The organism is Falseniella ignava, assembly GCF_002847645.1.
GTDB classification, from domain to species: Bacteria; Bacillota; Bacilli; order Lactobacillales; family Aerococcaceae; genus Falseniella; species Falseniella ignava.
Genome location: NZ_PKHE01000002.1, coordinates 1 through 115,343 on the forward strand (window position 1 = coordinate 1; position 115,343 = coordinate 115,343).

The following is a 115,343-nucleotide window of genomic DNA, read 5'->3' on the forward strand; positions in this document are numbered from 1 at the left end:
CTTTACAAACAATTATACCCCGAAAGGGGTAACAAGTTTAAAGTCTTAAAAATCATTCATTTAAGACTACATTTATTATACGAGGAGGATTATTATGTTGAAATACCTCTTTCGGAGAATTATAAGCGTTATCCCGGTAATTCTCATTGTAACATTCTTAATTTTTTCAATTATGCATTCGATACCTGGAGGACCAGCTTCATCAATTTTAGGGCTTGAAGCAACACCAGAAGAGGTCGCTCGTCTAAATGCTCAGCTTGGCTTGGATCAACCATTCTTGAAGCAATATCTAGATTGGTTATTTAAAGCATTTAAAGGTGATTTAGGAGAGTCATACTTTATGGGGGGGCCTGTAAAGGATATTCTGGTTGATTATATTAGGGCAACCGTTTCATTAGCGCTTGTTGCCGGACTTATCTCAGCGATTGTAGGAATGACCTTTGCTATTATAAGTATTTTTTATCGTAATACCGTAATTGATAAACTCATAGTTACGATTAATTTGATTGGGCAAGGTGTTCCTAGCTTTGTAATCTCATTAATTAATCTGATTATCTTTGCAGTTATGCTCAAAGTGCTCCCAGTATCAGGATATCGTCCTTTATCGATGGGGTGGTCAGAGCATTTGAAATATTTAATTCTACCAGCTATGTCTATTAGCATTGGACAGGCTGCCTATATCGCTAGGATGTCTCGTGCAGCAATGATACGGATTTTGGATCAGCCGTTTATCTTAAGTGCAACTTTAAAAGGAGTTTCGAAGTGGCATTTATTTTACCATCATATTTTGCGAAATTCATTAGTGCCGATTATTACTGCTATTGGACAGAGTCTCGGAAGTCTATTAGCTGGGTCAATTATCGTTGAAACCATCTTTGGCATTCCAGGATTAGGGCAACTATTAATTAATAGTATCTCTAGACGTGATTATGCAGTCATCCAAGCGGTGATACTAGTAATTAGCGTAACGTATATTTTAATTAATTTGTTGGTAGATATCAGTTATGCTCTAATAGACCCACGAATTCGTTATGAAGGAAGTGATCAATCATGAAGCAATCATCTAAGAGCAAAATGTTAATTATCATTGGTTTAGTAATGATTGGTTTTATGGTAATGATGAGTTTTATCGCTCCAATTTTCTATCAGGTTGATCCGAACCAGATGACAGTGGCGGGAAGGTTATCTCAACCTTTCGGCACCTACATTTTTGGTACCGATGAATTTGGAAGAGATTTGTTAGCCCGTTTGATGACGGGAGGTAAAATCTCGTTAGCGATTGGTTTTGTTACAACACTTGCCTCTTTTGTGATAGGTTCTATATTGGGTATGTATGGTGCTTGGTATCCAAAAGTTGGGAATATTCTAATGCGATTCATAGATGGTTTAATGGCAATCCCAGGTATCCTACTAGCAATTGCTTTAACAAGTGTTTTTGGTGGTTCCATTCAAAATATTATGATTTCTTTGACGATAATTTCTATTCCAATCATGACTCGAATTGCACGAGCCAGTACGATACAAGTAATGAATGAACCTTATATCGTCGGAATGAAAATCATAGGAGCTTCTACAAGCCGAATTTTGTGGCGGCATATTTACCCGAATGTGGTCCCAAGCTTATTAGTACAAAGCAGCTTTGTATTTGCAAATGCGATTTTAAGTGAAGCATCATTGAGTTACTTAGGAGCAGGAATTGCGCCTCCAACTGCGTCTTGGGGGAACATGATTCAAGGTGGGAAAAATGTTATTTTTCAAGCGTGGTGGATTGTGCTATTGCCGGCACTCGCTGTTTTAATCTCTGTACTGGGATTTAATATTTTTGGTGAAGGCATGCGACTTAAGTTAGAACGCAAGCAAAGTGATTAGGTGGTGAGTCATTATGAACGAAATTGAGCTAAAAAATATGTCAATTGCGTTGAAATCAGGGAAAACATTGGTCAATAATATTAACTTGAAAATTGAACCGGGTCATATTATCGGTTTGGTCGGAGAGAGTGGGAGCGGGAAGAGTCTAACCGGTAAATCCTTAGCTCGACTAAATGATGAACAGCTGTTTACTTATTCAGGGGAGATTTTATTTAATCAAGAAAACATTCTTGATTATTCAAATCAAAAATTAAGAAATTATTATCGTCACAATGTTTCAATGATTTTCCAAGATCCAATGAACTCATTGAATCCTCTTAGTACGATTCGAAAACAAATATATGAAAGCATTAGGATGAATCGTTCTGCGAACCGAGTCGAATTAAAACATCAGTCAGAAGAATTATTACTTCAATCTGGATTTAGAGCAGATCAAGTGGATCAAGTATTGGGTGCATACCCTCATGAACTATCCGGTGGAATGCAACAACGCGTCATGATTGCGCTAGCCATTGCAAAAAATCCGTCGCTCTTAATTGCAGATGAACCTACAACTGCACTTGATGTGACGATTCAAGCGAATATTATTAGGTTATTACAGTCATTAAATAAAAAATTTGATTTAAGTATTTTATTTATTACGCATGATCTTTCAGTTGCTCAAAAATTATGTGATCATATTGCAGTGATGAGGCAGGGTGAGATAGTAGAGTATGCGCCAACAGAGCACCTTTTTACGAGCCCCATGCATCCTTATACGATCAATTTATTTGAATCGATTCCAGGTCTTACCGAATCACAGCGGGAAAGTTTGCAAAAAAGAAAAGAAATAGCTGAAAAATATCGAAGAGAATCGATTGAAAAATCAGTAGGTGTTGTGATAGAAGTATCAGAAAACCATTGGTTTAAGCAAGGGTAGGTGAAGGATATGAATCAAAAAATTGTGACGGCACATCAATTAAATAAGACTTTTTTGAATCGTAAGACAGGAAAAGAAACAAAAGCACTGGATAATATTACGATGGAATGGTTAGCAAATGAAACATTGGGTCTTGTTGGAGAATCCGGTTCGGGCAAGTCTACTTTAGCCAATGCAATTATTGGGATGCTTCCTATAGATTCGGGGACATTAACATACTATGATAATGATCACCGAACTGTAGAACGGAATTTAGATTTGCGTCCACCTATTCAATTGGTATTTCAAAATCCCATCTCATCGTTGAATCCTAGATTAACTGTCCAACAAATACTTGATGAAACACTGATAATTCAGACGGATCTCCGTAAAGCAGAGCGATTAAAAAAGATTGAGATGATTTTACCTCAAGTTGGTCTCCCAGTGGATGCTATGAAAAAATATCCTGGAGAATTTTCAGGTGGACAAGCACAACGTGTTGCGATTGCACGGGCATTGATAGTAGAGCCCCGAGCAATTGTGTTGGATGAAGCAGTTTCTGCTCTAGATGTGACAATTCAAAAGCAAATTTTGGAATTATTAGATCGTATCCAACAAGAGACAGGCGTGAGTTATTTATTTATTAGTCATGACCTGAGAGTTGTTCGAGAAGTGTGCCATCGAACGATTGTAATGCAAAAAGGTCAAATAATAGAAATGAATAATACAGAAGCTTTATTTGACGACCCACAGCATGACTATACAAAACAATTAATACAGTCTATCCCACAACTCGAATATCTGTAAATATGGCTCAACGAAACATTTGATTCGTTGAGTTTTTCTAATAATTTTCTATAAAAATTGTCACCGCACCCGTTTACTATGCGTCATCCCTCGCAACAAAAAGTAAGTTGGGTTCCCACGATAATCGGCTAATGAGCCAAGTTGTTGCTGGCAATTCGGACAGAGCAGGGCGTTTGCAAGAGTTGTCAGGTCGAATTCAGCTTCAATAATTCGTGGGACTTGCAGTTTAATTAGATTGCCACGTCCCCCTTTTTGATACAAGGCGATGGCTTGTTTGCAGTGTTGGCAGGAAACAAGGAGTGGGTAAGTATTTTTGATTTTTCGGTAATAAGGGTTTGAGTATTTCATAGGGTTCAACTCCTTCAAAATATTATGAATGCGATAAGAAAGTAGATGATTAATATAAAAAAGCTAGGACAATATCCTAGCTGAATCGCTAAATTAGACAAAGGTGACACTCTTAACGTTGGCCACTTCATCCCAAATCGTGCGTGTGATGGCTTCGACATCAATCTTACGTCGATCTCCAGTCATCTTAAATTGATAGTGATAACTGCCGCTATTTGTTGAGATGATAATATCTTTGACTTTCAAATGATTGCGGTCGATAATATCGTGCAAATCTTTCAACTTCGAACGTGGTTCATTAAAGTAAATATCTAAGACATAGGAACGATCGGTAAGCATCAGATTGATCGCAATTAAAATAAATAACATTACAATTGTACTTGATATCACAATGGTAAAGTATCCAAGACCTGCTCCAATCCCTAAGGCTGCACTACCCCAAAGGGTTGCTGCTGTAGTTAGCCCCGTTACGGTCGCATTGCGATTGATAATAATGGTTCCCGCGCCAAGAAAGCCAATGCCACTAACAATTTGAGCAATTAAGCGGGACGGATCTGAACTGATGATACCAGATAGGTCTGGATAAGCGCGATTAAATTCAATCACACTTTCAGTTAATTCGAGCTGAATTAATGTAATCATGCAGGCACTAACAGCGACAATCAGGTGTGTCCGAAGTCCAGCGGAACGGCCACTGCGCTCACGGTCAAAACCAATTAAGCTAACGCATAAAACAGTCACGAGTAAGCGAAGAAAAACATCTTGCGGATTAAGTGTGCTCATAGAATCAAGAACTCCTTTATAATCTACTGAGAGTTAATTATACCAAATATCACGCTTAATGGACATACACTAAAGCGGTCTTAGAACAATGCAAAACCCTCTCTTCGGTTTGATTCCGTTGAGAGGGTTTATCTTTTGTCAAGCTCATACTTCGCCTGAAGTATGCAGAATTTAAATCAGGACTTATTCATTGGTATTATCCAACCACACATTGGTAAATTCAATTTCACCGTTAATTTTACGGCTGTCTTGATCTGCCATTGGGTGTCCTTTCACATAAGCTTTAGTAACTAATTTTGCACCCCAGTTCCAAGTTGGAATGGTTGGTAATTCTTCAGCTAAGAGTGCTTGGATTTCACGGTAGATTTCAGCGCGTTTTTCTGGATCGACTTCACGATTTCCTTCTTCAAGTAATGCATCCATCGTTTCAGAACTATAAATGCCGTAGTTCATTGCTTGGCCGGTTCCGTATTTATAAGCTAAAGCAGAGATGTCCGGTCCAATGTATCCTTGGTGCATTGTTAATTCGAAGTCTTGTTGTTCTAAGACTTTTTCGTCATATGAACCATCATCCATTGAGTTGTGGTTTAACTTAATGCCAACCTCTTCGAGTTGTTGCGCTAAGATTGGAACAAAGTTATCCCATCCTGGATAGGTATCGATGGTTGTTTCAAAGTAGTAGCCATCTTCATTTAATTCATAGCCAGCTTCTTCAATGAGTTCGCGTGCACGTTCAACGTCACGTTCTGGAACTTTCGCGTCTTCATTTAATGCCCAAGCATATTGGTAAGGAATATAGTATTCTGCAATGGATCCATTACCACGGTAGTTTTTCTCTAACATATCTTGACGATCAATCGCGTAAAGTACGGCTTCACGTAATTTTTTATCGGTGAAAATTCCGTCTTTCATATTGAAGACGATGTTCCCCATATTCGGGAAGGAGATATCGGTCACAACGTAATCTTCATTTTCTTCCATCGTTGGAATTTCATCTGCCGGTACACCGTTACGGTTTTCATCGGTTTCGCCATTTAAGAAAGCTTGGTAAGCTACATCGCCATCCGGGATAAAGCGAACCACGACTTCATCTAAGTAAGGTCCTTCTTTGAAGTATTCTTCGTTCTTTTCAAGGACTAGGTAGTCTCCGGGAATATGCTCTTTGAATTTGAATGGACCTGTACCGATCGGATGTTGATTGGCTTCGTTATCTAACCAATCTGTTCCTTCATAAATATGTTTTGGCATAATTTGCGTTCCGTGCCATGCGATAGCGCTTAAAATGCCTGCATTCGGTTCAGATAGTTTGAAGTTAACGGTGTTTTCATCGATCACTTCGACTTCTTCAATGTCAGCTAATGAACTTGCTGCAAATCCTTCTTCACTTAAGATTTGATCAAACGTCCATTTAACGTCTTCAGCAGAGAAAGGCTCGCCATCGTGCCATTTAACGTCGGGTGTTAAGTGGAATGTTAAGTTTAAGCCATCTTCTGAAAATTCATAACTCTCTGCAATATCTGGAACGATTTCGCTGTAGCCGTTAATTTTCAAGAGTTTATTCATGACGTTTTCGATGACAACTTTAGCTGCGTTGTTTGGGGCAGCATTAGGATTATATGTCTCAGGTTCAGCAGCGGTTGATACGACGAGCGTTCCACCTTCTACTGGGTCTTGAGCTTGCACTGAGCCCATTGCCATCGTATTGATTAAAGGGAACACACATAAGAGTGTTACGATGAGTTTTTTAATCTTTTTCATAGTAATTCCTTTCTAATAAATCTATTCGACAGAACAATTTAAGTAATGATTCGGACTAATCTCAATCATTTCCGTACTTTCGTGTTGACCATAGTCCTGGTTGAAAGCATGGATCATGCGATCTAAGGCTTCATTTGTCACCTCCTTGCCATGGGCATTTGAGATTAGCACTTGGGTATACGGGTGGCGTGCTTCTGTTAATAATTGATGCGCAGGAATATCTTCGATAATTTGGCCGTGATACATAATAAATAAGCGGTCCACGATATTACGTAAGCTTAAAATATCGTGGCTTACGATAATCATGGTATTTTGTTGAGTTTGATGTGCATCTAGCAACGTTTCTAAGACACTGGCGCGAATGGAAACATCCAGCATCGATACCGGCTCATCGGCTACGATAATATCGGGACGAATGAGTAAGCTACGTAAAATAGAAATTCGCTGTAACTGTCCACCAGACAATTCATGCGGATAGCGTAATAAGTAATGATCCGTCGGAGTGAAACCTGCATCAGCCAAGGCTTGGTCAATGATCGCTAAACGCTCTTTGTTCGAGTTCCCAATTTGGTGAATCCGCAAAGGCTGCATTAAAATTTCCTGAATGGTCTGACGCCGATCAAAGACTTCGTAAGGGTTTTGATAGATCATTTGGATTTTGCGGCGAAAGGCTTTGCGATGTTTCAGCCAATCAGAAAGTGATTTTTGATCAATTTCAATCGCGCCGTCATCTGCTTGATCTAAGGCGACTAGCAAGTTTAACAGGGTTGTCTTGCCGCTGCCAGACTCCCCGATAATGCCTACTTTTTGTTGCGGATGGATGGAAAAATTTAACTGATCGACTGCTTTAATTTGATGATGATGAATCTTATCGGTAAAGATTTTCGTTAAATTAGTTACTTGAATAATCGGTTGCATCGAATCCTCCTACTGAATCAGTCGTTGGTAATCGGCCACAAGTTGCTGTGCATAGGGGTGGGTAGGGTTATGAAAGACTTGTTCAACAGGTCCTGCTTCAACCAATCGCCCATCTTTTAGAATAAATACTTCTTCACAAATTTGCCGAACAACGGATAAATCGTGAGTAATGATCAACTTTGTATTGTCGTAATCTAGTTGAAGTTTTTTGAGTTCATCGAGGATACGATTTTGGGTGATTGCATCGAGAGCAGTGGTCGCTTCATCGAGAATCATCAGTTGTGGCTCGAATAATAAGCTCATTGCAATCGAGACGCGTTGCTTCATCCCGCCAGAGAGTTCGTGTGGATAATGTTTCCTTACAATTGGATCGAGATGGAGTAAGGTAAATAAGTCAATAATTCGTTGATCGATAGTATCCTTTGGCGTATGTGGCCGGTGCGTTAAGTAAATATCGCGTAATTGTTGTTCGATGCGATGTACCGGGCTTAAAATGTTCATTGAATTTTGGAAGACGACAGAAATTTCTTCCCAGCGAATCCGATTCAAAGTTTCGGGTTCCATCGATAATAAATCCACCGAATTAAAAAGTACACTGCCACTCACACGGGTTTGTTTAGGGTTTAATAATCGGAGAACGGCGTTCATCAATGTTGTTTTTCCGCTACCAGATTCGCCAATAATGCCGTAAGTGGTATTTTTATCTAAAGTCAGTGAGACATCGTGAATGACTTGATTCTCACCTTGAGCCTGAAGATAGGAGACATTCAAATTTTGAATTTGCAGTAAACTCATTTATAACTCCTCCTGTCTCAGTGGATTAGATATTTGATTGAAGCCTTCGGCAATTAAGTGAAAAGCGTAGACGGTAATAACTAAGAACAATCCACCAAACAGAGCTACCCACCAAGCTCGGGTTAAGTAGGATTTACCATTATAGACAATTCGTCCCCAACTAGGTTGTAAAGGGTCACCCAACCCTAAGAAAGAAAGGGCTGATTCGTAGAGAATCGCACCGGATACCGAGCTAGCGGCACTAGTAATAATTGGATAGATACCATTGGGTACGATATGACGGGTAATAATTCGCCAATCAGATTCACCCAAGGTAATCAAACTTTTAATAAAGGTGCGTTCTTTAAGGGCAATCACTTGCGAGCGCATCATGCGAGCAGCGCCCGTCCAACTCGTCAGCGCAATTACTAAAATAATATTTAGAATACTAGAGCCATACAAGGCTACAACAATAATGATAAGGAAGAAAGTTGGGACCATCATAAATACGTTGATGACTTCCGCGATAAGTCGGTCAAACCATCCGCCGTAATATCCAGCAATGGCTCCGATAATAATTCCTAATAGATTCGAGATTAAGGCAGCAATTAATCCAATGGATAAAGAGGTCCGAGTGCCTAAGATGACCATGCTGAATAGGTCACGTCCTAATGCATCCGTTCCGAATAAATAAGTCCTAGAAGGGGGTGCGAGTAAGTCATCATTCAAAAAGGTCGGATCATGTGTAGCAATAACATCGGCAAAAATTGCAATCAAAACTAAAATCAGCAAGAAAAAAAGTCCTACTTTGAGCTCGGTTGATTGATTGATTTGCTGCTTTATACGTGTCCATTTTTTCAGTTGAATCACCTCATTCTAATTCTTGGGTCAACCATCGCCTGCACGATATCAATTAAAATCATAAAAATAATTACTGAAATTGAGATAATTAAATAAATCCCATTCAATACCATATAATCTCGAACATTGATTGAATCGATGATTAATCGCCCCATGCCGGGCCAACCGAAGATAATTTCAATCAGTGAGACCCCACTGAGTGTAAAAGCCAATGACGACCCGAAAAGAACAATGACTGGTGAGGCGGCATTTTTTAAGACATAACGATTAAAGATATGATTGTCTTGCATGCCAGCGGCTCGGAAGAGCTGAATATAGTCATCTCCAATCACATTCAAAATCGAAGTACGTACGACACGAAAATAGATTGGAACTTGAATAATAACAATTGTTAGGACTGGCAGTACCATATGGTAACCAATATCCAAGGCGCGTCGCATTCCAGTATAGCGCATCCGGACATTTTGCATCCCAGAGGTTGGGAACCATCCTAAGAGAGAGGCGAAAATAATAATTAAGACCATCCCAAGCCAGTAGCTCGGAATTGCATCAATAAAGTAAGAAATATTGATTAAGGTCCGATCAAGTGTCCGGTTGTCTTTGCGAACGGAATAAATCCCCAGCGCCGTGCCGATCAATGCAGACAAAATAGTCGATGATAATGTTAAAATGAGTGTCGGTTTAAGGCGTGAGGATAGAATCGACCAGACACTCACGTTATTCTTATACGAAAAGCCTAAATCTCCACGTAATAAATTGCGTAAATAATGCCAAAATTGGATGTGGAGAGGATGATTTAAACCATACTCCATCCGAATCTTTTCAATCATTTGCTGGTTAGGATTTTCTCTTCCGGCAAGTAGTTTAATGGGATCCCCCGGAGCTAATCGAATTAAGAAAAAGGTCAGGACAAAAGTCAATATAATGGTAAAAAGTCCTAGAGCAAGACGCTTGAGAACGTATTTCTTCAACAGGTTTCCTCCTTTACCTAATACCTCGCTAGTTCGTGAATTCACAAACAGCCAATTTCATGTTACCATAGAGCTGTAAATTTTCACAAAGAAAGCGCTAAAATTAAAGTGAAATATTCATGAGCGTGAACTCATTTTGTGAAAAATATTGTAGTCAAGAAAAAAGCATATTGCCGCTAAAAACGGTATAATGATGCCGAGGATATTTAGAAGGGGGAGAATCGATGAACTTGTCACATGAAGAATTAATGAAGCAAAATTACAATCGATCACAACCTGGAGCTGATTCGAGGTTAATGGATTCGCAGCGGAAGGTGCATCCGAAGTTCTTTGTTGATGCAACATGGCTAGCCGAACATTTGGATGAGGTTGTCGTCGTCGAAGTCACTCGTGATGATGCAGCTTACCAGTTGGATCAAGTGCGAACTCGTAAGCATTATTTAGAAGGTCACATCCCTGGAGCGATTCATTTATCGACCGATGAATTAGGAGAATTCAAGGGGTACTTTCCTTCAGCGGAAGCGATGGCGAAAGTCTTCGAGCAAAAGGGGATTCGTTACGATACACCGGTCGTATTTTACTCTTTTTATGCGCGAGATATTATGTATATTGCGAGTCGAATGGCACTGGCGGCATATTATTTAGGAGTGGAATCCGTTTATTTATTAGACGGTGGTTGGCAGGCGTGGGAACGTGGTGATTATCCCATTGAAGTTGGGGAAGTTACCTTACCTCAAGTCGTATTCGGGCGCTCGGTGCCTAAGTATCCAGAATTATTAGTTCAGACGCCTGAAGAGGTTGTTCAACTTTGTCAGGCAGAACCTGAGGCAAAATTAGTCAGTGTTCGCAGTTGGAATGAGTATATTGGATCGAATCAGGGCCATGCTTGGAACAAAGGGGTTGGTGAAATAAAAGACGCTCTTTACGGTGGAGATGATTTTTTAACGAACGAACAAGGTTATGTAGCGAATCCTAAGGAATATCAGCCTTCGTGGGAGGCATGGGGAATCGAGCCAGAAGATAATTTGATTTTATATTGCGGTACGAGCTGGCGTGCATCGACGTGTTTCTTTATAATGAAAGAATTGGGATACCAACATTTACGACTGTATGATGGCAGTTGGTATCAATGGTACTTAGCGCATGAAGCAGATCCAGAGCGATTCCCAATTCAACAAGGGGATCCAAGATAAATAAGGTTTAGGAGGCATGTGGTATGGATGAAAAGAAGCGGTGGCAGAAAGAGAATGCGCGCCACTATATTACAAGTGAAAGGCTAGCTCAGCAGTTACATAATGGTCTTGAAATTCAAGTTGTAGAAGTATATGATCCAGTTCAACCCGGACCGAACGGACGTAGCCGAGCTGATTATTTGGCTGGGCATATTCCGGGTGCAAGCTTATTTGATTTTACACAATTTGGTCCTCGTCCAGAGTATTTGCCAAAAATTGAAGTTTTACAAGAAGTCTTTGAGCAACAAGGGATCCGTTACGATCAACCTGTTGTCTTCTATGGGAGTTCATCGGTTCCTGGAATGCATATGGCAGCCAAAACTGCGTTTGTTGCCTATCTTCTGGGTATGGACGAGATTTATATTTTAGATGGAGGGTACCAAGATTGGCTCGATGGGGGCTATGACGTTGAGTCGGATGAAGTTGCTGTGACGTCGGTGCCATGGGAGAATCCACCTGAAACCCGTCAAGTCGCTATCGTTCAAACACCTGAAGCATACCAAGCAATACGTCAAAAAGAGCCTGAACGATTAGCCGTAAGCTTCCGAAGTTTGAAAGAATATCAAGGACAAAGTGAGCAAGCAGCTGGGGAGATTAAAGGCGCTGTTTATGCGGGGGACGAGAGTTTATTTACCGAATCGTATCATATTCAACATCCGGAGAATTTTGAAGATCGTTGGCAAGAAGAGGGTATTCGCCCAGACCGTCCACTAGTTATTCACTGTGGATCAGGTTTCCGTGCTTCAACCGGCTTCTTCTTGTTGAAAGAGCTCGGTTATGAAGATGTGATTCTCTTTGATGGCAGTTGGGCAAAATACTACCCAGCACATCTCCATTCGCCAGACCAACACCCAATAAAAAATGGTTAATGAATGACAAAGTCCACTGTGGTGAGCAGTGGACTTTTTTATCGGTTAATAAGCAATAACGCCCACCCCAACGCCTAATTGGTCGAGATGTTGACTGGCAGCTTTTTGCAATGAGGTTTGTTGTGGCAGTGGTTGATCGATTGCTTCAACATAAGCGTCTCCGAAAATACGCTCGATACTCATATTTGGCCAGTTGGCTTGTGCAATAATCTCAAAGAGGCGCATAAAGGCAAGAATGTTGCTAGTTGGCGCCATAAATAGAGCATTATTTGGGTAGAGCAACCAAGAATAACAATAAAAATAATGGATGGTTAATTCGGGGAAATACCGAGCTTTAAATTCACGAGCAAGGTCGAATTCATGGCGAATCTGATTCGGATGGATACGGCTTCCTTCCATAATATGGACACTAATAATTGGGTCCTTTGGTAGTAAATAACTCGGAAAGTCTGAACGAAATACAGTATTATCTGGCAATGTTTCCGGCCTGAAATGGGTGAATTCAAATTGTAATTCGCCCAATTTAAAGATACGAAACTTAAAAATTTGCATTAACCACGGGAAATCAGCTGACGTAATACCTCTTGGATTCGATTGATTGAATCTTAAAAAGAGATCCGAAATGGTTTGGTGAAAAATATCGAGCGACAATTGTTTTTGTTGATAAACTTCTAAGACGTGTTCGAGCATAATGGCTAGCGTAATAAAATTGTCCCAATGATTATCAGTAGCAACATTTTCGCCTTTTAGTGCACGAAGTGCCAATGATTGGTAGCGTTGATGATTAAGTGAGTAATCGTGTATCATTGGTTGAATTAATGTGATATCAAATTGTTTAGATCTGGAGACGGACTGGTTATATTGAGTGAGGATTTCAGTGAGTCGATTTAGATTGGGAATATAATTTATAAAGTATGTTTCATAACTTGATGTAATGCATGGAACGAGCATAAGGAAACCTCCAATGATTGATAGTTTTATTATATCAAATATCAAAAATCATGCCGTATGATTATTCAATTGATAAGATTTTTGTTATAATAAAGAGCAAGGTTAACAAAGTTAAGTGAATTATATAAGGAGGCGTACGATGTTTAATTTTTTAAAAAAGAAAACAGAGCCAAAGAATAAAGTGGTTGACGTTTATGCTGTTGCACCAGGACAATTTGTTCCAATCGATCAAGTGGAAGACCCAGTATTTTCGAAGAAAATGATGGGCGATGGGTTTGCGATTCTGCCCGACTCAGCCGCAATTTATAGCCCAGTTACGGGTAAAGTAGTCAGTGTGTTCCCAACACAACATGCGTTAGGAATCGAATCAGACGGTCTAGATGTCTTGTTGCATATGGGGATTGATACGGTCGAATTGAATGGAGAACCGTTTGATATTTCTGTTCAAGAAAATCAATCGGTAACATCAAGTACACAAGTAGCCACGGTCGATTTAGCGGCTTTAGATAATGCAGGTAAGAATAACGCGATGATCGTTGTCTTTACCAATACAGATGCTGTAATTGATCATATTGAATGGTTAGCAGACGATCAAGTTGAAGCGAATGCTTTAGTGGCGAAGGTCCATTTGAAATAATCGTTATCTATTGAAAAGCGAGATAAAATTAGTGAGTTATGACAGAATGCTTCTGAGGTGACGCAAGATGTGTTATAATAAAGTTAGAAGTTAACGATATAATATAGAGGAGGATGTAAAATGAGTCAAAATAATTCAAACAAACTGTGGGTTTTAGCGGGCGCAGCATTAGTAGCAGGCGCAGCATTTTTAGTGTTAAATGATGATGCTCGTGAAGGTGCGAAAGCACTAGTCAATCGTGAACGTGCGAAATTATATGTTCGTAATCACTTAGGTGGTAGCGATGCGATTATAAGTGCAATCGATCATTTACCAGATCGTGAAGTTAATGCAATTTTAGCGATGGCAAATGGAGCTTCTAAAGGAGCAAATCGCGCTTATAATAAAGGGTCCGATGTATTCAATGCGATTGTAGATCGTGCTCGCGATTTAGGCGACGATGTGACAGATGCTGTCAACGACTGGATTAACTAATTAGAGAATTTTTAATTGAAGGCCTCGCTTTGTCGAGGTCTTTTTTTGTGAAAACAGCGGGAGGTGCAAAATGGAAAAGGAAGAAGCGTCGCTACAAGGAATTCACGAACGATGGATGCGACAAGCGTTGGAGGAAGCGGATAAGGCAGAGCAATTGAATGAAGTTCCGATTGGCGCCATTATTGTCAAAGACCAACAAATTATTGGTAGAGGATATAATGTCCGAGAAACACAACATCAAGCAACGGGACATGCGGAAATTCAAGCAATTGAAGATGCTAACCGCCACCAACAAGCATGGCGTTTAGAAGGCGCGACGATGTATGTCACGTTAGAACCTTGTCCAATGTGCGCCGGAGCCTTAATTAATTCCCGAATTCAGACAGTAGTGTATGGGGCCTCAGACCTGAAAGCGGGTTGTGCAGGGACCTTGATGAATTTATTGCAAGATGATCGCTTTAATCATCAAGTTGAAGTTATCTCCGGAGTTCTTGCAGAAGAATGCGGAGATAAATTAAGTTATTTTTTCAGAAAGTTACGTCTGCGAAAAGGGAAGAATATAAACAGAGCGGAGTAGATTGTTATCTTCTTGAGGGTCATATAATTGTCAGTGCTAGGGCATCGTGATATAATTCACTTATAATAATAAGTTAAAGGAGGGCGCCTATGGTTAGATGATTTGCAATAAACATAACTAGGAATGTTAATAGAATGGCGCCTTTTTGTGTTGGACGGCGTCAATCGTAGTTGATTGAAAAGAAGGAGAAACATATGAAAAAAATTATGAAATGCCTGGCCGCTTTAATGTTGTTATTTACCACCATAGTTCCTTTTGGAACAACGGCTCATGCCGAGGAAATGGTTGAAATTAATTTTATGATTCCAGATTGGGGTGCCCCTTCTGAAGAGCTGTTGAAAGAATTTGAAGAACAATCAGGCATTAAAGTCAATGTTTTACCGACAGCTTGGGATGATATTCGGGATAAATTAGCGATTGCTGCTGCAGGGAATACCGTCGCGGCAGATGTTTTTGAAGTAGACTGGTCTTGGGTCGGAGAATTTGTTAATGCGGGTTGGTTAGCACCAATTGAATTAGAAGATGCGGACGATTTCCCAGCATTATCACAATTTGCAGTAGATGAAACGGTATATGGAGTTCCTTACGCGAACGACTTCCGTATCGGTTATTACAATAAACGCATGTTCAATGAAGGGGAAGTAGACGAAGATGTTACTTCTTGGGATAAAGTTATCGAAACAGCGAAAACATTAAAAGAAGCTGGCGTGGTTGAATATCCAGTTTCAATTCCGATTGAAGCGGGTGAAAATACTACGACCACTTTCTTATGGTTAGCACTTTCTCGTAACGGTGTCGTCTTTAATGAGGATGGAACGTTGAATGCTGAAGCAGCCCTTGATGCACTGACAGTTTATGAGGAATTAATGATGAATGAATTAGTCGACCTTGGTAACGTTAACAGTTCAGGATATGATTCATTTATGCCAATCGTCAATGGTGACGCAGCCTTTGTAGTTGGTCCTTCCGGACTGCTTCAAATGGTTGAAGGCGAAGATTCTGCTGTAAAAGGTGAAATTGAGACGGCCCTATTGCCAGGTAAAGAAACAACCTCTCCTGTAACAGCTTCATTCCAAGAAGGTGTAGGAATTTCACCAAATACAGAACATCCTGACTCAGCCCTTGAATTCGTAAAATGGTATACTTCACCAGAAACTCAAGCTCGCTTATTTGATGAATTAGGTTCATTACCAACACGTATTAGTGTGCTCGAAAAAGTCGTTGAAGAAGGTAAAATCAACAATGCCGATGTAATGCTAGAGTTAGCGGGCATGATTGAATCAACTTTCCCACATGGTGTTCCTGCATACTATACTGAAATGAGTGCAGAAATTTATAACATCATTAATCAATTAGCAACCGGCAAATTAACTGCTGAAGAAGCAGCAGAGCAAATGGTTGAAAATGTTAATAAAGTGGTTGAAGCAAATAAATAAGGAAAAGCACAACAGACCAGTTATTTGCTGGTCTGTTTTTGTATCAAAATATGATGGAAAGAAAAGGGGTGAGAATTGATGGATAAGATTAAACGGGGCGCTTTATTTCTACCAGGGATATTGCTGATGGGAATATTAGTCCTTTATCCGATCATTAAAACTTTTTACTTGAGCTTATTAAATTATAAATTAACGCGACCGAATCAAACAAAATTTATCGGTCTGGAAAACTATATAAAAGTTATACAATCGCAAGATTTTATGAATGCGTTAATCAATACGCTATATATTTTGGTGATTGTCACAGTCGTAGTGTTAATTATCAGTATTGCGATAGGCATGTTGTTAAATATCAATTCATCAATGAGTTCTTTTCTAACAGCATGCGCCATTATTCCCTGGGCGCTACCCCCTTTAGTCAATGGGATTATTTGGCGATTTATGTTCCATCCAACTTATGGGCTAATTAACAAATTATTGTTAAATTTTGGTTTAATTGAAACGCCTGTTTTCTGGCTAACGGATCGGTGGCAGTTGTTGATGATTGTGTCATTTGTTATTGCTTGGCGTGTGATTCCGTTTTGTGCCATTATTGTATTAGAACGATTGCAGGCTATTCCATTCGATCTATATGAAGCAGCACAAGTTGATGGAGCCAATCGTTGGTATCAGATGACGGATATTACCCTCCCTTTTATTGCTCCTGCGATTAAAGTCGTTTTGTTACAAGCTTTATTAGCAGGGGTTATGGCATTTGATGAGATTATAGCACTCGCTGGCTATCGCTTTGAGACACAATCACTTCTCGTATATAATTACATGAATACATTTAGCTATCTAGACTTTGGTTATGGATCTGCGATTACTTATATCTCAATGCTCTTATCCGGGGTGTTTGGGTATTTCTACATTCGATCAATCAATATAGAAAATGCGGTGGATTAATATGAAGAAAAGAAGTAAGGGACTTTACACAATTGCGGTGATTTTATTTTTAATTTTTACCTTGGCGCCGATTGTTTGGAATTTTATTATGAGTTTAACGCCAAACAACGAATTGGTAAAATTCTCTACACAACTATTACCTACAACAATCTCGTTTGCGAATTACCAGAAGATATTAGATTCATCGACCAAGGCGCATCAAGTTGTTTTTAACGGATTGAAAAACTCAATCAAACTCGCTTTGTACACGACGTTGATGTGTGTTCCGTTAGCAACCTTAACAGCATATGGCTTTCGTCGATATCATTTCAAATGGAAGATTGGACTTTTTCGTTCATTATTGATCACAATGGTAATACCAGTCTTTGCTACCATTATTCCTATTTTTGAAATGTTTGCGCAATTTAAATTAATTAACAATTTATTTTGGGTAAGTTTGATTTGCGTCACCGCCTTTTATCCGCTCTCGACTTGGATGATGTATAACCATTTTCATAGTATTCCACAAGATTTATGGGATGCCTCGGCGATGGATGGCGCGAATGAATGGTACACGGCGTGGGAGATTATTTTACCTGCCTCAAGAAATGCAATTTTAGGTTGCGTATTGACGGTTATTTTGATGACGTGGAGTCAATTTCAAATTCCGATGATTCTATTGACGTCTCAATCTAATAAAGTAGTGACATTGATTTTATCGGAATTTATGACTCGTGACTCGGTAGACTACGGTATGATTGCTGCATCAGGATTATTTACAATTTTGCCGCCACATATTATTGCAATTATTTTCCGTCGAAGCTTAGTAAGTGGACTGTCATCAGGAAGTGTGAAAGGATAATGTGACTCGAATTATTTGAGAAAATATCATAATCTTTATGTGAATTTATTCATTAGTGTGAATGGATTGTTTAACTTAGAATTTAATGATAAAATAATCTTGAACTATGTTGCATAGATTGTTTTAGAGGAAGGAAGGGATTGCCAATGCGAAAGTGATTTAGCGTAATGGAACAAGTTTTGTTTATTGAAGAATCCCTTGTCAACATCTAAAACTGAATATTTCAACATGCCTTCAGATTAACGAGGATATCGTTTTTTATTAAACTTAGAAAACGCTTATGGACTGTTAATTGTACCAAGGGCTTGTTTGACTATGCAATATTTGCGTTATTTTTAAACTTTAATAGATGATTTAACGAAATATTGCCGTTCAATCCAATGGGGTTGATCGGTTTTTTGTGTTGTTGTGAAATATAAGTGGGTTCGTAGCAAACTTGAGGAGAAGACATGGAAGAACAGGATAAATTATTAAAAAGAATTTCAGACCTCGTATTAGATATGGATGAAGAGGGTATCGTTGATGCAGTCAGGGAGTATCTCGATGCAGGCTTTGATCCGGAAGTAGCTGTATTAGATGGTTTGGTTGATGGTATGAATCGCGCAGGGGAGTTATTTGCTGAAGAAGAGTACTATGTGACTGATTTACTATTTTGTGCGGATACGTTCGAATTGGGGATGGAAATCTTACAACCGATTTTAATGGAGCGAGTGGATACTCGAGCGGACTTACCGAAAGTGGTCATTGGAACTGTGGAAGGTGATACGCACGATATTGGGAAAAATTTATGTCATATTATGCTTGAAGCAGGAGGCTTTGAGGTAATTGACTTAGGTAAAGACGTTCCGCTCCAAAACTTTATTGATGAAGCTGTCGCACAAGACGCACATCTGATTGGGCTGTCAGCGTTAATGACAACGACGATGGGTGGGATGCGTCGGGTGATTGAGCTTCTAGAAGAACAAGGTTTGCGTCAGCAAATTAAAGTAATGATCGGAGGTAGTCCAGTCTCACAAGCTTTTTGTGATGAGATTGGCGCTGATGGTTATTCCGAAAATGCTTTTGAATGTGTGGAGTTAGCGAAGCGATTAACTCATCACACTGAAATAGAATCAAAATGATTATCAAAATAATTTTACCGGATGGGCGTCAATTGGATTACGATACAGAAAGTCGCGAATCGCTTTGGCAATGTCTGCGTCGACATGACGTATTAATTAGTGGAGACTGTGATGGGCGTGGGCGTTGTGGCCAATGTCGCGGAACAGTTTCAACTCAAGGACAGTCGCCTAAAGAGCGGCTCTTATGTCGTTATTATCCAACGCAATCGGTAGCAGTGACTAATTTTAAACTTGAGACACAACATACGATACTGACTGAAGGGACTTTGCCTCACTTTGAGTACCGACCCGCTATTACAAAGCGCATACTGACAGCGGGAGAGGCCCAACAAGCGTCAAAACAACTCGGTTTATCTATGGATGAACAAACCCACCAATGGACGGGAGTCTACGACCAAGGTGAGATATTCTCTATCGAACCGGGGGATACAACGGCGTGGCAATACGGTCTGGCAGTCGATATTGGGACCACAACGGTCGTCGTAACATTAGTGAACTTACTGACAGGCGAGCAGTTGGCGACAAAAAGCCAACTCAACCAACAAGGGCAATATGGCTCCGATGTTTTAACGCGAATAACGCATGTGATGGATTCAGGCTTATCAGGGTTAGATAACTTGCAAACCGCTGTTATCAATACAATTAAAGGATTGATTCAGGCGTTGCGAATTCAAACAGGGGTGAATTCACAATATATCTATCAGACGGTTATCGCGGGAAATCCAGTGATGTTGCACTTGTTACTTGGAATTAATCCAGAGCCGTTAGGCCGTTCGCCTTATCAGTTAGTCGTTAAGTCCAGTCAAATATTTCAAGTTCATCCTGAATGGGATTGGTCTATTAATTCACGGGCACGTATTATTACGTTGCCGATGATCTCAGCTTATGTTGGTGCAGATGTTGTCTGCGGAGCCTACGTAGCGGAGCTCGATCAACAAGATCAAGCTATTGTGATTGATATTGGGACGAATGGCGAGATGATTTTAGCCTCCAACCAACATCTTCTCAGCTGTTCGACCGCAGCGGGACCAGCGTTTGAAGGGATGAACATTACATCAGGAATGAAAGCCTCGAGTGGTGCGATTGAGGAAGTGCGTTTGACGCCTGAAGGGGCAGTCTTATCAGTGATTTCAAATACAGAGCCGATTGGACTCTGTGGTAGCGGTGTATTAGCAGCATTGCGTGAGGGGCTCCGATATCAATTGATTAATGAACGTGGACGAATTATCGATCCACAAAGTCTAGCACCGGATGATGATCGTCTTCAGTACATTGAAGTCGACGCAACAGGGAAACGTCGAATTCGTTTAGCTGAGGGGGTTTATTTATCGCAACAAGATATTCGCCAAGTCCAATTAGCGAAAGGTGCGATTATGGCCGGGATTGAACAATTGCTAGTTGAAGCTCAAACTACGGCAGAAGCTATCCAACACGTCTATATTGCCGGACAGTTTGGAGCACATATTGATGAGTCGAGCCTGATCGAAACAGGCATCTTACCTAAAGCTTTTAAAAATAAGTTGCACTACTTAGGGAACACATCTCATAGTGGAGCCTATATGGCACTGATGTCACTTGACGTCCGACAGGATTTAGAAGCATTAAGTCAGCGAATTGAGCCGCTCGAATTAAGTCTAATGGACGACTACCAGCGACGTTTTGTGCGCCACACGCTATTTGAGAAGCGGGGTTAAGCAGATGTCGCATTGGAAGCGAATTGAACAGCTTGAAAGATTACATTATCCTTTTGATAGTGGCGAAGGGTTGACTTCAAACCAGCATCAATGGTTAGCAGAAACGCACGGTTCTCCAGAGTCGATGCAAACATTAATTCGTTTGCGTCAAAAGGCCACACAAAAACCATACGTATTAGCACCGATCGGTCATCTGATGGCGTCACAAGCACTCGGAGCGCATGTAAAATATGTAGCCAGCGGCGGAGCTTATGTCACACGATGGGATGCGCAAAGTGATTTAGATATTACTCAAATCATCCCGTTCATCGAATGGCTGAATCAATTGGATGAACCTGTAGGATTCAATGACACCGGGCTTTGGACCATTTGGGAGAGCCTCATTGGCTTACGGGAATTACTTACGGTGCTTAAACGAGATGCGACGGTGCCACTCCAAGCTTTCAAACAATTGTATCGACAATGGACGAAGCTCTTACAAGCCGAATTGAAACTCAAGCGAGGGATGATTATTCTAGGTGATCCAATTGGAATTCCCGAAATAATCGGGGATGCGTTTTATCGAGAATACGTCATGCCTTGGCAATGGGAATGGCTATCTGAATGGTTAACTTATGTTCGTCGCACATCCGACGTGGTTTATGTTAATCCATTAATGGCGGATGGACTGATCCGGTATCGAAAGACTGATTATCGGGTCATACACCACCGCTGTTCGAATGATCGATTTACCGATCAAGTTTTATTAAATCCAATGTATCAAGGGGCTGTAGTCACTCGACTGCTTGATGGCAGCGCCGTTGAATTATTAGTAACTGAAAAGGAGTACTGCAATTGAATTCAATCGAGAGGTTAGCTGCTTTTAATCAAGGGTTGCCAGTAGATCGCCCACCCTATATGTTGTTTCATGGAACATTTGGTGCGAGATTGACCCACCAAACGTATCAAGAATCTGAAGCAACTGCGGGTAATATTGCAGCCAAGGAAATCGCTGTATACAACGCATTCGGATGCGATAATGTTTCGGTGAATTTGGGGTTAAATGGACTGGGAATCATCTTAGGGAGTCAAATGAAGTATCCGGAAGATGCCAGTCCGATGTTAGATGTTCCATTGCTGTCATCTTTAGATGAGTTAGACAAAATTGATTTATCCAAAGTTTCTTTCGAAGCTTCTTGCTTATTACGTAAACATGATTTAGCGATTCAAATGATTCAAGACCGACTCGGTCAAGAGGTTGCAGTAGCTTATGAGCTTACAGGACCCTTAACTTCCGCAGCGAGCTTAATTAATATTGAGACTTTGCTGCGTGGAACTCGAAGACAACCCGAACAAGTGCATCAACTCTTAGGGTTAGTAACACAAGCAACGTTACGTATTATTGATGCCTTTGCATTAAATCATCAAACAACATTCAATATAACGGATCCAGTGTCATCAGGAGCTTTGATTAGCGGCAAACAATACCGTGAATTTAGCCAACCTTATACTCAACGCATTGTAGAGCATATTAAACAATATCAACGAGGGGAGGTGGTGATTCACATTTGCGGCGATACAACAAAGTTTCTGACCGATATTGCCAGTACTGGAGTCGATTATATCTCAATCGACCAACAAGTTGATTTGACAACTGCGTTGGAGATTGTAGAAGAATTACCGGTAGGTATTATCGGCAATATCGATCCAGTGAAATATCTCCTTCAAGGTGATATTAACTCAATCCAGCAACAAGTTGCCCAAAGTTATGAGGCAGCGAAGCATAGTTCAACAAAGTATATTATTGGACCGGGATGCAGTGTGCCACTAGCCACACCGATTCAAAATGTGACGGCGTATATGGAAGCGATAATGCATTACGGTCGAATGTAGAAATAAGGAGACAGATTATGAAAAAAATAATGCTAAAACTTGTAGCGGCAGTCATGCTACTAAGTGTTTTTGTTCCGAGCTTATTCACTGCAGTTCACGCAGAAGAGGAAGCGGAGCAAACCGTGAGTATTTTAGTTCCTGGTTATGATACAGGTTACTTACGTGAAGAACTTGATGCCGGTATTAAAGCTTTTGAAGAAGCTGAAGGGATTAAAGTTGAAGTCATTCCTGTAGGATGGGATGAATTAAACAGCCGTATTGTTCAATTAGTAAATGGCGGACAAGCGCCAGACATTATGCTAATTGGGACACGTTCACTTCGTCAATTCCGTGATGAAGGAATTATTCGCGACTTAGATGAATTTATTACACCTGAATTTGTTGAACCGCGTGTTGAAAGTGTCTATCACACAGCAACGATTGACGGTAAACAATATGGTATTCCAATGGCGTTCTCAAGTCGTGCATTAATCTACCGTACAGACTTAATTGAAACACCGCCAACCAATTGGGACGAATTATTAGAAGTCGCAGAAAAAGTCAAAGAAGAACATGATATTTATGGATTCTACTTACCAATCGACGGACCAGGAACTTCGATTGAATTAATGAACTTCTTCTACCAAAATGATGGCTTCCCAGTAAGCGAATCAGGTGAATTCCAACTTAATACACCTGAAATTGTTGAAACTGCAGAATATTTAAAACAATTCGTCGATAAAGATTTAGTTCCAAGTCCACTTGAATCTGAACGTAACGACCAAATTAAAATGTTCGTTAATGGAGACTTAGCAATGTTCGTAACAGGTCCATGGGATCAAGAAGCTTTAGAAGAACATAAAGAAGAATACCCATACGCAGTGGCACCCCTACCAGAAGGTAAACATCCAGGCGTTAACATTGCAACGGATTCTTACGTTATTACACAAGGAGCTAAAAACCCAGAAGGCGCATGGAAATTTATTGAATTTATGGGTCAAGAAGAATTCCAACGTCCAGTGAGTGAAGCATTCAACTGGTTCCCAATTCTTAAAGCTGAAGAATCTGACGAAAGATTCCAAACAGACTTTATGAAACCATTCTTAGAGACCATTGCTTTCGGTTATCCAGACCCACATACACCAAACTGGGATGAATTTAACCGTGCCTTTGTTCAAGCTTTACAAGAAACCTTATTAGGTGAAAAAGACGGTCAAACTGCCTTTGATGAAGCTCAAAAAGAAGTCGCTGAATAATTTTTAAACGAAAAATTTTTGCTGGGCCAATTGAGCCCAGCAAAATTTTAAATCAATGGGAGTCTGAAGGAGGGATTATCAGATGCGAAAACATACCGATTGGGTACCTTATACTTTGATTATGCCAGCAATTATTCTTTTGATTATTTTATATGGTTATCCTTTTTTCTTGACATTGATTCAGTCATTTCAAGAAGTGCGATTGTTTGGTGGCGAGTCGACTTGGGTAGCGTGGGGTAATTTTAGAAAGATTTTTACCGATAGTTCTTATGTAAAAAGCTTATCGATCACCGTGCGTTATGCGATTTTTACGGTATTTCTTAAAATTGTAATTGGTTTTATATTTGCCATGTTGTTAAATAGCGATATTTACTGTAAGAAGTTTGTGCGTTTCTTGTTCCTTTTACCATGGGCAATGCCACAAATTGCGGTAGGGATTGTATGGAAATGGATTCTCGACGGTAAATATGGTTATTTAAATTACTTTTTACAGCAGATCAATGCGATTAGCTCAAATATTTCTTGGTTAGCTCGTCCAGATATTACACTCTATGTCGTCGGGATTGTTGATGCTTGGATGGGATGGCCTTTAGTGACGATGATGTTCTTATCGGGACTAGAAAATATTCCAACAAGTCTTTACGAAGCAGCGCGTGTCGACGGCGCAGGTTATTGGTCTCGCTTTGTCAATATTACTTTAGCTCAGATGAAGAGCATTATTATGGTGACCTTAACACTGGTAACCATCTGGACTTTCAACTCCTTTAACGTTCTCTATGTTATGACGGAAGGCGGACCCCTTCGCTCAACGGAAACATTAATGATGCGCGTCTATAACGAAAGCTTCCGTAATTTCAATTTCGGAATCAGTAGTGCACTTTCGGTTTTAATTTTAATTTTCTTAGTCCTTATTACGTTTAACTATATTCGTAATATCTTGAAGGAACAGTAGGTGATGACATGCAACGAAAATTACGAACAGCAATTGTTATTTTTATAGGGATTTTAATCAACTTGCCGATCATCATTATGGTTATTTCTTCGTTAAGTTCCTACTCTAATCTCTTGCAAAATCCGGTTCACAGTTTTGAGTGGCCACCGATGTGGGAAAATTATACGGAGACGCTCTTTGGTGAAAAAAGCATTATTAAACCGTTAATCAACAGTTTGGTTGTCTCAGGGGTTACGATGGTGCTATGTACCAGCGTTGCGGTCTTAGCGAGCTATGCGACAACGCGTTATCCGATTCGATTTAAAAAAGGTTTTCTTTATACGGTCCTACTATTTCAGATGTTTTCACCCGTCTTACTCTCTGGACCGCTTTATGCCATCTTTAATACGTTAGGTATTTTAGATACTCGCTTATCACTGATTATTGGTAACACGGCGAGTTGCTTGCCGATGACGATTTGGTTACTGTATACCTATTTACAAGGGATTCCGCTCTATATCGAAGAAGCTGCGCGAATGGATGGCTGCACTTGGTATGAGAGTGTCTTCCATGTGTTGCTTCCAATGGCGTTACCGGGAATTATAACGGCTAGCTTATTTGCCTTTATTTCTGCTTGGGGAGATATTATCTTCGCCCGCTCAAGTATTTTGAATATGGCGAATAACACGTTGCCGCTAGCGATTATTCGTTTCGAAGAATATAATCGGACACGTTGGGATCTACAACTGGCTGCCAGTACGATTTCAACCATCCCAGTCTTTGTATTCTTTATGTTTATTCAAAATTCAATTGGCCGTGGGTTAATGCAAACAAGTAGTAAGGAGTAGAACTATGTCAAAAGTAACGATTGATAACGTCACAAAATCTTATAGTCGTGACACTACTATTTTTACCGATTTATCGCTGGTCTTCCCAGATAACGAATTTATCGTTATTCTAGGGCCGTCTGGTTGTGGTAAGACGACCTTGCTTCGGATGATAGCCGGATTAGAGGATTTCGATAGAGGACGTATCTTAATTGACGAGACCGATGTCTCAAATATGAAGCCTGAGCAACGTGATATTGCGATGGTGTTCCAAAACTATGCGCTCTATCCGCAAAAGACGGTCTATCAAAATATGGAGTTCGGTCTTAAAATGCGTAAAGTTCCAGCTGAAGAGCGTGCCGAACGTATTAAAAATGCGAGTGAAATTCTAGGCTTAGATCAGTTATTAGATCGCTATCCAAAACAATTATCTGGTGGACAACGCCAACGGGTAGCATTAGGGCGAGCTCTAGTGCGCGATCCTAAATTATTCTTGCTCGACGAGCCTTTATCGAACTTAGATGCGAAGCTTCGAATTAAGATGCGCTCAGAAATTATCCAACTTTATCAACGAATTGGTAAAACAATGATCTATGTGACGCATGACCAGACTGAAGCGATGACGATGGGAACACGCATTTTATTAATGAATGAAGGTTTAATTCAGCAATATGATGTTCCGGAAAAATTATACGATGAACCCGCGAATATTTTTGTGGCACAATTTATCGGAAGTCCACAAATGAATATTGTCAGTGAACCGGTTCAAAATGGGAAAGTGAAATTTGGAAATATTACGTTAAATGTGCCGGAGGGGTACCAAGGTGATCGAATTCATATTGGATTGCGGGCAGAAGATTTACAAATTGCTGACGGTGAATTCTATGAAGTATCACATACAGAAAACTTAGGAAACGAACAATTAATCTATCTTTATGATGACCAAGGTGAGGAAATTGTGGTGCGAGATTACGAACGTACATCGCTAGAACCAGGTCAGCGTGTCGGATTAACCTTGTTAGATCATAAAATTCATTGGTTCGACCATCAGACAGGGGAGCGAGTTTAATTATTGATGAATGCGAGAAGAATATTAGATTGTTATGCGAGTGATTTTGAGAAAATGGATCGGAAGATGCTGTTGCAATCCATAGCTGCTGCGGAAGGTCGTACGGTACTCGTTGAATTAAAAGAAAGTTTTGAATCATATATAAAAGACTTGACCAATTCTGAATTGGCAGTGGCAGCCGGCGCGGATTTGATTTTATTGAATCAGTTGAATGTATTAGAACCAGTTATATTAGGAATCGACCAAGCTGACCGTCCGGTTCAACGCTTGAAAGAATTAGTCGGTGTTCCGCTAGGGGTTAACTTGGAGCCGATTGTGCCGACATCCGTTCAAACTTACGAACCGCTGGAAGCAATGATATCCGGTCGGAAGCTAAGTGTTGAAACACTAGACGTTATTGAGAATTTGTCGTTGGATTTCTTATGTATTACAGGGAATCCAAAATCAGGCGTTACGAACGAAGGGATTGTACAGAGTATTCAACTTGCCAAAGAACATTATTCAGGAATCATTATGGTAGGGAAAATGCATTCTGCAGCCATTCAAGAGCCGGTTATGACAGAAGCCGTTGCGGAGCAATTTGTAGAAGCAGGAGCTGATGTGGTCTTATTACCAGCCGTTGGGACGATTCCGGGTTTTACGATGGAGGAATTCCTAGCGTGTCAACGTATTATCCGTCAATCAGGTAAGTTGGTCATGGCTGTTAATGGAGCGAGCCAGTGTTGTGCACCGAGAGATGTCATCCGTCAGATTGCTTTGAATAGCAAAATAGGCGGCGCTGATATCCATCATATCGGATCATCTAACAGTGGTGGTGTGGCACCTTTTGAGAATATTTTTGAATTATCGATGACCATTCGTGGAGAAAATCACACATTAAGACAATTAGCGAGATCGATTCGACGTTAGGAGAAAAATATGGATGCAAAATTAGAAAAAGGCTTAACGATTTATTTTATTCGTCACGGGGAGACTTACTTCAATTTACATCAACGAACGCAAGGTTGGGTCGATCCGTTTTTGACCCCTAAAGGGATTGAAGATATGCGCCAAGTTGGCAAGCGCCTCAGCCGAGTGCGTTTTGATGCAGCCATTGTCAGTGACTTGAAGCGTACTACGAGAACGGCGGAGATTTTACTCGATGAAAGTATTTATCCACGTTGGATGGTGCCAATTCGCGAATTAGCGGATTTCCGTGAGATTAGTTTTGGGAGTTTTGAAGGAATGACTGCCAATGAAACATGGGAAATACTCCGGCAATATCTCGGTTTCCCTTCGGTTGAAGCGATGTTAAATGAAACAACCGAGGCCGAGCGGCTCTCTGCACTGAAACCGGCGGATTTGCATGGTGAAGGTGAAGATTATCAAGATTATTTGACTCACTTACATGTTGGGGCAGATAAACTGCTTGATGAGTTAGGAGATACGGATGCGACCTTACTCTTTGTGGGGCACAGTATTAATATCCGTCATATTTTACAATATTTGATTCCGAAAGAAGACCATATTCCAGAGCTTTATGATATGTATTCGATGAAAAATGGCGGGGTTATTACGATTAATAATCAATCCGGATATTTTAAAATTCACCAATACATGGATAAATTTTATGAGTAAAGGAGATGATGCCAATGGAACTCACTTCCGCTGAACGTTGGGAAAGACTTTATATGCAATCCCCATTAGATACGATGCCGGTCGTACTCTTTGATAATTTAGTGAGCGCTAAATTAATCGACCGAACTTACCTTGAATCTGAAGCAGACGCGACATTATTGCTTGAGAAGTTATTAAAAAGTTATCAAACCTTTAAAGCAGATTCCGTCTCTTTAAATTATTCGATGAGCGAAATCAATCAGGTGCTTGGCGGTGAAAGTAAAGTCACTCATCCAAATACTTCACGTAGTATTGTGGCTTATCCTGCCCAAGCATTAGAAGACGTTGCGGCATTGCCAGAGTTGGCATTAGAGACACTTCCGGTTACGTTAAGGTTGCGTCAAGCCATTGAACATTTCCTCAATGAGACACATGGAGAAGTCCCAGTTCGTCTTCATTTTAGAGGTCCTTTCAGTATGGTGGCAGGCTTGATTGAATCGGAGAAAATTTTACGCGGTATGCGTCGAGATCCAGAAGGACTCCATGCAGCGTTAGCTTATACGACACAATTAGCCACACAGCTCGTTGAATGTTTCAGTGATTTGGCACCGATTATCTATAATATAAGTGATCCGGTGGCGAGTGGTAGCTTAATTAGCCACAAGCAATACGAGGCGTTTGCCTTTCCATATACGCAACAACTTGTCGAAACATTGCATCAACAAAATCAACGCGTACACCTACACATTTGTGGTAATACGGAACGAGCATTACCGTTGATTCAACAAACGGGTGTGGATGCATTTAGTATGGATCAAGTGGTTGATGTGGCAAAGGCTTTTGAAATGACCGATCATCAGTTGTTGCTGATGGGCAATGTCGATCCCGTCAAGTTTTTCTTAGAGGGAACACCTGAAGAAATCAAGCAGGAAGTTGAACGCATTGCTCAAGCCGCAAAAGATGCAAAAGGAACATTAATTCTAGCGCCAGGGTGTGATTTACCTTATGATACACCGATTGAACAAATTCAGGCCTTTATGGAAGCAGCACTCGCTTGTTCGTAAAAGGGTGTGACTTGCTTTCAAGAGAAACCTATGATACTATAAAGATGCCAATGGTGGAGTCACGAACCGGGTCAGGATCGGGAGATAGCAGCTCTAAGTGACGAAGCCATGTGGTATTTTTTTATATTCAAGTGAGCGCCATTCCGAAAGGAGGCGCTTTTTAATTTATTGTGATTCATCCAGTCTTTGGAATATAAAACCCTCAAAAAATCATCAGATAGTGTATAATAGGAGTAATTAACTGGAGAAGATGTAAGTGAGGGATAATGGATGCAATTACAAGAAAAATCATGCGGCGCTGTAGTATATTATACTGACCACGGCGAAAATCATTATTTATTGATTTGTCACCGGAATGGGGGTCATTGGGCCTTTGCGAAAGGGCATGTCGAAGCAGGTGAAACAGAAATCGAAACAGCTCAACGTGAGATTCAAGAAGAAACAGGATTGAATGTTACGATTGATCCACGCTTCAGAACGTCGGTGAGCTATTCACCGAGTCCAGGTGTTCAAAAAGAAGTAGTTTACTTTGTAGCTTTATCCGACCAATTAACGGTGACTCAACAAATAGAAGAAGTTACCAATGTTCTTTGGTTGCCTTATTCACTTGCCTTGGAACGGCTCACTTATGAGAATGATCGAGATATTTTAATGCAAGCTAAGCAATATTTATTGACAAAGGAAGGCGAATAAATTGAGTATCCGATACCAATGTCCAGTTTGCCAGCAACCTCTGCAAATCGAAGGTCGCAGCATGAAATGTCCGAAGGGACATCATTTTGATTTTGCTAAAGAAGGCTATATTAACTTGCTTCTACAAGGACATTCGACGAAATATGACAAATCGTTATTCCATGCTCGACGGGAATTAAATGATCGAACGAAGCTGTATCAACCGGTTATTGATTGTATCACTCACATCTTGACGGCGAATGGATCACCAGCCCTCAAGTTGCTTGATGCTGGAACAGGTGAAGGTTACATCTTGAATCAAGTTGATCAACAATTAAAAGAACAAGGTATTCATTCCGATGCTGTAGGCATTGATATTGCCAAAGACGGTATTCGTCAAGCTGCCAAAACTTATCGAGCAATCGATTGGGTGGTGGGCGATTTGGCCAACGTACCTCTAACGGGACAACAATTTGATGGCATTTTGAATGTCCTAAGTCCCTCTAATTATCAGGAATTTAATCGATTGCTACGTCCTGGAGGGCAAGTCATTAAAGTGATTCCAAGTACCCACTACTTAAAAGAACTACGTGAGAGAATCTACAATACATCTGATCGATCGCAATATGATAATACTAAAGTTAAAACCTTGTTCTACCAACATTATCCCGCTGTTCAGAGCCAAATCTTAGAATACATTGTCGGATTAACTCCGACGGATTTAGCATTATTAATTGATATGACACCCCTGACCTGGGGGTTAAATTCTGAAGAGCGTCAACAACTGTTAAATCATTCAATTGATCAAGTGACGATGCATTTTGAAGTGTTGGTGGGACAAACAAACTAAGCAATTTACTATAAATTGAGAAAGGAGCACGCCATGAGTTATCAAGCGTTATATCGCGTTTGGCGACCACAAACATTCGATGAAATGATTGGACAAGATCCGATTAAAGAGACACTGAAAAATGCGGTAAAAAACCAACAAATTAGTCATGCTTATTTATTTACTGGACCTCGCGGAACTGGAAAGACGAGTGCAGCTAAAATTTTGGCGAAAGCCGTCAACTGTCCGAATACCCAAGATGGCAACCCTTGTAATGAATGTGACTTGTGTCAACGGATTACGCAAGGATTGTTAAGTGATGTAGTTGAAATTGATGCGGCAAGTAATAATGGAGTCGATGAGATTCGCAATTTGCGTGATAATGTTCGTTATGCAGCTAGTGAAGCCACCTATAAGGTCTATATTATTGATGAAGTTCATATGTTAACAACCGGAGCTTTCAATGCATTATTGAAGACGCTCGAAGAGCCACCAGAACGTGTTATTTTTATTTTGGCGACGACAGAGCCGCATAAAATTCCAGCAACGATCTTGTCACGAGTGCAACGTTATGACTTTCAACGAATTAGTGAGACAGATATTGCCAATCATTTAGCTCATATTTTAGAGCACGATCAAGTCGCCTACGATTCAGAAGCGCTTGCGCTGATTGCTCGAGCAGCCAATGGAGGGATGCGCGACAGTCTCAGCCTGTTAGACCAAGCTATCTCTTATCATCCAGAGAAAGTGACCTTAGATGCGGCACTGAGTGTGTCAGGCAGCTTAAGTCAAGAGGCACTCTTAGCTTATATTGAAGCCATCTATCAACATCAGGTGGAAGCTGCTTTAGAAATTGTCCGTCAACAGTTAAATGAAGGGAAGCAAACGGCACGTTTTATTGAAGAACTAATCTTATTAAGTCGGGACTTATTGTTATCTCAATATTTGAAGAAAAACCAAACTCTCTTAACCGACGCTCAGCTTGAAACCATTGAAGCAATCCCAGCGTCCTTCTATTATCAAATGATTGAATCACTCAACGAGACCCAAAATAAATTGAGGTTTTCTAATCAGCCGCAAGTTTATTTAGAGATATTTACCGTTCAACTGGCATCCGAACAACCGTCTCAGTTGGTAAGTTCCTCAGCGACACCGCAAGATTCCGAACTGGTTACGCAAGTTGTCCAACTTAAAGAACACTTGATGCAATTGGAATCCAAAGTAGAACAATTGACCCAATCCAATCAGCAAAATAGCGCGGTAACAGAGTCTGGGGCGGGTTCGAGTGAACAGCCATTGACCCCGCGTGAGCGACCCGATCATCAAGCCGCTACTTATCAGCTCGATCAATCGGCAGTTTACCATGTATTGAATGAAGCGACCCATCAAGGACGTAAGCAAGTGAAGTCTGCTTGGTCTTCGATTGTTGGTCAGCTGCCTCCTCAGATGCGTCGTCTCTTTACCGATAGTGAAGTAATCACTGCAGGGAATGGCTATATTTTACTTCGCCTTGATAGTGCCCTGTATGCAGGAGAAATCCAACATGAGATGCAAGTTCAACAGGTATTACAGCAAGCTATCGAACAAATTTTAGCAGAGATGTACAAAGTCGTGCTTGTATTAAGTAGTGAATGGCCAACGTTACGCCAACAATACAAAGTTTTGCGCGATCAAAATAATAATCAGCCGATTCCATTGCGAGATCGTGCGGAAGAAAATATCAAAGAAAACGAGAAGGATTTGCGAGAAACATCGAATGAATCTGTGGCGGAACCGGATGAGGGGCCATCGTCATTTGATATTGAAGTGTCTGAGGAACCAATGAATGATACCGCAAGGGACGAGTCTGTGCCTGAGGAATCTACTGTGGAGATTCGGGATTGGAAGCAAGAAACCAACGAAGCGGGTGCCAACGCTGAAAATGAGGTTGAATATACCGATATTTTTGGCACAGTCTACCAAGGTGAACCCGAAGAAGCAACCTCCATCGAAACAATGCAATTTTCGGAAGATCCGGAAGAAGATGCAGCAATTCGAGAAACCATCAACTTATTTGGGGAGGAAAATATATCGTTCCATTATGATCGATAACATTTAGATGAGGTGAGATAATGAATTTAATCGTTAGCAGTTACATTAATTTGTGGATTTGGTTGATGGCATTATTATTCATTTACTTTTTAGGAACGCGTTATAGTACTCAACCTCAATTAATTCGCAAATATGCGTCGTTACAAATTATTTTAGCGGCCTTAGGGGTGATGACGTTGTATCACCAAGTAATGTACTTAGAGTCGCATATTCATGGGGAATTAATTTTATCGTTACTACTATTAATCGCAACGTTAGCGGTCCAACTGCATCTATTAAATCAGCTCGTCGTGGTCGGATCTCAAACCATGATCGGACCTTATAATACTCGGCGCGAACAAGCGTATCGTAGTACGCAGAATGTTACTTTGGTGATAAGTTTTATTTTATGGTTGATTACTTATTATCGAGCCAGCGAAACGGTAGTTTGGACCTGTATTGGAATCGGGGGTTTGAATCTCTTATCGATGGCATCGTATCGCATTTTTCAACGGTATTTGCACGAAAAGTTCTAGAAAGTGTTCGCTCGAGAGGCGATGCTATTTTAGGTGGAAATATGATATAATTAAAGCACAAAATAAGATGAAAAGGATGATGAAGATGGCGAAAATACCCAATATGGCTAATATGCAAGGCATGATGAAAAAAGTTCAACAAATGCAAAAAGATATGGAGAAAGAACAGAAAGCCATTCAATCTGAAATCTTTGAAGTAAGTTCTACCAATGACTTAGTGATTGTTAAAATGAATGGCAATCGTCAAATTGAGTCTCTCGAGTTGAAACCAGAATTGGTGGACCCTGACGATATCGAGATGTTGCAAGACTTGGTCATTGCAACAGTGAACGAAGCCATCCAAAAAGTAGAAGCAGAAACAGAATCAAGACTTGGTAAGTATACTCAAGGGTTGAACTTACCTTTCTAGGAAGTAGGTGAGACGATGCAGTATCCTGCGCCTATTGCAAAGTTAATTAATTCATTTACGAAGTTACCAGGAATCGGACCAAAATCAGCAGCCCGCCTCGCTTTTTACATCTTAGAGATGAAAGAAGCGGATGTGTTAGAGTTTTCTCGTAATTTAGTGAATGTTCGTCGTGAACTCACTTACTGTAGTGTTTGCGGCAATATTACAGATGTTGATCCGTGTTTAATTTGTTCAGACGAACAGCGCGACCCATCGACGATTTTAGTGGTAGAAGATGCGCGAGATGTGATGGCGATGGAACGACTACAAGAATATAACGGTCGTTATCATGTATTAGGTGGAGTATTATCGCCCATGGAAGGAATCGGGCCAGAAGACTTAAATATTCCGTCATTACTTCAGAGATTACAAAATGAAGAAGTGAAGGAAGTGATTGTAGCCACCAATGCGACTGCTGAGGGTGAAGCAACAGCGATGTACTTATCGCGTTTGATTAAACCTGCGGGTATTAAAATAACGCGACTGGCACATGGTTTATCGGTGGGTACGGACATTGAATACGCCGATGAAATGACGCTCTATCGGGCGATTGAGGGCCGACGAGAATTATAAACAATGAATGGAGCAAGAGAGTGATAGGTAAATTTATATCAATGGAAGGACCAGATGGTTCAGGAAAGACCAGTGTTTTGGCAAAATTAGCTGAAATGCTTGAGCAAACCCATCCAGAATGTGTTCTAACGCTCACACGTGAGCCGGGAGGAAGTCCGATTGCGGAGCAAATCCGAGAATTAATCTTAGATCCGCATAATACAGCGATGGATGCACGGACGGAAGCAATGCTCTACGCTGCCGGTCGCAGACAGCATATGGTTGAGAAAATCCTTCCAGCGCTTGAACGTGGCGAACTGGTTATTACGGATCGTTTTGTGGATAGTTCACTCGCGTATCAAGGCGTTGCTCGTCAACTGCCGATGGAAGAAATTTGGGCGATCAATCAATTTGCAATTGGGGACCATTTGCCAGATTTAACATTGTTAATCGATATTCCAGCTGAAGTTGGTTTAGAGCGAATCTATCGAGCACGAGGGACGCGACAATTTGACCGACTGGATCAAGAAGATTTATCGTTTCACCAACGAGTCCGTCAAGCTTATCTGGATCTAGCTCACGATAATCCGCGTTTTGTCTTAATTGATGGCGACCAACCGATTGAAAAAGTTGCCCAAACATGTTACCAAGCATTGATCAAAAATCAAATTATTTAGGAGGAATCACCATGAAATTAGTCATAGCTATTGTTCAAGACCAAGATGAATTAGATTTAGGAAATGCATTTCGCGAAGCAAAGATTCCAGCGACCAAGTTAAGTACGACCGGTGGCTTCCTGAAAAGCGGAAACACGACTTTCCTTTGTGGGGTTGAAGATGATCAAGTTGAAAAAGTACTTGATACGATTGAATATGTCTGCAAACGCCGCGATCAAGTTGTGACTTACCCATCAAATATGGATGTAAACTTAGAGCTAGCCAGCTCATTCCCAGTACGCGTTGAAGTAGGCGGCGGGATTGTGTTTGTCGTGCCAGTTGATCAATTCCACCGTATCTAGTCTTTTATGCAAGAACAAGCAATTACGCAATACTTATATCATTTAGTTGAGACCGGTCAATTAGCGCATGCTTATGCTTTGACCGGTTCCCATTATCCTTCAAAACAACAAGTCGTAGTTTCGTTAATTCAGGCGCTTGTTTGTACGAATAAAACGTCTCAGGGCGAACCGTGCCATCATTGTGACGCATGTTTGCGTGCTAAAAATGGTCAGATAGCCGATGTTTATACGCTGAAGCCCGCCGGAACAGTGATCAAAGTTGATCAAGTCCGTCAAATTAACGAATGGTTAGCAACAAAACCACTAGAAACATACTTTAAGTTGGTCGTCATAGAACAAGCGGAGACCTTGAATCTCAATGCAGCTAACGGCATGTTAAAACTTCTCGAAGAGCCAGATCCACATCGCTATTTACTCTTGATGGTCCCGGAAATGAGTGATTTACTCCCGACAATTCAATCGCGATTACAAGAACTCCCGATTCCTGTACCAACATCAGCACAACAAGTAGCAGATTGGCGAGCGCAAGGTGTCAGTGAATTTCATGGGCGTCTATGGAGCGCTTTACCGGATCAAGTGGCAGATTACTGGATGGCTGAATACGATGAAGCGGCGGTCGACCAATGGATCAAAGCCTTAGACCGTTTTTATCAATATTTATATACGGGAAACGATCAAGGAATTGTCTATATTCAAACCCGATTAAAAAAGCAGCTCGATTCACGGTGGTGTCGAGTGAGCTTGGACTATTTAATTGGTTTTAATTATCAAGTAATGAACGCTTTGACTGGAGCGGATGCACCGAGTTATTATGCGGTGGAACAATTAATTCAATCGAACGGAGCGAAGCTTCATCAAGTTCTTTGCTTGAATGATTTATTATTAGAGGCGATGGAACGGCTGGAAGCGAACGTATCTGCCCAATTAACTTTAGAGCGACTTGTATTGCGAGCAGAAGATGCACTGGCTAATCACAATGTGTAAGAGATTAAAGGAGGCGAATTGATGGAAAAAAAGACACCGAATGAATTATTACTTGAAGCTGAGCAGCAACTTGTTGCTTTGCAGCGAACATTCGCCCAACTAAACTTAGAAATAAAACAACTTGAAGAAGAAAATAATCGTCTGAGGATGAATAACGCTGAGCTCAAACAGCAAATTATTCCTGTTATTGAACAATCATTTAATGAACAGCCAGCCCAATCTGACACGTTAGAAGACCCAAAATCAGGGAAGGGCTATGAAAGTTTGCAGAACTTTTATCAAGATGGGATTCATGTGTGTCATGAATTTTTCGGATCTAGATTAGAGCCGGGGGAAGAATGTCTTTTTTGTGTGGAAGTGTTAAAACGATTAAAATCTTAAGCCATTCGTAAATTGAGGTGAAGTGATTGTCAAATTCAACTGAATCTATCCTGTTGAATCCAGGGGAACGTCTGGATTATTTTCTCGGCGGTGCGTTAAAAATGATTCAAAGCCAAGATTACTTTAGCTCATCCGTTGATGCGGTTTTATTGGCTCATTTTATGACAATTCCTCGCCGTTCAGATTTCCGATTGTTGGATTTTTGTAGTGGAAATGGCATTATTCCCTTATTGGTAAGCTATCGTACTCAAGCACCGATTGAAGCGATAGAAATTCAAGCAGAATTAGTCACAATGGCGCAACGCAATGCAAAAATTAATCAACGTGAGCACCAAATTACCTTCCACTATGGCGATTTAAAAGAGTTCACAGTAGAACATCATCTCCGTTTTGATGCGATCAGTTGCAATCCACCGTATTTTGTGGTGGATAAGACCGAGGCGTTGCACAGTAATCCGAGCGTGGCGATGGCGCGTCATGAAGTGACGATTACCCTTGAAGATTGGGTTAAGCAAGCGGGACGATTATTAAAGCACAAAGGACGCTTGTACATCGTTCATCGACCAGAACGACTTGATGATCTATTTGATACTTTACTTCGTTATCATTTTTCAGTACACCGAATTCAATTTATTCATCCGAAGCCCGATCGCAATGCGAATGGCGTTTTAATGGAGGCCATTTACCACGGGGGAAGAAATGGGGTTCGTGTGGAACCGCCAATGGTGGTTCACCAAACGAATGGCGATTATACTGAAGCGATGTTGGAGATTTATCAACATGGCTAATTATTATTTTTATGTGCTTTATTGTAAAGATGGAACACTTTATGCGGGGTTTACGACGGATTTGGAGCGTCGATTAGCAGCTCATAATAGCGGGCGCGGAGCCAAGTATACACGTGTTCGATCACGTCGTCCGGCGAAACTTATTTATAGTGAACAATGGTCGAGTAAATCCTTAGCGATGCAAGCAGAAGCCCGCTTTAAGCAACTGAGCCGCTCTCAAAAAGAAGCATACTTAAAGGAAGCTGGCTGTAACATCCAATATCAGGTGCAGCGAGTGCACCGCGATTGTCGATCGAGTGAGGAGGAGATTTAAGTGAAGATTCAATCGAGTTATCAAAGCTCCGGCGGTAAGCTCTATTTAGTGCCCACTCCGATTGGGAATCTCGATGATATGACTTATCGAGCCATTCAGGTGCTAAAGGAAGTCGATTTTATCTTAGCGGAGGATACGCGACACTCCATCCATCTGCTCAATCACTTTGAAATTCAGACGCCAATGCACAGTCACCATGCCCATTCTCATCAAGGTGAGATCGAGCGTTGGCTTGAACAGTTAGCGCAAGGACGCTCGATTGCTTTAATTAGTGATGCCGGGATGCCGCTTATTAATGATCCGGGGCACGAACTTGTTCAAGCAGCTATCGATCGAGATTATGCGGTAATTGCGTTGCCAGGCGCGACCGCGGCTTTAACGGCATTAGTTGCATCGGGGATGATGCACGAACATTTCACCTACTACGGTTTTGTCCCACGCAAAGCGAGCGAACGAGAAATTCTCTGGCAGCAAATTGCTCAACGTCAAGAGACAGCACTACTTTATGAATCACCTTACCGGATTAAATCGGTCGTTCGATCTATCGTTCAGACCTTGGGAGATTCGGTAGCGATTGTGATAGCCCGAGAATTGACCAAACGTTACGAGACGTATTTGCGCGGTGCAGCAGGAGAAATATTGGCTTATCTTGAGGCAACACCAATTAAAGGTGAAATTGTACTATTGATTGATGGTAGTACGGCTGTTCAGCCAACAGTTGATGCCATGGAAGAGCTGAGTTTGAAAGATTATGTCCATCATTTAATGGAAGAAGAAGGGTTGACCGCTAAGCAAAGTATTAAAGAAGTTGCTAAACGTAGAGATGTTCGTAAGCAAGAAGTTTATGCAGCTTATCACGAAATAACCTAAGGTGAGCGCAATATGTTTTTATATGTTGGAATATTATTATTAGCGATTGCATTGTACGGCGCTTTGCGAAAGTCGAGTTGGCTCTTTAGCAAAGGGTATTTGATGTTTGCTTTGATTTGTTTTTGGCTCGAAGCGACGTTGTGGTTCAGTCGACACGAGGTGCCCGTCTATAATCGAATTATGACGGTCCTTTATGCGGTGACGTCACTCTGTTTACCCCTATTTATTATTGCATTGAACTGGGTGATGATTTCACGCCGTCATAGTTATTTAATCAAATCGAAAACACGGACGTATTTATCCCTCTTTTTTGCAAGCTCGATTATCGTGTCAGTTATTTTATCGTTAGGTTTATTAGTAGGGAATCAGCCAAGTCTCGTGATGCGATTTATCCAAATTTACTTTTGGATTGGGTATTATTATCTCTGTACCTTTATAATGTATCTGCTTTTCAATTTGTTATTATACTGGCGAAGATGGCCGAACTCAGCAGATGTATTGATGGTACTAGGTAGCAAATTAAATCCCGATACAACCTTATCTTCGATCTTGATCAATCGACTGGACCTGGCGCTCGATTTGTATCAACACTATCCTGAAGCTCAGATTATTGTGACGGGAGGTTGTCATCAAGGACAGTCAGTCAGCGAAGGAGAGCGGATGGCACAGTACTTGATACAACGAGACGTTCCTGAGGAACAAATTACGATTGAGAGTCAGGCCCAACATACTTACGATAATATTGTGAATACCCAGTCCTTGATAGACATACCAAATAAACAAGTTGTCGGTGTGACAAGTTGGTATCATTTGATGCGCGCATCCTACTTAGCATGTCGTGAACAATTGGATGCTGAATGGGTCGGCGCGATGGAGATGGGGCGCTGGCCAGTGTATGCGATGGTTAGAGAATTTGTCGGATTTTTATCGCTACATAGTGAGTTGAACTTATTGCTGATGACCTTGATGATTATTTATCAATTATTTTCAAATTAAAAGACTGAGTGATCATTTAACGCATAATGCGAGAAACGATCACTCAGTCTTTTTTAATGTAAATTATTTTTTGCGTAATTCTACTAAAATATCTTGCAATAATTCGGCCTCTGAAGGTCCAGCCGGAGTTTCGTCTGGAGTAACAATTTTCTTGCCTTGGACACGTTCTAAAGCTTTTAATGTTAAGTATAAGAAGAAAGCAATTAGAATAAAGTTAATTACAGCTTGAATAAAGTTACCAATTCCGATCGAAGTGTTGCCGATTGTAAATGCTAATTGGCTAACATCTGCGGCTCCGGTTAAAGAGACAATGAGTGGCATAAAAATATCATCAACTAACGAATTAACAATCGCTGTGAATGAAGCCCCCATAATAATACCTGTAGCCATTGTGATGATATTATCATTCGCAATGAATTTCTTAAACTCTTTCCACATATGTATAATCTTCCTTTCAATCTATAGAACTTTAACTTAATTATGACAGAGGCTAGATGAAATATCAATTGTTATGGTAAGTGTAAACTCATATTTCTACTGAGGTTGAATATATTTTTCAATAGGATAGTCTGTTTCATTAATCTCCCATTGATGGTGTAATACTCGTTGGCTCCATTGATAGCCGATATAAGGACCGCTCGTTAAGCCAGAAGAGCCAAGACCGCTCACAGCCCAAACGTTCGCAAGTTGTGGAACTTGGCCGAGTAGTACAGAGTAATCTGAAGTTTGTCCACGTGTTCCAATACGAATTTCACGAGCTTCATCAAGATGGAGTGCGTGTCCCTTAATCCACTGATTCGCTTCATCAAGTAAATCTTGCAGTGGTTCGTAATCCGGTTCTAAATCAAAGCCCGCTTCGTTCTCGTGAGTCGCCCCGATAATTAATTCTCCGTTGTTGAATGGAATAATATCGCCTTGGCCAAAAGGCATCACCACCGGCCAATGTTGATTACACCAAGCGCCCGATTGGTACACGAGGAGTTGGCCTTTTTGAGGATGAATATCAACTTGGTATCCTAAAGGTTCTAAAAGTTCGGGTAGCCATGCTCCGACGCTTAATAAGAGTTGATCAAATTGAAATAAAGTATCACCGGTGTCTACTTGAATTTGGCCATCCGTTGACTTTAAGCGAACGCGTTGATTGTGTAGAGTCCCGCCATAATGTTCAATGGCTTGACGTAATATTGCAATCAACCTTTCGCCGTGAACCCGTCCACCGCCACTGACCCAAGTTGCTGGAAATTCTGAATTAACCAATGGGAAGTATGGAGAAATTTCTTCGGAAGTTAAGGACTTAATTTCACCAATACTTGGTGAATCAGTAATTTTTTCACGGTATTGATCGACATCTTGTTGAATGCGTCGTTCAGTTTTTCGAATTAAGAGGGCGCCGTCCACTTGATAGATTTCATCCGCAGGATAACCATCTTCAATCAAATCATGGGTCAATTGATGATAAAACTCAGCCCCTCTGCGAACGAGCTGATACCAAGCCTGATTTCGTCGTAATGAAAACCACGGACAAATAATGCCAGCTGCAGCTTTCGTTGCTTGTCCGGTATCATCATCAAATAAGTGTACTTTAACCCCATTGCGAGCAAGGTAATAAGCGGCTGTCGCTCCGACAATACCCCCACCAACAATTCCTACTTCCATATAAGAACCTCCTTAATTTGTTATAGAAACATTTGTTTAAATCAATAGCTATGTATCTCGGCTTAAACGTTTAAGCGATTGTGCCACCGACAAGATTCAGATCGGTCTGATAATGGACGATGGTATTTAAGGCAATGACTAAACCGTGAGTAATATCATCGAGTGCCATTGAAGGTTGATTCGATTTTTGGACGACTTGTTCGGGAATATACGGAACATGAATAAATCCGCCACGAGCTTCGGGGTACGATTGTGCAAGAATATCTAAGATACCATACATCAAATGGTTACAGACAAAGGTTCCGGCAGAATTTGAGACCGAAGCAGGGATGCCTGCGGCACGAAGTTGGTGTACAATAGCTTTAATCGGTAACGTTGAGAAATAAGCTGCTGGACCGTCCTTTCGAATGGGTTGATCGATGGGTTGTTGCCCGAGGTTATCTTTAATTAGTGCATCGTCCAGGTTAATCGCTACTCGTTCAGGGGTGATTCCATATCGTCCACCTGCTTGACCTATAGCAACCACAATATCCGGTTGTTCAGCTTGAATCACAGCTTCAACCCGTCCAATGGCTTGGTTGAAAGCAGTAGGGACTTCCAGTTTGATTAAGTCTGCTTTTACCAATGTTGGCTCGAGTTGGCGAATGGCTTCTAAGGCGGGGTTCACTTTCTCTTGATTAAAAGGTTCAAATGCGGTTATTAATATTTTCATTGATGCTTTCTCCAATCACAAATAATATCGAATGATCCATTATTTCCATCATACTTTACTATGACTATAGAAACAATCTTTAGAAAGGAATATGAGATGCAATCTATCACAGAACAGTTTGTTCGCCAATATTTTCCCAAGCGAAACCAGAAAAGTCACAAAGGCATGTATGGTAACGTCTTATGCATTGGCGGCAATGAATCAATGGGCGGTGCGATTATATTAGCGTCAGGCGCAGCGCTTTATAGTGGAGCTGGAACAGTGACTTGTGCGACAGACGCAGTCAACCGAACAGCACTTCACGCGCGCTATCCCGAAGTGATGTGGCTTGATTGGCAGGAAATCTGCTCAGGTGATTTGAGTCGCTACCAAGTAATCTTAATCGGGCCGGGCATGGGACAAAGTGATTTTGCGAAACAGTTGTTTGAAACAGTGCTACAGACTGTTACACGGTCACAATGCTTAATTATTGATGCGGATGGTTTGAATTTATTAGCTGATCATTTACCTTTACGATTGGCCTGTCAAGCTAAACAAATCATCTTGACGCCTCATCGCATCGAGTGGCAACGGATCAGTGGGATCGGACCTGAACAAGAAGCCATTCAAGTGCATCAAAGAGCGGTTCAATCTCTAAATGCTACCGTCGTCTTAAAAGGTGCGCCGACCCAAGTCTACCTAGGTGAACAAGTATGGCAAAATACAACTGGAAATCCAGGACAATCCGTTGGTGGAATGGGCGATACTTTAGCAGGGATGGTTGCCGGAATGTTAGCCCAAAATTCATCGGAACCATGGAGCATTCTCAATGCAGTGTATCTTCATAGTTATATTGCTGATCAGTTGGCAAAGAATCAATATATTTGCCTACCAAGTCGAATCATTGAGGCGATTCCAGAAACAATGAGGCATTTTTCACAATATTCAAAGGGATTCAATGATTAATGATTTATTTTTGACGGCGCTCGTGTTACAATAAAATGGTGTATCTATGCCAAAATGATAGGTTATAATATATATGAAGGACTACTTGCACAAAGGAGATTATTAAATGGCAAATTTTCTTAAAAATTTAATTGAAAATGATAAAGGAGAACTTCGCCGTACAAGTAAAATGGCGGACCAAGTTATCGCTCTAGAACCGCGTTTCGCACAAATGAGCGATGAAGAATTACGCGGTATGACAGCCGAATTTAGAGAGCGTTTAGCTAAAGGTGAAACACTCGACGATATTTTAGTTGAAGCTTTTGCAGTAACTCGTGAAGCTGCGCGTCGTGTGCTAGGATTATTCCCTTACAAGGTACAAATTCAAGGTGGGATTATTTTACACGAAGGAAATATTGCTGAGATGAAGACCGGGGAAGGAAAAACCTTAACCGAAACCATGCCTGTTTACTTAAACGCGCTTGATGGCAAAGGAGTTCACGTTGTTACCGTAAACGAGTACTTAGCAACACGTGACTCGGCAGAGATGGGGGAAGTTTACCGTTTCTTAGGTTTAACCGTAGGACTTAACTTAAACTCCATGAATGCGAATGAAAAACGCGAAGCATACTTATGCGATATTACGTATAGTACAAATAATGAGTTAGGATTCGACTACTTACGTGACAACATGGTTGTTTATGAGAACCAAATGGTTCAACGCCCATTGCACTATGCGATTGTTGACGAGGTAGACTCCATCTTAATTGACGAAGCTCGTACACCATTAATTATTTCGGGTCAATCCGGAAAATCAACGGCACTTTATACGCGTGCAGACTATTTTGTGAAAGGTCTAAAAGAAGACGAGGACTATACGATTGATATTACGTCAAAATCTATTGCCTTAACGGATACGGGCGTGGATAAGGCAGAGCGTGTGTTCCGATTAGAAAACTTATACGATGTGGATAATACTGCACTTGTACACCATATCGACCAAGCACTCCGTGCCAACTACATTATGTTATTAGATATTGATTATGTCGTCGATGAAGGCGAAGTAAAAATCGTCGATCCATTTACCGGACGGATTATGGACGGACGTCGCTATTCTGATGGATTACACCAAGCAATTGAGGCTAAAGAAGCGGTTGAGATTCAAGATGAATCGAAGACTATGGCGACAATTACCTTCCAAAACTACTTCCGTATGTACGATAAACTAGCTGGAATGACCGGGACTGCAAAGACGGAAGAAGAAGAATTCCGTGAAATATATAATATGAATGTCGTTCAAATTCCGACAAACCGTCCAATTGCCCGTAAAGACTATTCAGATTTACTATATCCGAACTTGAGATCGAAGTTCTCAGCGGTTGTAAAAGATATTAAAGAACGCCACGAAAAGGGCCAACCAATCTTAGTCGGGACCGTAGCAGTTGAAACGTCCGAACATTTATCTCACTTACTTGATCAAGCGGGTGTACCACACGAAGTGTTAAACGCGAAAAACCACTTCAAAGAAGCGGAAATTATATTACAAGCAGGGCAACGTGGTGCCGTAACCATCGCGACGAACATGGCTGGACGTGGAACGGACATTAAATTAGGTAGCGGTGTGAAAGAACTCGGAGGTCTTTGTGTTATTGGGACTGAGCGTCACGAAAGTCGTCGGATTGATGACCAGTTACGTGGACGTTCAGGACGTCAAGGGGACCCAGGTGAGTCACAATTCTACTTATCTCTTGAAGATGACTTAATGCGACGTTTTGGATCAGAAAGAATTCAAGGCTTATGGGAACGTCTCAATGACGGTGAACATGAGGATGAAGACTTAGCGATTCAAAGTGGTATGCTCAGTCGTCAAGTAGAATCTGCTCAAAAACGAGTTGAAGGAAATAACTATGACACACGTAAAAACGTTCTAGAATATGACGAAGTGATGCGGGAGCAACGTGAAGTTATTTACGGACAACGTCAACAAATTATTCAAGGCGATGAACCATTAACGCCATATATTAAAGCGATGATTCGCCGAACAATCGAACGTCAAGTTGCTTATGCAACAGAAGGTGAACGTAAAGATTGGCAACTTGAATCCCTATTAGAATTTGCCCAAAATGCGATTGTGAGCCCAGATTCAATCTCGCTAGCAGATCTGCAAAACAAAGACCGTCAACAATTAATAAATTATTTAATGGGACGTGCAGATGCGGTATACCAATCTAAGATGGAACAACTCAATACACCGGAACAACTGGCTGAATTTGAAAAAGTCGTTGTCTTACGAGTTGTTGATGCCAAATGGACGGATCATATCGATATGATGGATCACTTACGTCAAGGTGTCGGATTACGTGCTTATGCGCAAACTAACCCATTAACTGAATATCAAATGGAAGGGTACGAACGCTTCGAAGATATGGTATCTGCTATTGAGTATGATGTAACGAGATTTATTATGAAAGCTCAAGTTCGTCAAAACGTTGAGCGTGAGCAAATTAATCGTCCGGTTAATACGAATTAATCGGTAACTCAAAATATTAAAAGATAAAATGATAAATTCATAAATCAATCGATGCTGTAGAGGTAGCTCATTAGGGTTTGCAAAATCTTAACGGCGCCAAGCTTAGGAAGTGAGATTACCACTCAACTTGCTTGGCCTCTGAATTCAGCATCGATTTTTAATCACCAATGTAGCGAGGTAATGACTGAAAAAGCGAATGGAGGAGAATAGGATGGAACTCTATGAGATTGAAAATCTTTTTTCAGATTTAGGCGAACGTCTAGTGGACTTTAGGAGGTCCCTTTGACTTAGTTGCAATTAGAGAAGCGATCGACCACTATGAAGCAGAGATGTTGGAGCCGACTTTCTGGGATGACAATGAGCATGCTCAACAGGTGACACAACAACTTAATCATGAAAAAGAACGTCTTTCACAAATTGAAGGTTTGATCGATCAGTATTCCGAAGTGGAATGCGGGTTGGAGCTATATCGTGAGACGCAAGATCAAGAGTTATATCAAGAAGTTGAAACAATGATTCATACACTCTCTCAACAAGTTGAGCGTTTTGAGACAGCGCGCTTGTTATCAGGAGAATATGATAGTAATGATGCAATCCTTGAGATCCATCCGGGAGCCGGGGGAACAGAATCCCAAGACTGGGGAGAGATGTTGCTTCGTATGTACACTCGGTATTGCCATTCGCATGATTTAACGGTGAACGTCATTGATTATCAAGGTGGCGATGAAGCTGGCTTGAAAAGTGTGACACTAGAAGTTAAAGGTTACAATGCGTTTGGTTTATTGAAATCTGAAAAAGGCGTCCATCGCTTGATACGGATTTCGCCGTTTGACTCCAATAGTCGCCGTCATACGTCCTTTGCGTCGGTCGAAGTGACACCGATTATTGAACACTCGATAGAACTTGAGATTATGCCAGACGATTTGCGGATTGACACCTACCGGGCGAGTGGAGCGGGTGGACAACATATTAATAAGACGGATTCAGCCGTCCGGATTACGCACTTACCAACAGGGATTGTTACCCAAAGTCAGTCTGAACGGTCGCAAATTCAAAACCGTGAACAAGCATTGAGCCTCTTAAAAGCAAAACTTTACCAACGTCAGTTGGATGAACAAGCGGAACAACTTGCAGAAATTAAAGGGGAGCAAAAGGACAATGCCTGGGGATCGCAAATCCGCTCCTATGTCTTCCACCCTTATTCGATGGTGAAAGACCATCGGACTTCCTATGAGATAGGAAATGCTGATAAAGTCATGGATGGAGAAATCGATGATTTTGTCGAAGCTTATTTGAAATGGTCTGTTGAATAATTGGTATCGAAATGAAATCAATTTGTGATACAACCTCGTTATACTAGAGACTTCAGCGAGAAAGGAAGTTGAATTATGATTCTCATCGAAAATGTAACCAAACGCTACGATAATGGTGTTGTAGCGCTAGATCATATTAATTTAAGAATCGAACAAGGAGAATTTGTCTATTTAACGGGAAAAAGTGGTTCTGGCAAATCGACTTTGATGAAATTATTATACTTTAAAGAACTACCACAGACTGGGAAAGTAACCGTTGGAACCTTTAAGTTACACCGTTTGCGCCGTCGACGAGTGGCTGAATTGCGCCGTAGCTTAGGAATCGTCTTCCAAGATTATAAGATTTTACCGCGCTTGACGGTCTTCGAGAATATTGCTTATGCTATGGAAGCCACCGGGGCAAGTCGCAAAGCCATTCAAAAACGAGTCGAAGAAGTGATGCAATGGGTAGATATTGCGGTTTTACGCGATCAATATCCCGATCAATTATCGGGCGGTGAATTACAACGCGTTGCGATTGCCCGAGCAATTGTGAATCAACCTAGAATACTCTTAGCTGATGAACCGACCGGGAACTTAGATGTGGCGCACAGTCAAGAAATTGTCCGTCTCTTGGAACGCATTAATCAGACTGGAACGACCGTCTTGATGGCGACACATAACTTGAACTTAGTGGAACAGTTCCCACATCGAGTTGTATCACTCGAGCATGGTCGGATTGTTAAGGATACGCAAGGAGGGGTGAAATGATGATTTTCTTACGTAATTTTACCCGCCATATTCGTGACGGTTTTCGCAATCTATTTCGTAACGGCTGGATGACAGTGGCCTCATTAATTGTGATGATTCTAACGCTGTTTACGTTGGGAAGTTTGATGTTTATTATGAGCAACGTCGATAATATTACGAACGATATTGAAGCAGGCGTTAATATCCGAGTACATATCGATCTGACTGCTACGGAGGAACAGATTGATGAATTAGGAGAAGCTATCAAGCAAATCCCAGATGTAGAACAAGTGACTTACCGTTCAAAAGAAGATGAGCTGGATGAATTGGTTGAGTCGATTGAAGAATTCAAGTTAGTATTCGGCGATAATAATCCGCTCTATAATGTTTTCTTAGTAAGTGTCCGTGATAATTCGCAAATCGAGCCGATTGCCGATGAAATTAAGCAACTTCCGTATGCTAAAGAGGTGAATTATGGTGAAATTGACACTGAAAATCTCTTGCAAGTCTTAAATTATATTCGCATCGGGATGGCCTTTGCTTCGGCGGTCCTTGTTGTCATTGCCTTAGTGGTTATCTCGAATACAATTCGAATTACTATTGAAGCACGTCAAACTGAAATTGAAATTATGCAATTGGTCGGCGCACATCGCCGGTATGTTCGAGCACCTTTCATCTATGAAGGAGCCTTTATCGGATTATTTGGGGGAGCAGTCGCATCGGGGTGTGTATACTTAGCTTACCAAGCACTCCATAATGTGGCGATTGAATATAATGACTTAAGATTGTTACAATTAACGCCAATGTGGCCTTTAATGAGCTATATTATTATCGTGCTTCTAATCTCTGGTATCTTGCTCGGTATATTAGGGGCAAGACGCTCGGTAGGCCGACTGATTGAATAAGAGAGAAAGTAGACCTTTTGGGGTCTACTTTTTTCACTGTAAGAGATAAAATAGGGATGTAAATTGTTGTTTAAGGCGTCATTTGCTATATTAAATGTAATATGAAATAAAGGAGAGCACGATGAAACAGATACTTGTAGTAGACGATGAGTCAGCAATCTTAACACTGATTGAATACAATTTAAAACAAGCCGGATTTCAAGTAACTCTGGCTTCTGACGGACGAGAAGCTTATCAAAAGATTCATAAAGAAACATTTGACTTGATTGTGTTGGATGTTATGTTACCAGGTATGGATGGGGTTGAATTGTGTCGAACCGTTCGTAAAGAAGGTGTTGAAACACCGATTATTTTATTGACGGCTAAAAGTGAAGAGTATGATAAAGTCATCGGGCTTGAATTAGGAGCGGACGATTATGTGACCAAACCATTCAGTCCACGAGAATTAATTGCGCGAATTAAAGCCATTCTCCGTCGCTCCGATACAACCCGGAAACACAAGGAAACAGCGATGAATGATTCTAATAATGACACAGAGAATTCAGAAGATAATATTATTCAAGCTGGAGATATTACGATTTACGAAGATCGCTATGAAGTTCAAGTTCGTTCAGATTGGGTTGAATTAACCCCTAAAGAGTTTGAATTACTTGTTTATTTAGCGAAGCGTCAAGGTAGAATATTAAGTCGCGAGCAATTATTAAGTAATATTTGGCAGTTTGATTATGCCGGGGAATCTCGTATTGTCGATGTTCATATAAGTCATTTACGTGAAAAAATCGAACGCAACTCAAAAAAGCCGGAATATATTAAGACGGTTAGGGGATTTGGCTATAAATTTGAGGTGCCTAGCGTATGAGCCAGTCCGTAACATTCCCAGTACGTAGAAAAATTCGTTTAGTTTATGGTATGTTGCTACTGCTTATTATCCTAATTGCTTTAGGCTTTAATGATCAATCGTATCGTTGGATGAATCACTATTTCTTCGAACAAACTAAAAATGAAGGTGAACGTATCGAACAATTAAACCTTCCAATGGAGCAAGCTTTGGAAAGTGACCTTGCAAAAGAACTTCCGGTATATAAGCGAATTCAGCGCGGTGTGCAATTACTAAATGGAACAACTTATGGTGAAATCCCATCTGAACGGTATCAGGATCAGGATGAAGCGATTAAGCGAGATCGGGACGGCGTTTTAATACGTGTTCCGTTCAATTTACCACAAGCGCAAGGGTATTATTATCAATTTTATCCGAACTATGTATTAAAAAACCAGTTTCAAAAAGAATATTGGTTGCGCTATGGAATGATAGGGCTTATAGGGTTAGGCTTGGTGTTACTCTTTATGGTTTATCGTTATCTAATCGTTCAGTGGATACAAAGTTTAGTTGTCCGTCTTCAAAATACGATGGAAGAAGATGGAGATTATCAGTATCAACCGGTTGGCTATCCTGCAATGGACCGATTGGATCAGTCTATCCATCAGCTAGTTCATAGGAAGCATGAAGAAGTATCTGAACTACACTCGAAGTTAAATCAGCTCCAACTTTTAATTAATCATCTCAATCTCGGAGTCATCCAATTGGATCCATCGGGGAAAGTTGTGTTGATGAACCCCTTTGCAGCGCGATTATTAGCGATTGATACGCCTTTATTGCATCAACATTATCAAGTTTTAATTAAGAGTCGTACTTTAGTTGAAATGATCCAACAAACTAAGCAACATGAAGTGACATTGCATCGGGAAATTGAATTGTACGTTCCAACTTTTAAACAGATTGATGTAACGATTTTGCCGGACCGCTTGAAAAAGGGAGATCGCCCGATGATGTTAGTCCTTTTATACGATATTACAGCTGTCCGTCAGCTAGAAACTGTCCAATCTGAATTTGTAACCAATGCTTCGCATGAATTACGGACACCGATTACGGCGATAAAAGGATTTACTGAGACGTTGTTAAGTGGTGCGTTGCAAGATGAAGCAGCGGCTTATCAATTTGTAGAAATTATTGATCGAGAAGCGAATCGTTTAGAGTTAATTGCCAATGATATTTTAAGCTTAGCGCAAGCCGAACGCGGCGAAGAGTTAGCACAAGAAACTTTTGATTTAGCAGAGTCTATTTCGATGATTGTGGGGAATTTCCAGCCAATCGCTGAGGCCAAAGCGATTCAAATAGCTTCAAAAGTTGATTCATCAATTACTATAACAAGTCACCGACCATGGGTAGAACAAATCTTGATCAACTTAATTGATAATGCCATCAAGTACTCTGAAGAAAATGGTCAAGTAGCAGTCAACTGTCGACGGGAAGCTGAGACGGTTGTAATCAGTATAAAAGATACGGGTTATGGAATTGCCCCCGAGGAGCAAGAACGTATCTTTGAACGATTCTACCGAGTAGATAAAGCTCGCAGCCGTCATTCAGGAGGAACCGGCTTAGGGTTATCAATTGTGCGTCATATGGTGACGAGCTTGTCCGGCGAAATTTGGGTCGACAGTCAGTTGGGGAAAGGGGCAACCTTTTTTGTTCGATTACCCATCAACGATAGATCCACTCACATCTAAGAGTCAGACCGATTCGTAATATATTCGAGGCAAACTTTACCAGATATTTACATAAAATTTACAATTGCCACGTACAATAGGAATGTAGTACAGATCCATCGGATAGAAAGCAAGGTGTGCTCGTATGCAAAAGAATTTTAATGAAGTATTGATGCGGTATATATTTTTAATATGTGCCTGCATGTCCATTGTATCGATTATCTTTATTTTTTATTTCGTTTTTGAAGGTGGCCTTCCTTTTATTATGGAAGAAGGCATTGGTAACTTTATTTTTAATACTGTTTGGCGGCCAACTGCATCCAATCCATCCTTTGGAATTGGACCGATGATTATTGGGTCCTTTATTGTCACAATTGGGGCTGTTATTGTGGGAGTTCCAATTGGTGTTTTAACAGCGGTCTTTCTGGCTTACTATTGTCCGAAAAATTTATATCGATTGGTTAAACCTGCTGTCAACTTAATGGCTTCAATTCCTTCGATTGTTTATGGCTACTTTGCCCTGCGGATGTTGGTACCTTTCTTCCAAAAAGTGATGGGAGGATCCGGGATGAATATGGTTACAGCTTCCGTATTGTTAGGGATTATGATTTTACCGACAATTATAGGTCTATCTGAGTCATCAATTAGATCAGTGCCAAAATCTTATTACCAAGCGAGTATCGGATTAGGAGCAAATCATGATCGCTCAGTGATGGCTGTCGTTGTTCCGGCAGCTCGTTCTGGGATTTTTTCATCGATTATTTTAGGAATTGGGCGAGCGATTGGGGAGACGATGGCGGTAATCTTAGTAACAGGGAACCAACCGAGAATTCCATCTTCATTGAACCAAGGGGTCCGAACTTTAACGACGAATATTGTGTTAGAGATGGGGTACGCATCGGGCCGACACCGTGAGTCTTTGATTGCTACAGCGGTCGTTCTATTTATCTTTATTATTATCTTAAATGCGATCTTTATGGTAGTTAAGAATAGAGGAGTGAAAAAATAATGAAAGATAAATTGACTTTAACCCGCGTACTTATCTGGGGAGCGGCTTTATTTACATTAGGAATTTTACTATTCATTATTGCTTATATTTTATGGCAAGGGGTTCCAGCGCTATCGCCGGAAATCTTCGCTTGGAATTACACAACGAGTAATGTTTCGATGATGCCAGCGATTATTTCAACATTGATTATTATTGTGATTTCACTTTTAATAGCTGGACCTATTGGTGTTTTCACAGGCTTTTACTTAGTAGAATATGCCAATCAAAATAATAAAATACTACCCATTATTCGTTTAGCAACCGACACGTTAGCGGCGGTCCCTTCGATTGTTTACGGTCTTTTTGGGATGTTGCTCTTTGTGACGCGTCTGGAATGGGGTTATTCACATTGGGCTGGAATTATTACCATTACGATTATGATCTTGCCAATTATTATTTCATCAACAGAAGAAGCATTACGCGCAGTTGATAATTCGTTAAGGCAAGCTAGTTTTGGATTAGGTGCGGGCCAACTTCGTACAATCTTTACCGTTGTACTTCCGGTTGCGATGCCCGGAATTTTATCGGGTATTATATTATCGATCGGACGTATTGTTGGGGAATCTGCAGCTTTCCTATACACGTTAGGTTCGTCGTCAGGGATGCTTTCGAAGTTAACGGATTCAGGTAGAACCTTGGCCGTGCATATGTATGTTTTATCTAGTGAAGGTCGACATGTACAGGAAGCTTTTGCGACTGCGACCGTGTTAATTATTTTAGTGTTAGTCATCAATTACATTTCAACCCGACTCAGTCGTCGTTTAAGCCAAGGAGGAAAATAAAATGCCAGTAAATAAATTTGAAATTAAAGATTTAGATTTCTTCTATGGGGATTTCCAAGCTCTTCACAAAATTAATATGGATATTGAGGAGAAATTAGTAACGGCATTAATTGGCCCTTCTGGTTGCGGGAAATCGACCTTTTTAAAAATTTTAAATCGAATGCAAGATCTAATTCCAGGCACGCGCGTGGAAGGGGATGTCTTGCTTGATGGTCAAGATATTTTCCAAAAAGGTTACGATGTGAACCAATTACGCAAACAAGTTGGAATGGTGTTCCAGCATCCGAACCCTTTCCCTAAAAGTATATACGACAATATTGCCTACGGGCCAAGAACGCATGGTATTAAAGACTCAACCGAATTAGACCGAATCGTCGAGGAAAGTTTGAAGTCTGCCGCTATTTGGGATGAAGTTAAAGACAAATTGGATAAGCCTGCTACGGCGATATCAGGGGGGCAACAACAAAGAATTTGTATAGCCCGTGCAATTGCCAATCAGCCCGAAGTTCTATTGATGGACGAACCAACATCGGCTCTAGACCCAATCTCGACCGGTAAGATTGAAGAGTTAATTGAAGAATTAAAGAAAACTTACACGGTAGTCATCGTCACACACAATATGCAACAAGCTGCCCGTATTTCCGATAAAACCGCTTTCTTTTTAACGGGAGAAATGATAGAATTTGATGATACAGAGATTATCTTTACCAATCCAACAGATCAACGAACAGACGATTACATTTCGGGTCGATTTGGTTAATAAAGGAGTGAAGTGACATGAGAAAGTCTTTCCAAAATGAATTAGAACAATACCGTGATCATTTAACGTATATTGCGAATGCGGCGAATGAAGCAATCTACAAAGCCATTCAATCATTAAATCAACACGATCAAGTTTTGGCTGAAGAAGTCGTTAATGGAGATTTAAAGATTAATACTTTAGCCATTCAAATTGAACAAGAGGCTTACCGAATTATTGCACTGCAACAACCTGTTGCGTCAGATTTACGTAAAGTCTTTGCGGTATTATTGGCCAGTTCGGATATTGAGCGATTAGCTGACCATGCAAGTAATATTGCAGGGACAGTGATTCGTCGTCAAAATATCCCAATGGTGCGTGAAGCAGCAATTGATGAGATTATTAATCAAATGGCCGATATCGTGAAAGTGATGTTATCTGATGCGATTGAAGCATTTATTCAAGAAGATGCCACTAAAGCGCGAGAAGTAGCACTGCGCGATAATGAAGTGGATAGACTGCTGAAAGAAGTTTATGATCAAACAAATCATCTCATGCTGACACATACAGATGAAGACCGTATCGAAATCGCACGGGATTATGTGATTATCGCCAAAGCGCTCGAGCGTATGGGAGACTATGTGACAAATATTTGCGAGCGCATTGTCTATATGGAATCTGGCGAAATTGTAGAACTTGACTAAAGTTATGTGAGCCCACGATGAAGTGAGCTTTCCCCCAAAAGTTAGACCAAAAATCTAACTTCTGGGGGTTTTATTATGAGATGAAGCCCAATAATATTCCGACAAAAAGTCTTGAGATTAAGTCAGCTGGGGTTGTATTGCTTTTTTTGAAAATGTATGACAGAAAATATTTACAGTAACTTTACAGTAGTTTTACCTAAAAACTACTTCGAGTTGTTAATATGAGTATGAAATCATATGTATTTCAAAAAATTAAAAAAAGAGGAGCATAGAGAACATGAAAAAAACAATCTTGAAGACCTTGTCAACAGCTTTAGTTTTATCAACATTAAGCCCTGTTGCGGTCTTAGCCAAGCAAGAAGAAGGGCAATTTTCAGAATTACCAGTTGTGGCATTAGAAGAAGGGAGAGCACTCACGGAAGACTTAAGCTTAATTAGTGAAAGCCAAGCCAAATATGTCTTCTTATTTATTGGGGATGGTATGGGAAATATTCCAGTATCTGCGGCTGAATATTTCTTAGGACCTGATAATGGAAATGAAGGTAAAGGGCAAGCCCAAGCTCAACCTTTAAACTTCTCTCAATTCCCAGTAATTGGTTTGCAAAATCCAACTGATGCTGACCACTATGTGCCAGATTCGGCAGCAACTGCAACAGCTTTTGGAAATGGTGTTAAGATTGATTCAAATGTGATTGGTTTAACACCAGGTTATACTGAACAGACGGAATCTGTGGCTGAAAAAGCAAAAAACGATGGTAAGTCAGTAGGGATTTTATCTACCGTTACTTTAAACCATGCGACTCCAGCAGCCTTCTATGCTAATGTAGAACACCGTCGTAATTACTACGAAATTGGTGAACAAATGGCTTTATCTAACTTTGATTACTTTGCAGGTGGGTCTTTAGGTCGTCGTACTGGCGATAATAAAGACCAAAAAGACCTCTATGAAGTAATGGAAGAAAATGGATACACTGTAGCAGAAACCAAAGAAGAGTTCGAAGCCATTACTGCTGAAACAGGTAAAGTATATGCTCCTTCTGAAGTAATGTCAGATGCGGATGGCTCCTCTATGAAATACGCCATTGACCAAGAAGAAGGTGAACAAACCTTAGCAGATATGGTAGCAAAAGGTATAGAAGTATTATCTACTAATGAAAATGGATTCTTCATGATGACTGAATCTGGTAATATTGACTGGGCAGAACATGCCAACGATGCAGCAACAACCGTCAAAGAAGTGATCGATTTCCAAAATGCTATCCAAGAAGCGGTTGATTTCTACTATGAACACCCAGAAGAAACTTTGATTGTTGTAACTGCTGACCACCCAACCGGAGGTTTTACCATTGGTAACTCTGAAACAGGTTATAACTCTTATTTCCACTTATTAAATAACCAAAAAGTTTCTCAAAAAAAATTTGATACCATTTTTGCTGAATTACTAGAGGCTAACCCAGAATTAACTTTTGAAGAATTCCTACCAACTCTTGAAGCGAATTTTGGTTTTGTATTTGACTTAGAAGCAAGTGAAGATGTGTTGACTTTTGGTGAACTCGAAGCGGCTGAAGAAGCAGGTGAAGTGGAAGAAAAAGACTTAATGCTAGTGACTCCTTATGAATTAGAGGAATTAAAATATGCTTTCGAACAATCTAAATTACCATTTGAAGAACGTAATGCCGGTCAATCAGATATTATCAAGGGGTATCATTCATACCTACCAATCTCTATTGCTTCCACACGTTTACTTGCCCGTAAAGCGGGTCTAGCCTTTACAACCGTTGACCACTCTCCAGAACGTGTACCTGTTTATGCTATTGGTGCTGGTGCTGCTATGTTTGAAGGAAACTATGAAAATATCGACATTGCATACAAGTTACTCGCAGCTATGGGTCTTTATGAAGGCGGCGACACAAAGGTTGACAAAATTACGGTCACAGGTAAGGTTGATGCAAGTCAAGAAAACATTTCTGAAGAGACTAACCAACCAGGTGATGACTCGAGTGAAGTATCTGAAGAATCAAGTGAAGATAGTTCTGAAGAGGAAAGCGCTGAACAAGAAATTGTAGAAGAAAGCTCAGAGGAATCTTCTGAAGAAGCTACTGAATAACTCAGCCTTCTCAACAAAATGATGACTTTAAGCATGGGGTGGGTTAGAACCCTGTGCTTTTTAGTTTAAAGGAGTAATTATGTACAAAAATTTTATCAAGAGTTTGATATGTCTTTTCGTTCTATTGCCGGCGGGTATAACTCATAGAATTCAGGGCATGGAGTTAAAGGATTTGCCCTTTGAAGGTTACTATATTAATCAAGAAGACAATGCCATCGAAGGATTGGTGTTTAAAGAGAATGAATTGTATGTTTATGTAAAGGTCCTTGAAGCTATTGATGAAGATCTGGCAGGTTACGAGGATCTAGCCCAGTTAACGGAATTTCATTCTTTTCCTTATCCAGACTTAAACGCCTATAGCCAGTCGGTAAAACAGGTCTATATGGAAGAATTTAACTTGCCTTTTGATTTACAGGAAATTTATCAAAATCTCCTAAATCAAATTGAACCAAAGATGTCTCAAGAAGATGTGCTCCACCTACTTAATCAGGAAATTCCTGGCATTTATTATACTCAAAGAGCGGGCTATCACTATTTTATCATTGCAAGCCCTAGTGTTACTGAGGTGGATGATGGCTGGCAAGTTTTTCTATTCGGTCAGGAACTTTTCACTTTCAAACAAGCAGGACAAAAGATACTAGATCACGCCGGTCGAGAATTCGAGTATGTGGATGGCATTATGCCCCATTAGAAGGAGAAATCATGAAGAAAAAAATAGTCAATTACACCCTGATTCTTAGTTTAATGGTGGGATCTTTTCATAGTCTAATCCAGGTTCAAGCGAACGAATCTTCAACTGAGGATTCAACAGAAAAGGTCGCTCAGTCCTCTCAAGGCGTGACAGAAGGTGAAGATGATCACGTCAATCATGGACATCATCACCACCATGATCATAATGAAGAAGAGATAGAAGACTTACCTGACCATATTCAATCTATCAAGTCCTCTTTTGTCGATCATCATCATAACCATGGTATTAAGCGAGCTAATTTCATCCCAGAGGAAATTCTGAATCCTGATGATTCAACTTATCAAGCTCCTAGAGAAGTAGCAGATTATCAGGGGTTTTACCAAGGGAATCTCCGTTTAGAGGAGCTAGGTGTTGATTTAAAAATTATTTTATCCATCGAAGATGATGGTCTTTTTAACCTAGCATATTACTTTGTTCAAGATGAAGATAACCGAGGTCAACGCTTTTATGCAGATGACCAGGAACAGGTGCGGTCACGCCCAGCAATCTATAACGACTTGGTTATTATGACTGGCGGTTTGAAGGAAGGAGAAGTTGGACTATTCGGTGGATTGATTCGTAAGACCCTTTCGCCGGTTGTGTTATTAGGACAAAGTGGGCAACCGGTTGCTCTATATCCCTATACGAATATGGCTTATGACTTAAGAGAAACTTATCGTAAGTATCGTATCTACCAAAACATCGGTCTTTATTTGGCAGAAGGTAGTGTTTATATCGATGTGAATCATCTGACTGGTTTGGATTCAGAGACTTCTTATCAAGTGGAATTAGAACGATTCGAGGAGGAGAGTGAGGATCATTTCTTAGTGGAAAAGTATAGCTATGAAATCTTACAAGAATCCTTTGATCAATATTTAGTCGATCATAATGATTTTGCCTTTGATTTTGAGACAGCGAATGACTTCCTTCAAGAAATTTTAGCTATGCATTTACAAACTAATCGCTCTTTTCCATTGGATACAAAGGTTTCGATGGTTGATCCAAGCCAAGTTGCAGTTGATCTGGGAGAAGATCGATTCATTAAATGGGCATTTATTATTGACCAGGCAGAGTTATATCTATACGATGGTGAGTCAGTTTATTTAGCGGATGGCTTACATAAAGAAGGCGGAATTTATCACGCAGACCAATGGATAAAATCAAAAAATTAAAAATGAAAGAATATAATTCTCTTAAAGTAGAAAATAAAGATAGTAGCTATTTTAGGAGGTGTATTTTGTTTTGGTAGGCTTGCCACTCTTGGGCAAGGTTAATGACTCTATTGATGCACTACAAGTAAGCAAAAAATCACAGGTGTGGTTATAGAGAAAGGAAGCCCCTCGCTTAAGTTGAGCCCCAAAAGTTAGACTAAATTTAACTTTTGAGATCGCAACAGTTATGTGGGCTTTTTTTGTTTGAATCAAGGCTGAAGGTGGCATCAAAGGTGAAGTCCGACTATAATGAAAGGTAGAACATGCAAGGAGGCTCTATTATGATTCAGAAGAAATATTTTACTTTACTATTAAGTATTTTATTATTTATCCCCATTCGACCGGCTTCAGCTCAATCGGGACTGATTACCATTGTTTCTCGCGAAGATGGTTCAGGGACGCGCCAAGCTTTTACTCAAATTATGGGCGTCACCGATGAGCTGGGCGATGATATTACGACCTTTGAAGCGAATATCCAAAATCAAACGAGTGGCGCTATGCAAGTCGTTGCTAATGATCGTCAAGCAATTAGTTATATTTCGTTAGGCTCAGTTGATGACTCTGTTAAAATTATAGCGGTAGACGGTGTCATGCCTACCCCAGAAACAGTGAATGATGGCAGTTACCCAATTGCTCGACCATTTCTATTAACATGGGGTAAGGAATTAACGGATTTACAAACTGACTTCCTTTCATTTATTCATTCGAAGCAAGGACAAACGATTGTAGAATCTGCTGGTTTTATTGCAGTTTCTGAAAAGGAATCGATGCAAAGTGAGGATAATAGTGAGTCAATCGTCAACAGATTACCAGATTATAAAGCAAACTCATCTCTTAAAGGAACGATTGAGTTAGTTGGGTCAACCTCTGTCACTCCTGTCTTGGAGCAATTGGCCGAAGCATATAGTGAATTAACCGGCGTAAAAGTCAATATCCAGTCTACGGGTTCATCAGCAGGCATTCAAGCAGCCCTCGAAGGGACTGCAGACTTTGGCATGTCTTCTCGAGCATTAAGCGAAGCTGAAGATGAGAAATTAGAATCATCGATTATTGCTCAAGATACCATCGCGGTGATTGTTAACCCCGATAATCCGCTAACGAGTTTAAGCTTAGAAGATATCCGAGGTATCTTTATTGGGGGTATTGAAGACTGGTCCCAAGTTACGAAGTAGGAAAAGGTGATATTGAAATGGTAAAACAAATTAAGGTTGTAGGGGCCGCAATCGTAGATCCAAAGACCGGTCATATCCTCATCGGCCAGCGCGGTCCGACCCAAAGTTTAGCAGGAATGTGGGAATTCCCTGGAGGGAAGATTGAGCCGGGTGAGACAGAACCCGAAGCATTGATGCGAGAAATTCAAGAAGAATTAAATTTATCGATTGAAGTGAATGAAGCAATCGATACAGCGTCTTATCAGTATGATTTTGGTCAGGTAACGATGACAGTCTATTACGCTACATTGCGAGGTGGGGAATTAAAAAGGCTTGAGCATGCTGAAATTCGATGGGTAAGTGTTGAGGAATTAGCTGACTTTAATTGGGCTCCGGTCGATATTCCCATCGTAAATACTATAATTAAGAAACATCGAGAATAGCCTTAATAAATAAGCTATCTGCCTGGGGTAATTAGGTAGATAGCTTATTTTTTATGTATGGAGTGTGTGTGTTAAATAATGATAGAGGTCGTATTTAACCGGTGTCTCGAGGATTAAGTCCATCGTAACGATATCAAGTAGTTGATTATTTGCAGGTATTTTAGTTTCGCAAAATGATTCAGGGTGAGTTTGGACCGGACCTAAATAGTAAAAGTCACTTCCTTCAGCATCTTCCTTCTTCACAAAGAGGTGAATTTGTAGCCCCGTAGCTTGGCTATGATAAAGTTGTTGAACTTCTTTCGAAGCAAGCGTTCTCCGGCTGCGGGTATACCACTGAAATATTTGTTGGTTGCGGAATTGGTCTTCGTACATCGTTGAATCTGAGATATCTTCATTTTTATGATAGGTTACAAAAATTGGACAAGTGCCGTGTTTTGTTTTATATCCATAAACAGTGCTACTCTCATCAGTGTTCCAATTGAGCAGCCGACAAGCATCCTTTCGACTATACTTCATACCTATATCTAGTTGACCTTGATAGCCCGCGGGATATTGCTTTGACTGATACAGACCAGTTTGAATAATATCATTGGCGACGTTTAAGGCAGCCGTATCATTGAACAGATTAGTGAGTCGTGAATCAAGTTGGTATTGTCCCTTACGGTAAATGACCACTGGCCCTTGATATCGCTTCTGTTCACTTTGAGTGTAAAATGATAGGTCGAGGATTCGGTGAACCGATTGACGTAACGCATCATTCCATGTGACACCTTCTTTTTTAAATACCGTTTGGAGCTCGGATTCATAAATAGTCCCGTTGCGACTAAAAATCTCTCGTAAAATAATCAATTCGTGGGGACGTTTGCCATTGAGTAATTCACGGGTCATAAAATCGAGTAGGGCATGGTATTGAGGATCGAGCGTGATATGATCATAATTTGAGAATTTATTGATTACATCCGCATATGTTTTAAAGGTCGGGTTTTCGAAAAAAACGGCTGGATCCATCTGTTGTTGCGTTAAGTAGTCAATCATCCAAGGAGTTCGTCCAAGCCGTTCCTCTAAGGTTAAATAATTTTTTCTCAGATGTTGGATGCTCGATAATTTCGCTTGGGTAATGGACGCGAAAATTTGATTTTTTGCAATTTGTTCAAAATTAACCGACGTTAATCCTTGGATTTGATTAAGATCACTCATTTGTCGACGATAATTATCTTTGTTAGAAGAGCGATCCCCAAATAATGCAATGGGAATTAAGTAGTTATTTTGATAATTGCCGATAAAATCAATCACTGTCACAAATTCTTTTGAAGGATGTTTCCGTAGTCCTCGTCCAAGTTGTTGTGTAAAAATAATGCTGGAAGCAGTTTGGCGTAACATAATCACTTGATTAATCGAAGGAATATCAATCCCTTCATTGAAAATATCGACCGTTAAAATGTATTCCAGTTGTCCTGACTCCAATTGCTCGATGGCTCTTTGACGAACAGGTTGCGGGTCTTTACCGGATAAGTAAGTTGTTTTTAAGCCATATTGATTGAGTTTATTCGATAGAGTACGGGCCTCTTCAACGGAACCGACAAATATTAATCCTCGAGAGGGGTGTCCTTCAAAGCTGTAATAATCAATCTTCTCAATAATATGTCGGACACGTTCATCAGAAGTCAATTGATTAAAGTGAGTGAACTCATCCAGTAGCTTGCCGTCGGACATTATTTCAGTGACCCCATAATATAAAAATGGCGACAGCATTTCAGCCTCCAGTGCTTCACGCAATCGGATCTCATAGGCAATATTATAATCAAATAATTCATATAAATTATAATCATCCGTTCGATCCGGAGTGGCCGTCATTCCTAATAAAAAATCAGGTTTAAAATGGTCAATCACACGTAAATAAGAGGGAGCCCCAGCACGGTGTGCTTCATCAATTAAAATATAATCAAAATCATCCGGGCTGAAACTTTGGAGATTATCTTCTCTCGAGAGCGATTGAATCGTTGCAAATAAATATTGAACATGTGAATCAACAGGTTGATTACTGCGGTATATGGCTGCTTGCCCTGCTGAAAAACCGAGTACACGTTGAAAATCATCCAAGGCTTGATTTAAGATTTGTTCTCGATGGACGATAAATAACATTCGCCGAGGTTGATATTGCTTTACGTCAAAAGCTGCGAGATAGGTTTTCCCTGTTCCAGTAGCACTAATAACGAGACTACGATGTGCTCCACTGTGACGAATTGAATCGAGTCCTTTCAATGCTTCTTGTTGCATGGCGTTAGGTTTTATTGAGACTGGATAATAGGGAGTAAGCGGATCGTTGATAAGTTCTAAAGGTAATGCTTGATTTGTCTTATCAAGGTCAGAACTCTTTCCAGTTCCCAATCTATTTTTGATTGAAAAAATTTGAGGTTGCCGAAGTTGTTCATATTTTTGGATATAGTGCTCATCAATATGAGAAGCTTGATCCCATACGGCACGGAATTCAGTCATCGCTTCCTGAATAAATTGTCCATTATGGGTTGAAGTTAGCGAGACATTCCATTCATAGTTCGTTTTAAGGGCCGAATCGGTTAGGTTTGAACTTCCGGTTATTAACACTTGATAACCATTTAAGTTGAACCAGTAGCTTTTTGCGTGATGATTTAGATTGGAATTTGCAATCTTTACTTCGACTTGGGGAAATTTTAATAATTCCCTTAAGGTGGCGGGATGATTGAAACTTAAGTAGGGCGAAACGAGAATTTTACCATGGCCCCCTCGCAATGCAAAATCAGCTAATTGCGTCTTAATCATTCCAAGTCCAGCTTGGGTGACAAAGGCAATATTAAAAGCAAATTCATTTGCTTCCATCAGTAATTCTTGAATACTCGTAATTACATGCCGACCTTCTTCATGCCGATTAATAATTAATTGAGGTGCATATGAGTATTGGGTATAGTGTTGGGGGTCTACGAGACTATGGCCAAGCGAGCTCATGAGTCTCTGTTCAAAATTAGTCATATGCAACCTTCTTTCTTTATTATCTAAGTACAATTAGTATAACAGATCTGATCTGTCCAGATCGAGTGCAATTCATCTTCTTTGATGAAGCGAAAGGATACGTCTTTACACAACCTTTACATTCAATTTACTCAGAATTAATAATGGGTTGTTACACTAACAGTGTACTGATGATGATGTCAGTCAATAATTAAAAACCAAGTAGTTTTTGTTAAAGGAGAGAATGATTCATATGAAAAAAGCTTTATCATTTTTAACCGCAGCTGGTGTTGCTGTATCTGCCCTTGCATCAGTTTATGCACAAGAAGGTCCTATCACTATTATTTCTCGTGAAGACGGTTCAGGTACACGTACTGCTTTCGTTGAAATTGTCGGTGTCGTAGATGAAAATGGCGACGACATGACAACATTGGATGCAAGTATCCAAAATCAAACAAGTGGTGTTATCCAAGCGGTATCAAATGATCCATCAGGAATTGGTTATATCTCATTAGGATCTTTAGATGAATCCGTTAAAGCTTTAAAAGTTGATGGCGTTGAAGCTACTGCAGAAAATATCAATGCAGGCGACTATGCGATTGCGCGTCCATTCAACGTTGCATGGGGTGAAGAATTATCTGCAACAGCAGAAGACTTCTTATCATTTATCCACTCAAAACAAGGTCAAACATTAGTTGAAGAAGAAGGCTTCATTGCGGTAGCGCCAAGTAAAGAAGGCGAAGAAGATAAAGCCGAAGAAGGCGCAAGTGTTATTGACTCATTAGAAGAATACACACCAGGTGAAGGTCTTGAAGAAACACTTGAAGTAGTAGGTTCAACTTCTGTTGCGCCAATTATGGAACGTTTAGCAGAAGAGTACAAAGCATTAACCGGTGTTACAGTAAACATCCAAGCGACAGGATCATCTGCCGGAATCCAAGCTGCGCAAGAAGGAACAGCTGACTTAGGTATGGCTTCACGGGCTTTAACAGAAGAAGAAGCCGAAACATTAAATTATGACCGCATTGCAATGGACGGAATTGCGGTAGTTGTTAACAATGAAAACGAACTTGAAGATATTTCTATTGAAAATGTTCGTAAAATCTTCTTAGGCGAAATCTTAAACTGGGAAGACGTTAAATAATTACAACTAAATTAAGCTAACCAATCAATTATAGAACCAAGTACCGAGCGTACTTGGTTTTTTATGCGAAGCGTTGAACGAACGTTTGTTTGCTTTGTGTGTTATAATAGAAGGGTATGTGATAGGAGAGGAGCGATTGCCTTGGTACAAGATAAAATTATTGTAAAAGGTGCACGAACGCATAACTTAAAAAATATTAACCTTGAAATACCTCGTGATGCGATGGTTGTAGTTACTGGACTATCTGGTTCCGGAAAGAGTTCGTTAGCCTTTGACACATTATATGCCGAAGGACAAAGGCGATACGTTGAAAGCTTATCGGCTTATGCGCGTCAATTCTTAGGTCAGATGGATAAACCCGATGTCGATTCAATCGATGGACTCAGTCCAGCAATATCGATCGATCAAAAAACGACGAGCCAAAACCCACGGTCAACTGTGGGGACAGCGACTGAGATTAATGATTATTTACGGTTATTATTTGCCCGTGTCGGGGTTCCATATTGTCCAACGCACCAAATTCCGATTGAACGACAAAGCCCGGAACAGATGGTGAATCGGATTCTTGAATTACCCGAACGCACCCGGATTCAAATTTTAGCTCCTTTAGTTCGTGAGAAAAAAGGACAACATGTAAAATTATTTGAACGCATCAATAAAGAAGGTTTCGTACGCGTTCGAGTGGATGGTGAAATCTACGATGTCACCGAAGTACCTGAATTAAATAAAAATTCAAAACACACGATCGAAGTCGTCGTTGACCGTATCGTGATTAAAGATGGCATTCGCAGCCGACTATTCGATTCGGTAGAGCAAGCCTTGACATTGAGTGAAGGCTATATGGTCGTGGATGTCATCGGCGAGGAACCGTTGTATTTTAACGAGCATTTTGCCTGCCCATTGTGTGATTTTTCGATTGATGAATTAGAACCGCGCTTGTTTTCATTTAACGCGCCGTTTGGCTCATGCCCAGCTTGTGATGGATTAGGTTTCAAATTAACGGTAGATGAGGACTTGGTCATTCCAGATCCGAGTTTATCCATTGAAGAAGGTGTCTTCGCTCCATGGAATCCAATCAGCTCGAATTATTATCCGTCGATGTTGGATCAGTTCGCGAAATCATATGGTATTCCAACAGATGTCCCTTATAACGAATTGACCAAAGACCAGCAAGAAAAGTTGAAATACGGGGGAGAAGGGACGGCCTTTAAGTTTACCTTTAAGACCATGGCAGGTAAGACGCGGACGGTGGAGCAACCGTTTGAAGGTGTGATGAATAACGTAGAACGCCGCTATCACGAGACCAATTCAGATTATACGCGCGATGTGATGCGTGAATATATGCAAGAATTAACGTGTAAGAAATGCCACGGCGCACGTTTAACGGATGAAGCTTTGTCGGTTAAGATTGCCGGAATGAATATTGCGGAAGTGACTGAATTATCAATTGGAGAAGCACTAGCTTTCTTTAATCAACTAACTTTTGAGTCCGGAGATCAGATCATTGCCCGACCAATCTTAAAAGAAATTCAAGACCGTTTAACGTTCTTAAATGAAGTGGGATTGGATTATTTAACGCTAAGCCGGATGGCTGGAACGCTCTCAGGCGGTGAGTCTCAACGGATTCGATTAGCAACTCAAATTGGTTCTAACTTATCGGGAGTCCTCTATATTTTAGATGAACCATCGATTGGGCTGCACCAACGTGACAATTCGAAATTATTGAAGTCGCTTCAGCGGATGCGTGATCTAGGGAACACCTTGATTGTCGTCGAACACGATGAAGAGACGATGATTGAAGCGGACTACTTGATTGATATTGGTCCAGGAGCAGGCGAGCTAGGTGGACAAATTGTGGCGGCTGGAACACCCGAAGAGGTTAAAGCTAATCCAGACTCGATTACAGGTCGCTATCTCGCCGGTATTGAATCAATTCCGGTACCGAGCGAACGCCGTCAAGAAGACCTAGGTTGGATTGAAATCAAAGGTGCTAAAGAGAATAACTTAAAAAATGTGGATGTTGCCTTTCCAATTGGTCGTCTAACCGTGGTGACAGGCGTTTCAGGTTCAGGTAAGAGTAGTTTGGTGAATTCGATTTTGAAGACATCATTGGCACAGAAGTTGAACCGGGCGAAGTTACGACCGGGGCAATTTGATACCATTGATGGCTATCAATCCTTGGATAAAATTATTGATATCGATCAAAGTCCGATTGGTAAGACTCCCCGGTCAAACCCGGCAACTTATACGAGCGTCTTCGATGATATTCGAGCCTTGTTTGCTCAGACGAATGAAGCGAAGATGCGTGGCTACAGTAAAGGCCGCTTTAGTTTTAACGTGAAAGGTGGCCGATGTGAAGCTTGTAAAGGGGGCGGCGTAAAGCAGATTGAAATGCACTTCTTGCCGGATGTCGAAGTCCCTTGCGAAGTTTGCCATGGGACACGCTATAATTCTGAGACCCTTGAGATTAAATTCCGAGGCAAAAACATCGCCCAAGTCTTGGATATGACAGCGGATGATGCGTTAGAATTCTTCGCAGCGCATCCAAAAATCAAACGTAAATTACAGACCATTGTCGATGTGGGGCTGGGTTATATCCGATTAGGACAATCTGCTACTACGCTCTCGGGTGGGGAAGCCCAGCGGATGAAGTTAGCTTCAGAGTTGCAACGGGTGGCGACGGGGAATACCCTTTATGTCTTAGATGAGCCAACAACAGGACTGCATACGCATGACATTAAGAAGTTACTGCAAGTGATTGACCGCCTAGTTGAAGCGGGAAATACAGTCGTTGTGATTGAACATAACTTAGATGTCATTAAAACGGCGGATTATATTATTGACTTAGGCCCTGAAGGAGGCTCCGGTGGAGGTGAAATTATCGCCACTGGGACACCGGAAGCCGTGGCCCAAGTTCCAGAAAGTTATACCGGACAATATTTAAAACAGTATTTAAAACAATAATTATGACTTAGTGCAATAGACATAGTGAGTGGTTGACGAGCGCTCAGCATCAAAGGACAATCCTAGTTCTTGAAATGCTTTAAGCTCGGTCGGATCACTCACTTCTTTTTCTGCTAAAAAACGGACCATGGCGCCACGCGCTTGTTTTGCGAGCGTAGCAGGTTGGTAATAGCGTTCTTTTTCAACGTCGTATTTATAGAAATCAAAGTCGATGACTTGGACTTTTGAACGGTCCAAGTATGGTAGGACTAATTTAGAGAATTCTGCGGAAGCTAAATTTAATAACGTTCCTCCATCAAGTGATAACGCTTGAGCCACTTTTTCACCCCAAAAGTCATATAAAGACGAGCTGGAATCTAATTGCAATTGGCAGTTAAAGTCCAATCGATAGGGTTTAATCGCATCAAAAGGACGCAACACCCCGTAAAGTGCGGATAATATACGTAAGTGCTCTGTTAAGTAACGCCACATTGATTCGGTCATTACATCGGCTTGCATTGCTTTAAATTGCAGTCCATTATAGCACAGTAGCGCAGGGCTCATCTGCACGGCATCCCAGTCTTGGAAGCGTTGGTAATTTGTTAGTGCAATTGATTCGTTTGATCGGTAGAGTTGTGCCAGTTCTTTCGGCGAATAAGTGGCTAAATGTTGAATGAGTTGATCCGCTTTTCTTTGAAAAATAGGTAGGGATATAGAAGAAATAACTTCTTCATCCGTAAATGTTTTGGCAGGTGAAATAATTGCAATGAGTGGTTGCATCGTTATCCTCCTCAATTTGTTCTTGAAATATCGTTCTTTGCTTAATTTTACCATAGGATGCAATATCAGTCTCGAGTACCATGAATTAAATCATCGAGCGTGTCATAATATAATTAAGCTAGTCATCAAGTTAGGAGGAAATGTGATGAATAAAAAAGAGCGTATTATCGAATTAGTCAAACAAAACATTATCACTTTAGAAGAAGCATTGGATTTGTTAGAAGCTTCTGACGTAGAGTTTGTCCAACAACAAGCACCTACCTCTCGACAACAAACTGAAGAGGTGGAACATCCATTCACCTCAGATACAACGAATGCCGATGAACACAATGAACCAGAAGTCGCGATGGAAGATTTGAAGAAGGATGAATTAAATCAACGTCGCACTGAATTAGAAACACAATTAAAGGCACTTGAAGAATCGAAAACAATCCTACAACAACGTCTTCGGGAATTTGATATTATGTCCGAGCTCGATCCATTAACGGAAGAGCTTATCGAACAGCGAGAAGCATTGATCGAACAACAAGAAGACCTATTAGATCAAATCGAAGATATTTATGATGAGATCGATGATATTCATGATGAACTGGATGAATTAAACGAGGAAACTAACGATTCATATGATTGGCGCGATGACCTTAAACGCGTCATCGATATTGATAGTGACCGTATTTCTCAAGAAGCAGCCTATTATGCTAATGAAGCCCGCCGTGGTGGTGAAAAATTAAGTAAATCGATCAAAGATTGGGCAACAGATTTTGCGGAAAATTTTAAAATGAAAGAATGGAATGTTAACGTTCAAGTTCCATGGGTTAAAGATAATCCATTTGACGTGTCAGACCATTACCCCGCAGAAGGCATTCAAATGATTGATATTAATAATTTGAATGGTGATGTTATGGTGAGTGCGGGAGAGAATGATCAAATCGAACTCAAATTAGTTGGTTCAATCTATGGAAAAGATGAATCAATCGATGTACAATATTTCTATGATAACGGTTGGGTGATTCTTACCGAAGATAAGTTAGCGATTGCCTTAACGTCCCCAAAAATTCAAGTCGATATCGTCTTAACGCTACCAAAAAAACGTTTTGATAGGGTTGATATTCGTACCGTAAACGGTGATATTGATGTGACATCGGTTGAATGTGAGGAATTGAAAGTCAACTCAACGAACGGTGATATTCAACTTGCTAAAACGCAAAGTAGTGAAGCAACGATTGATTTAGTCAATGGGGATACCCATATTAAAGATAGCCAGATTGATACCATTGTCCATAAGACAGTGAATGGCGATTTTTCAATCGACGGTCAATTGACCAATGCGTCCATTACCGCGGTTCATGCGGATTGTTACATTACCAAACGTGATACCAACCCTGCGCGTATCAAAGTTGAGACGCAATCGGGAGATATTATGTTGGCGACGCCTCAAGCGATGAAAGTCGATATTCAAAGTAAAGCACAATTCGGTAACATTAAGTATCGGATGACTGACACGGAAGAAGAGAATGTATCCGAAGTGGATGGGGAGATGCGCTCGAGTCGTCTTCGCCGCAATCAATTATCGGCAGATGATGGATTAGAGGCTACATTAAAAACACGCTTAGGGGATATTTATATCAAAGATAATGAGTTTAATCAGTAGAAAGGATGGAGAGTATGAATAACAATAAACGTCTTTATAAATCTTCGACAAACAAACAAATTATGGGGGTTTGTGGTGGACTTGCAGAATTTTTCAATATCGATCCAACGGTTGTCCGTGTAATTACGATCATCTTATTTTTCTTAGGGTCTTCAGGATTTTGGTTATATCTCTTATTAGGGATTGTCTTACCGTATGACTATCAAGTCAACGGGCAAACTCGACCGACTTATCGTTCCGTTAACTCACAAGGAAGCCGTTATAAAAAAGATGTAACACCTAAAAATGAAGGACGCTGGGACGAGTTTTAATCAATATATTTAAGCAACTGCGACTGAGCAGTTGCTTTTTTTATGAACTGAAGATTCAATAGTGAGCAAGGCAATGTTAAGATGGATAGCTCAGGTTGAATATGGTAACATTTAACCAGATATAAAGCCATGGAGGGATAACATGACACGTACAGTTACCGTAGATAAATTAGTCAATACGCTTGCTGTGGACATTAAATACGGCAGTGAATTTAGGGATAACAAACTTTATACAAGTGAGGTTTCGCGACCCGGACTTGTTTTAGCGGGATTCTCTCAAGGATTCCCTCACGAACGAATTCAGTTAATTGGTCGAACAGAGATGGCCTATTTGGAACAAAAAACGGACAGCGAAAAAGAGGAAATCTACCAGGCACTTTGCCATAATGACACGCCAGCGATTGTTTTTGCACGAGATATTGAGATTCCTGCAAAGCTGATTCCATATGCTCAAGCGGCTGGGATTCCAATATTAAGTGCAAAGTCTAAGACCAGTCGCGTTCTTTCCAATTTGACCAATTTCTTAGAACATGAATTGGCTGAGCGCATCTCAAAGCATGGGGTGTTTATGGAAGTGTACGGGATGGGTGTGATGTTAACAGGAACGAGCGGGGTCGGTAAATCAGAGACCGCACTTGAGTTGATTCAACGTGGGCACCGACTCGTTGCGGATGACCGCGTCGAACTCTATCAGATGGATGAGTTAACACTCTTAGGGGAAGCACCGGATATTTTACAAAATTTAATTGAAATTCGCGGTCTCGGCATTGTTGATGTCGTCTCACTCTATGGGGTCGCTGCAGTACGCAGTAATTTACAACTTGAGTTAATCATTAATTTGGTTGTAGATGATGGTACGGTCGTCTATGACCGGTTAGGGAATATGGAAGATTATGAAGAAATCTTCGATGTTAAAATCCCCCGCATTACCATTCCAGTAAAAACAGGACGAAGTCTTTCTGTAATTATTGAATCCGCGGCAATGAATCACCGTGCCACTTTAATGGGCTTTGATGCAAAAGAAACCTTTAATCGCAAGCTCAGAGAGCTGATTGATAGCAATCGTGAGGTTTAATGATGATGAGATTATTTTTAGCAATTTCTCGCGTTGCCTTTGAAATTGGTCCCCTCAAAGTTCATTGGTACGGTTTAATTATTGGTGTTGGAATGTGGCTAGGGTACTTTATCTTTAAACGTGAAGGACTGCGACGTGGATTTTTATCAGATCATCTGTTTGATTTGTTTTTCTGGACGATGGTCAACGGCTTAATCGGCGCACGGCTTTATTATGTATTATTTAATTTAGACTTTTTCTTACAAAATTGGTGGGAAATTCCCGCTATTTGGCATGGCGGAATGGCTATCTATGGCGGGGTCATCGGTGGAATATTGACCTTGTACTATTATAGTCGCCATTATCACTTGCCTCACTTGGAATTAGCCGATTGTGCAGCGCCAGGGTTAATGTTAGCTCAAGCAATCGGGCGCTGGGGAAACTTTATTAATCAAGAAGCGCACGGCGAAGCGGTGTCGCGACAATTTTTAGAAAGTTTGCACTTGCCAGAATGGTTGATCCAGCAAATGCATATTCAAGGGCAGTATTATCAACCAACGTTTCTCTATGAATCTGTTTGGAACGTCATCGGTGTTTCGCTGATGCTGATGCTGCGTCGTTACTGGAAATCTTTACGAGCAGGAACACTGACTAGTTTCTATTTAATTTGGTATGGATTAGGACGTTTTTGGATTGAAGGAATGCGCACGGATAGTCTGTATTTAGGTCCGATACGGATTTCTCAACTTGTATCACTTATTGCAATCGTGAGTGGTATTGGTTTGTTAAGTTATGTAAATCGTCAAAAACAATCATAAAAGGAGTGGACGGGATGCGAGTAGCAGTATTAGGTAGCGGATCATGGGGAACCGCCTTAGCCAAAGTATTAGCAGAAAACAAACATGAAACGACATTATGGGGAATTGAACCTGAAGTTATCGAGTCCATCAATATGCATCAAGAGAACGAACGCTATTTGCCTGAGGCGAAGTTACCGAGTGCACTCGAGGCGACGTTGGACTTATCACAAGCAATTCAAGGTGTGGAGTTGATTGTTCTAGCTGTGCCAAGTCAAGCGATTCGTGAAGTATGTCAAACGTTAAAAGAGGAACTTCAGCATCAAGAGATTGCCCCAATTATTGTCCATGTGGCGAAAGGAATCGAACGTGGTACGGAGCTCCGTTTAAGTCAAGTGATTGAAGCAGTTATGCTACGCGAAACGTATCGTGGTATCGCTGTTTTATCTGGACCGAGTCATGCTGAAGAAGTTGCGCGACGTGACTTAACTTCCATTTCAGCAGCAAGTGAAGACTTGGCGGTTGCTGAAGCCGTTCAACAAGCGTTTATGAATGACTATTTCCGCGTTTATACCAACCAAGATGTTCTAGGTGTGGAATTAGGTGGTGCGCTAAAAAATATTATTGCGGTCTGCGCGGGGATTATTGCCGGACTAGGGTATGGTGACAATGCGAAAGCGGGCTTAATTACGCGTGGCTTGGCAGAAATTACGCGACTCGGTGTTAAACTCGGCGCGGATCCACTGACATTTAGCGGTTTGAGTGGAGTTGGCGATCTCATTGTAACGTGTACCAGTGTCCACTCAAGGAATTGGCAAGCTGGGAATTTATTAGCATTGGGCTTAAATCTTGAACAAGTTCAACAAAAAATCGGTATGGTCATTGAAGGGACAGTGGCTTGCCAAGTGGCACGCAACTTAGCACGGAGTCAAGGCGTTGAAATGCCTTTAACCGAGATGTTATATCATTATTTGTATGAAAATCCAGATTTTTCAATTCAAGAAGCTGTGCAACAATTGATGTTACGCGAAGGTAAGCACGAGACAACCTATTATGATTAAGGAGACGGTAAAATATGACGAGTTTATATAACGATGTGGATGTACTAGTAGTCGGAGCAGGTCCTGGTGGATTGACCGCCGCTCAGTATGCATCGCGCGCGAATTTAAAAACGGTAATTGTCGAACAAGGAGCTCCCGGAGGGGAGTTATTGAATACTGCCGATGTCGAGAACTATCCTGGCTTTACTAAAATTAGCGGTCCTGAATTAGCCACTAAAATTTACGACAGTTCGATGTGCTTTGGAGCGCAAAGTGTGAGCGGTTACGTCGCTGACATTGTTTGCGAGGGAGCCTATAAGATCGTGACAGTCGGTGACACAACCTATCGTGCAAAAGCGGTCATTATTGCGACGGGAGCGACGCACCGTGAATTAGGTTTAGAAAGTGAGAAGCGACTGACTGGTAAAGGGGTCTCTTACTGTGCGGTCTGCGATGGTTTCTTCTTCCGAAATCGTGATGTCGTTGTTGTAGGTGGAGGAGACTCTGCGGTCGAAGAGGGAACATTCTTAACGCAATTTGTAAATAAAGTGACACTAATCCACCGGCGTGATCAACTTCGCGCACAACAAATATTACAAGATCGCTTATTTGCGAATGAAAAAGTCGAAGTAATTTGGAATAGTGAAGTGAAAGAAATTAAAGGAGATCAAAGCGTCTCGTCCGTCTTGATTGAAAATACGGAGACAGGTGAACAGTCTGAAATTCCAGCAGAAGGAGTCTTTATCTATGTTGGAATGGTGCCTAACTCACAAATGGTGGCACAGTTAGGTGTGACGAATGAGGAAGGTTGGATTGTGACGAACGAGCGAATGGAAACGACCGTTCCGGGACTATTTGCGGTTGGAGACGTGCGCTTAAAACATCTACGTCAAATTGCAACGGCAGTTGGCGATGGAAGTATTGCGGGACAAGCTGCGTATGAATATTTACAAACTTGGAATGAATTTGAAGGAGAATAATGATGGATTGGCAAAAAGCATATCAAAAGTGGCAAACACATACTGAAATGGATGAAGAGCTACGCCAAGCGATGGCAAATTATTCTCCCGAAGAAGCGCAAGAGGCATTTACGGGAGCATTGTCATTTGGGACGGCAGGCATGCGAGGGATCTTAGGGCCTGGCACCAATCGGATGAATCGCTATACTGTTCGTCAGGCGACGGAAGGGTTAGCTCAATTAATCATCCAACATCAAGCGCAAGAGCGCGGTGTGGCGATAGCGTATGACTCAAGACATTTTTCGCCCGAGTTCGCTCAAGAAGCTGCTTGCGTGTTAGGGCATCACGGTATTCAAGTCTATCTCTATGAGTGTTTAAGACCGACACCGGTGTTGTCATTTGCGGTACGATATTTTAAGGCCTATGCGGGAATTATGATTACTGCCAGCCATAATCCAGCCGAATATAATGGTTATAAAGTCTATGGGGAAGACGGAGGACAGATGCCACCGGTCGAAGCTGGGCAGTTAATGGATTATGTCAGTCAAGTGGCAGATCCGTTAGAAGTTGCTACCTCGGATTTTGATGAATTGGTAGCTTCAGGCAAGATAAAAGTGGTTGGTGACGAAGTCGATCAAGCTTATTTAGATGCGATGAAGTCTGTGACGATTGATTCAGAGCTAATTCAACAACATCAATCGAATATTTCAATTGTCTATACACCACTGCATGGGGCTGGAATGTATCTTGGTCTTAAAGCATTGAAGCAAGCTGGCTTCGAACAAATTCATGTTGTTGCCTCGCAACAAGAACCTGACGGTGCTTTTCCAACTGTTAAAAGTCCGAACCCAGAGTCAGCTGAAGCTTTTGATGAAGCACTACAATTGGCTGAAGAAGTTAAGGCAGATATTATCTTAGCAACCGATCCCGATGCGGACCGGTTAGGCGCGATGATTCGCACTGCAACAGGAGACTATCAAATGCTGACCGGTAACCAAATTGCGGCGATTATGCTCGATTACTTATTAGAAGCAGCTCAAAGCCAAGATAGCCTGCCTACAAATGGTGTGGTGGTCAAATCAATTGTCTCAACCGATCTTGTGAGACCGATTTGCCAACATTACGGCGTCGAAGTCGAGGAAGTATTGACCGGCTTTAAATTTATTGCTGAGAAGATCAAGGGATATGAACAATCCAAGGCAAAACAATTTTTAATGGGATTTGAAGAAAGTTACGGCTACTTAATCCGTCCATTTGTTCGGGATAAAGATGCGATTCAAGCATTGGTCGTCTTAGCAGAACTCACAGCGTACCATCAATCCCAAGGCAGAACGCTCGGTGATGCGCTGGAATCAATCTATCAACGTTACGGCTGCTATTATGAACATACCATCGCCATTACGTATCCTGGGTTAGATGGTGCCGAGCGCATGCGTCAGATTATGGCACATATTCGTCAACAAGGTCCAAGCCAACTCGGTGAGATCGCTGTCGTTCAAAGTGATGATTATTTAACGAGCCAGTCAACGCAAAGCGATGGACACAGTGTGCCTTTAACGTTACCAACTAGTGATGCGTTGAAATATCATTTAACGGATGGCAGTTGGGTAGCGTTAAGACCGAGTGGTACCGAGCCGAAAATTAAACTCTACATTGCGACGAAAGCAGATTCGATGGATCAGGCAAAAGCCAAAGCCCAGCGGATTGAATCAGACTTGCGGACATATGTTCAATAGTTCAACTTACTAAATTTAACATGCGAATACCTTGCTCTATCGAAGTCTTGTAAGCGTTCAAATTTTGACAGAAAATAGAATAAAGGTATAATAGATTAGAAGTATATGTCCCAGATAAGGAGGGCACGGAATGAAAAGAATCTTAGTAGTCGATGACGAAAAACCAATCTCGGATATTATTAGCTTCAACTTAAAAAATGAAGGATTTGAAGTATTAACTAGCTTTGACGGTGAAGATGCGATTGAGACATTCAATGAAGAACAGCCAGACCTTGTTATCTTGGATCTTATGTTACCTAAAGTGGATGGACTTGAAGTCTGTCGCCAAATTCGTAAAGAGAGTGCCGTTCCCATTATTATGTTGACGGCAAAAGACTCAGAAATTGATAAAGTACTCGGACTGGAACTGGGCGCAGATGATTATGTGACAAAGCCTTTCTCAAATCGAGAACTGATTGCTCGAGTCAAAGCGAACCTGAGACGTAATTCTGCGATTCTTAACGAAGCATCTGAGCAACGTTCGAATGATATTGAAGTTGGTGATTTAGTCATCCATCAAGATGCCTATACTGTCACTAAAAATGGGGAAGATGTTGAATTGACCCATCGTGAATTTGAACTGCTTAGCTACTTGTCGCAACATATCGGACAAGTGATGACCCGTGAGCACCTATTAGAAACAGTGTGGGGTTATGACTATTTTGGTGATGTGCGAACGGTCGATGTTACCATTCGTCGTTTACGTGAAAAGATTGAAGATCAGCCAAGCCATCCGACTTATATTTTAACGCGACGTGGCGTAGGCTACTACTTAAAAAATCAAAATGGCGACAATTAATTTGTCGCAAATAATTAGCCCCGTAGATTGATTCTACGGGGTTGACTATTAATAAAAATTAAGGGAAGATTATTTGTAATAAGAAGATAATAGGTGACTTTATGAGAAAAACACGGTTTCGTTTCTATCAATCGATTTACTTTAAAATACCTCTCCTGTTTTTATTTATTTTACTGATTAGCTTTCAGTTTATTGGGGTGTTTTTTATTGACCAGTTAGAATCTCAAACGATTAATCAAACGAAAGCTCAAATTAATACGCAAGCGGACTTTTTAATGAATAACGTGGTCAATGTAATGGTCAATAATGCGGAAGATAGTCAACAGACTTATGTCCAACTCAATCAGACTTTAGATACCTTTACATCGACTTTGCCCGTTCGAATTAATGTGGTTAATAATTCAGAGACGATTATTGCGACCAATCAAGGATCGGAGTTGAGTTTGATTGGAACTCAAACGACGGAGCCGGAAGTTCGCAATGTTATTTTGAATCGATCGATGATGGAGTTAGAATCGTATGATAATGAGACGAAAACACCGCAGTATCAAATTATTAAGCCTTTGTTAACACCTGACGGGACAAGTACATTAGGCGCTTTATTAATCGAGACCAATTTAAATCAAGTGTATCAACAAAACAATAATATTATTGATTTATTTGTTCAAGCAACCTTTTTGGCGATTGTCATTGCGATTGTGATTGCCTTAGTCCTCAGTCAAGGTTTGACACGACCGATTGAAGAGATGCGTCAACAAGCCTTGCGAATATCAGAGGGAGTCTACAATTATCCTGCGACAATCTATGGAACGGATGAGCTGGGTGAATTGGCTAATACGATTAACGAACTTGCGATTAAAGTTAAAGATGCCCAAGAATCGACCGAATCTGAACGTCAGAGATTGGACGGGATTTTACGGCATATGACAGACGGCGTGATTGGAACCGATCACCGCGGTAAAGTCTTGCTAGTGAATGATCGTGCGCTATCTTTACTTAATTTACGTGAAGATCAAGCGCACGGCCAGTCAATTTTGAAGTTATTAGGTATTGAGGATCAATTTAAACTCAATGATTTATTCCGTAAAGAGCAAGTAATTTTAATGGTACAAGATGACGCAGAGCAGTCTATTTATAAAGGGGAATTCTCGATTATCAAACGCGATAGTGGATTTATTTCAGGGTTAGTTTGCGTCCTAACTGACGTTACCGAGCAACAAAAGACAGAACAAGAGCGACGTGATTTTGTATCGAACGTCTCTCATGAGCTAAGAACGCCACTCACGAGTATTAAAAGTTATTCTGAAGCGTTGGCTGAAGGCGCTTGGCAAGATGAATCAATCGCCCCTCATTTCTTAGAAGTTATCGAGTCTGAAAGTAATCGGATGATTCGAATGATTTCGAACTTATTAGATCTTTCCAAAATTGATGGTGGACAGATTGTTTTAAATAAAGATTATGTCGATTTAAAGCGCGTGCTGAATTTTATTTTAGACCGCTTAGAATTTACCGTTGCCAATGATCCAAACGGAGAGAACTATCAAATTGTTCGCGAGTTTACGCCGCGGGATATCTACGTGGATATCGATCAAGACCGGATGACTCAAGTGATTGATAACTTACTGAACAACGCAATTAAGTATTCACCGGATGGCGGCACCGTGACGGTCAGATTATCAGAAGAACAAGGTTTTGTAAAAGTGAGTGTGATTGATGAAGGCTTAGGAATTTCGAAATCTGACGCTGAACGCTTATTTGAACGCTTTTATCGAGTTGATAAGGCGCGCTCACGAGAACAAGGTGGGAGCGGTCTTGGCTTAGCGATTTCTAAAGAGGTCATTGAATTACACGGTGGTCAGATTTGGGTTGAAAGCGTAGAAGGAAAAGGAAGTAACTTCAGCTTTACATTACCATCGACATCTTTTGAAGATATCGAAGAAGATTGGGGGTAGGAACATGATAAATCGTTTGAAGCGACTATTACCTTATATTTTAAGTGCTTTAGTTATTTTAGGGTTATGCTTGTCCTACTTTATTTTCTACGATATTCGAGGGATTCAAAGACTGATTGGGATTGAACAAAGATTAACCACTCCTGAAGTGAGTGAATCGGACGACGAATCGAAGGTGGGGAGTTATCTCTATTCACCGATTCAGCAACGTTACTCGGATATTGTTACTCCGTCAACGATCTATTATCGTATGGTGGATCAAACGTATTGGGTTCGTTCACAAAATACGTATCAATCGATTAAAACATTAATTGAATCTCGCCCGATCCACGTGAATGACTCGCATGAGACGGTCAATCCTGGAACCTTAAATTATTTATGGGAGATTGAGCATTTACAATTAACCTTTCCACACCGTATTCCTTTAGGGGTGTTGAATCATCTCGTGGAAACTGAAGATGGGGACCTTGAGGACTTTTTAATTGACCGAATTGTTATCCCTCTAATTCCTGATGAAGGTGGCAATGTTTACTTGATGGATACGGGAGCGAATCGATTCGTTGTTGGACACCTTTCTAGACAGCTTAAAATCGAAGATTTAAAAGAAACGTCCGAACAAAATAAAGAAACCCTCGTCCCGATGATTCGCTATGCAGGGCGTAAGGGGCCGATTTATTTACCTGAATTAGCCATGACGTTATCGACTCAGTTGTATACGCTCGAAGCGGTCCCGGAGAACTTATTAGTGAATCAGATTTTTCCAGACAGTGATTACAGTCTATTAGAAATCAACCCATCGGGAGACGCACCAATTTATCGCTATCAAAACTATTTAAACACGCTCGATATTGATCGGACGAAGCAGTTGATTAGTTTACAACCCAACCGAGTCGAACAAGGAGAGGCACGGACCATTAGTGATAAAGTAACCAATACTTATTCCTACTTACAACAATTGGAGTATTGGCAAGGGGCATTACAACTCGAGCGAGCGGCTAATAATCATATTATCTATCGGCGATTGGTCAATGGGCTTCCAGTTCGCAGCGGATCGAAAGAAGCCGATTATGGGGAAATTACCTTTCAATTAAGAAATGACCGGAGCGGTGATGTTTATCGCTATCAACAGCCAACGTTATTTCCAAATATTTTTATCGACTCACTCTTTCAAGAAGTGACGCTAGATAATCACGAGCAGTTGCTCAATAATATTCAACAATATAATATGATGCTAGGGAGCTTTGATGCGATTTTTATAGGGTATTACTGGGAGAAAGATATGGAGAATTTCCGTAAAGTTCAGCTAACACCCCAATGGTTCTTTGAGTATCGCGGCGAAGTTTATACTTACGACGAAGTGATGAGCGAAACCTTTATTGATTATTGGTTCCAAAAAGAGGCAGAGGAGGAAGCGTAATGGACTTTAAACGAATTCAAATTGCACTGATTATCTCGTTTTTGCTATTTGATATTTATCTAATCTTTATGCTCTTCGCACGAATCAATACGATTTCAACGTATAATGCTACAGCTAGAAATTTAACCATTGAACAAGAGCTAAGTGCTAGAGGTATCTCTTATCCTAAGTTAAAATCCGATTCACAAGAAGTCCCTTATGTTGTTGCCTCCAAAAATAATTATTTAGCAGCAAACATTGGACAGCTTAGCAATCAAAATGCCTCTGTTGATGGTGAAGGGACTCTTACAAGTACCTTTGATGAGCCTGTTAAGTTAAACTTGAATTTAAATGATCAAACGACAGGATTGTCTGAAGAAGACCGGACCCTCTTAACGAATAACTATTTATCGGATCCAGAAATGTTTATTGGCGGTCAATACTATCGAAATTTCTGGTATGTCAACAGTCAGCGAACCATCTATATTCGAATGACGGCATATGATGGCAATCCCATTACCGATGGAACCGCAGAAATTCAAATTAATTTAGATGAGAACTATAATATGGTAGGCTATATTCAAACCTTCCAAGCAGATATTACCGCTTTGAAGCAAAAAAGTCGCATGATTACTGAACGCGAAGCCATCGAAGTGATTGACCGTCGAGCTGAGACATTAATTCCTGACGGTTCACAAATTCATTATTCGGTTTTCACGTATTATCGATCACAAGAATTGGATAAATTTAATGTGTATTCACCCGCATGGCAAGTCGTTTATGATAATCAAAATGGTCGCTTCACTATTACTGTAGATGCAATCCGAGGAACTGTAATTCAACGAAGACAAATCAGCTAAGTATAGAAGGAGTTGAAATGTATGAAACGCAATCCATTTAAAATAATTCCGATTCTTTTATGTCTTTTATGGCAAGTAGGGCTGACAGCGATCCATGCGCAAGAAGTTCGTTTTGATATGAATCAGATTGAAATGAAGGGAGAAATCTCTTCGGAAGGTCATATGACGTTCCGCGAAATCTATACGTATGACGTCGAATTTATGAATGGGATGTATATTACAATCGATCATGATCAACATAACTTAACAAATTACCGCGTAGGGATTGTGGATGAACAAGGAGATGTGACGTATTTAAGCGAAGGTTTAAATGGTCGAGAAGGAACTTATAAAACGTCGGATGATGGAAAACTTTTAAAATTTCAAATTTTCTATCCAGCAAAAAACGAACAAGTCCGTGTTTTAATGGAATATACGCTAGAAAATTTAGTCACAAACTATTCTGATACAGCTGAACTCTACTGGGCGTTGACAGGAGATCAATTCGACTCCGCTTACGATTATCATGCGATTATCGAGCTTCCTGGTAAAGTAAATCAAGTAGAAGACTTTCGAACATGGGCATACGGCCATTACGAAGGAGAGGTCTATCCTCGAACAGAAGACCGAAGTTATATCGAGGTGACTGTGCCGAATAATCCACCGAATCAACTGATTGGTTTACGTGCGATTTTCCCAACATCATTAACCCCGAATAATCCAAATAAAGTGGATGCAGCGATGAAAGAGCAAATTATTGAGAAGGAGAATCAGCAAGTAGAAGCGGATCTCCAGCGTCGCGAAGCAAAACAACGTAGTTTAATGCGTCGCTTATTGGCCTTATCTCTTGCGCCACTCTTTACGATTTACGTGGGCTATTATTATTTTTCACGGAAACGTCGCTTAAATCCGAATCCGGTTCATATTCCAGATCATGTCTATTCATTACCCGCTGATTTAACACCGGCGATTATGGCAACGACCGTTTTGCGTAATGAACCTAATTCGGATGATTTCTCGGCTACGATTATCGATATGGCACGAAAGGGTTATATAATGATTGAAGAAGTTGACCGTGAAGAAGGAAAAATTTTCCGTCGACGTTCTCAGACGGTCCGAATCAGCCCATCGTCGCATTTGACTCAGGAAAGATACAATCAGCTCGAACGACACGAGAAATATGTCTATGATTACTTATTACCTGATGATGAGCCGGTTATTTTACGTGATATCGAAGATCGAATTCGCAAAGAATCGCACTTTGCTCGCACTAAAAATCGTCTATGGAATCAGTTCAGCAACTATGTCTCAGCGGTCGGTGAAAAACAACGTCAAGCTCCAGCTGAAAGACAAGTTGCCATAAGCTTAGCAATGTTTAATGTATTTGTATCCATTGGCTTATGTGTACTTATGCTTGTTTGGGTGATTGACTCACCTTTAGCAAATTGGCTCCAATATATCGGTTTCTATTTTGCAATAAATGCAATCGCTGCGATTATCCTAATGATTTTGACTGCCGCAAAACCCATTCGTTCTTACGAAGAAGATAAGCAAATCAAAGAATGGCAGGGTTTTGCGAATATGTTAGACGATATTGGCAATATGCGAATGCGTGAAATAGCCTCCCTCCCATTGTGGGAAGAGTATTTGGCTTATGCAGTTTCGCTCAATGTGGCAGATAAAGTGATTGAGGCCATGAACCAGCAATATCATATCGAAGAATTACAGACAGAAATGCATATGCCGCTTGTTTTCTATCGTAATCCTTATTGGATTAATCAGGTCATTCGACCAACGATTAATCAATCGATTGCGGACGCCGCGCCAAAACCTGTCTCAAGTAAATATACTGGATCAAACACCGGCGGCTTCGGGGGAGGCTTTTCAGGAGGCTCCTTTGGCGGCGGCGGTGGTGGCGGCGGAGCCAGTGGTTTCTAAATAAAGGATGTTTAAAAACCCATAAGGTGAGTTTTCCAAGGAAAGCTCACCTTTTCTAATGAGCCACAGTCGATTAGCAGTTCGGAGGAGATTTTTGTATAATAAAAAGGAAGAATGAGAGAAGTGATGAAATGATCAGTAATTTAAATAGTCTAAAACTTGGCTCGCCCTCGAAGGTTGCTACAGTCGAATTGGATTCGCTACAATTTTCGGTATTAGCGAGCGGTAGTAGTGGTAATTGTACGTACATTGAATCAAGTACAACTCGTTTAATGGTTGATGCTGGTTTGAGTGGAAAAAAGATTGAGGCGCTCTTTCAACAAATTGACCGCAGCTTGAAAGATGTCGATGCAATTTTAGTGACGCATGAGCATAAAGACCATATTCATGGGCTCGGTGTGCTAGCACGACGCTATCATATACCAATTTATGCGAACCGTCGGACTTGGGATGCAATGATGCCTTCGTTAGGTAAAATCGATCCAGGGCTCTGCTTCCTCTTTGAAACCGATACAATGTTAACGATTGGAGACATCGATATTATCAGTTTCCCGGTCAGTCATGATGCGATTCAACCGCAATTCTATGCCTTTCAAAAAGCAAAGAAACAATTTGTGATGTTGACTGATACGGGATACGTGAGTGATCGATTGCGCGACCAGTTAAAAAATGCGTCCGCCTATTTAATTGAATCTAATCATGAGTTGGAGATGCTCCGATCAGGGCGCTATCCTTGGTCGTTGAAACAGCGGATCTTAGGTGATAAGGGACACTTGAGCAATGAGGATGGGGCCTTAGCGATGGTTGATTTGATTGGGAACCAAACCAAGTCCATCTATTTAGGTCACTTAAGTCGTGATAATAATACAAAAGAAATTGCGATGAAATCGATGGAGTATATTTTGCACCAGCATGATTATTCTACGACCGATTCCATGCGTCTTTATATGACACACCCTGATCAGGCAACTGGATTGCGCCGAATTTAATTCATATTTTGTTAACAAAATGACTCGAATATCTCTTAAATAGTTCATAATGTATTCATACTTTCGTGTTACATTAGTTTTAGTTAATTAATAGATAAGAGGGGATTCACAATGCGAAATCAACAACAAAATATTCAATGGTGGAAAAATATTTGTGCAGGGATGTTAGGGACACTGGCCGTATTAGTGGTGGCCGGATTGTTTGGTCTAGGATTAACGGATCCGGTTCAACCCCGCAATGTCCATTCACAAGCAAGCTTATCTGACTTTGAAAATACCATTACGGGTGTAGTTGATCAAGTTCAAGACTCCGTTGTGACGGTGAATAACTACCAACGCGATCAACAAATGGGGAATATTTTCTGGGGCAATGATGGTCTAGAAATTAATGATATCCAAAAAGAACCTGTCCTAGCCGGTACAGGTAGTGGTGTTGTCTATAAAGTAGATGGAGATACTGCCTATGTCGTAACCAATAACCACGTGATTGCCGGGGCGGATCAAGTTGAAGTCGAGTTACGCGATGGTACCGTACATGAAGCGGAAGTCGTTGGATCGGACCAAATTAGTGATCTGGCCGTGCTAAAAATTTCTGCTAAGGGAGTTGGCAATCCAATTGAATTTGCGAATTCAGATGAAGTAAAAGTAGGTCAAACGGCGATTGCGATTGGCTCACCTTTAAGCTCACGCTTTGCATCTTCAGTGACGCAAGGGATTGTATCAGGGCTTAACCGTTCGATTCCGGTAGATATTAATGGGGACGGTCAACAAGACTGGGAAATGACCCTAATGCAAACAGATGCAGCGATTAACCCAGGTAACTCCGGAGGAGCGCTCGTTAACTCGCAAGGACAGTTAATGGGAATTAACTCCAGCAAATACGCCTCTTCACAAATTGATGGGATGGGATTTGCGATTCCAAGTAATGAAGTGAAACACATCATCAGTATGCTAGAAGAGCACGGAGAAGTGATTCGTCCAGTCTTAGGTGTGGGAACTTATAACTTAAATCGTTTCAGCCGTCGTAGTTTGGAAGAAGAATTGAACTTACCTGAAACGGTCACAGAAGGAGCTTTAATTGCCAATATACAATCTCAATCTGCTGCGGATAAAGCAGGATTAGAAGCATTGGATATTATTACTGCCTTAAATGGTGAACCCGTGACTGACTCACAAAGTTTGAAACGAATTTTATATCAATATCAAGTTGGTGATACGGTGACCTTAACGATTTATCGTGAAGGTGAAGAAATGCAATTAGAAGTTACGTTAACGAATAAATTAAATCATCAAGATTCATCGCCAATGTATCCGGTTGAAGATGACGGTGGGGAACAACCTAACTCAGAAGATGAGATTATCGGATAATAAGTTATCCACAGGAACTTCGGTTTCTGTGGATATTTTTATACAAAAAACAGAGAAATGGACTCTATTTGTGAAAAAAAGTATTTTTTCACTAAAAAATAAACATTTTTCAACTTGTTTTACACAGAAAATATGGATATGAACAGACTTATCCACAGCGTCAAGTGAAAAGGGGTTCGCAAAGCGTTGGCAAGATAAGGTATACTATAGACAAAGGGGCGTGAAGCAATGAATATTGAAATTATTGCAGTAGGCAAACTAAAAGAAAAATATTTAAAACAAGGCATCGCAGAATATATGAAACGTATGAAACCGTATGCGAAAGTCTCCATCATTGAAGTTCCCGATGAACCAACGCCAGATCAACCGAGCGAAGTCGAAAAAGAACAAATTCTTGAACAAGAAGCAGAACGGATTTTAAGTCGGGTGGGTGCGAACCGACGACTGATCGTGCTAGCCATCGAAGGTAAGTTGATAACTTCTGAAGCGTTAGCGAGCACTTTAGAACAATATGCTATTTATGGTGATAGTAAAGTGACTTTTGTAATTGGAGGGTCACTTGGCTTATCCGAAGCCATTAAAAAACGCGCAGACCATTCGATTAGCTTTGGTCGAATTACATTGCCTCACCAATTGATGCGTTTAGTGTTAGTGGAACAAATTTATCGATCGTTTCGAATTATTAATCATCATTCATACCATAAGTAATTCATTAAGTAATTCATTGAATCCGATAATCAGAAAGCTTATAATAGAATTTAATAAACTACCGATTAAAGAAAGGTATGGACGGAATGATTAAAAATATTTTAAGAGAACTTTTTAGTTTTGCAATCACATTTATTATTGTATTTGTTGCGATTAAGGGGATCTACACATATGTTGCGGAACCTTTCGAGGTCGATGGACCATCCATGGAGTATTCATTGCATGATGGCGAGAAGATGTTTATGTATAAGCTCGCTGAACCAGATCGGTTTGATGTCGTCATCTTCCCGACGCCATTACATTATGATGATGAAGAAGAAACGGATGATGAAAAAGAAACGGATGATGAAAAAGAAACGAAGCTTTATGTTAAGCGGGTAATCGGTGTTGAAGGAGATCGTGTAGCCTATAAGGATGGACAACTTTACCTTAACGGGCATCCCTTGGATGAACCTTACTTAGCGGAAATGGAAGCTGAAAGAGGTGGCAAAGTAACCAATGATTTTACGTTAGAATCCTTGACCGGAGAAGCGACAGTGCCAGAAGGTAAACTTTTCGTTCTCGGTGACAACCGTCAAAACTCATTGGATGGTCGCCGTTTTGGATTTATTGATGTAGAAGATGTGATTGGCGAAGCGGTCTTTGCATGGTGGCCGATTTCGCAAATTCGTCGATTGCCAAATTATGTCTTAAGCCCCGATGCGACGCAAATAATTACCGATTAACGATTGCTTTCGCAGAGGATAAAGCTTATAATGAACGTAATAATAGAATAGTAAATCACATGACGGTATCAGAGAGAGTTCGGTGCTGCGAAGAACTTCCCACTCATGCGACTGAACCTACTATTAGCATTGAATCAGTTTGGGTTAGCCTCCTTATCGGCAAAGGTGGTCGATCAAAGGATTGACAACGAAGGTGGTACCGCGGAGACTCACTGTTCTTCGTCCTGATGTGGACGGGAACAGTATTTTTTTATATGGAGGGAATTAGAAATGGTTACACGTAAAGAAGACTTTTCAAGATGGTATTTAGATACGATTCAGCAAGCAGATTTAATGGATTATTCACCGGTGAGAGGGTGTATGATTTTCAAGCCGAACGGCTATGAGTTATGGGAACATATTCAAGAAGCATTTAACAAGCGCTTTAAGGAAGAAGGCGTACGTAATGCGTATTTCCCTATGTTGATTCCAGAACATTTCTTCCAAAAAGAAAAAGATCATATTGAAGGATTCTCACCAGAATTACCTTGGGTGACGGAAGCAGCAGGAGAAAAGTTAGAAGAACGTCTAGCGCTACGCCCAACATCTGAAACGGTAATTGGAGACGCTTATTCGCGTTGGATTCAGTCTTACCGTGACTTACCATTAGAGATTAACCAATGGGCGAACGTTTTCCGTTGGGAAAAACGTACTTTGCCATTCCTACGTACGAGTGAATTTTTATGGCAAGAAGGGCATACTGTGCATGCGACAGCAGAAGAGGCTGAGGCACGGACACAACGAATGTTAGATATTTATGCCGAAGAAGTAGAAGGTTTACTGGCCATCCCAGTTTTCAAAGGGGAAAAGACGCCATCTGAACGATTTGCTGGGGCAGAACGAACTTATTCGATTGAAGCGATGATGCAAGATACTAAATGTGTCCAAGCAGGAACAAGTCATTATATGGGAACTAAGTTTGCGGAAGCATTTGATATTCGCTACTTAAACCCAGATAACGAGCATGTCTTAGCCTATACGACATCATGGGGAGTTTCTACGCGCTTAATCGGTGCAATGATTATGGTCCATAGTGATGACCAAGGACTTGTCTTACCGCCACGCATGGCTCCTCAACAAGTTGTGATGATTCCAGTCGGTCCATGGCAAAAAAATCCAGAGATTATGGAAACACTCGAGAAAATCAATGCTGAATTACGTCAACGTGGATTCCGTACAGTCATTGATGATAGTGATAACCGTCCAGGCTTTAAGTTTAATGAGTGGGAGCTTCGCGGAGCGCCATTGCGTATCGAAATTGGACCAAGAGATTTAGAAAATCAAAAAGCCATTATTAAAATGCGCGACTTAGAAGATAAGGAAGAGGTCGTATTAGACCAAGTGGTTGAGCGTGTCGTTGAAGCGTTAGATGAAATGCAAGTTCGCCTATTAGAAAAAGCACGCGCGTTTAATGAAGCGAATATTTATACAAATATTGAGACGTTAGAAGAATTAGAGGCACATATTGAATCGAAACGTGCTGAAGGAGAGTATCCAGGTTGGGTATTAGCTGGCTGGGACGGAACGGAAGAAACCGAAGCTTTAATTAAAGAACGTACTGGATTTACGACACGTAATATTCCGTTTGAAGGAATGGTTGAACCAAAATCTACGTGTATTGTAACCGGCAAACCATCGAAAGTAACCGTTTGGTTAGCGAGAGCATACTAGAATTTGAGGGATTAAGATGAAGTACCTTGTTCTTGATACGGCTGGAGAGGCCTTAGCCGTCGGTGCGATTGAAGGAGAATATCCGAACGGATCGTGGCAAATTTTAGCGCAACAAACGTTAATCGGAGCCAGGAAGCATGGCGAAACGCTGGCGGCGGTGATTGATAGCACGTTGAAAGTACTGAATTGGCGTGCGCGGGAAGTGGCGGCTTTGATTGTGGGCTGTGGACCGGGTTCCTTTACTGGAGTGCGGATTGGCATAACCTACGCCAAGACATGGGCACAATTTAACCAAGTCCCACTCTATACAGTGTCAAGTCTAGGTCTTTTGGCAGTGAGCGGATGGCTAGCGAACGCAACCCCTTCAAGCTTTATCGTGCCAGTGATAGATGGACGTCGTGGGACGGCATATACCGGTTTATATCGCTATCATCAAGAAAAGCAACAATTGATTGCGGTCTTACCCGATACGCATTGTGACTTTGATGTCTGGCTAGATACGATTCAGTCACATCTTGTGCCGACGGACTCAATCGTTTTTGTTGGGCATTCGCTTGATTCTTTTGAGGAAATAATTGAGTCCAGTGCATTGCAACAAGAGACGACGCTGATTCAAGGTTGGGCAAGTCAACCACGCGTGGCAGAGGCCATGAATTGGTTAACTTCAGAGCGAGTGGATGATATTGCAACTTTGGCTCCGAATTATACACAACAAACGTTAGCTGAAAGAGAGTGGCAAGCTGCCCAGCCAGGCGATCAACCATCCGATGAGCGAGAATCGTTGATTGACCGCTATTAATAAAATGCAAGATAAGGAGAGACCTCGGTGCGCCGATTATTAGAAGTTCTTACACCCAATCGAGCTAAAGGAAAGCATGTCATTATGCAACAGTCTCAGCAATACCTAGATCAACAAGAAGTATTGGAGCGTAATACGCAAACATTCCGTTTGCGTTTTGCGCAGGCTGAAGATATAGAGACATTGATGCGACTTCAAGAAGATGGTTATCAAGGCTTTCAAGCTTGGCGATATCGAGATTTTGTCTATGATTATCATCACAATCCTTATTGCGTATATTTATTGCTCGAAGAGGTCCAATCCAAAGAAGTGGTAGGGATGATTACTGGGCGTTTCTTAGCCAAAGGGGCCCATATTAGTCATTTGATTGTGCAAACTTCACACCAACGCTTAGGGTTAGGAAACTACTTACTTACGGCATGGATTGAATTGGTGGCACAACATCAACTCCCGCAAATAACTTTGGAAGTCCGTCAATCAAATGAAGTTGCACAACAGCTCTATCGTGCACATCGTTTTATCAAAATAAAGGACATTCCTTTCTATTATGACGATAATCAAGAGACGGCCTATTTTATGTGCCGCTATATGTAGGTGATGGGATGCAACGTTTAACGGGTAAACAATTAACCCCAGCACAAAAAGAGTTAATTATTGAAAGTTTTTCAGAGTTTAATGATACGTTAGCAACGTTTCGAACAGAACGCGACAATCCATATACCGTCTATTATATTGAAGAGGGGATCGGTTATGTGGCAGGTGTAGAATTAGCAGGTGAACTGGAGATTCTCCGTTGTTATATTTCCCCAGCTTATCGTGGACAGGGCTATGGATATGAGTTATTACGCAGTGTTTTGGAGCAAACGACGTTGGAACGCTGTTTTTTAGAAGTACGTGTATCGAATCAACGAGCGCGTTCACTTTATGAGCGAGTAGGTTTTGTGACATTAGATGTCCGGCGAAATTATTACAAAAACCCAAACGAAGATGCCATCATAATGGAATGGAGTGAAGCAAATTTTGACAACGAGACGAATTTTAGCCATTGAAACAAGTTGTGACGAGACGAGTGCAGCTGTGATTGAAGACGGGCAACGTATCTTAGCCAATGTCGTTGCTTCACAAATTCGTAGCCATATGCGCTTTGGTGGAGTTGTTCCTGAAGTTGCGAGCCGTCATCACACCGAACAAATTACGCAAGTCATTCAGTTGGCGCTTGAACAAGCTGAACTCGAACTATCAGATCTTGATGCTGTAGCGGTTACGCAAGGTCCAGGACTCGTTGGTGCACTTCTTGTCGGTGTGACAGCGGCTAAGAGTTTAAGTCAAATCATTGAGAAGCCATTGATTGCTGTAAATCATTTGGCGGGCCATATTTATGCAGCTCAGTTGATGCAACCGCTTGAGTTTCCAGCGCTGGCGTTAATTGTCAGTGGTGGCCATACGGAAATTGTTTATATGCAAGATCACCTATCCTTTGAAATACTAGGTGAAACTTGCGATGATGCGATTGGTGAAGCTTACGATAAGGTCGGTCGGATTTTAGATTTGCCTTATCCGGCTGGAAAATATTTAGATGAATTGGCTCATCAAGGTGATGCTTCGCGCTATGACGTGCCACGTGGGATGCTTCATGATGGCTCACTTGACTTTAGCTTCAGTGGCATGAAAAGTGCCGTAATGAATTTAGTTCACAATGCCAAGCAACGCGGCGAAACCATCGACCATGCAGATTTAGCGGCAAGCTTCCAAGCGGCAGTGGTTGAAATTTTCCATTCGAAAATTAATCAAGCACTTGCAGCGCATCCTGAAGTGAAACAATTTATCTTAGCCGGAGGGGTGGCAGCTAATTCAGCCATCCGTTCGATGGTGACAGAGTTAATTGCCAGTCAATATCCGGATGTCACACTTTTAATTCCACCGCTCTCACTATGTGGTGATAATGCTGCGATGATTGGTGCAGCAGCGGATCAGTATTTACAGCAAGGTCGCTTAACAGATTTATGGTTAAATGCGAAACCCGGCTTGATGTTATAATATAGAAATATCCCGTACCTCAGCGCAGGTACGGGATATTTTTTTGAGTGAGGCGTTTAAATTTGAACATGTGGATATTGCGCTTCGAAAGCTTCTAACGCTAAACTCGCTTCTTCCCATTGGTCGAGAACTTTAAGTTGCTCGGCTTCGACTTGTTGCAATGTTTGATGGAGTTCTAGCAACCGTACTTGATCATTGATTTCGGAGGCCTCAACCAGTTGTTGGTGGATTGATTCAATTGTTTGATCCATCTCTTCAGAACGTGTTAGGGTTTCTTCAACGAGCGTCGTCAGACGTTTTAATTCGCGTTTTAACTGCTTGTTTTCTTCAAAATTGCTGACAGTTGGGGTAGGAGTCGTTGTGACAATTTCTTCTTCACTTTCCAACATCGCATCGATGGCTTCTTGTTCAGATTTTTTCTCCAAGTAATAATCATAATCGCCTAAATAAAGTTGACTTCCTGTGGGTGTAATTTCTAAAATTTGCGTTGCAATTCGGTTGATAAAGTAGCGGTCATGCGAGACAAAGAGCAAGGTCCCGTCATAATCAATGAGTGCTTCTTCGAGGATTTCCTTACTATCAATATCTAAGTGGTTGGTCGGCTCGTCTAATAGTAACGTATTATCGTGGTCACTTGCTAAAAGCGCTAGACTTAACCGAGCTTTTTCGCCCCCACTGAGCATAGCGACTCTCTTTTCAACGGTCTCTCCTGTGAATAGAAAACTCCCTAAAATACTGCGAATTTTCCACTCATCGACGGTGTCATGCGCTTGCCAAAGTGTTTCTAGCACCGTTAAATTAGGATTCAGTTGATTTACATTTTGGTCATAGTAGCCAATATCGACTTTAGTTCCAATGCTGATTGTTCCGGCTAATGCAGGGATTCGTCCAATTAAAGTTTTAATTAAAGTAGATTTACCAACCCCGTTCGGTCCGACAATCGCAACCGCATCTTGTCGTTTTAATTCTACATTTAAGTCTGTCGCAACAGGTGTTTCTTCTGCGCTATAGCCAATCGCCAAATCTTCTGCATCGATGACCCGTTCACCAGATTCTCTTGCAGCGCTAAATTGAATACGCGGTGCCTTATCGTCTTGCAGCGGCTTTTCAATTCGAGTCATTTTTTCAAGTTTTTTACGGCGGCTTTGGGCTCGCTTGGTCGTTGAGGCCCGGACAATATTGCGCGCAATAAAATCTTCTAATTTAGCAATTTCTTCTTGTTGGGCTTCATACTGTTTCATTTCTTGAGAGAGTCGAAGTGCCTTTTCTTTTAAATAAAAATCATAATTCCCTTTATAGAGATGAGAAGTGTGATGGCGCAATTCGACTACAGTACGGGTGACGCGATTCAAGAAGTAGCGGTCGTGTGAAACAATCAGCAGTGCTCCGCGATAATTGCTTAAAAATCCTTCCAGCCAATTGAGTGTCTCCATATCCAAATGGTTGGTAGGCTCATCGAGAATTAATAGATCGTAATCCATCAAAAGCGTACGTGCTAAAGCAAGACGGGTTTGTTGTCCGCCCGACAGCGAGTTAATCGGTCGGTCATAATCTTCTTCGTAGAAACGAAAGCCGTGAAGGACCATCCGAATATCGGACTCAATACTATAAACGTTACGGTGTTGCATCTTTTCTTGCAATTGGTCGTAATCTGCTAAGGCTTGCTTGTATGCAGGGCTGTCCCATTGGTCACTCAGTTGAGCGAGCCGCTCCGATGCTTGCATTGCCTCTTCGCGTAAAGCAATGGAATCATCAAAAATCGAAAGCATCTCTTCCCAGATGGTTCGGTCTGAATTTAGGGCGACATGCTGCTCTAAATAGCCAATCTTAATACCACGTTGCTTAGTAATCGTGCCACCAGATAAAGGTTCTTGTCCTATAATTTGTTTAATTAAAGTGGATTTTCCAGTTCCATTACGGCCAACAAGGGCGATACGGTCTTGCGACTGGATAGAAAAGTTCACATCATCGTATAAAGGAATATCGCCAAAGTGTCGTGCCACATTATTGAGTTGTAATAAAATCATTTTTAAAACCTCGCTATATTGGTTCTCAAAATAAAGTATACCAAATTTAATAGGAAAGATACCAAAGATTGTGAATAAATGATACAATTATTTCATACCCTGAATATAGAATGGAAGGAGGCAAGTAAATGTCGAATTATTCGATTCCTCGTGCCACAGCGTTAAGGTTGCCAATTTACCATCGTTACTTGCGGTATTTACATAATGCAGGTAAGAAGCGGATTTCTTCCAGCGAATTAAGTGAAGCTGTAAAGATTGACAGTGCAACCATTCGCCGTGACTTTTCGTACTTCGGTGCGTTAGGTAAGCGGGGTTACGGTTATGATGTAGATACTTTGATTGACTTTTTCTCAAAAGTACTTAACCAAGGACGATTGACTTCAATCTGTCTTGTAGGTGTAGGACATCTCGGTCAAGCGCTACTCAATTATAACTTCCGCAAAAATGGTAACTTTCATATTGAAGCGGCATTTGATAATGACCCTAATTTAATCGGCACTTCCCAAAATGGGATCCCTGTCTATAGTGTCGATGAATTAACGGAACGCATCCAAGATAGCCAGTATGAAATTGCTGTTCTAGCAGTACCTGAAGAAACTGCAGAAACGATATTAAATGAGTTAATCGCTGCCGGAATTCGTGGTATTTTGAATTTTACCCCTTTACGATTCGATGTACCGAATAATGTCCGCATCCAAAATGTCGACTTAACGAATGAACTGCAGACGCTCATCTACTTTATTGATTCGAATATGGATCAAGTAGATGATTATCAAGAATATAAGTACTAACCCTGATAAGCCTCGTACGAAATTGCGAGGCTTTTTTATTTACTTCTTTTTACTTGCATTTTTGACCTAATTAGACTATTATATAGTTATCGGGTTTAGCACTTGATCTCATAGAGTGCTAACCGTTAAATTTTTGATAAAATACAAACTAATAACGGAGGTATCAAACATGATTAAACCTTTAGGGAAGCGTGTTGTCATTAAAGTAGCAGAGACTGAGGAAACTACAGCAAGTGGTTTTGTTTTACCGTCTTCTGCCAAATCTAAAGAACAATTTGGTGAAATTATTGCTGTCGGTTCAGAAGTTGAACTTGTTAAAGTTGGCGATACTGTGTTCTTCCAAAATTACTCTGGAACAGAAGTTGAGCATGAAGGCGAATCTGTTTTAATTATTGAAGAGAAAGATTTATTAGCTGTCGTCGGCTAATTTCCAGATAAATTACGAATAGAATAGGAGAGATAATATGACAAAAGAACTTAAATTTTCTGAAGACGCACGCGCAGCTTTATTGCGTGGTGTTGATACATTAGCGAATACGGTTAAAGTAACTTTAGGTCCAAAAGGGCGTAACGTTGTTTTAGATAAACAATTCGGATCACCAACGATTACAAACGACGGTGTTTCAATTGCACGCGAAATTGAATTAGAAGATCGCTTCGAAAATATGGGCGCGCAACTTGTGATGGAAGTTGCTCAAAAAACAAATGATATCGCAGGTGACGGAACAACAACCGCAACATTATTAACACAAGCGATTGCGCGCGAAGGGATGAAGAACGTTACAGCTGGAGCTAATCCAGTTGGCATTCGCCGCGGAATTGAAAAAGCAACGTCAGCAGCGGTTGAAGCATTAAAAGAACAATCACAACCTGTATCTTCAAAAGAAGCCGTAGCTCAAGTTGCAGCTGTGTCATCAGGTGAACAAGTTGTTGGAGATTTAATTGCTGAAGCGATGGAAAAAGTAGGTCAAGATGGGGTTATTACCATTGAAGATGCCCAAACAATTGAGACTGAAATGGACGTCGTTGAAGGAATGCAATTCGACCGTGGTTATTTATCACAATATATGGTCACTGATAACGAGAAAATGATTGCGGAACTGGACAACCCAGCTATCTTTATTACGGACCGCAAGATTAACAACGTGCAAGATATCTTGCCAATGTTAGAGTCTGTCATGCAATCGGGTCAACCGCTTTTAATTATTGCGGAAGACTTAGAAGGCGAAGCATTACCGACATTAGTTTTAAATAAACTGCGTGGTACATTGAACGTCGTTGCAGTGAAAGCACCAGGCTTTGGTGACCGTCGTAAAGCGATGTTAGAAGATATTGCGATTTTAACGGGTGCAACCGTGATTTCCGAAGAATTAGGTTACGAATTGAAAGATGCTACCGCAGATCATTTAGGTTCAGCTGGTAAAGTTCGTGTCACAAAAGATAATACAACAATTATTGAAGGAAATGGCGCGACCGAAAATATTAACCAACGTGTCAGCTTAATTCGTTCACAAATCGAAGATACGACTTCAGAATACGATCGCGAAAAATTACAAGAGCGCTTAGCTAAATTAGCGGGAGGCGTTGCTGTGATTAAAGTTGGTGCAGCAACTGAGACTGAACAAAAAGAAATCAAACTACGCATTGAAGATGCGTTGAACGCTACTCGCGCGGCAGTTCAAGAAGGAATCGTCCCTGGTGGGGGTACTGCGCTAGTGAACGTTCAACAAGCCGTTCTTGATTTAGAACTTGAAGGCGATGAATTAACAGGTGCTCAAATCGTGGCACGTGCCTTAGAAGAGCCAGTTCGTCAAATCGCTGAAAATGCAGGTCAAGAAGGATCTGTCATCGTTGAGCATGTACGTAAAGCTGATAAAGGTATCGGCTACAATGCGGCAACCGGTGAATATGAAGACATGGTTCAATCTGGTATTGTAGATCCAACTAAAGTTACACGTACCGCTTTACAAAATGCAGCATCAGTAGCAGCCTTACTGTTAACAACAGAAGCTGTGGTTGCAGCACTTCCTGAAGAAGAAAACCTTCAAGCAGGAATGGGTGGCGGCATGCCAGGCATGATGTAATCCAAACCAATTAAAACTCAAACTCAGGCAACTTATCCCGTTATGTTGGGTAAGTTGCCTTTTTTATGCGTGGAGCAGGATCGACGAGGGGGAGGTGAGGTGAATGCTACCAAAGAGTTGAGGGAACTCCGTCTGGGGGTGGCTGAGGTGGAGTTGTTTGAGCTGGAACTCCATCTGGGGTTAGTTGAGTTGGAGTTGTTTGAGCTGGAACTCCGTCTGGGGGTGGCTGAGTTGGAGTTGTTGTGTGTGGAACTCCATCTGTGGGTGGTTGAGCTGGAGTTAGCTGAGCCGGAACTCCATCTGGGGGTGGCTGAGTTGGAGTTGTTGTGTGTGGAACTCCATCTGTGGGTGGTTGAGCTGGAGTTAGCTGAGCCGGAACTCCATCTGGGAGTGTTTGAGTTGGAGTTGTTTGCCTCGGAACTCCATCTGTGGGTGGTTGAGCTGGAGTTAGCTGAGCCGGAACTCCATCTGGGAGTGTTTGAGTTGGAGTTGTTTGCCTCGGAACTCCATCTGTGGGTGGCTGAGCTGGAGTTAACTGAGCCGGAACTCCATCTGTGGGTGGCTGAGCTGGAGTTGTTTGCCTCGGAACTCCATCTGGGGGTGGCTGAGCTGGAGTTAGAGACTCGTTTTTGTTCTTCTCGCCACCTTGAGCTGAACAATCTCGTCATTTTTGTTCACCTCGCTTGCCTGAGCTGAACAATCTCGTCATTTTTGTTCACCTCGCTTGCCTGAGCTGAACAATCCTGCCACCTCTGGCCATCCCACTCCCTCAATCCAGACCTCCACTCTCCCTTTTTCCTCACAAAAAGCCTGCAACAGAAAAATTCTGGTGCAGGCTTCTTTTATCCTCAAAATAAAAATTATAGTCTCCAGTAGCAGTATCCAGCTTCAAGATAGTCATCTTTATTCCATAAGCTCTTCACATCAACAATCACGCGCTCTGACGGTTCGAGTGAAGCGGCGAAAAGTTGTGACACCTGGTCGAGCGTAAGAGTTTTGAACTCGTTATGTGCGACGGCAACGACAACCGCGTCCAAGTCTTTCAAGTCTTCAAATGCTGTAAGCTCAAGTCCGTAGGTTGCTTCTACTTCAGAAGCTTCAGCCCATGGGTCACTAATGACTGGATGGATGCCATATTCCTCGAGTCTTTCGACGATATCAACCACTTTAGAGTTGCGTACGTCTGGGGTGTGCTCTTTAAAGGTCAACCCAAGAATCGCAACTTTCGCCTGAATTGGGGTTTTGCCCGTTTTAATGAGCTGCTTAATCAGCTTTTCAGCAATAAAGTAGCCCATATCGTCATTGATTTGACGGCCATTAGCGATAATTTGGCTATGGTAACCTAAGTTTTCGGCTTCATAGACAAAGTAATACGGATCGACTCCGATACAGTGGCCACCCACTAATCCTGGGGTGAAGCCGAGGGCGTTCCATTTCGTATTCATTGCTTCGATGACATCGTGTGAGTCGATGCCCATTCGGTCAAAGGCCAGTGCTAACTCATTCATAAAAGCGATATTGATATCGCGTTGAGAATTTTCGACGACTTTAGCTGCTTCAGCAACTTTCATGCTCGGTGCGCGATGGACGCCAGCTTTAACGACCATTTCATAGACTTTTGCAATATCATCCAAGTATTCAGGAACACTTGAAGAAACAATCTTAATAATTGTCTCAAACGTGTGGACTTTGTCACCAGGATTGATTCGTTCTGGGGAATAACCCACGACGAAATCTTTGCCGTGCGTCAACCCAGAAACTTCTTCGAGTAACGGAATACAAATATCTTCCGTGACGCCAGGGTAGACGGTCGATTCATAGACAACAATCGAACCCGGTGTTAAATGCTCGCCAACAGTTCGAGTGGCACTCGTTACGGGATGTAAGTTTGGTGTTTTATCTTGATTGATAGGAGTGGGAACGGCAACGATATGGAATTTTGCACGCTTCAATTCCGAAGGATTATGGGTAAATTCTAACGTTGTTTCTTGAATCGCTTGATCGCCGACCTCATTCGTAGGGTCAATTCCTTGATGATATAAGTTAACTTTATCTGGGTTATTATCATACCCAATGACTTTAATTTGTTTAGCAAAGCCAATCGCAATCGGCATCCCAACATAGCCGAGACCGATAACAGATAAGGCAGTTTCGCCATTCACTAATTGTGGATAGACAGGTTTCATAGGTAGAACCTCCGTATTTATTTTAGTTGAATCTATTCTTGAATATTGTATCATATTTCGCTTTATTTAGTATGGCTTTGTTTCTCTAAGAATTTCGGCCGAATAAAGAGCGCACGATCGATTTCTTGTTCACTTAATTGTCGGAATTCACTCGGATTAACCAAATAATATTTTTTGAACATTTTCGAAAAAACAAACGGATCTTTATAACCAATACGGTTGGCGATTTCTTTAATACTCATTTTAGAACCGCGTAATAATTGAGCGGCTTGATTCATTCGCAACTCTTGGATCATTTGTTTTGGCGACTGATCATAGTAAGACTTACAAAGACGGAATAAATAGTTTCGACTCAAATCAAAAGCATCCGCAACCTCCAGCACCGTTAAATTATTCAAACAATGTTCCGAGATATAATCGTACACTTTCTCCGCCAAATGAGGCTCACTTAACTGGTAACTATCGATGGGGTGCGTTGCAATTTGACACGCTTCATTAATTTGCGCGAGTAAAAAATATAACTTGCTAAAGACGACTAACTTGTCGCTCATATTTTGGGGTGTAAAATGAACAAATAATTCTACAAAATCTGTAAAATGATGCAAAAGACCGGGATGTTGGTTGAAGTTCAATGTATTATCTTGTATCAACGTTGTCTCACGAAAGTAATGAGCGATGCGCTCGCCACCAAGTCCGACCCAGCATAAAGACCATGGATCCTTTTCATCTGGCACATAATAGACATGCTTATTTTTTCGTAGAATAAACCCATCGCCCGCTTTCAAATGATAACCTTTCCCATCAATTTGAAAGAACCCTTGACCGGAAAGGACTGCATGGATAACCCAATCATGTTTAACGTTATAATCATTAATTTGATTTGGGACAAAATTTTGAGCACCTACTTCTATCAAGGCGATATCTTGATTATCAATAAATAAATGCTTCCAAAAACTTTTCATAAAATCTCTCCTATAAAGCCAAAAATAGCGTTATTGTGACAAAAATTAGCCTACGTTGAAAACATTATACCATCAGCGCAACAAAATGACATGAAATTTAGGCAAAATATCATGTTCAAACAAAATGAAAAGGAATACAATATCGTTGTAAGGGTTTCCAGTAGAAAGGAGGGCTATGGAAGAATATCACCTCTCGAATGATCAGTTGCAAGTCCGATTTATACGTCAAGGAGCTTGTTTAACTTATCTAGGCAAAGATTATAATTATCTTTTACGATATCACAATTTGTCGGATTACCAGACAAATGATTTGTACTTAAGTACCATTGTCGGACGTAACGCAGGGCGCACCTCACCGTGCTATTATGTGGACCACCTCGGTAAACAGGTGGCATTGGATGCGAATGAAGGATCAGACGTTCACCTGCACGGAGGTCACCAAAGTATGAAGTTAGCATTATGGGATTTGGTTGAATTGACACCGACTGAAGCGAAGTTAAGCTTAACAGATCAAGCATCTGAGTGTTATGCACCGATGACTTTTACCTTAACGTATCGCTTGGAGGGAAATCGTCTGATTACAACCATCGAAGGTCACGCAGATGAACCTACCGTAGTTAACTTGACTAACCATGCTTTCTTCAACTTAAATGAATCGAAAGCAGATCCGATTACGAATCATTGGTTGAAGCTTGCCCCCGCACAATTACAATTATTCAATCAAAGCGGTGTGGCGACGGGAGAGCTAGACGCAATGTTAACTTCACCGTACAAAGTATACAATTGTACGCAACCGACTCGAATTGAGTCAATGATGAAAGCAGAAAACCCGATGGCTGAACGAACAGGAGGCGGACTCGATTTCGCCTACTTATTCCAAGAGAATACAGACATGGAGCCTAAAGTCGAATTATTCTCGGCCGATCACCAACGGGGTATACGCATCTTCTCCAATCAAGAAAGTTGTGTTATCTACACAATGAATCAAACGAATGGAGAAATTATAAATGATGGAATTCAAGCAGAACCTTATGCTGGAATCACCTTTGAGATGCAACGGTTACCAAACTATTTGCATCATTTCGACACAGACGTTCCACGTCTTGAATCAGATTACTTATACCAAGTAACCTATGAAATAATTTAAAAAGGAGCATAATCGTATGAAAAAATTAACTAAATTAGTTGCAGCATTATTTATTTTAGCCGTTACAGTAGGCTTATATACGCCTCTTCCTGAAATCAAAGCCGAAGGCGAAACGTATGAAATCGGTGTTGCGATTTACCAATATAACGATAACTTTATGACATTATTCCGTAATGAACTTGCTGAGTATTTCAAAGAGTTAGGTGAAAAAGATGGTAATACTTATAACTTAGAGTTCCAAGATGGTAAAAATGACCAAGCAACTCAAACTGAACAATTAAATAACTTTATCGCTCAAGGTAAAGACTTATTAATTGCAAACTTAGTTGATCCAACTGGGGCTGACCAAATTATTTTAAATGCGCAAGCAGCAGATATTCCAGTTGTGTTAATTAACCGTGAGCCACAAGTTTCTACGATGGAATTATGGCCAGGTAAAACAACCTATGTTGGGGTGGATGCCCGTCAATCAGGTGTTTACCAAGGTGAAATGATTGCTGAACTTGAAAATCATGGTGACATTAACGGCGACGGTGTTGTGAAATACATTATGATTATGGGTGATGCTGGGAACGTGGACGCTGAGCAACGTACGCAATACTCAATCGAGCGTCTTGAAGAAACAATAAAGACTGAAATCTTAGGTGAAGCGCAACGTGGTAACTGGGACCAAGCGAAAGGTCAAGAAATTGCAGCCAACGCGTTATCACAATATGGTGAAGATCTAGAAGTTATTTTCTCGAATAACGATGGTATGGCTCTAGGTGCTGTTCAAGCGATTAACGGTGCTGGACGTGAAATTAACAAAGATATTTATATTGTTGGGGTCGATGCTTTACCAGAAGTTGTTGAATTATTAGGTCAAAACCAATTTACAGGAACGGTTCTTAACGACCACTATAACCAATCTCATACGGCAGCAGAAGTAGCAGTTCGCTTACTTCAAGGTGAAGAAGTTTCACCATACTTCTGGCATGATTATATCAAGGTGACGAAGCCAGAAGAGGCTGAGTTGAAACGCCTTGATTATCGAGAAGAAAGTGTTGAAGAATATCAAACTCGTCTAAAAGAAGCATACGGCGAATAAGATAAATCTTTAGGCTCCAAAGGCGTCTATACTCGTTGTAGACGCCTTATTTATATCATAAAGGATGTGAAAATATCGTGGAATTAGATCAAGATATTATCTTACAAATGAAAGATATCGATAAAGCATTCCCGGGCGTTCAAGCGCTGGATAAAGCCCAATTGACTTTGCGTAAGGGGACCGTCCATGCCTTGATGGGAGAGAATGGCGCTGGAAAATCAACATTGATGAAGTGTCTCTATGGTATCTACTATCGTGACGCCGGCGAGATTATTTTTGATGGTAAAGACGTAAACTTCAGCAACTCAAAAGAAGCCTTGGATCATGGGATTGCGATGATTCATCAAGAGTTACAACCGATACCGAAAATGACGATTGCCGAAAATATTTTCCTCGGCGATTATCCAAAGAATGGACTTTTCGTTGACCATGAAAAGATGAACGAAGGAGCCAGACATTATCTCAATGAAATCGGACTGAATGTTGATCCGAATACTCAGCTAGGTGATTTGACCATCTCACAACAACAATCGGTTGAGATTGCAAAGGCGATTTCACGTCATGCGAAAGTCATTATTATGGATGAACCGACCTCTTCTTTAACGGAAAATGAAGTCGAAAATCTTTTCCGGGTGATTGATAATTTACGTCAACAAGGTATTGGAATTATTTATATTTCTCACAAGATGGATGAGATTAAGCGTATCTCAGACGAAATTACGATTATGCGAGACGGTCAGTACGTCGGAACGTATAATGCCAAAGAAATTTCGGTTAAAGAAATTATTAGCCATATGGTGGGGCGTGAACTATCGAATGTTTATCCAGATTACCAACCGCATTATACTGAGGAAGCTGTTTTAGAAATTGAGAACTTCTCATCACCGAACCCTCAATCTTTCAAAGACTGTACGTTTAAATTACGTAAAGGTGAAGTGCTAGGAATTGCCGGTCTTGTTGGGGCGCAACGCTCCGAATTAATGGAAGCCATTTACGGTCTGCGTGAAATTGAACCCGAAGGTAAGATTCGCATGAACAGTCAAGAAGTAAAAATAAAAAATCCAAAAGATGCAAATAAAAATGGGATTGCTTTTGTTACAGAAGACCGACGTCATTCAGGGATTTTTGGGGTTCTATCGATTACGGATAATACGGCCCTTCCTTCATTACGAGATTACTTATCGAAATTCAGACTCATTAAGGAGAAATCTGTCAACGATATGGTAGATGAAGGAATTCGCTCATTAAATGTAAAAACACCAACACGCCAAACCTTAATCCAAAACTTATCAGGTGGGAATCAACAAAAAGTTATTTTAGCACGCTGGTTAGCAACTGACCCAGATATCTTTATCTTAGATGAACCGACCCGAGGGATTGACGTTGGAGCGAAATATGAAATTTACGAAATCATTAATGAACTTTCTCGTCGTGGTAAATCAGTCATTTTAATTTCTTCTGAAATGGGCGAGATTATTGGCATGTCCGATCGAGTGATGGTCATGTGTGAAGGCCGTATCTCTGGATTTTTAGATCGAGAAGAAGCGACCCAAGAGAATATTATGGAGCTGGCAACAGCCTTTATGCCGGATTAATACAGAATGCGAGGAGAAACAAATGAATCAAATAAAAAATAAAAAAGGTGAAATCATCGCCATCAAACCAAAATTTAACTGGAAAGAATGGTTGATTGAAAATGCGCTCGTCGTCGTAATTATCTTAATGTGTATTTATACTGCGGTCGTAGCAAATAACTTTGTCAGTTTCAATAACTTAAAAAATATTTTAGCGAACGTTTCGGTACGTTTCATCATTGCATTAGGGGTATCCGGCTGTTTGATTATTCGAGGAACTGACCTATCTGCCGGACGAATCGTTGGGATTACCGCTGTAACGACCGCAATCTTATTACAACGTCCAGATGCACCAGGAGTTTTATATCCAAGTGTGGCTGGGTCACCAATTTTAGTGACGTTACTAGTGGCCATGGGTGTTGGTTTAATGTTCGGGCTCTTTAACGGGCTAGTCATTGCGAAATTACACGTGCCTCCATTTATTGCGACATTAGGGACGCAAATTGCGATTTATGGTTTGAATATGATGCTTTCTAAGAACCAGCCAATCGGGTCTTTAAATACAACCTTTAGTAAATTTGGGGCACAAGGGATTAAATTAGGTGCCGTTTATATTCCATACATTGCCTTTATCGCGTTAGCAGTGGGTGTGTTTATGTATATGTTATACCGCTTTACACTCTATGGTAAACATATGTATGCCATTGGTGGGAATGAAATCGCCGCGGAAGTATCCGGTGTCAATACCACTAAATCTAAAATTGTTATCTTCACCTTAGCGGGAGCATTATATGGTTTAGCAGGGTTCTTATTAACCGCTAAAACAGGTTCGGCAGCCGTATCTGCTGGGACAGGTTACGAATTAGAAGCCATTGCTGCAGCAACCATCGGTGGGGTATCGACTGCGGGTGGGGTTGGTAAAGTAACCGGAATTTTAGTGGGGGTTTTAGTCTTCGAACTCTTAAAGACCTGTCTACAATTCTTAGGTATTACACCAGAGATGACCAATGTCTTCCAAGGGCTTGTTATTGTTATCGCCGTAGCGCTCGATATCCGTAAAACAATGCGTCGCCGTTAATCATTGAAAGAGGAGGCGCAAAATGAAAGATGAACAACAAGTATTAAATCAACTACAAGAAACATTTGAAACGCAGTTCCAATCGTCAGGCGAAGCATTTTATTTCTCACCGGGCCGAGTCAATTTAATTGGTGAACATATCGATTATAATGGGGGTTATGTTTTTCCTTGTGCCATTACAATGGGGACGTATGGGTTAGTTAAGTTAAGAGAAGATCGAACCATCCGTTGTTATTCGATGAATCTATCGGACGCGGGTGTCATTGAATTTAGTTTGGATGATTTATCGTACCAAGCATCCCATAATTGGGTAAATTACGTCAAAGGCGTCATCACTTATTTCAACGAAATAACAGATCAATCGGTAGACCGAGGTTTTGACTTAGTAGTTTGGGGCAATATCCCCAATGGTGCCGGATTATCTTCTTCGGCTTCCTTAGAGCTCTTAATTGGGGTTATGCTCAATGATTTATTCAATCAAACCGTTGACAGATTAGACCTGGTGCGAATCGGGCAACGTGTAGAAAATGATTACTTAGGACTACAGACTGGAATTATGGATCAATTTGCGATTGGTATGGGTGAGGCAGAAGCGGCGCTTTACTTAAATGTCAATACGCTCGATTATGAACGGGTTCTCGCTGAGTTTGGTGATTATGTTATTTTGATTATGAATACGAATAAACGACGCGAATTAACCAGTTCAAAATATAATCAACGTCGACAAGAATGTGAACAAGCGTTGCAAGAATTGCAACAAGCAGTTCCCATTGAGAATCTCTGTGACTTATCTTGGGATGAGTGGAGCAATTACTCGAGCCTGATTAAAGATCCAGTTATACGAAGTCGTGCACGCCACGCTATCAGTGAAAATGAACGAACTCAACAAGCGAAAATGGCTTTAACTCAACGTGATTTAGCTACGTTCGGTCAACTGTTGAATCATTCCCATCAAAGCTTGCGCGATGACTATGATGTAACGGGACCTGAGCTGGATGCGATGGTAGAAGCAGCTTGGGCGCAGCCGGCTGTCTTAGGTGCTCGAATGACAGGGGCTGGAATGGGCGGCTGTGCCATCGCGCTAGTCGACCACCACTACTTAGCTGAGACCATTGAACAGATTGAATCAGCCTATTATCAAGCAACGGGGCTACATGGCGATTATTATACAGCTCAAGTTGGTGATGGGACGAAAAAAGTATGCCAAAATAACGAAAGGGGGAGTTAAGATGACAGTGACGCTTGAACAAGTCAATCAAGCGATTCATGACTTCCCACTCGTAGCATCAGCAAAAGGTTATGTCGATCCACGAGATCATTACTATCTCCGTAACCAATTGCTGCGCTTATTAGACTTGGATGAATATACCGGAGACGAGCTTCAATCAACCCATACGGATTTGTTAGAGATTATGGATATCTTTGTCGCCTATGCTATCCAAACCGGCTTGATTGAAAATCAACAAGCGGCCCGTGAAATCTTTGAAGCGGCGGTGATGGATTTAATAACACCGTTACCGAGTGTGGTAAACCAACGTTTTTGGGAACTCTACCAATTGGACCCACCACGTGCAACGGATTATTTCTATCAATTATCTAAAGCGAATAACTATATTCAAACGCGAAATATTGCCCGGAATATTGCGTTCAAAGGTTCAACACCTTACGGTGAGATGGATATTACGATTAATTTATCCAAACCAGAAAAAGACCCTGTTGAAATTGCACGGGCACGAGAGCTCCCTCAGGTCAATTATCCGAAATGCCCACTCTGCATGGAAAATGAAGGGTATCGAGGCCACTACAATCATGCGGCACGACAAAATCACCGGATTATCCGATTGACATTGGGAGAGGAAACGTATGGCTTCCAATATTCACCGTATCTCTATTACGATGAGCATTCGATTGTTTTAAATGAACAACATATTCCGATGCGCATTAACCGTGAAAGTTTAGATCATTTATTAGAGTTTGTAACGCAGTTCCCACATTATTTTATCGGATCAAATGCGGACCTCCCTGGTGTAGGTGGATCGATTTTAACACACGATCATTATCAAGCAGGGCGTTATGAATTTCCAATGGAACGAGCGCAAGTACGCAAAGTATATCCGATAACCCAACACCCAGATGTCACGTTAGCGACGATTCACTGGCCGATGTCTGTGTTGCGTCTTCGAAGCGCGAATCGACCATCGCTTCTAGAAGTAGCGGATCAGATTACGACTGCTTGGCGAGAGTATGAAGATCTTGACTGTGAGATTAAAGCTTATACCGACCAACCACATAATACGGTGACACCGATTGTTCGTCGGATCGGACAAGATTATGAAATGGATCTCGTCTTACGCAATAACCGAACCACGGATGAATTTCCGTTAGGTATTTTCCATCCGCATCCAGATGTTCAACATATTAAGCGGGAAAATATTGGGTTAATTGAAGTGATGGGATTGGCAATTCTGCCACCACGCTTAAAAGAGGAAACCGAGCAAGTCGCTCAATATTTACAAGGGTTGATTCCGATTGAAGCTGTCGCCCAAAATCACCAGGAATGGGCGTTATCGTTACCGAAAGTTGAAGGTGGCGAAAGAGCACAACAAGTTGTCCGCCAAGGTATTGCAGATAAATTTACTCGAGTATTAGAAGATGTAGGTGTCTTTAAGCAAGATGAAGCAGGACAGAAAGGGCTTGAGCGATTTATCGCATCGTTACAATTATAAGGAGGATCAATGATGCAAGAAGTATTAGTAATTGGGGGAGCAGGCTATATTGGAAGTCATGCTGTTGCGACACTCGTTGATGAAGGTTACCAAGTCGTTGTCGTTGATAATTTATCGACGGGACACCGCCAAGCTGTGCATCCAAGCGCAACATTTTATGAATGCGACTTACGTGACAAAGCAGTCCTAACAGAAATATTTAAAGCACATCACTTTGATGGGGTGTTTCACTTTGCAGCGTATTCACTGGTAGGCGAATCGGTCTATAAGCCACTCGAGTACTTCAATAATAATGTATACGGCATGCAGATTTTGCTCGAAGTAATGGTTGAAACTGGCGTTGATAAGTTAATCTTCTCGAGCTCAGCGGCTGTATACGGGGAAGTGCCAATGGAATATATTACCGAAGAGACACAACCACGTCCAGCAAGCCCCTATGGTGAGACCAAGTTAATAATGGAAGAGATGATCCATTGGTGTACTAAAGCTTATGATTTACGTTATGTATCACTTCGCTACTTCAACGTTGCAGGAGCACGTAGAGATGGTTCCATCGGTGAAGATCATCAACCAGAGACGCATTTAGTTCCAATTATTTTGCAAACAGCGCTCGGTCAACGAGAGAAGCTGGTAATTTTTGGGGATGACTATGCAACTCCGGATGGCACTTGTATTCGCGACTATGTTCATGTTGATGACTTAATTGATGCGCACGTTCAAGCTTTCCATTATTTAGAAAGTCATTCAGACAGTCAAATTTTCAACTTAGGAAGTAGCCGCGGTTACTCTGTGAAGGAAATGTGGCAAGCAGCTGAATCCGTGACAGGCAAGGATATTCCAGCTGAAATTGGCGAACGCCGTGCGGGGGATCCGGCACGTTTAGTTGCAGAGAGCTCCAAAGCTCGCCAAGTCTTGCGTTGGGAACCAAAGTACGACGAGGTACAACCAATTATTGAGACTGCATGGCAGTGGCATCAGCGCCATCCAAATGGCTATCAAGATAAGTAATGGATACAAAAAAGGATTGAGTTGTTGAGGGTCACCTCAACGACTCAATCTTCTTTTTTATGAATTTAATCGATTAAGCCCAGTTTCCATCGACAAAGATATCATAAACTTCGTCGCCTTTATAGGCTTTAATTGAAAGGTCTGGCGCACCCACCATGAAATCTTCATGGATTAAAGCGTCATTAAGACCGACACTTTCTAGTTCATCATCAGCAAGTTCAGTAGCCCCTTCAACGTTCGTTGGATAAGCTTTCCCCAGTGCAAAGTGACAAGAAGCATTTTCATCAAAGAGTGTATTGTAGAATAAGATGCCTGAATCAGAGATTGGAGAATGATGTGGTACTAAGGCAATTTCACCTAAGTAACGAGCATTCGGATCACTGTCTAACATTTGTTGGAGTGTCGCTTCGCCTTCGGCCGCTTTGAAATCAATGACAGCACCATCTTTAAAGGTGAATTCGAAGTCATTAATGACAACCCCGTTGTAAACAAGCGGTTTTGTTGCAACGAGGCGACCGTTAACACCTTTTTTATATGGAGCCGTAAAGACTTCCTCAGTTGGAATATTCGGAACGAATGCATCACCTTTTTCGTTGTTAGAGCCCGCGCTCATCCAAATATGGTTTTTAGGTAATTCCACCACTAAATCAGTTCCGTTGCTTGATTGATAATGGACTTTATCGAATTGATGTTCGTTTAAGAAACGAGCTTTTTCATTTAGTATTGCTAAATGATTTTCCCAGTTAGATTTAGTTTCTTCCCAGCTATCAGCTACACGAGAAACGTCTAAGATAACTTCCCAAAGTTTATCGTAAGCTGCTTGCTCATCTAATGATGGGAACACTTTTTGTGCCCACTTGCGAGTTGGAACAGAAATGACGAGCCAGCTGACAATATCATTCATCGTATATTTGACGAATTCTTTCATCTTCAAGCTACGTTCACGGACTGCTTTTGAGATTTTTTCTTCATCCAAACCAGCGAACATATCTGGGTCTGCTGCAGAGATTGAGATACGGTTCGAACGTTTTTCCGCAATTTGGTAACGGGTTTTTTCTACTTGATAGTCTGGCACTTCACTCAGCGTCTCAATATCCTGATATTGGTAAGTCATTCGAGAAATTGGATAATCGATCCAATCAATAGACACATTGCGAGCGCCCGCTTCATAAGCCGCTTCGGTCATCAAGCGAGCAAGTTCTGGACTTTCAACGGGTGAAGTAATAAGCACATCTTCACCAGGTTGCACATTAATCCCCACTTCAATGGCTAATTTTGCGAAATTTTTAATACGATTTTGCATGATATCCCTTCTTTCTTTTATCATTATACTATGAATTTGACTTGAAAAGAAAGAGAGAACCGTTACTCATGGAATTGTTTATTCAAGGAAGCTTATGATACACTTAAGTCAAACTTTTCAATGATAAAAAATCGGAGTGAGTGAGATTTACTGTGCAATAAAAATTTCTAAAAGCCCAGGGAGGAGAGATTGAGATTGGACAATTTGATAGAGAAGATTAATCAGTTTCGTGATGCACGGGATTGGCGGCAATACCACAATGAAAAAGATCTAGCGATTTCGATTTCTTTAGAAGCGGCGGAATTATTAGAGGTATTCCAATGGTGTTCGAGTGAAGAAGCTGTCCAAAATAAATTGCCGCAACTTGAAGAAGAGCTTGCGGATGTATTTATCTACGCTATAATGTTAGCTTCCAATCTTGAATTGGATATCGATCAGTTGGTGCTGAATAAGTTAGCGAAAAATGAACAGAAATATCCTGTCGCAAAGAGCAAAGGACGTAAAGAAAAATATACCGAGTTATAAATCTCCAAGAAGTTAAATTGCGAATAGGTAAGGGTTTAATTATTCTGTCTTACGGGGGCATTTGAGGTGATTAAAGTGAATGAAATCGAAAAAATTGCACAGCAAATCCAACAAGATCCTGCGAACCATCCCTATACATCGCAAGGCTGGCGTCCGATTTTTCAAGCGCCGCTGGAAGCGCGTATGGTTATTGTAGGTCAAGCACCAGGAGCTCGTGCTCAAGCTTCAGGTGTTTGCTTTGATGATTTAAGTGGGAATAGATTGAGAGAATGGCTTGGGGTATCTGAAGAACAATTTTATCAAAGTGGCCAAATTGCTGTGTTGCCACTGGATTTTTATTTCCCAGGCAAAGGGAAGACGGGAGACTTAGCTCCTCGTAAGGGATTTGCAGAAAAGTGGCATCCCTTAATTTTAGAACAATTGAACGAGGTTGAACTTATTATTTTAGCGGGTGCACATGCTCAAGCGCATTATCTCGGCAAACGCCGCTATAAGACCTTAACTCAGACTGTTCAACATTACCAGGAATATTTACCAACCTTCTTTCCAATCCCTCATCCTTCACCGTTAAACGGACGTTGGCTAAAGAAAAATGCCTGGTTTGAAAAAGAAGTGGTACCGGATTTAAGAGAGCGCGTTTCACGACTAATCAATTGTTAAGTCACGAAGAAACGTTGTTACCGAGCGGATGATATGTAAAAACACGAACATTAAATAAATGAATTCGAATTATTTTAAAGAATGCTTTGACGGGACAGATATTTCCGTGTAATCTTTTGAGAGGAAAAACGGAAGGAGTCAGTGAAATATGGTACTACAGCATTTTACAACTTTAAGCGATATCTCGTCTTCACAATTGAATCAATTATTGCAATTAGCACATTCGATTACAGAGTGTCCTGATAATTTTTCTGATTTATGTCATGGAAAAATTTTAGGGACGCTTTTTTTTGAGCCTTCAACTCGGACACGCCTCAGTTTTGAATCGGCGATGCAACGCCTAGGCGGGACTTGCCTCGGTCTTCAAAGTGGAGCAACCTCGTCAACAACCAAAGGCGAGACACTAGCGGATACCATCCAAACCGTCTCTTGTTACACGGACGTCATTGCGATGCGTCACTTCCATGAAGGTGCCGCAACGTTGGCTGCCGAAGTCGCGACGGTTCCGTTGATTAATGCTGGAGATGGCGGGCATTTACATCCCACTCAGACGTTAACCGATTTACTTACCATCTTAGAAACAAAGTCACGACTCGATCATTTAACGGTCGGTTTTTGTGGCGACTTAAAGTTTGGGCGAACCGTGCATTCATTGATTCAAGCACTCATCGAGTATGATGCGAATCATTTTGTATTAATCTCACCGACCGAGTTAAAAATTCCGGACTATATAAAAAATATTTTAGATCAACATCACATAACTTATACCGAGTCCGAGACATTAGAAGAGGTCATCGACCAACTCGATGTGCTATATATGACCCGAGTACAAAAAGAGCGATTCTTTAACGAAGCGGACTATGAAAGACTGAAAGACACCAACATCTTAGATTTAAAAACATTGGAACGCGCTAAGTCGGACTTAGCCATTTTACACCCATTGCCACGACTGAATGAGATTCATCCTGAAGTGGATCAAGACCCGCGTGCAGCTTATTTCAAACAAGTACAATACGGCGTTTATGTTCGGATGGCTTTATTATTAACTTTATTGGAGGTTGACCATGCTACAGATAACATCGATTAAAAATGGTGTCGTGATAGATCATATCCAACCTGGACAAGGGTATCGAATCTTTAAATTTTTGAACTTACATCATTCTGATTTTAAAGCAGCCTTAATTATGAATGTTGATTCGCAATTAATGGGTAAAAAAGACCTAATCAAAATTGAAAACCACCTCGACATCGATTTAGATATTTTAGGACTTTTTAGTGATCGAATTACGGTTAATTTGATTGAAAATGAGCAACTCATCTCGAAACAAGAAATTGTCTTACCACAACATGTGGAAGGAGTCCTGGCATGTCATAATCCACGATGCATCTCAAACCACGAGCGCTATATTACAACGCGCTTTACTTTAGAAGATGCGAAAACACGGTTATATCGCTGTGATTATTGTGACCATTACTATGAAGGGAAGATGATCAAATCATGATTGTAATTAAAGGTGGAACGCTGGTAGACGGGCAACGGACGGTCCAGGCCGATGTGCGAATCGATCAAGGGAAGATTCAAGCGATTGGCTTAAATTTAAAAGCCGACCAAGTGATCGATGCAACGGGTCAAGTGGTGATGCCAGCTTTTGTGGATCTGCATGCACACTTTAGAGATCCAGGGTTAACGTATAAAGAAGACTTAGCAACAGGGGCTCAAGCGGCTCTTAAAGGCGGTTATGGAACGGTAGTTTTGATGGCGAATACGAAACCAACTGTCGATCATAATGAAGTCTATCAAGATATTGTGGACCGAGCAGAAGCTTTAGACTTGATTCAAATTTATCAAAATTATGCGGTATCGAAAGGATTAAAAGGAGAAGAGTGGGTAGATTTAGATCATCTCCCAGCATCGGTGAAATTTCTTTCCGATGATGGCTTTGGCCTACAAAATAATAAAGTAACCTTTCAATTGTTTGAACGAATCAACCAATTAGGGAAAGGGTTAATGATTCACGAAGAAGACCGAGAGCTTTCAGAGATTGATTATCGCTATGCAGAGGACGTTCACACAATGCGAGATGTTTATTTTTCTGGAAAAACAGGAGCGCGCGTTCACTTCTGCCACGTGTCAACGATTGATGCTTGTAAAGCGGTCGAATATGGCAAAGACCAAGGCTATCCGGTGACGATGGAAGTCACGCCGCATCATCTCTATCTCAGTGGACTGGATTATAAAGTCCATCCACCAATTCGTGAAGAAGCAGACCGTCGTTACTTAGTGGAGGCCTTGATTCGTGGAGCTGTTGACTGTGTTGCAACGGATCATGCGCCGCACTCAGTGGAAGATAAATTAAAGGGTTCACCGGGGATGATTGGGTTAGAGACAGCCTTTCAAGTTGTCTATAAAGTATTAGTTGAAGAATATGGCCAAGATTTACAACTTGTCTCACGGGTGATGAGCCAACGTCCAGCTGAGATATTGGAAGTGAATAAAGGACGGATTGAGGTCGGTTATGATGCTGACTTGGTGCTCGTTGACTTAGCACAATCGGAGACCATTCAACCCAATACGATCCGGTCGAAATCTAAAAATACCCCGATGATGGGGGAAACATTCAAAGGTGTCGTTACAACGACAGTAGTTAACGGAGAAGTGAAATATCGGAGGGAAGTCAATGAGTATTGATCGACTGCAAGCAGCGATTCAAGCCAAATCTTTTGTCTGTGTGGGATTAGATCCAAGGTTAGAATGGTTGCCGACAGAAGGAACGGTAAGTGAGCGTCTATTTGATTTTAATCGTCAAATGATTGATGCGACCTATGATTTAGCTGCATGTTTTAAATTACAAATCGCCTTTTACGAAGCGCATGGTTTGGCGGGTTTAAAAGCCTACCATCAGACGATTCAATATGCTAAAGAACGTGACTGTCTCGTAATTGGGGATATTAAGCGAGGGGATATCGATTCGACCGCTCAAGCTTATGCGCAGGCACACTTTAGCGGTGATTTTGAAGTAGATTGGGTGACATTGAATCCTTACATGGGTTACGACACGTTAATGCCATACTTGCCATACTTGCAAGATCATCAAAAAGGGATTTTTGTTCTAGTCCGAACGAGCAATCCTGGAGCTAAAGATATTGAGTATCAATGGGTAGACGGGCAACCACTTTATTTAAAAGTGGCGGATGATTTAGCGAAATTAGCGCAAGATTACTTAGGAGAATCGGGCGCCAGCAATATTGGCTTCGTTCTTGGTGGGACACAAGTTGAAGATATTTCAGCATTACGCCAACGTTATCAGCAGATTCCATTCTTAATTCCAGGGTATGGCGCACAAGGAGCAGATCCACGAGCGGTGCGAGATTACTTAGGAAATCAAGGGCACTCGATTGTCAATGCATCGCGCAGTATTATTTATGCCTTTCGGGATTATCCGGACGGCGAGGAGCGCATGGGTTATTATGCTCGCCAAGCTCTGGAACAGATGATCGCAACGATTGAACGAGCTTAGAGGAGGAATAAAATATGACAGAGATTAACGTACCAGAATTGTTAAAAGCGGCTGGAGCACTTCAGATAGGGCATTTCTTATTATCATCTGGAAAGCACTCTGATACTTATGTGCAATGTGCAAGACTGTTCCAGCAACCTGACTTGGCAGCGCAAATTATGGCAGTCGTCGTATCACAGTTAGAAGACGTTTCATTCGATCTATTATGTGGTCCTGCAATGGGCGGCGTAATTGCATCGTACGAATTAGCGCGCCAATTGAAAATGGAAAGTATTTTCGCCGAGCGCCAAGATGGAAAGATGACCTTTCGTCGGGGCTTTAAAATCAATCCCGGTCAACGCGTCTTAATTGTTGAAGACGTTGTTACAACGGGTAAATCATCACTTGAATGTCGTGAATTGATTGAATCTCTCGGCGGTAAGGTTGTCGGCATCGCCTGCGTTGTGAATCGCTCAGGACGTGATCAAATTGAAGTACCAATTTTTGCGGCGACAACCTTATCCATTGCGACTTACGAAGCGGAGGACGTACCGGACTGGCTTGCCGCTATTCCAATTGATCAACCAGGTTCCCGTTTTATTCAAACAAAGAAAGGGTAAAATAAGATGACATTAAAGACAAATATTGGAAATAATTCGTTTGATTCGTGTATGATGAATGCTTCTGGGGTTTGGTGCTCGACGGTGGATGAACTCGAAGCATTGATCGATTCCAAAGCAGCGACTTTTATCACTAAGACGGCGACCTTGTCTCCTCGGGAGGGCAATCTCTTACCACGGGTTCATCATTTTGGCTCTAATAGTATCAACTCAAGTGGCCTACCTAACGAAGGCATTGATTATTATTTAGCGGCTCTAGCGAATTTTGAAGCGACACATCCAGATCGTGCGTTCTTTCTATCGGTAACTGAGCTAGCCGAAGATCAAATTGATGCTATCATGCAACGAGTGCATCAGAGTGATTATCAAGGGTTGGTCGAGCTTAACTTATCTTGTCCCAACGTGATTGGTAAACCGCAAGTCGGCTATGATTTTGAAATGACAGCTCGAATTTTAGACCGAACTTTTAGTTACTTCGACCAGCCACTCGGAGTAAAATTACCACCCTATTTTGACTTATCACATTTTGACCAAATGGCCGAGATTTTGAACCGATATCCGCTCACCTATGTCAATTCCATCAATTCGATTGGCAATGGTTTAGTCATTGAGCAAGACGCGGTAACTATTGCACCGAAACAAGGTTATGGTGGATTAGGTGGCGCAATCATTAAGCAGACCGCTTTGGCGAACGTTCGCGCCTTCTATACACGATTAAAATCCGATATCGCCATTATCGGGACAGGGGGTGTTACTAGCGGGCGAGATGTATTTGAGCATCTGTTATGTGGTGCTTCAATGGTCCAAGTCGGGACCGCATTATTGCAGGAAGGACCTGCGATCTTTGCACGTTTGGAAGAAGAGTTAAAAGCTATTATGGAAGAGTATGGCTACACATCGATTGACGATTTTAAAGGCAAATTAAAAGATTCCATCTAAAAAGAGTCACTTAAATATCTTTTTATCAAATTAAAGACACCCTCGAATCTGATAAGGTTCGAGGGTGTGATTTTTCCTAGGGAGGTGGAAAAAATTAATGAGCTAACATTTCGTGCACGATTTCTTCTTTTGTTAAGTTTGCTGGATAATAAGTTGGCCAGTTTTCCATTTCTTCTAAGATTTCTTCGTGACTTGAGTTACCCATAAAGATATGGAAATGATGTGCTTTGGTTGGCGCAATTTCATGGTCACTAAATTGAATGTATTTTGGCGCTTTTTCGTCGGATTGGTCTGTTGCTGTGAATAAATAGCGTACACCTTTTTTACCTGATTCATAGGTTAAAATTTCGTGGCCAGCACTTTCGTAATATCCTACATAGCTTTCTT

Annotated in this window: 113 protein-coding genes and 1 other RNA gene (1 of these 114 running past the window's edge); 96 read left to right on the top strand and 18 right to left on the bottom strand. The window is 41.1% G+C overall.

What is annotated here, in order from left to right; all coding sequences use genetic code 11:
- Positions 1-94: 94 nt before the first annotated feature.
- The 4 genes from CYJ57_RS00955 to CYJ57_RS00970 are packed head-to-tail and all read left to right on the top strand — an operon-like array spanning position 95 to position 3,574.
- Positions 95-1,054, top strand: a complete 960-nt coding sequence (locus CYJ57_RS00955; RefSeq protein WP_101953703.1) for an ABC transporter permease — start codon at positions 95-97, stop codon at positions 1,052-1,054.
- Complete coding sequence (locus tag CYJ57_RS00960) at positions 1,051-1,869, top strand: ABC transporter permease (RefSeq protein WP_101953704.1); 819 nt, start codon at positions 1,051-1,053, stop codon at positions 1,867-1,869. Before CYJ57_RS00955 ends, CYJ57_RS00960 begins: the two co-directional genes overlap by 4 nt.
- A gap of 13 nt (positions 1,870-1,882) precedes the next feature.
- Complete coding sequence (locus tag CYJ57_RS00965) at positions 1,883-2,788, top strand: ABC transporter ATP-binding protein (protein WP_101953705.1); 906 nt, start codon at positions 1,883-1,885, stop codon at positions 2,786-2,788.
- A 9-nt stretch (positions 2,789-2,797) separates the two neighbouring features.
- The gene (locus CYJ57_RS00970) at positions 2,798-3,574 is read left to right on the top strand and encodes an ABC transporter ATP-binding protein (protein ID WP_101953706.1); all 777 of its coding nucleotides are present in this window, start codon (positions 2,798-2,800) and stop codon (positions 3,572-3,574) included.
- Between the two features lie 60 nt (positions 3,575-3,634).
- Here CYJ57_RS00970 and CYJ57_RS00975 read toward each other — a convergent pair whose 3' ends face one another.
- The 7 genes from CYJ57_RS00975 to CYJ57_RS01005 form a co-directional block, all read right to left on the bottom strand.
- A complete protein-coding gene (locus tag CYJ57_RS00975; RefSeq protein WP_101953707.1) occupies positions 3,635-3,922 on the bottom strand; it encodes a hypothetical protein in 288 nt (95 codons plus the stop codon).
- Between the two features lie 93 nt (positions 3,923-4,015).
- Positions 4,016-4,705 carry an MgtC/SapB family protein gene (locus tag CYJ57_RS00980; protein WP_101953708.1) on the bottom strand — a complete coding sequence of 230 codons (690 nt, stop codon included), beginning with the start codon at positions 4,703-4,705 and terminating at the stop codon, positions 4,016-4,018.
- A 183-nt stretch (positions 4,706-4,888) separates the two neighbouring features.
- On the bottom strand, positions 4,889-6,463 hold the full coding sequence (locus CYJ57_RS00985; RefSeq protein WP_101953709.1) for an ABC transporter substrate-binding protein: 1,575 nt from the start codon (positions 6,461-6,463) through the stop codon (positions 4,889-4,891).
- 21 nt (positions 6,464-6,484) lie between these two features.
- Positions 6,485-7,381, bottom strand: a complete 897-nt coding sequence (locus tag CYJ57_RS00990; protein ID WP_101953710.1) for an ABC transporter ATP-binding protein — start codon at positions 7,379-7,381, stop codon at positions 6,485-6,487.
- Positions 7,382-7,390: 9 nt separating this feature from the next.
- The gene (locus CYJ57_RS00995; RefSeq protein WP_101953711.1) at positions 7,391-8,176 is read right to left on the bottom strand and encodes an ABC transporter ATP-binding protein; all 786 of its coding nucleotides are present in this window, start codon (positions 8,174-8,176) and stop codon (positions 7,391-7,393) included.
- Positions 8,177-9,025 carry an ABC transporter permease gene (locus tag CYJ57_RS01000; RefSeq protein WP_101953712.1) on the bottom strand — a complete coding sequence of 283 codons (849 nt, stop codon included), beginning with the start codon at positions 9,023-9,025 and terminating at the stop codon, positions 8,177-8,179. It abuts the gene before it with no gap.
- The gene (locus CYJ57_RS01005; protein WP_101953713.1) at positions 9,022-9,987 is read right to left on the bottom strand and encodes an ABC transporter permease; all 966 of its coding nucleotides are present in this window, start codon (positions 9,985-9,987) and stop codon (positions 9,022-9,024) included. Before CYJ57_RS01005 ends, CYJ57_RS01000 begins: the two co-directional genes overlap by 4 nt.
- A gap of 224 nt (positions 9,988-10,211) precedes the next feature.
- Between CYJ57_RS01005 and CYJ57_RS01010 the strand changes: the two genes are divergently transcribed.
- Both CYJ57_RS01010 and CYJ57_RS01015 read left to right on the top strand, forming a co-directional pair.
- Positions 10,212-11,180 carry a sulfurtransferase gene (locus tag CYJ57_RS01010; protein WP_101953714.1) on the top strand — a complete coding sequence of 323 codons (969 nt, stop codon included), beginning with the start codon at positions 10,212-10,214 and terminating at the stop codon, positions 11,178-11,180.
- 23 nt (positions 11,181-11,203) lie between these two features.
- The gene (locus CYJ57_RS01015; RefSeq protein WP_101953715.1) at positions 11,204-12,088 is read left to right on the top strand and encodes a sulfurtransferase; all 885 of its coding nucleotides are present in this window, start codon (positions 11,204-11,206) and stop codon (positions 12,086-12,088) included.
- Positions 12,089-12,133: 45 nt separating this feature from the next.
- On the opposite strand, the gene CYJ57_RS01020 is transcribed toward CYJ57_RS01015, so the two are convergent.
- Positions 12,134-13,039 (bottom strand): hypothetical protein, encoded by a 906-nt coding sequence (locus tag CYJ57_RS01020; protein ID WP_101953716.1) that lies wholly within the window; start codon positions 13,037-13,039, stop codon positions 12,134-12,136.
- A 139-nt stretch (positions 13,040-13,178) separates the two neighbouring features.
- Here CYJ57_RS01020 and CYJ57_RS01025 point away from each other — a divergent pair, with 139 nt between their 5' ends.
- From CYJ57_RS01025 to CYJ57_RS01180, 32 genes are all read left to right on the top strand, one after another.
- On the top strand, positions 13,179-13,676 hold the full coding sequence (locus CYJ57_RS01025) for a PTS sugar transporter subunit IIA (RefSeq protein WP_101953717.1): 498 nt from the start codon (positions 13,179-13,181) through the stop codon (positions 13,674-13,676).
- Between the two features lie 120 nt (positions 13,677-13,796).
- The gene (locus CYJ57_RS01030; RefSeq protein WP_006701668.1) at positions 13,797-14,150 is read left to right on the top strand and encodes a hypothetical protein; all 354 of its coding nucleotides are present in this window, start codon (positions 13,797-13,799) and stop codon (positions 14,148-14,150) included.
- A gap of 70 nt (positions 14,151-14,220) precedes the next feature.
- The gene (gene tadA / locus CYJ57_RS01035; RefSeq protein ID WP_101953718.1) at positions 14,221-14,727 is read left to right on the top strand and encodes a tRNA adenosine(34) deaminase TadA; all 507 of its coding nucleotides are present in this window, start codon (positions 14,221-14,223) and stop codon (positions 14,725-14,727) included.
- 194 nt (positions 14,728-14,921) lie between these two features.
- Entirely contained in the window at positions 14,922-16,163 is a 1,242-nt protein-coding gene (locus CYJ57_RS01040) for an ABC transporter substrate-binding protein (RefSeq protein ID WP_101953719.1), read from the top strand.
- Positions 16,164-16,241: 78 nt separating this feature from the next.
- A complete protein-coding gene (locus tag CYJ57_RS01045; protein ID WP_006701671.1) occupies positions 16,242-17,108 on the top strand; it encodes a carbohydrate ABC transporter permease in 867 nt (288 codons plus the stop codon).
- A gap of 1 nt (position 17,109) precedes the next feature.
- Positions 17,110-17,949, top strand: coding sequence for a carbohydrate ABC transporter permease (locus CYJ57_RS01050; RefSeq protein WP_101953720.1), 840 nt, complete (start codon positions 17,110-17,112; stop codon positions 17,947-17,949).
- Between the two features lie 449 nt (positions 17,950-18,398).
- Positions 18,399-19,070, top strand: a complete 672-nt coding sequence (locus tag CYJ57_RS01055; RefSeq protein ID WP_101953721.1) for a cobalamin B12-binding domain-containing protein — start codon at positions 18,399-18,401, stop codon at positions 19,068-19,070.
- Entirely contained in the window at positions 19,067-20,764 is a 1,698-nt protein-coding gene (locus tag CYJ57_RS01060; RefSeq protein WP_101953722.1) for an ASKHA domain-containing protein, read from the top strand. The genes CYJ57_RS01055 and CYJ57_RS01060 overlap by 4 nt, the downstream gene beginning before the upstream one ends.
- A 4-nt stretch (positions 20,765-20,768) precedes the next feature.
- Entirely contained in the window at positions 20,769-21,602 is an 834-nt protein-coding gene (locus CYJ57_RS01065; protein WP_101953723.1) for a hypothetical protein, read from the top strand.
- Positions 21,599-22,636 carry a uroporphyrinogen decarboxylase family protein gene (locus CYJ57_RS01070; protein ID WP_180764345.1) on the top strand — a complete coding sequence of 346 codons (1,038 nt, stop codon included), beginning with the start codon at positions 21,599-21,601 and terminating at the stop codon, positions 22,634-22,636. The genes CYJ57_RS01065 and CYJ57_RS01070 overlap by 4 nt, the downstream gene beginning before the upstream one ends.
- A gap of 17 nt (positions 22,637-22,653) precedes the next feature.
- Positions 22,654-23,871: an ABC transporter substrate-binding protein gene (locus CYJ57_RS01075; protein WP_101953725.1), complete on the top strand. Its 1,218-nt coding sequence runs from the start codon at positions 22,654-22,656 to the stop codon at positions 23,869-23,871.
- An 82-nt stretch (positions 23,872-23,953) separates the two neighbouring features.
- The gene (locus CYJ57_RS01080) at positions 23,954-24,823 is read left to right on the top strand and encodes a carbohydrate ABC transporter permease (protein ID WP_101953726.1); all 870 of its coding nucleotides are present in this window, start codon (positions 23,954-23,956) and stop codon (positions 24,821-24,823) included.
- Positions 24,824-24,831: 8 nt separating this feature from the next.
- Entirely contained in the window at positions 24,832-25,650 is an 819-nt protein-coding gene (locus tag CYJ57_RS01085; RefSeq protein WP_101953727.1) for a carbohydrate ABC transporter permease, read from the top strand.
- A gap of 4 nt (positions 25,651-25,654) precedes the next feature.
- Positions 25,655-26,698: an ABC transporter ATP-binding protein gene (locus CYJ57_RS01090; RefSeq protein WP_101953728.1), complete on the top strand. Its 1,044-nt coding sequence runs from the start codon at positions 25,655-25,657 to the stop codon at positions 26,696-26,698.
- A gap of 6 nt (positions 26,699-26,704) precedes the next feature.
- Positions 26,705-27,607, top strand: a complete 903-nt coding sequence (locus CYJ57_RS01095; RefSeq protein ID WP_219525535.1) for a DUF7916 family protein — start codon at positions 26,705-26,707, stop codon at positions 27,605-27,607.
- A gap of 9 nt (positions 27,608-27,616) precedes the next feature.
- Complete coding sequence (locus CYJ57_RS01100; protein WP_101953729.1) at positions 27,617-28,315, top strand: histidine phosphatase family protein; 699 nt, start codon at positions 27,617-27,619, stop codon at positions 28,313-28,315.
- Positions 28,316-28,329: 14 nt separating this feature from the next.
- On the top strand, positions 28,330-29,358 hold the full coding sequence (locus CYJ57_RS01105) for a uroporphyrinogen decarboxylase family protein (protein WP_180764346.1): 1,029 nt from the start codon (positions 28,330-28,332) through the stop codon (positions 29,356-29,358).
- Positions 29,359-29,395: 37 nt separating this feature from the next.
- Positions 29,396-29,485, top strand: an RNA gene (gene ffs, locus CYJ57_RS01110) — signal recognition particle sRNA small type.
- Between the two features lie 143 nt (positions 29,486-29,628).
- A complete protein-coding gene (locus tag CYJ57_RS01115; RefSeq protein WP_101953731.1) occupies positions 29,629-30,051 on the top strand; it encodes a bis(5'-nucleosyl)-tetraphosphatase in 423 nt (140 codons plus the stop codon).
- Position 30,052: 1 nt separating this feature from the next.
- Entirely contained in the window at positions 30,053-30,880 is an 828-nt protein-coding gene (locus CYJ57_RS01120; RefSeq protein ID WP_342352305.1) for a putative RNA methyltransferase, read from the top strand.
- Between the two features lie 33 nt (positions 30,881-30,913).
- Positions 30,914-32,950 carry a DNA polymerase III subunit gamma/tau gene (dnaX, locus tag CYJ57_RS01125; RefSeq protein WP_101953733.1) on the top strand — a complete coding sequence of 679 codons (2,037 nt, stop codon included), beginning with the start codon at positions 30,914-30,916 and terminating at the stop codon, positions 32,948-32,950.
- 20 nt (positions 32,951-32,970) lie between these two features.
- Positions 32,971-33,465 (top strand): hypothetical protein, encoded by a 495-nt coding sequence (locus CYJ57_RS01130; protein WP_101953734.1) that lies wholly within the window; start codon positions 32,971-32,973, stop codon positions 33,463-33,465.
- 85 nt (positions 33,466-33,550) lie between these two features.
- On the top strand, positions 33,551-33,874 hold the full coding sequence (locus tag CYJ57_RS01135) for a YbaB/EbfC family nucleoid-associated protein (RefSeq protein ID WP_101953735.1): 324 nt from the start codon (positions 33,551-33,553) through the stop codon (positions 33,872-33,874).
- Positions 33,875-33,889: 15 nt separating this feature from the next.
- Entirely contained in the window at positions 33,890-34,486 is a 597-nt protein-coding gene (recR, locus tag CYJ57_RS01140; protein WP_006701689.1) for a recombination mediator RecR, read from the top strand.
- A gap of 20 nt (positions 34,487-34,506) precedes the next feature.
- Entirely contained in the window at positions 34,507-35,142 is a 636-nt protein-coding gene (tmk, locus tag CYJ57_RS01145; protein WP_006701690.1) for a dTMP kinase, read from the top strand.
- 11 nt (positions 35,143-35,153) lie between these two features.
- Entirely contained in the window at positions 35,154-35,483 is a 330-nt protein-coding gene (locus CYJ57_RS01150) for a cyclic-di-AMP receptor (RefSeq protein ID WP_006701691.1), read from the top strand.
- Between the two features lie 6 nt (positions 35,484-35,489).
- A complete protein-coding gene (locus CYJ57_RS01155) occupies positions 35,490-36,467 on the top strand; it encodes a hypothetical protein (RefSeq protein WP_101953736.1) in 978 nt (325 codons plus the stop codon).
- A gap of 21 nt (positions 36,468-36,488) precedes the next feature.
- On the top strand, positions 36,489-36,848 hold the full coding sequence (locus CYJ57_RS01160; RefSeq protein WP_101953737.1) for an initiation control protein YabA: 360 nt from the start codon (positions 36,489-36,491) through the stop codon (positions 36,846-36,848).
- Positions 36,849-36,874: 26 nt separating this feature from the next.
- Positions 36,875-37,636 carry a tRNA1(Val) (adenine(37)-N6)-methyltransferase gene (locus tag CYJ57_RS01165; protein ID WP_101953738.1) on the top strand — a complete coding sequence of 254 codons (762 nt, stop codon included), beginning with the start codon at positions 36,875-36,877 and terminating at the stop codon, positions 37,634-37,636.
- Positions 37,629-37,949, top strand: coding sequence for a GIY-YIG nuclease family protein (locus CYJ57_RS01170; protein ID WP_101953739.1), 321 nt, complete (start codon positions 37,629-37,631; stop codon positions 37,947-37,949). The genes CYJ57_RS01165 and CYJ57_RS01170 overlap by 8 nt, the downstream gene beginning before the upstream one ends.
- Positions 37,950-38,819 carry a 16S rRNA (cytidine(1402)-2'-O)-methyltransferase gene (rsmI, locus tag CYJ57_RS01175; protein ID WP_101953740.1) on the top strand — a complete coding sequence of 290 codons (870 nt, stop codon included), beginning with the start codon at positions 37,950-37,952 and terminating at the stop codon, positions 38,817-38,819.
- Positions 38,820-38,831: 12 nt separating this feature from the next.
- Complete coding sequence (locus tag CYJ57_RS01180; protein ID WP_101953741.1) at positions 38,832-39,815, top strand: YdcF family protein; 984 nt, start codon at positions 38,832-38,834, stop codon at positions 39,813-39,815.
- 63 nt (positions 39,816-39,878) lie between these two features.
- On the opposite strand, the gene mscL is transcribed toward CYJ57_RS01180, so the two are convergent.
- The 3 genes from mscL to pcp all read right to left on the bottom strand — a co-directional run bounded on the left by mscL (position 39,879) and on the right by pcp (position 42,183).
- A complete protein-coding gene (mscL, locus tag CYJ57_RS01185) occupies positions 39,879-40,253 on the bottom strand; it encodes a large conductance mechanosensitive channel protein MscL (RefSeq protein WP_006701698.1) in 375 nt (124 codons plus the stop codon).
- Positions 40,254-40,349: 96 nt separating this feature from the next.
- Positions 40,350-41,471 carry an NAD(P)/FAD-dependent oxidoreductase gene (locus CYJ57_RS01190; RefSeq protein WP_101953742.1) on the bottom strand — a complete coding sequence of 374 codons (1,122 nt, stop codon included), beginning with the start codon at positions 41,469-41,471 and terminating at the stop codon, positions 40,350-40,352.
- A 70-nt stretch (positions 41,472-41,541) separates the two neighbouring features.
- Positions 41,542-42,183: a pyroglutamyl-peptidase I gene (gene pcp / locus CYJ57_RS01195; RefSeq protein ID WP_101953743.1), complete on the bottom strand. Its 642-nt coding sequence runs from the start codon at positions 42,181-42,183 to the stop codon at positions 41,542-41,544.
- A gap of 60 nt (positions 42,184-42,243) precedes the next feature.
- On the opposite strand from pcp, the gene CYJ57_RS01200 reads away from it, so the two are divergent.
- From CYJ57_RS01200 to CYJ57_RS01275, 16 genes are all read left to right on the top strand, one after another.
- Positions 42,244-43,128, top strand: coding sequence for an NAD(P)H-hydrate dehydratase (locus CYJ57_RS01200; RefSeq protein ID WP_101953744.1), 885 nt, complete (start codon positions 42,244-42,246; stop codon positions 43,126-43,128).
- A gap of 106 nt (positions 43,129-43,234) precedes the next feature.
- On the top strand, positions 43,235-45,637 hold the full coding sequence (secA, locus tag CYJ57_RS01205; RefSeq protein ID WP_101953745.1) for a preprotein translocase subunit SecA: 2,403 nt from the start codon (positions 43,235-43,237) through the stop codon (positions 45,635-45,637).
- 211 nt (positions 45,638-45,848) lie between these two features.
- Positions 45,849-46,950, top strand: a protein-coding gene (prfB, locus tag CYJ57_RS01210) for a peptide chain release factor 2 (RefSeq protein ID WP_244896563.1) whose coding sequence is annotated in 2 segments (ribosomal slippage) — positions 45,849-45,920 and positions 45,922-46,950 — 1,101 coding nt in all. Because the reading frame shifts where the segments join, the coding sequence is not laid out codon by codon here.
- A 75-nt stretch (positions 46,951-47,025) separates the two neighbouring features.
- Positions 47,026-47,700 (top strand): cell division ATP-binding protein FtsE, encoded by a 675-nt coding sequence (gene ftsE / locus CYJ57_RS01215; RefSeq protein WP_101953747.1) that lies wholly within the window; start codon positions 47,026-47,028, stop codon positions 47,698-47,700.
- A complete protein-coding gene (ftsX, locus tag CYJ57_RS01220) occupies positions 47,697-48,584 on the top strand; it encodes a permease-like cell division protein FtsX (RefSeq protein ID WP_244896564.1) in 888 nt (295 codons plus the stop codon). The genes ftsE and ftsX overlap by 4 nt, the downstream gene beginning before the upstream one ends.
- Positions 48,585-48,705: 121 nt before the next feature.
- Positions 48,706-49,443, top strand: coding sequence for a response regulator transcription factor (locus CYJ57_RS01225; RefSeq protein WP_101953748.1), 738 nt, complete (start codon positions 48,706-48,708; stop codon positions 49,441-49,443).
- Complete coding sequence (locus tag CYJ57_RS01230; RefSeq protein ID WP_101953749.1) at positions 49,440-51,149, top strand: sensor histidine kinase; 1,710 nt, start codon at positions 49,440-49,442, stop codon at positions 51,147-51,149. Before CYJ57_RS01225 ends, CYJ57_RS01230 begins: the two co-directional genes overlap by 4 nt.
- Before the next feature lie 124 nt (positions 51,150-51,273).
- Positions 51,274-52,137, top strand: a complete 864-nt coding sequence (gene pstC / locus CYJ57_RS01235; RefSeq protein ID WP_006701708.1) for a phosphate ABC transporter permease subunit PstC — start codon at positions 51,274-51,276, stop codon at positions 52,135-52,137.
- Positions 52,137-52,958: a phosphate ABC transporter permease PstA gene (gene pstA / locus CYJ57_RS01240; protein ID WP_006701709.1), complete on the top strand. Its 822-nt coding sequence runs from the start codon at positions 52,137-52,139 to the stop codon at positions 52,956-52,958. Before pstC ends, pstA begins: the two co-directional genes overlap by 1 nt.
- Before the next feature lies 1 nt (position 52,959).
- Positions 52,960-53,718, top strand: a complete 759-nt coding sequence (gene pstB / locus CYJ57_RS01245; protein WP_006701710.1) for a phosphate ABC transporter ATP-binding protein PstB — start codon at positions 52,960-52,962, stop codon at positions 53,716-53,718.
- Positions 53,719-53,735: 17 nt separating this feature from the next.
- Positions 53,736-54,401, top strand: coding sequence for a phosphate signaling complex protein PhoU (gene phoU, locus CYJ57_RS01250; protein ID WP_006701711.1), 666 nt, complete (start codon positions 53,736-53,738; stop codon positions 54,399-54,401).
- 277 nt (positions 54,402-54,678) lie between these two features.
- Positions 54,679-56,508, top strand: coding sequence for an alkaline phosphatase (locus tag CYJ57_RS01255; RefSeq protein ID WP_101953750.1), 1,830 nt, complete (start codon positions 54,679-54,681; stop codon positions 56,506-56,508).
- A gap of 79 nt (positions 56,509-56,587) precedes the next feature.
- Positions 56,588-57,199 carry a hypothetical protein gene (locus CYJ57_RS01260; protein ID WP_101953751.1) on the top strand — a complete coding sequence of 204 codons (612 nt, stop codon included), beginning with the start codon at positions 56,588-56,590 and terminating at the stop codon, positions 57,197-57,199.
- 11 nt (positions 57,200-57,210) lie between these two features.
- Complete coding sequence (locus tag CYJ57_RS01265; protein ID WP_101953752.1) at positions 57,211-58,410, top strand: hypothetical protein; 1,200 nt, start codon at positions 57,211-57,213, stop codon at positions 58,408-58,410.
- A 320-nt stretch (positions 58,411-58,730) separates the two neighbouring features.
- Entirely contained in the window at positions 58,731-59,621 is an 891-nt protein-coding gene (locus CYJ57_RS01270) for a substrate-binding domain-containing protein (RefSeq protein ID WP_101953753.1), read from the top strand.
- A gap of 17 nt (positions 59,622-59,638) precedes the next feature.
- Positions 59,639-60,043, top strand: a complete 405-nt coding sequence (locus tag CYJ57_RS01275) for a (deoxy)nucleoside triphosphate pyrophosphohydrolase (protein WP_006701716.1) — start codon at positions 59,639-59,641, stop codon at positions 60,041-60,043.
- A gap of 51 nt (positions 60,044-60,094) precedes the next feature.
- Here the strand turns inward: CYJ57_RS01275 and CYJ57_RS01280 are convergent, their stop codons facing one another.
- Positions 60,095-63,049, bottom strand: a complete 2,955-nt coding sequence (locus CYJ57_RS01280; protein WP_101953754.1) for a DEAD/DEAH box helicase — start codon at positions 63,047-63,049, stop codon at positions 60,095-60,097.
- A 232-nt stretch (positions 63,050-63,281) separates the two neighbouring features.
- On the opposite strand from CYJ57_RS01280, the gene CYJ57_RS01285 reads away from it, so the two are divergent.
- Positions 63,282-64,172: a substrate-binding domain-containing protein gene (locus CYJ57_RS01285; protein WP_006701718.1), complete on the top strand. Its 891-nt coding sequence runs from the start codon at positions 63,282-63,284 to the stop codon at positions 64,170-64,172.
- A gap of 141 nt (positions 64,173-64,313) precedes the next feature.
- On the top strand, positions 64,314-67,136 hold the full coding sequence (gene uvrA / locus CYJ57_RS01290; protein ID WP_101953755.1) for an excinuclease ABC subunit UvrA: 2,823 nt from the start codon (positions 64,314-64,316) through the stop codon (positions 67,134-67,136).
- On the opposite strand, the gene yaaA is transcribed toward uvrA, so the two are convergent.
- Positions 67,137-67,895, bottom strand: coding sequence for a peroxide stress protein YaaA (gene yaaA, locus CYJ57_RS01295; protein ID WP_180764347.1), 759 nt, complete (start codon positions 67,893-67,895; stop codon positions 67,137-67,139).
- A 145-nt stretch (positions 67,896-68,040) separates the two neighbouring features.
- Here yaaA and CYJ57_RS01300 point away from each other — a divergent pair, with 145 nt between their 5' ends.
- From CYJ57_RS01300 to tsaD, 21 genes are all read left to right on the top strand, one after another.
- The gene (locus tag CYJ57_RS01300) at positions 68,041-69,546 is read left to right on the top strand and encodes a DUF4097 family beta strand repeat-containing protein (protein ID WP_180764348.1); all 1,506 of its coding nucleotides are present in this window, start codon (positions 68,041-68,043) and stop codon (positions 69,544-69,546) included.
- 14 nt (positions 69,547-69,560) lie between these two features.
- Positions 69,561-69,857, top strand: a complete 297-nt coding sequence (locus tag CYJ57_RS01305; protein ID WP_101953758.1) for a PspC domain-containing protein — start codon at positions 69,561-69,563, stop codon at positions 69,855-69,857.
- 142 nt (positions 69,858-69,999) lie between these two features.
- Positions 70,000-70,932: an HPr(Ser) kinase/phosphatase gene (hprK, locus tag CYJ57_RS01310; RefSeq protein ID WP_101953759.1), complete on the top strand. Its 933-nt coding sequence runs from the start codon at positions 70,000-70,002 to the stop codon at positions 70,930-70,932.
- Positions 70,933-70,934: 2 nt separating this feature from the next.
- Positions 70,935-71,729: a prolipoprotein diacylglyceryl transferase gene (lgt, locus tag CYJ57_RS01315; RefSeq protein ID WP_101953760.1), complete on the top strand. Its 795-nt coding sequence runs from the start codon at positions 70,935-70,937 to the stop codon at positions 71,727-71,729.
- A 14-nt stretch (positions 71,730-71,743) separates the two neighbouring features.
- The gene (locus CYJ57_RS01320; protein WP_101953761.1) at positions 71,744-72,769 is read left to right on the top strand and encodes an NAD(P)H-dependent glycerol-3-phosphate dehydrogenase; all 1,026 of its coding nucleotides are present in this window, start codon (positions 71,744-71,746) and stop codon (positions 72,767-72,769) included.
- 14 nt (positions 72,770-72,783) lie between these two features.
- The gene (trxB, locus tag CYJ57_RS01325; RefSeq protein WP_101953762.1) at positions 72,784-73,728 is read left to right on the top strand and encodes a thioredoxin-disulfide reductase; all 945 of its coding nucleotides are present in this window, start codon (positions 72,784-72,786) and stop codon (positions 73,726-73,728) included.
- Between the two features lie 2 nt (positions 73,729-73,730).
- Positions 73,731-75,443, top strand: a complete 1,713-nt coding sequence (locus CYJ57_RS01330) for a phospho-sugar mutase (RefSeq protein ID WP_101953763.1) — start codon at positions 73,731-73,733, stop codon at positions 75,441-75,443.
- Between the two features lie 130 nt (positions 75,444-75,573).
- Positions 75,574-76,281 carry a response regulator YycF gene (yycF, locus tag CYJ57_RS01335; RefSeq protein WP_101953764.1) on the top strand — a complete coding sequence of 236 codons (708 nt, stop codon included), beginning with the start codon at positions 75,574-75,576 and terminating at the stop codon, positions 76,279-76,281.
- A gap of 101 nt (positions 76,282-76,382) precedes the next feature.
- Positions 76,383-78,233: a cell wall metabolism sensor histidine kinase WalK gene (walK, locus tag CYJ57_RS01340; protein ID WP_101953765.1), complete on the top strand. Its 1,851-nt coding sequence runs from the start codon at positions 76,383-76,385 to the stop codon at positions 78,231-78,233.
- 4 nt (positions 78,234-78,237) lie between these two features.
- On the top strand, positions 78,238-79,650 hold the full coding sequence (yycH, locus tag CYJ57_RS01345) for a two-component system activity regulator YycH (RefSeq protein WP_101953766.1): 1,413 nt from the start codon (positions 78,238-78,240) through the stop codon (positions 79,648-79,650).
- A complete protein-coding gene (locus CYJ57_RS01350) occupies positions 79,650-80,489 on the top strand; it encodes a two-component system regulatory protein YycI (protein ID WP_101953767.1) in 840 nt (279 codons plus the stop codon). The genes yycH and CYJ57_RS01350 overlap by 1 nt, the downstream gene beginning before the upstream one ends.
- Before the next feature lie 21 nt (positions 80,490-80,510).
- Complete coding sequence (locus CYJ57_RS01355; RefSeq protein WP_006701732.1) at positions 80,511-82,406, top strand: DUF2207 domain-containing protein; 1,896 nt, start codon at positions 80,511-80,513, stop codon at positions 82,404-82,406.
- Positions 82,407-82,537: 131 nt separating this feature from the next.
- Entirely contained in the window at positions 82,538-83,395 is an 858-nt protein-coding gene (locus tag CYJ57_RS01360) for an MBL fold metallo-hydrolase (protein WP_180764349.1), read from the top strand.
- A gap of 111 nt (positions 83,396-83,506) precedes the next feature.
- Positions 83,507-84,763 (top strand): S1C family serine protease, encoded by a 1,257-nt coding sequence (locus tag CYJ57_RS01365; protein WP_101953768.1) that lies wholly within the window; start codon positions 83,507-83,509, stop codon positions 84,761-84,763.
- Between the two features lie 228 nt (positions 84,764-84,991).
- On the top strand, positions 84,992-85,471 hold the full coding sequence (gene rlmH, locus CYJ57_RS01370) for a 23S rRNA (pseudouridine(1915)-N(3))-methyltransferase RlmH (RefSeq protein WP_101953769.1): 480 nt from the start codon (positions 84,992-84,994) through the stop codon (positions 85,469-85,471).
- Between the two features lie 86 nt (positions 85,472-85,557).
- Positions 85,558-86,196: a signal peptidase I gene (gene lepB, locus CYJ57_RS01375; protein WP_101953812.1), complete on the top strand. Its 639-nt coding sequence runs from the start codon at positions 85,558-85,560 to the stop codon at positions 86,194-86,196.
- A 270-nt stretch (positions 86,197-86,466) separates the two neighbouring features.
- On the top strand, positions 86,467-87,906 hold the full coding sequence (gene proS, locus CYJ57_RS01380; protein ID WP_101953770.1) for a proline--tRNA ligase: 1,440 nt from the start codon (positions 86,467-86,469) through the stop codon (positions 87,904-87,906).
- Positions 87,907-87,922: 16 nt separating this feature from the next.
- Positions 87,923-88,705 carry a tRNA (adenosine(37)-N6)-threonylcarbamoyltransferase complex dimerization subunit type 1 TsaB gene (gene tsaB, locus CYJ57_RS01385; RefSeq protein ID WP_101953771.1) on the top strand — a complete coding sequence of 261 codons (783 nt, stop codon included), beginning with the start codon at positions 87,923-87,925 and terminating at the stop codon, positions 88,703-88,705.
- Positions 88,706-88,732: 27 nt separating this feature from the next.
- Complete coding sequence (gene rimI / locus CYJ57_RS01390; RefSeq protein ID WP_101953772.1) at positions 88,733-89,299, top strand: ribosomal protein S18-alanine N-acetyltransferase; 567 nt, start codon at positions 88,733-88,735, stop codon at positions 89,297-89,299.
- An 8-nt stretch (positions 89,300-89,307) separates the two neighbouring features.
- The gene (gene rimI / locus CYJ57_RS01395) at positions 89,308-89,754 is read left to right on the top strand and encodes a ribosomal protein S18-alanine N-acetyltransferase (RefSeq protein ID WP_101953773.1); all 447 of its coding nucleotides are present in this window, start codon (positions 89,308-89,310) and stop codon (positions 89,752-89,754) included.
- A complete protein-coding gene (gene tsaD, locus CYJ57_RS01400; protein ID WP_425319850.1) occupies positions 89,723-90,742 on the top strand; it encodes a tRNA (adenosine(37)-N6)-threonylcarbamoyltransferase complex transferase subunit TsaD in 1,020 nt (339 codons plus the stop codon). Before rimI (CYJ57_RS01395) ends, tsaD begins: the two co-directional genes overlap by 32 nt.
- Before the next feature lie 56 nt (positions 90,743-90,798).
- On the opposite strand, the gene CYJ57_RS01405 is transcribed toward tsaD, so the two are convergent.
- On the bottom strand, positions 90,799-92,769 hold the full coding sequence (locus CYJ57_RS01405) for an ABC-F family ATP-binding cassette domain-containing protein (RefSeq protein WP_101953813.1): 1,971 nt from the start codon (positions 92,767-92,769) through the stop codon (positions 90,799-90,801).
- A 128-nt stretch (positions 92,770-92,897) separates the two neighbouring features.
- Between CYJ57_RS01405 and CYJ57_RS01410 the strand changes: the two genes are divergently transcribed.
- From CYJ57_RS01410 to CYJ57_RS01425, 4 genes are all read left to right on the top strand, one after another.
- Positions 92,898-93,560 carry a redox-sensing transcriptional repressor Rex gene (locus CYJ57_RS01410; RefSeq protein ID WP_101953775.1) on the top strand — a complete coding sequence of 221 codons (663 nt, stop codon included), beginning with the start codon at positions 92,898-92,900 and terminating at the stop codon, positions 93,558-93,560.
- A gap of 169 nt (positions 93,561-93,729) precedes the next feature.
- Positions 93,730-93,987 (top strand): co-chaperone GroES, encoded by a 258-nt coding sequence (locus CYJ57_RS01415; RefSeq protein WP_006701764.1) that lies wholly within the window; start codon positions 93,730-93,732, stop codon positions 93,985-93,987.
- Between the two features lie 37 nt (positions 93,988-94,024).
- Entirely contained in the window at positions 94,025-95,644 is a 1,620-nt protein-coding gene (gene groL / locus CYJ57_RS01420) for a chaperonin GroEL (protein ID WP_101953776.1), read from the top strand.
- Between the two features lie 117 nt (positions 95,645-95,761).
- Entirely contained in the window at positions 95,762-96,340 is a 579-nt protein-coding gene (locus CYJ57_RS01425; RefSeq protein WP_219525539.1) for a hypothetical protein, read from the top strand.
- A 164-nt stretch (positions 96,341-96,504) separates the two neighbouring features.
- Here CYJ57_RS01425 and CYJ57_RS01430 read toward each other — a convergent pair whose 3' ends face one another.
- Entirely contained in the window at positions 96,505-97,830 is a 1,326-nt protein-coding gene (locus CYJ57_RS01430) for a nucleotide sugar dehydrogenase (RefSeq protein WP_101953778.1), read from the bottom strand.
- Between the two features lie 62 nt (positions 97,831-97,892).
- Complete coding sequence (locus tag CYJ57_RS01435) at positions 97,893-98,792, bottom strand: AraC family transcriptional regulator (protein WP_101953779.1); 900 nt, start codon at positions 98,790-98,792, stop codon at positions 97,893-97,895.
- Between the two features lie 175 nt (positions 98,793-98,967).
- Between CYJ57_RS01435 and CYJ57_RS01440 the strand changes: the two genes are divergently transcribed.
- The 7 genes from CYJ57_RS01440 to galE all read left to right on the top strand — a co-directional run bounded on the left by CYJ57_RS01440 (position 98,968) and on the right by galE (position 107,412).
- On the top strand, positions 98,968-99,939 hold the full coding sequence (locus CYJ57_RS01440; protein ID WP_101953780.1) for an aldose epimerase family protein: 972 nt from the start codon (positions 98,968-98,970) through the stop codon (positions 99,937-99,939).
- A 16-nt stretch (positions 99,940-99,955) separates the two neighbouring features.
- Positions 99,956-101,026, top strand: coding sequence for a galactose ABC transporter substrate-binding protein (locus CYJ57_RS01445; RefSeq protein WP_101953781.1), 1,071 nt, complete (start codon positions 99,956-99,958; stop codon positions 101,024-101,026).
- A 77-nt stretch (positions 101,027-101,103) separates the two neighbouring features.
- Positions 101,104-102,621, top strand: a complete 1,518-nt coding sequence (locus CYJ57_RS01450; protein ID WP_006701772.1) for a sugar ABC transporter ATP-binding protein — start codon at positions 101,104-101,106, stop codon at positions 102,619-102,621.
- A 22-nt stretch (positions 102,622-102,643) separates the two neighbouring features.
- Positions 102,644-103,678 (top strand): ABC transporter permease subunit, encoded by a 1,035-nt coding sequence (locus tag CYJ57_RS01455; RefSeq protein WP_006701773.1) that lies wholly within the window; start codon positions 102,644-102,646, stop codon positions 103,676-103,678.
- 22 nt (positions 103,679-103,700) lie between these two features.
- Positions 103,701-104,906 carry a galactokinase gene (locus CYJ57_RS01460; RefSeq protein ID WP_101953782.1) on the top strand — a complete coding sequence of 402 codons (1,206 nt, stop codon included), beginning with the start codon at positions 103,701-103,703 and terminating at the stop codon, positions 104,904-104,906.
- Between the two features lies 1 nt (position 104,907).
- Complete coding sequence (gene galT / locus CYJ57_RS01465; protein WP_101953783.1) at positions 104,908-106,404, top strand: UDP-glucose--hexose-1-phosphate uridylyltransferase; 1,497 nt, start codon at positions 104,908-104,910, stop codon at positions 106,402-106,404.
- 12 nt (positions 106,405-106,416) lie between these two features.
- Positions 106,417-107,412: a UDP-glucose 4-epimerase GalE gene (gene galE / locus CYJ57_RS01470; RefSeq protein ID WP_101953784.1), complete on the top strand. Its 996-nt coding sequence runs from the start codon at positions 106,417-106,419 to the stop codon at positions 107,410-107,412.
- A gap of 73 nt (positions 107,413-107,485) precedes the next feature.
- Here galE and CYJ57_RS01475 read toward each other — a convergent pair whose 3' ends face one another.
- Positions 107,486-108,715 (bottom strand): aminopeptidase, encoded by a 1,230-nt coding sequence (locus CYJ57_RS01475; RefSeq protein WP_101953785.1) that lies wholly within the window; start codon positions 108,713-108,715, stop codon positions 107,486-107,488.
- 195 nt (positions 108,716-108,910) lie between these two features.
- On the opposite strand from CYJ57_RS01475, the gene CYJ57_RS01480 reads away from it, so the two are divergent.
- From CYJ57_RS01480 to CYJ57_RS01515, 8 genes are all read left to right on the top strand, one after another.
- Complete coding sequence (locus CYJ57_RS01480) at positions 108,911-109,240, top strand: nucleotide pyrophosphohydrolase (RefSeq protein ID WP_101953786.1); 330 nt, start codon at positions 108,911-108,913, stop codon at positions 109,238-109,240.
- 75 nt (positions 109,241-109,315) lie between these two features.
- Positions 109,316-109,900 (top strand): uracil-DNA glycosylase family protein, encoded by a 585-nt coding sequence (locus CYJ57_RS01485; RefSeq protein WP_006701779.1) that lies wholly within the window; start codon positions 109,316-109,318, stop codon positions 109,898-109,900.
- Positions 109,901-110,048: 148 nt separating this feature from the next.
- Positions 110,049-110,987, top strand: a complete 939-nt coding sequence (gene pyrB, locus CYJ57_RS01490; RefSeq protein ID WP_101953787.1) for an aspartate carbamoyltransferase — start codon at positions 110,049-110,051, stop codon at positions 110,985-110,987.
- Complete coding sequence (locus CYJ57_RS01495) at positions 110,965-111,402, top strand: aspartate carbamoyltransferase regulatory subunit (protein ID WP_101953788.1); 438 nt, start codon at positions 110,965-110,967, stop codon at positions 111,400-111,402. The genes pyrB and CYJ57_RS01495 overlap by 23 nt, the downstream gene beginning before the upstream one ends.
- Positions 111,399-112,589 carry a dihydroorotase gene (locus CYJ57_RS01500; RefSeq protein WP_101953789.1) on the top strand — a complete coding sequence of 397 codons (1,191 nt, stop codon included), beginning with the start codon at positions 111,399-111,401 and terminating at the stop codon, positions 112,587-112,589. The genes CYJ57_RS01495 and CYJ57_RS01500 overlap by 4 nt, the downstream gene beginning before the upstream one ends.
- Complete coding sequence (gene pyrF, locus CYJ57_RS01505) at positions 112,579-113,418, top strand: orotidine-5'-phosphate decarboxylase (RefSeq protein WP_101953790.1); 840 nt, start codon at positions 112,579-112,581, stop codon at positions 113,416-113,418. Before CYJ57_RS01500 ends, pyrF begins: the two co-directional genes overlap by 11 nt.
- 14 nt (positions 113,419-113,432) lie before the next feature.
- Positions 113,433-114,017 carry an orotate phosphoribosyltransferase gene (gene pyrE / locus CYJ57_RS01510; protein WP_101953791.1) on the top strand — a complete coding sequence of 195 codons (585 nt, stop codon included), beginning with the start codon at positions 113,433-113,435 and terminating at the stop codon, positions 114,015-114,017.
- A gap of 6 nt (positions 114,018-114,023) precedes the next feature.
- Positions 114,024-114,956: a dihydroorotate oxidase gene (locus tag CYJ57_RS01515; protein WP_101953792.1), complete on the top strand. Its 933-nt coding sequence runs from the start codon at positions 114,024-114,026 to the stop codon at positions 114,954-114,956.
- 94 nt (positions 114,957-115,050) lie between these two features.
- Here the strand turns inward: CYJ57_RS01515 and CYJ57_RS01520 are convergent, their stop codons facing one another.
- On the bottom strand, positions 115,051-115,343 hold the 3' end of the coding sequence (locus CYJ57_RS01520) for a metal-binding protein ZinT (RefSeq protein ID WP_006701786.1). Its footprint extends 418 nt past the window's final position; only the last 293 of its 711 coding nucleotides appear in the window; the start codon falls outside the window, past its right edge; the stop codon is at positions 115,051-115,053.

Coding starts and splice junctions, on each gene's coding strand:
- rimI (WP_101953773.1), top strand. CDS start 89,308: ATGCAACGTTTAACGGGTAAACAATTAACCCCAGCACAAAAAGAGTTA.
- CYJ57_RS00970 (WP_101953706.1), top strand. CDS start 2,798: ATGAATCAAAAAATTGTGACGGCACATCAATTAAATAAGACTTTTTTG.
- CYJ57_RS01410 (WP_101953775.1), top strand. CDS start 92,898: ATGTCGAATTATTCGATTCCTCGTGCCACAGCGTTAAGGTTGCCAATT.
- yaaA (WP_180764347.1), bottom strand. CDS start 67,895: ATGCAACCACTCATTGCAATTATTTCACCTGCCAAAACATTTACGGAT.
- CYJ57_RS01515 (WP_101953792.1), top strand. CDS start 114,024: ATGACATTAAAGACAAATATTGGAAATAATTCGTTTGATTCGTGTATG.
- CYJ57_RS01105 (WP_180764346.1), top strand. CDS start 28,330: ATGGAACTCACTTCCGCTGAACGTTGGGAAAGACTTTATATGCAATCC.
- CYJ57_RS01115 (WP_101953731.1), top strand. CDS start 29,629: ATGCAATTACAAGAAAAATCATGCGGCGCTGTAGTATATTATACTGAC.
- CYJ57_RS01285 (WP_006701718.1), top strand. CDS start 63,282: ATGAAAAAAGCTTTATCATTTTTAACCGCAGCTGGTGTTGCTGTATCT.
- CYJ57_RS01355 (WP_006701732.1), top strand. CDS start 80,511: ATGAAACGCAATCCATTTAAAATAATTCCGATTCTTTTATGTCTTTTA.
- CYJ57_RS01050 (WP_101953720.1), top strand. CDS start 17,110: ATGAAGAAAAGAAGTAAGGGACTTTACACAATTGCGGTGATTTTATTT.
- CYJ57_RS01055 (WP_101953721.1), top strand. CDS start 18,399: ATGGAAGAACAGGATAAATTATTAAAAAGAATTTCAGACCTCGTATTA.
- CYJ57_RS01045 (WP_006701671.1), top strand. CDS start 16,242: ATGGATAAGATTAAACGGGGCGCTTTATTTCTACCAGGGATATTGCTG.
- CYJ57_RS01265 (WP_101953752.1), top strand. CDS start 57,211: ATGAAGAAAAAAATAGTCAATTACACCCTGATTCTTAGTTTAATGGTG.
- galE (WP_101953784.1), top strand. CDS start 106,417: ATGCAAGAAGTATTAGTAATTGGGGGAGCAGGCTATATTGGAAGTCAT.
- CYJ57_RS01500 (WP_101953789.1), top strand. CDS start 111,399: ATGATTGTAATTAAAGGTGGAACGCTGGTAGACGGGCAACGGACGGTC.
- CYJ57_RS01155 (WP_101953736.1), top strand. CDS start 35,490: ATGCAAGAACAAGCAATTACGCAATACTTATATCATTTAGTTGAGACC.
- CYJ57_RS01305 (WP_101953758.1), top strand. CDS start 69,561: ATGAATAACAATAAACGTCTTTATAAATCTTCGACAAACAAACAAATT.
- CYJ57_RS01225 (WP_101953748.1), top strand. CDS start 48,706: ATGAAACAGATACTTGTAGTAGACGATGAGTCAGCAATCTTAACACTG.
- CYJ57_RS01255 (WP_101953750.1), top strand. CDS start 54,679: ATGAAAAAAACAATCTTGAAGACCTTGTCAACAGCTTTAGTTTTATCA.
- CYJ57_RS01260 (WP_101953751.1), top strand. CDS start 56,588: ATGTACAAAAATTTTATCAAGAGTTTGATATGTCTTTTCGTTCTATTG.
- CYJ57_RS01090 (WP_101953728.1), top strand. CDS start 25,655: ATGTCAAAAGTAACGATTGATAACGTCACAAAATCTTATAGTCGTGAC.
- CYJ57_RS01460 (WP_101953782.1), top strand. CDS start 103,701: ATGAAAGATGAACAACAAGTATTAAATCAACTACAAGAAACATTTGAA.
- CYJ57_RS00995 (WP_101953711.1), bottom strand. CDS start 8,176: ATGAGTTTACTGCAAATTCAAAATTTGAATGTCTCCTATCTTCAGGCT.
- pstC (WP_006701708.1), top strand. CDS start 51,274: ATGCAAAAGAATTTTAATGAAGTATTGATGCGGTATATATTTTTAATA.
- CYJ57_RS01430 (WP_101953778.1), bottom strand. CDS start 97,830: ATGAAACCTGTCTATCCACAATTAGTGAATGGCGAAACTGCCTTATCT.
- CYJ57_RS01130 (WP_101953734.1), top strand. CDS start 32,971: ATGAATTTAATCGTTAGCAGTTACATTAATTTGTGGATTTGGTTGATG.
- CYJ57_RS01060 (WP_101953722.1), top strand. CDS start 19,067: ATGATTATCAAAATAATTTTACCGGATGGGCGTCAATTGGATTACGAT.
- tadA (WP_101953718.1), top strand. CDS start 14,221: ATGGAAAAGGAAGAAGCGTCGCTACAAGGAATTCACGAACGATGGATG.
- CYJ57_RS01300 (WP_180764348.1), top strand. CDS start 68,041: ATGAATAAAAAAGAGCGTATTATCGAATTAGTCAAACAAAACATTATC.
- CYJ57_RS01020 (WP_101953716.1), bottom strand. CDS start 13,039: ATGCTCGTTCCATGCATTACATCAAGTTATGAAACATACTTTATAAAT.
- lepB (WP_101953812.1), top strand. CDS start 85,558: ATGATTAAAAATATTTTAAGAGAACTTTTTAGTTTTGCAATCACATTT.
- yycH (WP_101953766.1), top strand. CDS start 78,238: ATGATAAATCGTTTGAAGCGACTATTACCTTATATTTTAAGTGCTTTA.
- CYJ57_RS00965 (WP_101953705.1), top strand. CDS start 1,883: ATGAACGAAATTGAGCTAAAAAATATGTCAATTGCGTTGAAATCAGGG.
- CYJ57_RS00975 (WP_101953707.1), bottom strand. CDS start 3,922: ATGAAATACTCAAACCCTTATTACCGAAAAATCAAAAATACTTACCCA.
- pyrB (WP_101953787.1), top strand. CDS start 110,049: ATGGTACTACAGCATTTTACAACTTTAAGCGATATCTCGTCTTCACAA.
- CYJ57_RS01275 (WP_006701716.1), top strand. CDS start 59,639: ATGGTAAAACAAATTAAGGTTGTAGGGGCCGCAATCGTAGATCCAAAG.
- CYJ57_RS01085 (WP_101953727.1), top strand. CDS start 24,832: ATGCAACGAAAATTACGAACAGCAATTGTTATTTTTATAGGGATTTTA.
- CYJ57_RS01095 (WP_219525535.1), top strand. CDS start 26,705: ATGAATGCGAGAAGAATATTAGATTGTTATGCGAGTGATTTTGAGAAA.
- CYJ57_RS01075 (WP_101953725.1), top strand. CDS start 22,654: ATGAAAAAAATAATGCTAAAACTTGTAGCGGCAGTCATGCTACTAAGT.
- CYJ57_RS01025 (WP_101953717.1), top strand. CDS start 13,179: ATGTTTAATTTTTTAAAAAAGAAAACAGAGCCAAAGAATAAAGTGGTT.
- CYJ57_RS01320 (WP_101953761.1), top strand. CDS start 71,744: ATGCGAGTAGCAGTATTAGGTAGCGGATCATGGGGAACCGCCTTAGCC.
- pstB (WP_006701710.1), top strand. CDS start 52,960: ATGCCAGTAAATAAATTTGAAATTAAAGATTTAGATTTCTTCTATGGG.
- proS (WP_101953770.1), top strand. CDS start 86,467: ATGGTTACACGTAAAGAAGACTTTTCAAGATGGTATTTAGATACGATT.
- galT (WP_101953783.1), top strand. CDS start 104,908: ATGACAGTGACGCTTGAACAAGTCAATCAAGCGATTCATGACTTCCCA.
- ftsE (WP_101953747.1), top strand. CDS start 47,026: ATGATTCTCATCGAAAATGTAACCAAACGCTACGATAATGGTGTTGTA.
- tsaB (WP_101953771.1), top strand. CDS start 87,923: ATGAAGTACCTTGTTCTTGATACGGCTGGAGAGGCCTTAGCCGTCGGT.
- CYJ57_RS01330 (WP_101953763.1), top strand. CDS start 73,731: ATGGATTGGCAAAAAGCATATCAAAAGTGGCAAACACATACTGAAATG.
- pcp (WP_101953743.1), bottom strand. CDS start 42,183: ATGAAAATATTAATAACCGCATTTGAACCTTTTAATCAAGAGAAAGTG.
- dnaX (WP_101953733.1), top strand. CDS start 30,914: ATGAGTTATCAAGCGTTATATCGCGTTTGGCGACCACAAACATTCGAT.
- CYJ57_RS01100 (WP_101953729.1), top strand. CDS start 27,617: ATGGATGCAAAATTAGAAAAAGGCTTAACGATTTATTTTATTCGTCAC.
- CYJ57_RS01280 (WP_101953754.1), bottom strand. CDS start 63,049: ATGACTAATTTTGAACAGAGACTCATGAGCTCGCTTGGCCATAGTCTC.
- mscL (WP_006701698.1), bottom strand. CDS start 40,253: ATGTGGAAAGAGTTTAAGAAATTCATTGCGAATGATAATATCATCACA.
- CYJ57_RS01015 (WP_101953715.1), top strand. CDS start 11,204: ATGGATGAAAAGAAGCGGTGGCAGAAAGAGAATGCGCGCCACTATATT.
- CYJ57_RS01440 (WP_101953780.1), top strand. CDS start 98,968: ATGGAAGAATATCACCTCTCGAATGATCAGTTGCAAGTCCGATTTATA.
- CYJ57_RS01135 (WP_101953735.1), top strand. CDS start 33,551: ATGGCGAAAATACCCAATATGGCTAATATGCAAGGCATGATGAAAAAA.
- CYJ57_RS00980 (WP_101953708.1), bottom strand. CDS start 4,705: ATGAGCACACTTAATCCGCAAGATGTTTTTCTTCGCTTACTCGTGACT.
- phoU (WP_006701711.1), top strand. CDS start 53,736: ATGAGAAAGTCTTTCCAAAATGAATTAGAACAATACCGTGATCATTTA.
- ftsX (WP_244896564.1), top strand. CDS start 47,697: ATGATGATTTTCTTACGTAATTTTACCCGCCATATTCGTGACGGTTTT.
- CYJ57_RS01230 (WP_101953749.1), top strand. CDS start 49,440: ATGAGCCAGTCCGTAACATTCCCAGTACGTAGAAAAATTCGTTTAGTT.
- CYJ57_RS01040 (WP_101953719.1), top strand. CDS start 14,922: ATGAAAAAAATTATGAAATGCCTGGCCGCTTTAATGTTGTTATTTACC.
- walK (WP_101953765.1), top strand. CDS start 76,383: ATGAGAAAAACACGGTTTCGTTTCTATCAATCGATTTACTTTAAAATA.
- CYJ57_RS01030 (WP_006701668.1), top strand. CDS start 13,797: ATGAGTCAAAATAATTCAAACAAACTGTGGGTTTTAGCGGGCGCAGCA.
- pyrF (WP_101953790.1), top strand. CDS start 112,579: ATGAGTATTGATCGACTGCAAGCAGCGATTCAAGCCAAATCTTTTGTC.
- CYJ57_RS00985 (WP_101953709.1), bottom strand. CDS start 6,463: ATGAAAAAGATTAAAAAACTCATCGTAACACTCTTATGTGTGTTCCCT.
- CYJ57_RS01080 (WP_101953726.1), top strand. CDS start 23,954: ATGCGAAAACATACCGATTGGGTACCTTATACTTTGATTATGCCAGCA.
- CYJ57_RS01495 (WP_101953788.1), top strand. CDS start 110,965: ATGCTACAGATAACATCGATTAAAAATGGTGTCGTGATAGATCATATC.
- CYJ57_RS01405 (WP_101953813.1), bottom strand. CDS start 92,769: ATGATTTTATTACAACTCAATAATGTGGCACGACACTTTGGCGATATT.
- CYJ57_RS01455 (WP_006701773.1), top strand. CDS start 102,644: ATGAATCAAATAAAAAATAAAAAAGGTGAAATCATCGCCATCAAACCA.
- CYJ57_RS00955 (WP_101953703.1), top strand. CDS start 95: ATGTTGAAATACCTCTTTCGGAGAATTATAAGCGTTATCCCGGTAATT.
- CYJ57_RS01170 (WP_101953739.1), top strand. CDS start 37,629: ATGGCTAATTATTATTTTTATGTGCTTTATTGTAAAGATGGAACACTT.
- CYJ57_RS01010 (WP_101953714.1), top strand. CDS start 10,212: ATGAACTTGTCACATGAAGAATTAATGAAGCAAAATTACAATCGATCA.
- CYJ57_RS01190 (WP_101953742.1), bottom strand. CDS start 41,471: ATGGAAGTAGGAATTGTTGGTGGGGGTATTGTCGGAGCGACAGCCGCT.
- CYJ57_RS01415 (WP_006701764.1), top strand. CDS start 93,730: ATGATTAAACCTTTAGGGAAGCGTGTTGTCATTAAAGTAGCAGAGACT.
- CYJ57_RS01475 (WP_101953785.1), bottom strand. CDS start 108,715: ATGCAAAATCGTATTAAAAATTTCGCAAAATTAGCCATTGAAGTGGGG.
- CYJ57_RS01350 (WP_101953767.1), top strand. CDS start 79,650: ATGGACTTTAAACGAATTCAAATTGCACTGATTATCTCGTTTTTGCTA.
- pyrE (WP_101953791.1), top strand. CDS start 113,433: ATGACAGAGATTAACGTACCAGAATTGTTAAAAGCGGCTGGAGCACTT.
- CYJ57_RS01365 (WP_101953768.1), top strand. CDS start 83,507: ATGCGAAATCAACAACAAAATATTCAATGGTGGAAAAATATTTGTGCA.
- CYJ57_RS01360 (WP_180764349.1), top strand. CDS start 82,538: ATGATCAGTAATTTAAATAGTCTAAAACTTGGCTCGCCCTCGAAGGTT.
- CYJ57_RS01150 (WP_006701691.1), top strand. CDS start 35,154: ATGAAATTAGTCATAGCTATTGTTCAAGACCAAGATGAATTAGATTTA.
- CYJ57_RS01270 (WP_101953753.1), top strand. CDS start 58,731: ATGATTCAGAAGAAATATTTTACTTTACTATTAAGTATTTTATTATTT.
- pstA (WP_006701709.1), top strand. CDS start 52,137: ATGAAAGATAAATTGACTTTAACCCGCGTACTTATCTGGGGAGCGGCT.
- CYJ57_RS01435 (WP_101953779.1), bottom strand. CDS start 98,792: ATGAAAAGTTTTTGGAAGCATTTATTTATTGATAATCAAGATATCGCC.
- secA (WP_101953745.1), top strand. CDS start 43,235: ATGGCAAATTTTCTTAAAAATTTAATTGAAAATGATAAAGGAGAACTT.
- yycF (WP_101953764.1), top strand. CDS start 75,574: ATGAAAAGAATCTTAGTAGTCGATGACGAAAAACCAATCTCGGATATT.
- CYJ57_RS01180 (WP_101953741.1), top strand. CDS start 38,832: ATGTTTTTATATGTTGGAATATTATTATTAGCGATTGCATTGTACGGC.
- trxB (WP_101953762.1), top strand. CDS start 72,784: ATGACGAGTTTATATAACGATGTGGATGTACTAGTAGTCGGAGCAGGT.
- CYJ57_RS01160 (WP_101953737.1), top strand. CDS start 36,489: ATGGAAAAAAAGACACCGAATGAATTATTACTTGAAGCTGAGCAGCAA.
- groL (WP_101953776.1), top strand. CDS start 94,025: ATGACAAAAGAACTTAAATTTTCTGAAGACGCACGCGCAGCTTTATTG.
- lgt (WP_101953760.1), top strand. CDS start 70,935: ATGATGAGATTATTTTTAGCAATTTCTCGCGTTGCCTTTGAAATTGGT.
- recR (WP_006701689.1), top strand. CDS start 33,890: ATGCAGTATCCTGCGCCTATTGCAAAGTTAATTAATTCATTTACGAAG.
- CYJ57_RS01065 (WP_101953723.1), top strand. CDS start 20,769: ATGTCGCATTGGAAGCGAATTGAACAGCTTGAAAGATTACATTATCCT.
- hprK (WP_101953759.1), top strand. CDS start 70,000: ATGACACGTACAGTTACCGTAGATAAATTAGTCAATACGCTTGCTGTG.
- CYJ57_RS00990 (WP_101953710.1), bottom strand. CDS start 7,381: ATGCAACCGATTATTCAAGTAACTAATTTAACGAAAATCTTTACCGAT.
- CYJ57_RS01200 (WP_101953744.1), top strand. CDS start 42,244: ATGACTATAGAAACAATCTTTAGAAAGGAATATGAGATGCAATCTATC.
- CYJ57_RS00960 (WP_101953704.1), top strand. CDS start 1,051: ATGAAGCAATCATCTAAGAGCAAAATGTTAATTATCATTGGTTTAGTA.
- rlmH (WP_101953769.1), top strand. CDS start 84,992: ATGAATATTGAAATTATTGCAGTAGGCAAACTAAAAGAAAAATATTTA.
- CYJ57_RS01445 (WP_101953781.1), top strand. CDS start 99,956: ATGAAAAAATTAACTAAATTAGTTGCAGCATTATTTATTTTAGCCGTT.